Raw genomic sequence first — 84,892 nt, 5'->3', positions numbered from 1 at the left:
TGTATGTATTAGTGTGTAAGTTCAAAAAATAAGCCTGGGTTAGGTTTCTATTAAAACCTAACTCAAGCTTCATATAGGGTATTAAATTGGTTTTATAAACAGTGTCATCTATTTTGAGTACAATAAATACAATGACCTGTTTTTTTAAAACCTTCCTTAAATTCATTATTATAATCTACTCTTTACTAAAAATAATATCGTATTGTTCTTCATATCTTTTCTTTAATCGTTGCTTTGCTTTTTTAACTGCTTCGATAGTTACCCCAAGAAGATTAGCTGTTTCTTGATTTGTCAGTCCCAATTTTTGCAGTAACACAATACGTAGATTTGATTCTGTTAAATCTGGGAAATTACAAGTAACATATTCGAAATAATCCTTACGCTCACTTTTAAAGGCTTCTTTAAACATGCTCCAACTCTGCTCTGTCATCAGGTGCGCACTAAGTAATTGTTCTAAATCGGGTCTCTTTTCTTTTAAATATTCATTTGAAGAGTTTTTCACTCTCAATAATTCCTGCTCCAATTTTTCTATTTGATCTGTTTTTTCAGTTAAATAAATTTGGTAAGCAGCTAAAGAAGCATGCGTTTCTCTTAACTTATTTTCAGAACTTATTTTAGAAAATTGAAATTCTAATAGCTTACCTTCATACTTATACATTTGTAGTTTAATGATTCGCTTATAAAAGAAATAAACAACAAAAACTAACAATAATAATAACCCTGTGCTGCTCATAAATAATAGACGCTGATAACGCACACGCTCAGAGACATATTTCTCTGCTTCTAACTCCAAGGTTATACTCTGATAGGTTGTGTCCCAATTTATTTTTCGAATAACATCTTCCGTCTCTCTTCCTTCAATAATGCTATCAATAATATCAATCTCCCTCCGATAGAAAAGCTCTTCCGTATCTCGATTACTAATTTTAGCAATATTTAATAAATAAAGTAAAATCTCACGTTGATATCCTAATAGATATCTCTTAGATTTACTGATTTCATAGGCTTCTCTCCACACCTTTTCGGCTAAATCATATTTTTTATCTGCAAAATAGAATTTACCCAATTGAATCTGAGCGTACATCAAGTTTCGATCTTCTTTTAAATGCTTAGAAATACTAATATCTTTTTGAAAATATTGCTCCGCTTTTACTTTATCCCCCTCAATGTCCAAAATACTAGCCAGTCCTCCTAGACTCTTGGCATATCGCAAAGTATCCCCTATTTTTAAAGCTTGTTTACTTGCCAAATCAAAATATTTTTTGGCTGGTACTAGACTATCTAATTTTAGATATGAATTACCTAATGCCCATAGTGCGGTTGCTTTAAATTCATCTACATCTTTACTTATTTCTAATACTTTTTTATAATAATCAATACATTTGTCATATTGATGCATCGTTTCAAAGAAAAAAGCTGTTTTTAATAACACATTACAGCTTTGAACATCTACTTGTTCTAAATTACTGTCTATCATCTTTGAAATTTTGATAAAATAAGGTGTAGCTTCAAAATAATGATTATACGAATAATAATAAAAACCCACCTCGCTATATACCCACTCTCTCAAGCCAATATTATTGCTATTATTAACTATCCCAATACTCTGTGAGAATAAGGCTGTACTTACTTTATTAATACTATCATTTTGCTTTAAATAAGCTAAGGCTTTAAATACATTTTCTACCGCTTTTCCCTCCTGTGTTTTCTCTATACTATCCATTTCTAATTTTCCTGACTTATAAAAGTCATTAATAAGATTATTGTAGTAAAGATTATTTTTTTGTTTTGTATCACTACAAGAAATAAATAATATTAGACAGACCAATATAAATTCTCTAGGCATCATTAGGATATTTTTAACAAAAATAATATATTTAAAATAATATTAGTTAACTAATAGTGATTTTGAAGAAAAAACAGCAATAAAAAACATTAAAAGATTCTAATAGTTTTAATTTATGCAAACCTTAAGTTATCTATATACAAAAATGATAAACCTCTTTAAAGATTTATCATTTATAAATAACTAGCTGTGAATATCCAAATCTTTGGAAATTAAATCTGCTCTTTTTTATTTGTACTTATATACCCAATTTATATAATTAAATAGATTAATTAATTAATTTTCTTACCCTTGGAGTTTCCTACTTAAATAACTAAATAGCAAAACACATACTTGAATTGAGAATTAAATATTAATTCTTTCTTGTTTTTTTATTAGGGGTAGCAAAGGTATACTTTGTCAGTCTAATTTCTTTATTATTAATTGGTCTATTAAATGTGTTTTTGCTTGATCTACTTGATACATCTGGGCATAAGTTTTCCAATTTGCAACAATTTTTATACACGAGTCAATAATTCCCACGGGATTCCGAATAGAATTTTGCTCCGCTATACTTAGTAAATCTTTTCTTGTGAAGTCTTTTCGTTTACCGTTTATACTTAAATTATGTTGACTCACCCATTTACTATCGGGTCTATAAGCAAAACAAACATCATAAGCTGGCGCTAATTTCCAAACTCCGTCTGTGTCCATCAAAAATGAAAAATTCTTAGTATGATCGTCACAATTTCTTGCAATGACATTAAATACCATACGTTTGAACATTTGTTCTGCTTCTGCATAAGTTAATCGCAACTGGCGCATGGTTTGAAAAATTTGTTCATAGCTATATGAAGTGATATTTGCAAAATCGTAATGTTGTAATGCACATAATGTTTGACTGTGTAGTTTGTGATTTCCCTTTACACGATCAAAGCGCTTGGTCATGAAGTGTACCCTATTGTTTTCTTCAATAAGTCGTGATTCCATCATTTGTATTCCAAAATCTGTTGCCATTTTATAATATGCCATTTCTACTCTTCCATATCCTTTTGATTCGCCGAATTGTACATCACTCACTTGATCAAACTTAATTAACCAGTGTTCGAAACCTTGATCAGCAAGAGTTTGTCCAGACTTTATTTGCCCAGTTTTTTCATTGTAAGCAATTATAGCTTTAGGACGTGCACCACCAGCAGACGTTCCCATTTTCAGAACATCCATCATCACATCCTCCATGCTTTTTTTAGTTTGGATAATAAAACTTTCTTTGTTGGATAATAATGCTTTAGTGGTGTCGATTAAATCACTTAATTCAATGTCATATGATGGGGATTCTTTCCCCATAATAGGTTCGAATTCTAAAGCCCCCATACCTCTTCTTCCAATAAAACATAGAAGCTCTACAGGATTTAAACTATCATCTGGTCGGCCTTGTCTTGCTAACCAGGCATTGATTAAATCTTTTCCGTATCGGTCGGGTAACGCGTCGGCTAAAAGTCCTGGCATACCTTTAAAAGTTTCGTTATTACGGTGTTCTGGAAAACTATAAATCCTATTATTAGAGGGCATTTTTATAGGAGCTATGGGTAATTTTTTCAAATTAAATTTAGGATCATATTCAAATGATGCTATTTCAGTATCTGCATCCCATGCTACGGCTCCCACACGCTGTCCAAAAATATTTATAAATGCTGTTGTTACCATCCTAAATCTAGATTGTCTTGTTGGGAAGTATTCTTTTTCATTACTCTTTTACGCATTTTTTTTTCTCCCTTAGCCAATCGAAGTGGACTAATTTCTTCTTTAATTTCAAATTCTTTAAAAATATACATCGCATCTAATATTCGTAATACTTTTATTAGATTAATTAAAGAGATTCCTTCCCCACGTTCTAATAGACTTAGTGTAGATCTACTAATGGCTGCTTTATCGGCTAATTCTTGTTGATTGATATTTTGTTTAATACGATTTTGTTGCACAAACAGACCAATTTTTTTTAAAATTGATTTATCAGATAATAAGTTAATGTCTGATATATTACTCATAATACATATATTAAATAATCAATAAATGATTTTTCATACATTAGGTATCGTTAATATAATTTTTATAATGTATGAAAAACAATGTTTAAATATACAATTTTATTTATTATGAATGAAAAACAACGCATTATATTTTCACTCTGAATAGAAAAAAGTTTCTAATAGAGTAAACAATATAACCGGTTAAAAATAAGAGTAACGAATTGTTTTTTTAGATCCTTATATTTTAAACCCGAACTTATTAATTCCAGATTTACATTAGAATCTTCACAATTAATTTTTCTTTAGTGAAGAAAAATTACATATAAAAAAGCCCCGTTATAGTCGAGGCTAGACTAAATGTTTTCACAACTAGTTGTTAATTTATAAATAGCCCTCCACTGCTGTGTCACTATGCAGTAAAAATACAATAATTTGAAAGCCATTCAAAACACAACACAACATAAATCAATTAGTTAATCTATTTTTTCATCAGTACTTCTAAATTCCATATTTTCAAGTTCCATACTACCTTGAATAACTCTTTTTTCAAGATCTAAAATTTTTTTTAACGATTCATAATCAATTTTATGAGCATCATCACTAGGCCTGTGATAATCCTCATGCCCACCTGTGTGAAAAAACAAAACAGGAATATCCGCTTCATAAAACGAAGTTTGGTCAGATCCACCACGTCCTTGGTAACCGGTATAAAATTTCACGTAATCTTTCGGGTCTATATCACTAAAAATCGTTTCAAACTCTGGTGAGGTACCGTAACCTATAATTGAAACTCCAGTATTTTTATCTAATCTACCTATCATATCCATATTAAGCATCCAATGAATAGACTCTAAATCTATAGTTGGATTTTTAACAAAGTATCTAGAACCTACAAGTCCTAACTCTTCAGCTCCAAAGGCAATGAATAAAAAATTAAAATTAGATTGTTTTTTATCTTGGCTAAAAAATCTTGCTAATTCTAATAAACCCGCTGTACCGGATGAATTATCATCTGCCCCATTGTGAATCATCCCCACGCTATTCTCAAGTAATGAGCTACCTTGTCTTCCTTGACCAAGGTGATCGTAATGTGCACCTATTACAATAGTTTTTGGTGCTCCATTATCTAAAAAGCCAATAACATTCCTTGCTGATCTAATACTATCATTAACTTTCACTTTTGTAACTTTAGCCTCAAATTCTTGAAAGTACCCATTAGTCCCTAAAGGTTCCAATTTATATTTTTTAAATTCTTTTGCAATATAATTTGCTGCTTTTAAGTTTTCTTTACTTCCTGTACCTCGCCCCTTCATTTTATCAGAAGCCAAATAATAAACGTGTTTTTGCAATTTTGAAAGTTCGATTTCTTGTCCTAAAAAAGATAAACTACTAAGTAGAGATAGTGTTAATATAATTTTTCGCATAAAAGTTTTTGGTAATTAGTTAAAGCAAATGAAAGAAAATTAAATGGAAAATAAAAAGTACTAAGGATTTTTTCAACTTATTTATTAATCTACCACAATGTTAAAAAAAAAATACAAGAGGTAAATCCAATCTCGTAATTTTCAAATTATTGATCGTCTTTGTATTTTACATAGTCTATAGTTAAGTAAATCGATAAAATTTAATTCCAAAAAAGACAGAACAAGAACTTCACTTTAGTCAAAAGTAAAGTCCTTGTTCTATTAATTAGAGAGTTATCTATCGTATTAAGAACATTTAGATGCTCCACAGTCTTTACAAGTTAAACACCCTTCTTGATACATTACATTATCTGAGCTACAATTACTACACTTTTGCCCTGTTGCCACAGTACCATCTGGAACATATTTTTTCAAGGCTCTAGAAACACCATTTTTCCAAGTATTTATAGATTCATTATCTAACTGTAAAGAATTTATCAAATCCACTACCTTTTCTATTTCCATACCATGGCGAAGTGTCCCAGATATTAGCTTTGCGTAATTCCAAAATTCTGGGTTAAAACGGTAGGATAACCCCTCTATAGTTGTTTTATACCCACGCTTGTTTAAAAATTGAAAATCGTATCTAGTTCCCCCATCTTGATCTTTATTCTTTATAATAAACCCTTCGTTGACCCCTCGTGGTAGTAAGATACCATCTTCATCATCGGCCAGACCGGTAAATATCTCATATGGTTTGTTATCTATTTTACCAATAAAGGCAATCCACTTTTCTTTGTTATTTTGAAAGCGAACTACATCACATTCCAATATAGTTGGGCGTTTTGTAGGGAAAGCAGTTTGAGAATTATTTTTATTATCAGTACTTTGCTCGGCGGAGACAAGAACCCCAGCACGTGATCCATCTCTGTATACCGTAACTCCTTTACATCCAACCTCCCATGCCTTCATATACAACTCGGCTACTAATTGTTGCGTAGCGTCATTTGGAATATTAATTGTTACAGAAATCGAATGATCCACCCATTTTTGAATAGCCCCTTGCATCTTCACTTTACTTAACCAATCAATATCATTGGAAGTTGCTTGATGATAAGGGGATTTGGCGATAAGCTGATTTATTTGTTCTTGGGTGTAATTCTCAGATGTATCATAACCATTTACTTGCATCCATTGTTTAAACCTATGGTGAAACACAATATATTCCTGCCAAGAATCTCCAACCTCATCAATAAAGTCAACTTTAACATCTTTATCATTAGGATTTACTTTCCTACGACGTTTATACACTGGCATAAACACGGGTTCAATTCCTGAGGTTGTTTGACTCATTAAAGAAGTACTTCCTGTTGGAGCAATAGTTAAAAGAGCGATATTCCTTCTACCAAACTTAACCATATCTTGGTAAAGCTCTGGATCTTGTTGTTTTATACGTAAAATAAAAGGATTATTTTGTTCTTTTTTAGCATCATATATACTAAAAGCTCCCCTTTGTTTTGCTAACTCTACCGAGGTTCTATAGGCAGATAAGGCAAGTGTTTTATGTACCTTAACACTAAAATCTATTGCTTGTTGGCTACCGTATTTTATTCCCAGCCCTGCAAGCATATCTCCCTCTGCTGTAATACCTAATCCGGTTCTTCTACCCTCTTGGGCCTTGTGACGAACCTCTAACCATAGTTCTTTTTCAATACGCTTAATCGACTCATCCTCTGGATCTTGATTAATTTTTTGTAAAATAGCATCAATTTTCTCTAATTCTAAATCAATTATATCATCCATGATACGCTGGGCAAATCCCACATGCTTTTCAAACAATGCAAAGTCAAACTTTGCCTGTTTAGTAAAAGGGTTATCTACATAGGAAAACAAGTTAATAGCAAGTAAACGACAAGAATCATATGAGCATAATGGAATTTCTCCACAAGGATTAGTTGAAATAGTTTTATATCCTAAATCAGCGTAGCAATCCGGTAGAGATTCCTTTATAATAGTATCCCAAAATAAAATCCCTGGCTCGGCACTCTTCCAAGCGTTATGTACAATTTTTTCCCATAACTGCTGGGCATTAATTTGTTTACTAAAAAAAGGTTTTTCACTAAAGATGGGATACTTTTGTACATAGTTTTTTTGGTCTTTTACCGCCTGCATAAAGGAATCATCTATACGCAAAGAAACGTTTGCCCCGGTAATTTTACCAGCCTGCATCTTAGCGTCTATAAAATCTTCGGCATCAGGGTGGTTAATTGAAACTGACAACATTAAAGCTCCCCTTCTACCATCTTGTGCAACCTCTCTAGTTGAGTTAGAGTATCGCTCCATAAATGGAACTAACCCCGTTGAGGTTAAAGCTGAATTTTTCACAGAAGATCCTTTAGGGCGAATATGCGATAAATCGTGACCTACTCCACCTCGACGTTTCATTAATTGAACTTGTTCTTGATCAATTTTCATAATACCCCCATAGGAATCGCTATCCCCTTTATTACCGATAACAAAACAATTTGATAAGGATGCTATTTGATAAGGATTTCCGATACCCGTCATAGGACTTCCCTGTGGGATTAAGTATTTGAAATCTTTAATTAAATCGAAAATTTCTTGCTCACTTAAAGGGTCTTTATACTTTTGTTCAACCCTGGCAATTTCCTTTGCTATTCTTCTATGCATTTCTTGGGGTGTACTTTCAAAAATATCCCCTTGGGAATTCTTTAAAGCATATTTATTGACAAACACAGTTGCTGCTAAACTATCCCCATTGAAGTAAGCGGTGGATTGCTCGATGGCCTGTTGGTTTGAGTAGATTTTTTGGTCTTGTTGCTTTGGTATGGTGTGTTTCATAGTTCAAATTATTTTTACACCAAAATACAAAAAATATAAACATCTTAAAGAAACTATTAAAAAAAGTTTACAAATAAAAAATGCAACATATTGATTTACATTAAAATACAATTTATAAGATCTAGAAAAGTTTTCATTTTTAAATATCTTATAATTTTTAATAGCATTGAAAATCATACAAAACTAAAGACATACTATAATAATACAGAGGTTTTTTTAAAAACTATTTTCTATAGATTGTAAAATTAAATCCCATTAATTAAATGCAATAAACACCACCTTGTTGTGTTTTACATGTACTTATTTATATAACAAAGTCTAGTACTACCAGAAAAACTCTTAATCCTGATATTTAAAACCTATGGGGTAATTTATAAAATTCCAGTTGCGATATATTACAAATCTATCCAAAAGAATCCCTACATTTGCATTAAAGAAAAACACTTTTTTTATCTTTTTACAAGCTAGATCAGATTGTTTTTCAGTCTTTATGTCACAAAAACAGGGTGAAATCCCAGTGAATAAAATTAGTTACAAACCTTTTAAATACTAATTAGAAAAATGGATTCTTTTGTTGCGATAGATTTTGAAACTGCTAATTCAAATAGAACAAGTATTTGTAGTGTAGGTCTAGTTTTAGTGGAAAACAAAAAGATAACCCAGGAATATTATAGTTTAATTAAACCTATTCCTGATTTTTACAACTATTATAATACCCAAGTACACGGACTAACTAATCTAGATACTTTACAAGCACATTCTTTCCCTGTAATTTGGGAGCAAATCAAACCTATTATACAAGATCTTCCTTTAGTTGCCCACAATAGCGCCTTTGACAAAGGGTGTTTACAAGCAACCTTACAGACGTATGACTTACCTAAGATAGACAATGATTTTTATTGTACCTACAGAGAATCTAAAAAATTAGTTCCAGAATTAATTAACCACAAACTCCCAACTGTAAGTAAATTCTTTGGATTTGATTTAGCTAATCACCATCACGCCCTAGCAGATGCTAAAGCATGCGCTTGGATTGCAATTCAAGTGTTTTAATTTTTAAAATACCCTGGCTTAAAAAAAACTAAAGGCGTGATCTTTGTGGTTATTGTTTATTATAAAAGAATAAAGAAATATATAAAAGCCCAAATCACTATAAAAAACAGCCCAACTAATAAGTTGTTTTTATGGGATTTAACATCTTTTTTACCTAAAAAAACATACAAAACATACACAAAAAAAGCCAGTACAAGGCCAACAGAAATAAATGGATAAAGCATAAACAATATTTTAATATCATGTAGTAAGATACTAAAAATAGCTATATCATGTTAATAAATTTTACGTTAAAACAATACTTACAGCCTAGTTTTAAAATCACAATATTTTACCTTACAGAGTATTTATTGATTCCAAATTAGCATTAATAGCCTTCAAATCCTCAATTATCATAATTAAAAACAAAATATTAAGAATTTAAAAAAGATAAATAATGTTAATATTTTACTAACTTTACTAGATTTATCAAATATTTAAATAATTAGTATATCTATTGGTGTTTAATTTTAATTTTTCAATAGATAAATACAAATATTAATTAATAATCAAAATAAGTGCATATAAACTTAATTTTTAACAATTCAACCACTACTTAGGTAGTTAAAATTATTAATTTTAAGTCACCTTAATTAACACTTACAATGATTCTTTTTCTTTTAACTAAACGCAAAAGTATATTTGCTATACTTTTTGTTTTTATTCAGATTAGTCATGCACAATCTGAAGGTAATTTAAAATCACAAAAACAAATTGAATCCTTAAATTTCTATAAAATAAACCCTCATAAAGACGTATTGTTTGCTACGGACTCTTTGGGGCATCAATGGGTCAAAGGAGAAATTCCAAATCATTTACTTAACTCCTCTTCCATATTTCATTTAACCACTGGGCATATTTACCAATACGACTTTTATTTATACACCCAGGGAGTTTTGCATAAAATAGAACCCAATTTAAATATTGAAAATGATTTTATGCAAAGCCGGTTTGTCCATCATTATATCTCTAGTGATACGAATGTATTTTATGTCAATCTATACTATAACTTAAATAACAATTTTGGATTTATAATAACAGAACAAAACAAATACGCTAGTTTTGAATCCCAAGAATTACTCTACATTGGTATTTATTATGGTATTACCTTTGTTTTAATTCTTGTAAACTTTATACTTTTTAGTATTTTTCGATACAATCATTTTTTATTTTTCACTGCCTTGCAAATTTGTATATTCATTAATTTGTTTTTTCAAGACGGTATGTTTTATTACCTATCCAAAGGAGCCTGGCAAATGTCTAGTTTACTTGTTTGGATTATTCCTTTAATATCGGCTTTAGGCTGCGTCTTGGTAATGTATTTATTGGATATTGAAATACTTTTTAAATCACATAAAGGCTTATTTTATTCTTTGTTTGGTATTAATTTTATATTCTCTTTCCTTCATAGCTTAGCCCCAGATATCTTAACTATGGGAAGTGTGATGCTATTGAGCTGTATATCACCAATTTTTTGTTTGTTATTAACCCTTTTGCAATTCCGATCAGATATATATGCACGCTTGCTTTTAATAGGTATATGTATTTTAATACTATTTGGGGGTATCTATATCCTACAAATTATGAATCTGCACTTCTTTGACTTTCCGGTTATCCATGTATTTAAAATTGTCTATTTTTGCCAAATAGTGCTATTCACCTTTGTAATTAGTCACAAAGTCAAGAAGTTACCAAGTAAAACAATATACTATCCCAAACAAATACAAAGATTTTTAAAAAAAATAAGTAGAAAAAAGCAAACAAACCCACAGATGAGTATAACACTTCAACTACAGGCCTTTGGAGCTATAAATAACTTAACTATCCGTGAACTCGAAGTGCTTATTTGTATCTGGGAAGGGATGAGTAATATACAAATATCAGACAAATTATCTATCTCTGTACATACGGTAAAATATCATATTAGCAATCTATATACTAAACTGCAAATCACTAGTCGTAGACAAGCCTTATTTTTAAGAAAGTTAAATAAACTCATTTAATATACATCTACGGGGTTAGGTTGCTTATATTACATCCGATTTAAAAGTAAAATACTTTTTTATCGTTTTTTTTACCACAGTGCGTCACCCTATTTTTATTATTCATTATCCTCTTGCAACGCAAGTTTTGATGTACTTATTTATCTTGGTACTCTAAAAATAGAATTTACTAGCTTTAATTGCATCTCATATGTTAAGTAAACAAGGTATATAAATAGAATTAAAGCTTCAAGAAAAAAAAAGTATTAGTTAAATCTCCAGGCCAATACACGAGTTTTTTTATTGCCCTGGCCCATGTCAATAATTTGATATTGTGTTACTTTTATACGTTTTAAAACACCTTGTAAAAAAGGTAAGTTATCTTGTTTAGACACTAAAGTTGTAAACCATCTAACTTGATTAGAAAAATGAACACTTTGGTATATATAATTTTCTATAAAAGCCTTTTCACCTCCTTTACAGAACAATTCACTAGAGCTGCCACTAAAATTGCTGATACTGCCTTTAGGGTCTTGATAAAGTGCTTTATTTTTTCGCTTGGCTTGGTTTTGATAATCTTCCAAAGATTTAAAAAATGGCGGATTACAAATTACAGCATCAAAAAACTCCTGATTTTGAATAATTCCCTTTAGGATATTTTTTGGATTATTTTGTAATCTAACTTTGATTTTAGATTGTAAATGTGTGTTGTTTTTTAAAATATTTTTGGCATTGTCAATAGAGTCCGAAGAGATATCACTACCCACAAAATTCCATTGGTACTCACAACTACCTATTAAAGGATAAACAATACTTGCTCCGGTACCAATATCTAAAATTCGAACCTTATTACCTGTGGGAATTATTTGGTTGTTATCCAAAGCAAGTAAATCGGCTAAATAATGAATGTAATCGGCTCTACCGGGTATAGCTGGGCATAAATTCTCTTGTGGAATTTCCCAAAATCTTACCTTGTAATATTTTTTTAAAATAGCTGTATTTAATGCATTTACTGATTTTGCATTAGAAAAGTCAATCGTATCGATTCCAGAGGGACCTTTGATAATATAGTTTGACAAGTTACTATGAAATTTTATTAATTCTGAAAAACTATAAATTCCATGATGCTTACTTCTGGGATGAAGTGTTTTTTTTGATTTGGAAAATCCCACTATAAATGGTTTTAATATGAATTGCAAAATTAGCTAATTTCTGGCTAAATCGATCTTTTTGCTTGATTTAAAAAAACACCAACAGGGCATAAAACTACGCCTAGTTGGTGTTTAAAATAAAATGTATTGCATTTACTCGCGCTATTTTTTCAAGCCTTTTTGGTAGAATCCCAGAGTAACCAGGTTACCTAAACAAACTCGCACCTATAGTTATCTCCAAGATTTACTACCCAATAACGCGAGTATGCAATACTGTTGTTTATAAAAAATAATTAAGTACCTATTGTTTTGTCTAATTCCAATCTGCCATCATCGCATTTTCTTGTAGTAAAGTTCTTGCCTTTGACTCTATATCAACACTATACAAATCAGATTGACTTCTTGCATCATTAGAGGTGTTTGTCAAAATAACTTGGGCTTCATTGGGAGAGAATCTAGGGTCTATATCAATACTACCACTTGGCATTTTCTCGGATATAAGGGTTGTTTTATTAGTTACACGATCATAAAGAAAAACTTGATTTGCATAACGGCGATATTGTGAGTTTTCACTCAAAGAGGTATCGTGGGAGTATAAAATCTTATCTGCTTTTGAAGATAAATGTATTCCACTAACAGCTCCTTTAACATTATCCAAAACACTAAAGAGTTTATTGCCTTGAAAATCCACAGCATATATTTGTGCCTGGTAACCATTTATGTTATTGGTTTTTAAAACAATAATATTTTCGTTGTGATTTACATCTATCTCCGAGATCAGTTCCTCAGGCGAGCTTTGATAAATCAGCTCAAGTCCTTGACCATTGGTTTTAATGCGATATAATTTGTTGAAATTTGCAAAATAAATATATTCACTTGCACTAGGCCAACAAAAACCTATTTCATTCATATTAAAACCCGCAGGTTTAATACTAGTTGTTACTTTTTTAGGATTTGCACCATCTCGATCCATGATATAAATATCTGTTTGAGCTGCGTTGTTTTGAAAAAAAGCTATTTTATCGGCCTCTACATTTCGTCTTGCTCTAAAGCTACTTGTTTTAGCATCTGTCAAGGCGAATTCTTCGCTTTGTGAATCCGTGGAGTAAATCACGTAGTTTTCATTTACTTTTCTAGCAAATAATATACGATTGGTTAAAGGAGTAGTATATACACTAAAAACCCCCATTTCACTTTTAACAGGCTCGTGCTTATCTGTATGTACACTAACTTGCCAAAAATACTTACCTGCTAACTCAAGCTTATCATATGTAAAAACGGTATCCGTAATTTCTTGAAAATTCAAAACTTTATCATTGTTTGCATTTCTAAGGGTTAAAGTATAACTCATCTTAGCAGTATTGGTTTTTTCCGAGCTCCAAGTAAATGTCGTAGAAGTGCTTTGTAGTTGTTGGTTATTCTTAGGATTGAACAACTCTGGAGCTTTAGGGGCAACACTGCTTTGGGTTTCTATTTGCATTTCAAAAATAACATTGGATTTTTTATCGCCATACACAGCCGCTGGTTGAAAGTTTGTACTATATCCTTTACCTTGTGCCTTTACCGAATACTCACCCTGCTTTATATTATCCAATACAAATTTCCCTTTCTCATCGGTAAATACAGTTGTAGTTAAAGGAGAGGTTTCGATTTTTATATTAGCAAGGGGCTTTAAATCTATTTCAGATACAACAATTCCCTCGATGGTTCCCTGTGCATTGTCATCTAAATAATCCTCACTACATGAACTAATGCATAGTACAAAACCTAACAATATATATATTAATTTATTTGATAATGTTTTCATGGTCTAAATTTTAAAAATGGTATCTAAGTCCTAGTGCAAAGTTGAAATAAAAGTCATCTCTTTTTCCTTGCTTAATACCTTCGATTTGATCGTTAAATGTTAAGTTCTGCTCCCCAAAGGCTATAGCTGTAAATCGGGAGTTAATACGATAACTTAAACCAAGTCCGTATTGTAGCTTAAAATAAAATTTCTCATTATCTTTTTTCTTGTTATCAAACATAAAATAATCTCCTATCACCCCTACTCCAGCATAAACAAATGGCGTAAGACGGTCATAGGGCAAAATATTAGCCTTAATATTAGCGTCAAAACTATAAAGTTGATTTGAGAAACCATTACCAGCCTTTAATTCAAAGAAATTTACACCAAGTCCCAAATCAAAAGTTTGATTTAGACTTCTATTATAGGCTAAACGCAATAAATAACCTGGCTTTTTCTTACGAATATCACCGTCAAACACAGTGGTACCAGCACTTAACTCCACACTATTTTTTTGTTGTTGCTCCAGTTTTTTACGATCATACAATTCGGTGGCTTCTTGCTCATTTTTAAGATAATTATAATCCTGCACAAGCGCATTATCTAGATCCTTTCCTTGTTGGGTACCCCACAAATTCTCTTGGATTCCTTCAATAATTAACCCCTCCACTGCCTTTTCAATTGCTTCTTTCATAGCCAAATGTACCGGCTCATTTGTGGTGAAACCAGTTTCAACCTCTAAGAGTCTTTGAAAATTAACATATCGAAATAAATTGGCAGAAACCGCCTGAGATAGGATAGTTTTTGAGACGTATACCGTTTTTAAAATTTTACCATTTGTAGTAGAAACAGCTCTTAAATAAACCGTCAAGCGATCCTCTCTATATTGATTAGAAGCTCCTACTCCAAAATATCTAACACCAGTACCTCCGGTTATAATATTAGTATCATAAGAAATCACTCCTCCTTCCAATAAAATTCCTGCAAACAAAAGTGGGGGTAAATGAATCTGGCTTGGTTCTCCCGATCTTTTAAATTGCTCTCTTGTTGTTTGAATTATATTGCGTTCGTTTAAAAGATTACTTAAATTCTCTCTTTCAACTACTGTAAACCATCCACTGTCCTCTAATGCCTTTATAAGCATGGTTGTCCCTCCTTGGGAGACAGCGGTACTAAAAGAGCTTCCAATTTCAATGTTTTTGTATTGTCCGGTTTGATCACGAAAATTGTACACACCGGCCACTACTGGCTCTGCTGGTTTGGGCAAATTCTTAAGTATTTCATTTTGAGAGGATACCTCCCCGATGCGAGCATGCTTTTTTGAAACAGGTTGATTCATATATGCCCCACACCCAGATAAAGTGAGCCCCAATAGCATTACCCCAATAAAAATAATTCTCATCTGTATTAATTATTAGGCATAGTTATTTGTGTATACTCACCGGTTCTGGTATTTAACATGTTTATTACCATACCTTGATTGGTTTCAAAAATCTCAATTGACATAGACCCAATATTAAAAACTCCTTGTTTTATTCCATCTGAAAATGATTCATCAAATAGCTCTTTTGAGAGTTGATTTAAAAGTTGATTTTTAATTCGTTCCTCAAAATTTTGTTGTGAGCTCTTACTCGCGGTTTGACTCTGAGGTTCTTTGTGATCATTTTGAGCTTGAGCTGAAGCTAAAATCATTTGATAGTTAAAGGTTTCCCCACCAAAAAAGGGGCTTATTGGTTTGTAGGTAAGTTGCTGAGCAGAACATACACTAATGTGAAGTAGAACAGCGAAAAGTATTATTTTTTTCATTTTTGTTTAGGTATTAAAGAAGTTTAAAAAATTTTGAGCCTTTCTTCTTTTTGATTCTCCAAGGCTATATAACGTTGTACTCTTGCCAAGGCAGCTTGAGACATTTGCTTGATAAAATCATATTGAGATTTGACAAAAAATTCAAAAACCAGATTATTCTCTACATATAGGCGAACTATGGTACTTGAACCCATACTCATTGCTTCGGTTATTTTAATCACCGAATTGGTTTTAATATTATTGGCTAGAAACTGACTGTAGAAAAGTTGATAAAAATCACGGCCAGCTTTTGTTTTAGTTTGATCTATTACAATATTCTGTAGTTTTAAAATTACATAATCGCTGGATTGCTGTTGTTCGACCAATTCATCGATAAAGTCATTTTGAATATCTGCTTGTGTTTTATTATCATTAATAACTACTCGATCCATAGCTATTAAGTCCTGATTTACATCATAAATCAGTAACAACACAATAATTCTTTGCTTGTTTTGAATTTCTAAGGAGCTGTTAAATAAATTAATCTCTTGCAGGGGCTCTAAGACAAATCTTTCCTGTTGTTTGCTTAAGGCTTGACTTGCTAGTGTGTCCAAAGAGCCAATTGCCGATAAATCAGCCAATATGCTCTGGGTTTGATCGGTTTTATTAATAGCTTTGGCCCGATAGATTAATAATTGATCACTTATTTGGTAATCAATCTTGGCTTGTAGTTTTGTATTTATTATTTGTCCTAAGGCTTGATTAGAAAACAATAAAACAAAAACACTCAATACCAGATAAACTCTAAACATGGAGCTATTTAATTAAAATTATTGATAATTAAACTACGTTGATCCCCTTGCATGTATATCTGCATATCTTTACTAATAGAATTCTCTCCAAAGACACTTACATCTAAGTTTGTTCCATTTTGAAAAACTTGTATATTTTGCTCTATAAATGGATTATTAGAGTATTGAGAAAACGTATTATTATCCCCGGATTGAACTATATTTTGTTTTATATCATATCCCTGCACGTTCACATCTATGTAATTGGTATTGCCTTTTTGGGCATATGACAAATCCTGGTTATCACCAAAAGCTTTTACATCCAAGGTATTTTGGTTACCATTTTGAATAACAGTTAATACCTTGTTGGTTGTTACAACAAATGTATTTTCTATTAAAATGGGTACTTGGGTTAGCTTTGCATTGTTTTGATACTGTATCTGTTGAATATGAACCGGACTTTGTCCATGAGCAAATATGGCAAAAATAACACTCAAGATACAGCTCCATAAATAAGTTGATCTGTTCATAATGGGAATGATTCAATGGTATTTAAGTTTAAAATAAGTTGAGTTAGTCTTTATCTAAAAATTAGACATTACCGACTAACCCAACTACTTATTTTTGATAAAAATCAAACATTTTTACTACTTAGTAATTACTTTGCATTAGCTTGGTAAACCTGTGCCGAGTTAAGGTTTCCATTTTGCCAAGTTATACTAGTGTTAAAATCACCATGCTGAGTTGCATAAGCTGCATTTGAGGCTCCGTTTTGGATTGCATAAGAGAAGTTACTATTACCATACTGAGAAGCATCATGCATATTCGAAGTTCCGTTTTGAGTGATTAAAGTACCGTTATTCTCGCCGTTTTGGTCAACTATACTAAAGTTATAATCACCACCTTGTGTTACCTCAGCGATATTTCCAAATCCATTTTGAGAAACTAAAGCAATGCTGTTTTCAGCGATTTCTTGTGTTACAATAGCCTCATTTGCAGTTCCTATTTGAGAAATCTCCACAATCCCTCTATCTGTTGCTTGTAATACAGCAGACATATTACCTGCACCTTGTTGAGTTACCTCAAGTGAGTTCTCATTTCCAATTTGGTATAATTCAGCAACGTTCTGCTCTCCAACTTGTAAAGCAACCGCGAAGTTATCATGACCTTCTTGTCCTACAAAACCGTAGTTTTGTGTACCCGCTTGTAGATTTCCAGCAGCATTTCCATCTCCAATTTGTACAATTGTAGATTCATTTATCATTCCTTCTTGTCCAATTAATGCAAGGTTATCATTACCCAATTGCGCAACTTGTGCAAAGTTTAATAAATCTTTTTGTTGAATCTCCACAGCATTACCATGGCCTTGTTGTTGAACAAAAGCTCCATTGATTAAACCTTCTTGTGTAATCTCAGCATTGTTTTCATTTCCGATTTGGATAACATCTGACTCAAGTCCAGTTCCAAATTGCTCCGTGTAAACAGAGTTTTGTTCTCCAACTTGGTGAACTTTAGCTAAGTTTTGATTTCCCATTTGCTCAATAACCGATTCGTTGTTTTGAGCTAGTGCAATTCCACTAAATGCAAGTGCTGCAAGGCATAATACAGTTTTTTTCATAATTTTAAAAAAAAGTTGTTAATAAAAATTGGTTGGTTAATAATTATCAAATTTATTTTTACTATATTTAGCTATGTCCATTTTAAAAAATGGAAATTCTAAAAAAAAGCACAGGCTACCTTTAGCATAAATAACTTTTTGACCCTGCAAATATGTGGGATTATAAATCGCTAACAAATACCTCATTTGGGGGATATTTTACGTTAATTTTAGAAAAATTAAACTTTAACATTTTTATAGTTTTATATATTTTAGATTTATTTTTAACAATATAAATAGCTATTAATGTAATAATTTGTTAATAATTAATATATAAAAAGTACATTGTATCATGTCATGCTATTTTTTTCAAAAAACATATGTTAAAATATTTTTTACATTTGTCTGAAATCAAAAAGTAAAACCTATCCAAAAATAAAATTTGAAAAAGCAATACTTTGCGATTTATCTAAATACGGTGTGAACTGTATTTTTTTTGTCTTTGAAATTTTTATAATGCAAATTTTTTTATTTGCTCAAAATCACTAACATGATCGATATCAACACCTTAGTTACTCAGGTACCCATGCATCCTCCAAATCAAAAGGTTAATAGCAGTGCAGTTCAAGTTTATACATCTAGATATTATTTTTATATCTATGATTGCCTTTTAGATAAAATCATTCCCTGTGATGCAGCTTTTGAAAATGCAACAGGCCATGGTGCAGAGAATTTAAACTGGAATTTATTTAAAAAACTAATCCATCAACAAGACAGACAACAAGTGACTTTGTTTCGAAAAAAAGCAGCACAATTCGCTGAAAAATCTATGGATAATAACTTGTTTAAATATGTGATTAGCTTTAATTTCAGATTACAAAACTCTCATAATCAGTATGTAAATGTAATAGAAAAACGACAGGTTATTGAAATTACTGGTGAGCGAAGTTTAAGTAAGATTTTAATACAACATCAAATTCTTCCTTGCCAAAATAGTAATTTCAAGCAAGAGTTTAAAATCCTAGATTTATCGACAAATCAGTTTATCGATAATTTAGAATGCTTTAAACTAACAAAGAGAGAAATTGAAATTATCCACTTTATAAAACAAGGGGATAACAGCAATGAAATAGCCGATAAATTAAGCGTTAGCAAAAATACAATTATTACACATCGCAGAAATATTTTGGCAAAGACAAATTGTAGAACCTTTGTTGAACTTATCCAAAAATTCAACACTTCGAATTCTATAAAATAAACTAGCTTACCTCTAGTGAAATGCTACTTGTAAATATCCCCCCTTACCAGTAGATTTTAACCATTTTTAGTGCCATTGTACTTAAACAACTTACTTTATAAGTACCCTTATAGGCACCTAAATTATTTGGTTATTGTAATACAATGGGACGTTGCGATTTTAATTTATTGAAAAACACATAACACCTTACAAACTTTTACCCTTAGAATATCATTAAATTAGCATCCCAAAAAAACAATAATCCACCACAGCAATAACAAAAGCCATTAGTGGATTTATAAAACTGGAAAGTTTTTACCACAATATAGTGTAGTTCTATTTTTATCTACTAATTTTACGGGTCACATTAAAATCAAGTAAAATGAAAGTTGGAATTGATAGCCTTTCTTATTTTATACCAAATATTCACCTACCAATACAAACCTTAGCAGTCCAAAGAAATATCGATCCTTTAAAACTGATAAAAGGATTAGGTTTAAAGAAAATGGCACTTTTAGACACCGATCAAGATGTTATTACAATGGCCAGTAATGCCGCCTATAACCTACTAAAGGACAATAATATCACAAACACCAAAGACATTGCTAAATTATATGTGGGAACCGAGAGTTCGCTAGATAATTCAAAACCAATTGCCTCTTATGTTCTTGGCCTATTAGAACAGGTTTTTGGTCAGGACTCTTTTTTACATTGTGATGCAGTGGATCACACCTTTGCGTGTATAGGCGGGGTGGATGCCATGCAAAACGCAATAGATTTTGTGAAAGCAAATCCAAATCAAAAAGCAATTGTAATTGCCACTGATAACGCTAAATATGATCTGGAATCAACCGGAGAGTATACCCAAGGTGCTGGGGCTATTGCTTTACTAATTACAAGTAACCCACGTATGATAAGTTTTGAATCACAAAGTGGAGTTTCTACAAAAAGTGTATTTGACTTTTTCAAGCCTTACCACCAAATAGACAAAAAATTAATCACCAATTCACAAGATAACCAACCTTGGTTTGATGTTTTAGAGCAAGAGATTTGTTTATTTAAAGAACAACCTGTATTTGATGGACAATATTCCAATGCTTGTTATATTGAGCGTATCTGCCAGGCCTATAACCATTACAAGCAAGTAAACCAAATTGCAAGTGAGCAAAAACCTTATGAAAATTGGAAGGCCATTTTAATGCACCTACCTTATTGCTATCAAGCAAGACGTACTTTTTTTGAGATTATATTACAAGAGAATCCTCATTTAATTAATCCCGATACCCCTGATGTACAACAGCAGATTAAAGCATTCTCAAAGTCAAAAGAATATCTAGATCTAATTGAAAGTAAAATTGCTCCTTCCGAATTAGCCTCTGCAGAGGTTGGAAATATCTACACCGGTTCAATCTTCCTTGCTTTACTATCAACTTTAACCTACCTACAAGAAAAAAATGATTTATCCATTGGAGAGAAGTTAGGTTTTATTGCCTATGGTTCGGGTTCTAAATCAAAAGTTTTCCAAGGAATTTTACAACCAAACTGGACCAAAGCAATGCCAAAGACTTCTATTTTTAAAGCCTTGGAACAATCCCATGAAATTGACTTTCAAACCTATTTACAGCTTCACAAAAAAGAACTAAAAAAACCTATAATTGATACAAAAAAACAATTTGTGTTAGATTACATACAAGACCGACAAATACCGACTCTACAAGGTGCTCGATATTATAAATTTGTAGAGTAAATTTCAAACCACAACCTGTAGGGTGGTCTACCCTACAGGTTGTGTGTTTACTAGAATTCATACCTTAATACAAGCATATGGTCTAAGTATTTGCCATTTTCCCAAATCAGCTCGTTGTAGTTTTCTTTAAAATAATTTACCCTGGTGTAAAAATCAACAAAACCATTTTTACGATAGAATTTAATTTGTTTATCGCCATTATCATTAGTACCCACTAGAATTTGTCTTATTTTATTGGCACGAGCTATTTTTTTTACATATTGGATTAATTCCCTTCCAATTTCCCGACCTTGAAACTGCGTATCAACGGCTATATTCATAATCTCCACTTGGTATTGGTTATGCATTCTCACGCAACATACACCAACATCTTTACCTTGGATATTGGCCAGGTAAACATCACATAAAGTCAGATATTTATCAATAGCCTCTTTGGATTGATCGGCTAAAAGCAATAATTCATAAGGAGCTTGGCTAGGAGAAATACTATAAATTTTTAAACTATTATTCATAAAAAATTAATATCTAACTTTAATCAATCTTAAAGTGTTACATAAATAAAAATTAAATCAATACTTTAACTAAGAAGGTCTAATTGCTTTAAAGCCTACAACTTACAACTACATCCTTATAGAGTCCGCTATCTTCCTTTGTTCAATAACAGCCAATCTATACCATTTATGTCTTTGTAATCTGGATATGGTTGGTTTTAAAAACAGTAAGAAAAAAACAGAGGTAAATGTATTGCTAATAGTAAAGGCTATAGCAACCTGTAAAGCAGGCTGATCACTAAAGGCCAAGGCAATATCTTTTAATTTTGATAAAAAAGGAAAAAGTAAAATGACCCCTATAACGTTAAACAAACTAGCGGCAAAAGCCACCAATCTTGCCAAAAAAGACAATCGTAAACTCACCAATAGTGCTGTTGAGGTAGTCCCTATATTTGCTCCAATAACAATTGGAATAGCCGAATCAATATCTATAGTTCCTTGACTCAATAAAACAATAACCAAACCAACCACTACCGAACTGGATTGAATCACAATGGTTATTACTATTCCATAGAGTATTCCCAATAAAGGGGTGGATGCTTTGGCTAAAATTTCAATTAAAACGGGATTGTTTTTAATTGGCTCCATTGCCGTGGATATAAAAGAGAGGCTAAAGAATATAAAACCAAAATAGAAGATTGATTTACCGGCCACAGAAATCCGTTTAGGTATCATACTAATTAAAGTACCTAAGACAATAAAAAAAGGGCCTAAAAAAGAAGACTTCATTGAAACAATCCATGCCGTACTGGTTGTTCCTATATTGGTTCCCAGCAAAATTAGAATACTATCTCGGAAGGAAATAATCCCAGTATTTACCAAAGAAACAGTCAAAGTTGAAACCAATGTACTGGATTGAATCACTGCGGTGAATATCGCACCGAGCAAAAAACCACCCAAGGGCAGCTTGGTTATCTTACCAATCCAATTGGCTAAGCGGTCTTTTCCTAAGGCTTCGATTTCTTTAGAGAAGCTTTGAAGTCCAAAAATAAATAAAGTTATAGCAGCAATGATAACAATAATAGTTTGAAAACTTTCGTACATATAAAAACATTTGGATTATAAATAATTCAAACAAGTGAATTTCATATGCTATATTACACTAAATTCTTTTGTTAAACAATACTTTTAAATATTGCTTTTGAGATAAATAACCCTAAAAAAACAAAAAGAGTCTTTATAGAATTTTTTCTACAAACACTCTTTTTTTTATTACAAAACACTTGGTTTAATTTTTAAAAAATCACCTTTTTTATTGATCTAAATACTGGTATTTTTTTTGTTTACTCTGCCATCTCTTTAAAGCAAAATCCCGAAGATCCACAATACGGTCTTTTTCATCAACAATCTCAAATCCCAGTAAAGTTTCCAATATATCCTCTAGGGTCAACAGACCACTAATTTCACCATATTCATTGGTAATTACAGCAATATGCTCTTGATGTTCAATGAATTTATTCCAGGCCGTAACTACGCTAATTCGCTCACTAAAAATAAGAATATCTCTTTTTATATCAACTAACTTTAAATCGAATTTATCTTCAGCTAAGTTTTCAAAAACAACTTCTCTTAATACATACCCTATAATATTATCATTTTGTGTGGCATAAATAGGAATACGCGAGAAATGTAAAAGCTCTTTATTTTGTAAAAATCCACGCAAATCCATTTGGCTATCTGCACTTTTCATCATAATACGAGGGGTAATAATTTGTTCTACACTAACTGTTTTAAGACGAATAATATTTTGAATAATTTTATTTTCTTTACCCTCTAAAACTCCTTCTTGCTCACCAATACTGGCTAGAATAGCTATTTCTTCGCGACTAATGGTACTATGGTTTTCTTTTTTAGTAAGTCTTTTTGTAACAAATGAGCTTAGTATAACCAATGGATAACAAATCCAAAGCATCACCTTTATACTGTTTGCGGATAGTTTATATAACGACTTGGCATAATTGGCTCCAAGTGTTTTGGGGATAATCTCTGTTAACACTAAAATAAGTAAGGTCAAAACAGCAGAAACAATACCAAAATAAGCTTGTCCAAAAACATAAGTTGCTTGGGCACCTACCCCGGCGGCACCAACGGTGTGAGCAACTGTATTTAAAGAAAGAATTGCAGATAAAGGCTTGTCAATGTTAGATTTCATATCTAATAATTCTTGTGCCTTTTTATCGCCATTTTGCGCCTTACCTTTTAAAAAAGCAACAGACACGGAGAGTAAACCAGCCTCGGCCAAGGAACAGATAAAGGAAACAAATAAAGCGGTAAATAAGTAAACTAATAATAGGATCATAAATAAGTTTTAATTTGCTCAAAACTAGTAATCCTTATTATATAAAATTTTCAATTTTAACCCAAACAACTAAATAAAGTACCCAAGTGATAAAAATATTCACCAAAACAAGACTATTTTTATAACCTACTACTTTTTGAACCCTTGCTCACTCCAGTAGCTAAAAATACTGGTAAGCAGTAATGTTAAAACTCTCATTGGATTTAAAAAACTACCAAAAACCTAAAAACTTCCACCACAATGAACCAATTGTTATAAATACAAGTAAGTTAACCACGCTCATTATAAAACCGGTTTTCCACCACTCCCCCAGGCTTGTGTAACCAGAACCGAAGATAATTGGGGCGGTTCCAGTACCATAATGAGTCAAGGACATCATTAAAGAAGAGGAAAAACCAAGACTAAAGGCCAAAAGCATTGCAGGGGCACCAAGGGCTAATCCAGCGGCGAAAAATGCGCCAAACATTGCCGTTATATGAGCCGTTGTACTGGCAAAGAAATAGTGAGAGTAAACATACACAAGTAAAAGAATTCCACATCCCAATGCCCAATTAACTCCTAGGTTACTAATACCAGAGCCAACACTTTGAGCTAACCAGTTTACCAAACCCAATTTTCCTAAATACGAGGCCATCATCACAAGGGCTGCAAACCATACAATGGTATCCCAGGCTCCTGTATTTTTCAATAAGTCTTCCCAGGTTAAAATACCAAAACAAATCAAAACCGATAATCCAACAAACGCAGCAGTGGTGGGTTGTATTGCAAAACTTTCCCCAAAAATCATCTCTGGAACCCCTGCCCATAATAAAAGCAGTAAAATAAATACTCCCATAGTTATTTTTTCAGCCAAACTAATAGGTCCTAATTTAGCCAGCTCCTTTTTTGCAAAAATCGGCGCGTCTGGCGTTTTTTTTATCGTTGGAGGATAAATCCAAAAAATAATAATTGGCATTATAATCAAACAAATAATAGCAGGTACAAAGGCAGCAACCGCCCACGAAATCCACGAAATATACTGCCCTTTTGGCTGTGTTCCTTCATAGATTAAACTAACAATTAATGGATTTGGAGCTGTTGCGGTTATAAACATAGCCGAGGTAATAGGATTGGTATTATAATTAACTAATGCCAAATATTTTCCAATTTTCCCACTACTGTTTTGTTGCGCACTTGAGTTAAAACTACTAGCTATGGACTTCATAATTGGATGAATAATACCACCTCCCCTTGCGGTGTTACTTGGGGTAACTGGAGCCAAAAAAGTTTCAGAAAACACCAAAGAATAAGCAATCCCAATTGTTTTTTTTCCAAATACAGATATTAAATAATATCCTATACGAGCCCCTAAGCCTGTTTTTGTTAAGCTCATGGATATCATAATAGAAATACCAATAAGCCAAATTAAGTCATTGGAGAATCCGCTTAAAGCATCAGATAAAGCAGCCTTGGGATTTCCTGGATTAGTTACCTGGGTAATGGCTACCAAAGCAATAGCAATTACCGATACTCCTCCTATGGGTAGAGCCTTGCCTATAATAGCAGCTATAGTACCCACAAACAAGGCTAAAAGATGCCAGGCATTGGGAGCAACCCCTTGAGGAATAGGAACAACAAACCAGATAATTAAAGTTATAGCTACGCTAATACTGGCTGGCAAAATCTTTATTGGTTGTAATGTAAGACCCATATAATTATTAACCTTAATTGATTGTTACTACAAGCAACTACCCAGCCACCTTGGCATAAATAGGTTTTAAAAAGAATTAATTTCTTTTTTTTAGGATAAAAAGCTTTAAAACTATAAAAAACAAACACTAGTTAATCCAAAAAACATATTAAATTTACAATTTTTTAAACATTATAACAAGGAAATTATAATTTATTGTTTTTTTTTAATTTTGCTATATTTAAAAATCAAAAACTACGCATTATGGATAATCAACGAGTATACAATATGAGTTTCGCAAGTCTATATCCGCATTATATTCATAAAGTTCAAAAAAAAGGATATAGCAAAGAGGATCTAGATCTTATTATTTTCTGGCTCACGGGATACAACCAAGAAGATTTGCTAAAAATTATACACAACAAGACCACCCTAAGGGACTTTTTTAATCAAGCACCTGATTTTAATAACATGGCTCATACAATAACAGGAGTTATTTGTGGACATCGGGTAGAGCAAATAAAGGATCCATTAATGCAAAAGATACGCTATTTGGACAAACTAGTTGACGAGCTTGCAAGAGGAAAAAAAATGGAAAAAATTTTAAGACAATAAAAAAGGGACTGTTCTAAAACAATCCCTTAAATGCATTTAATATTTATTTAAATATTGGGCTATCACCTTGGTATATTGCTAGCTTACCTGGACCTATTAAGCTAATGGTCAAAGCAGATGCTAAAAACAAAATATTTAATTCAGCCAATAGACCTCCTGTATTGGGATCTATATCAAATCCTGTCATACCTTTTGTTAGAAAAACAGCCATTCCCATTGTAAAGACAACTAATAAAGAAGATATCCTTGTGGCAAAACCTATAATCAAACACAAAGGAGCTAAAATTTGTGTTATAGGAAGTCCTACCCATAATATTTCTGGAAGATCGGCATTTCTTAATTGCGTCACTACAAACTCATGTCCATAAATTAGCTTATGTATTCCATGTAGTATCATAAGGCCACCAACGGCCAAACGAAGGATTAATTTACCAAAATCTTCACACATAACTATCAAATTTTATTATAAATAACGCTATAATGACTTTAAAATCAAGTCTTATTTCGAGTTAGTCTTTAAGGGTCTTACTTCAATCTTACTAGGCAAAACATTTGGATTCATCTTTAAGATATCAACCACTAATTCGCCAATATCCTCGGGTTGAATTTTCCATGTATCTTGCTCATTAGGTATATGGTCATTAAAGTTACTAGTTACTGAACCAGGTAAAATAGTTGTAACTTTCACTCCATATTCCCTTAAATCTAACATGGCAGCTTGTGTGAAGCCAACCACACCAAATTTACTAGCATTGTAGCCTGCTCCTTGGGCAAAAAAATTAATTCCTGCCAAACTAGCAATAGATATATAATATCCTTTTGAGTCAATTAATGCCTGACTAGTTGCTTTTAGACTATGAAAAGCTCCGGTTAAATTGGTATCAATCATTGCATTCCAATCCTCTAGAGAAAGAGAGAAAACCGGTGCAAAAATACCCAACCCTGCATTTGCAATAACCACATCTAATTGCCCGAAAGTACTTAATATCTTCTCTACAGCTGCTTGCTCATCTTGAAAATTACGTACATCGGAAACAATAGCTAATACGTTTTGTTGGTCGCCTAATTCATTGGCTACTTGTTCCACAAAGTCTCTATTTCTTCCACTAATGGCCACCTTACACCCTTGTTCAAGTAATGACTTTGCAATTCCTTTACCAATTCCTTTTGTCCCACCTGTTATATAAACAACTTTATTTTTGATGTCTTTCATTTTATTAAATCATTTTTATTGAAAAATATATTATAAATGTAATTAAAAATCATCAATTATCCATAAATGGATCCTATTTTGACAAAAAAAAACCCCATATTAATGGGGTTTTTTTAATATTATATTTAATTCTAAGAATTAAGATAATGCTTTTTGAACTTGATCAGCTGCCTCTTGGAAAGCTACTGCTGATAAGATTGGCATACCTGATTCATCGATTAATTGTTTAGCAAGCTCTGCGTTTGTTCCTTGTAAACGTACAATAATTGGCACCTTAATTTCGTCACCCATATTTTTGTAAGCATCTACAACACCTTGAGCAACACGGTCACAACGTACAATTCCTCCAAAGATATTAATTAAAATTGCCTTAACATTTGGATCTTTTAAAATAATACGGAAAGCCTCTTCAACACGTTTAGCATCTGCCGTTCCACCAACGTCTAAGAAGTTTGCAGGTTCAAATCCAGCGTACTTAATTAAGTCCATTGTTGCCATTGCAAGACCAGCACCATTTACCATACAACCAACAGTACCGTCTAAGTCAACATAGTTTAAACCAGCAGCTTTAGCCTCTACTTCAATAGGTCTTTCTTCTGTGATATCTCTATACTCAGCATATACTTTTTGTCTGTATAAAGCATTATCATCGATAGTTACTTTAGCATCAACAGCTAGAATTTTATCATCTGAAGTTTTAAGAACCGGGTTAATTTCAAACATAGATGCATCTGAACCAATGTAAGCTCTGTATAATGCGTCTACGAATTTAACCATTTCTTTGAAAGCGTTTCCTGATAATCCTAAATTAAAAGCAATTTTTCTTGCTTGGAAAGATTGTAATCCAACTGCTGGATCAATTTCTTCTTTGAAGATTAAATGTGGTGTTTTCTCAGCTACTTCTTCAATATCCATACCTCCTTCGGTAGAATACATAATCATATTACGTCCTTTTGCTCTATCTAATAAAACAGACATATAGAATTCTGAAGTTTCGCTTTCCCCTGGATAGTAAACATCCTCGGCTACCAATACGCGGTTAACTCTTTTTCCCTCTGGTGGAGTTTGCGGTGTAATTAGATCCATTCCGATGATACTTCCTGCGATCTCTTTTACTTGCTCTAAGTTTTTAGCCAACTTAACACCTCCGCCTTTACCTCTTCCTCCAGCGTGGATTTGAGCTTTAATAACATACCAGCTTGTTCCAGTTTCTTGTGTAAGTTCTTCTGCTTTTTTAACAGCATCTTCTGCACTATCAGCTACCAACCCACGTTGCACTCTAACACCGTAGCTAGCTAATATTTCTTTACCTTGAAATTCGTGTAAATTCATAGTTCGAATAAGTTTAGCATTTAATATAAACAGATACAAAAATAACAAAACCGTTTGAATTACCTAATTATATTAATAGGATATCTTAAAGGAAGTTACTTTGCTTCTTGCTTACAGTCTAATTATAATGGTTTTAAGTATATTAAAATAAAAAATCAATTTCTCCTTTACCCTGACGAATAACCTCTGGTTGCTCGTTTGATAAATCCACAACCGTTGAGGCATAGTTATCTCCATAGCCTCCATCAATTACGGCATCTACTTTATTTTGCCATTTTTCAAAAATTAATTCCGGATCTGTAGTATATTCAATAATTTCATCCTCATCATAAATCGAGGTGGAAACAATAGGATTACCTAGTCTACTAACTATCTCTCTGGCAATATTATTATCAGGAACACGAATTCCAACGGTTTTTTTCTTTTTAAAATCCTTTGGTAAATCATTATTTCCCGGCAATATAAAGGTATAAGGACCAGGTAAAGCCTTTTTTAATATTTTAAAAGTAGAGGTATCTATTTGTCTAACGTAATTGGAAATATTACTTAAATCAGAACAAATAAAAGAAAAATTAGCCTTATCTAACTTCACCCCTTTTATTTTAGCAATTTTCTCTAAAGCTTTACTATTGGTAATATCACATCCTAAACCATATACCGTATCGGTAGGATAGATAATTAACCCGCCTTCTTTTAAGATTTTAACAACCTTATCTATTTCCTTTTCATTGGGATTCTCCGGATAGATTTTTATAAGCTTTGCCATATTTTTTTTGTTTTCTCAACTTGTAATTTACGATAAAACCTTCAGCTTAGCAAATCGAAGTAAAAGTTTCTTTATACCTCCCACGTCGAATTTTATTTCTGCTTTACGATCAGCTCCGACACCTTCTAGATTTAAAATAATTCCTACTCCAAATCGCTCATGCATCACCTTTTGGCCTGCTTGCAAGGATTGATTATCGATAGAGTTTTTTGTATCACCCTGCGAGGATAATGGTTTTAACTTGCGAATATTTCTATGTATAGTACTTTGTTGATCATCTTGTTGTAAATAAGAGGGAGGTGCTGTATTTTCAGGCTTTCTTAATCGCAATTTACTTTTGTCAATATCCCCAAAAATATCAGCATTAATTGTAGGTTTATATCTATAATTAGTCTCCACCGGGGTTAAGTATTCTAAATAAGCATCATCTATATCTTCAATAAAACAAGAAGGTTCACTATCTACTAATTTCCCCCATCTATATCGGGATTGCGCATAAGTTAAATAAGCTTGATGCTCAGCTCGGGTTAAGGCCACATAAAAAAGTCGTCTTTCTTCCTCTAATTCTGATCTTGTACTTTTACTCATTGCACTTGGAAAGAGATCCTCTTCCATTCCAACACAAAAAACAGTCGGAAACTCAAGTCCTTTAGCCAAGTGAATAGTCATTAAAGCAACTCTATCATCGTCCCCATTGTCTTTATCTAAATCCGTAGCCAATGCTACATCTTCTAAAAATTCACTTAAAGATCCCCTTGCACCATCTATTTCTTTTTGGCCTTCAATAAAGTCCTTAATACCATTTAAAAGCTCTTCTATATTCTCCATACGAGTAATTCCCTCTGGAGTAGTATCTTTTCTTAATTCTTGAACCAAACCTGTTTTTTTTGTTACATGCTCGGTTAAAGCATAAGCATCCATGGTTTGATCATTGGCCACAAAGGCCTTTATCATATTTACAAAATCAGTTAACTTACCTTTTGTACCAGCGGTGATTTTTAAATCTATTTTATCAATATGTTCCATTACCTCAAAAATAGAGCGCTTATAATGGTTTGCAGCAATAGTTAACTTATCTAAAGTTGTTGCACCTATACCCCTGGCAGGATAGTTAATAACCCGAATAAGGGCTTCCTCATCTTTTGGATTGATTATCAATCGCAGATAACATAAAACATCTTTGATTTCTTTACGCTGGTAAAACGATAACCCACCATAAATACGGTATGGAATATCTTTTTTACGCAAAGCATCTTCCATTGCTCTGGATTGCGCATTTGTTCGGTAAAGGATAGCAAAATCACTATTATTTGACTGCTCACGCATTTTTAATTCAAAAATAGTAGAGGCAACAAAACGTCCCTCTTCGGCATCGGTTAAAGATCGATGAACTTTTATCTTCGGACCTGGATCATTGGCCGTCCAAACCACTTTTTCTAATTTAACCTTATTCTTATCGATAATGGTATTGGCCGCTTCAACAATATTCTTTGTCGATCGGTAGTTTTGCTCTAAACGATAAGTTTGTACATCTTGATAGTCTTTTTGAAAATTCAAGATATTATTAATATTGGCCCCGCGAAAAGCATAGATACTCTGAGCGTCATCTCCTACCACACATATATTTTGAAAGCGATCCGATAGGGCTCTAACAATTAAATACTGGGAGTGATTCGTATCTTGATACTCATCCACTAATATATATCTAAATCTGTTTTGATATTTAGCCAATACATCGGGAAATCTCGTTAAAAGCTCATTTGTTTTCAATAATAAATCATCAAAGTCCATGGCTCCTGCCTTAAAGCAACGCTCCACATAGTTTTGATAAATCTCCCCCATACGAGGTTTCTTACTCATAGCGTCCGCCTCTTGTAATTCAGGGTTTTCGTAATAAGACTTTACTGTAATTAAACTATTTTTATAGGAAGATATACGATTTAAAACCTCCTTGGGCTTATAAATATCACGGTCTAATTGCATTTCTTTAATAATCTGACCTATTAATCGTTGTGAATCCTGTGAATCATAAATTGAAAAATTACTTGGATACCCTAAACGATCAGCCTCGGATCTAAGAATTCTAGCAAACACAGAGTGAAAGGTACCCATCCATAAGTTCTTGGCCTCGGAACCTCCTACAATTTGAGCAATACGAGATTTCATTTCTCTTGCTGCTTTATTGGTAAAGGTTAAGGCCAGAATATTAAAAGCATCTACACCTTGGTGCATTAAATAAGCGATTCTCAAAGTTAAAACTCTTGTCTTTCCAGAGCCCGCACCCGCAATTACAATCATTGGTCCATCCTTCTGTAAAACAGGGGCCCTTTGTGCTTGATTTAACTGATCAATATAATGTTGCATATTCTTACTTTACTAAAACTTCAAAATTACGACTACTATACCTTTATAGCAAGTTTTTTACAAGGATAAAAAAGATTAAGACACATTAATTATATTGGCTATTTTTGTAAAAACAACTTATATGACATTTTCTTTAATTCCACAACTAATAGCCTATACCCTCCCAGGTTTAATCCTGGCAGGAATTAGTGGTATTTACTTTAATAAAATAATTAGAAGCCAAAACAAAGCAAACAAATATTTAATTGATAACTTAAATACCAGTGAATTTCAAACCACTCCCCTTAAAATTCAAGCACTAGAAAGATTAACAATCTTAGTGGAGAGAATTGATTTGGAAAACTTGTTGTTGCGCATAACCCCTATTGGCCAAGATAAGCTATCTTTTGAAACACTTCTTATCCAACATATAAATCAAGAATTTGATTTTAATATCTCCCAACAAATCTATGTTAGTGATAAACTATGGTCTATTATTAGTCAAACAAAACAGACTTTAATACAAACAATCCAACAAACCAGCAGCATAGAGTCTCTTGATAATGCGCAAGATCTACAAAGAGCCCTTATAACCCAGGCTAGCTCTTTAAAGCAAAACACCACCATTTGTATAGAAAGTATAAAGGCACAGGCCCAGCAATACTTATAAATATATTTTTAAAAATTACTATGAATAAAAAACTCCACAGTATCTTACTAATTTGCGCTTTAAGCCTTACTCCCAAATTAAGTTTACAAATTCAGGCTCAAGACAATTCAAAAAATGCAATTAATTTACTATCCCAAGATAAAGTTTCCCAAGGATTAAAAGAAGCATTATACAACGGTATCACCCAACAAGTAAGTAAACTAACCCAGAAAGATGGTTTTTATAAAAATGAATTAGCAAAAATTCTATTACCCGAACAGGTACAAAAAGTTGATCAAGCCTTGCGTAAAGCAGGTCTGGGACAATTAGCCGATCAAGGTATTATTATCTTAAATAGAGCCGCCGAAAATGCAGTACAAGGTGCTACGCCTATATTTGTTGAGGCCATTAAAAACATTTCTTTTAAAGATGCAACCAATATACTTTTAGCAGGCAACGATGCGGCGACAAACTATTTAAAACAAACCACCTCAGAGGCATTATATCAGCAAATAAACCCAGTTGTTCAAGAATCATTAGCAAAGGTAGGTGCAGATAAAGTGTGGCAAAACATCTTTCAAAGCTATAACCAACTTCCTTTGGTAAATCCAGTAGATGTTGATCTAACTAATTACGTTACCCAAGAAACACTAAATGGGGTATTTAACATGTTAGCGGTAGAGGAATTGGAAATTCGTCAAAATTTACCCGGAGCTAGGAGTAATAATCTTTTAAAAGAGGTTTTTGCTATTCAAGATAACACAACAAAAACATCGAATACGCAGGTTTCAAACAAATCAGAAGAGAATAAAAAAGAAAAAACAAAAAGTTTAAAGAGTTTGTTTGATAAAATTTCAAAAAATTAAATAAATACAAGCGATAACATTATTATAACATTCATTTAACTAAGGAACAATTATTTTTTTTTGATATTTGCAGTAGAAAATATGATTGATTTCATAAAGGTTAGGGTTAGTTAATAAAAAACCGAGTAGAATTAGGCCTCTACTCGGTTTTATTTTTTTAGGATATTCTTCGGTGAATTTGTTTGAAATAATTAAATGCTCTAAATAAATTAGTCCCGAACCACGAGAACATCTCTCCGTCCACAAATACCGTCTTCCCGTGATGCGTACAACGCCCTATTTCAAAGGCATGCTCTTCTTTAAAAGGATATGGTTCAGAGGATAAGAAAACTAGTTCTGGATCACCTTGAATTCTTATTTTTCGGATCTCCACCTCTGGGTAACGCCCTGGTTTATTGGCATAAACATTATCAAACTTATTGAGTTTCAATAGTTCATTTATAAACGTATTGTCTCCAGCCACCATATAGGGTTCTCTCCAAATAAAATAAGCTACTTTATAACTTGGTAAAGGAGCTACAAATTGCATAAAATCTTTCTGCGCAAAATTTATCTTATCAATCCACTTCTTTGCATCGGTTCTTTTATTAAAAATAATCCCAAAATCCTCTATCATTTGAATATTGTCCTGTAAAGTAACTATATCTGTAACCCATACCGGACAAATATCCTTTAGACTTTCTACTATTTCTTGGGTATTTTCTTCTTTATTGGCTATAATAATATCGGGTTGAAGTAATTTTATTTTTTCTATATGAACTTTTTTAGTACCTCCAATTTTGGTTTTTGTTGCCGCCAAATGATATGGATGTATACAAAACTTAGTTATCCCAACAAGCTGCTCCTCTAAACCTAAATCAAACAAAGTTTGAGTTTGCGAAGGTACTAAGGAAACAATGCGTTTGGGTGCTTGCTTGAACTGATGCTCTTGTCCGATTTGATCTTTTAAAACAATCATTTTATCTAGCTTTTAAGATTTGTTGCATTTGGCTTTGTATTAAAGCGGCTTGTTCTCTTGCTTTTTGGGCAAAATCATCGGCTTTACTTGCATAAATAATCGCTCGTGAGGAGTTAATTAAAAGTCCTACATTGGGTGCTAATCCATATTTACAAACCTGATGAAGATCTCCACCTTGAGCACCTACTCCAGGAACTAGTAAAAAACTATTTGGAACAATCTCACGAATACTTTTAAAATGTTCTGGTTTTGTTGCCCCAACAACATACATTAAATTATGAGCATTGTTATATTTTTGAGAAGTTTGTAGTACCTGTTGGTATAAAGGCTTATTGTCTATTAATTGCGTTTGAAAGTCAAATGCTCCTTCATTGGAGGTTAAAGCCAACAAGATGGTATGTTTGTTCTCAAAAGCCAAAAAAGGTTCCACAGAATCCTTACCCATATAAGGTGCCACAGTTACACTATCAAATGACATATCTTGGAAGAATGCTTTAGCATACATACTTGCCGTATTACCTATATCCCCTCTTTTAGCGTCGGCGATGGTGTAAAGATGCGGATAATTTTCATTTAAGTAATCAATCGTTTTTTTCAAGGACATCCACCCCTTGATACCATAAGCCTCATAAAAAGCAATATTGGGTTTATAGGCTACTGCCAAATCGTGGGTTGCATCAATTATTGCTTTATTAAAGCTAAATATAGGATCTTCTAACTCTAATAAATGAGCCGGAATTTTATCTAAATCCACATCTAGACCTATGCATAAGAAAGATTTTTTTTCTTGAATTTGCTCAACTAATTCTTGTGTAGTCATAACTTAATTGTATTGTTATTCAAAAAAAACCACACTATACAAAAGTAAGTGTGGTTAATTATTAGGTTTTTAGAATATTAGAACACGTCGCTTTCTTTCAATTTCTCCGTGTTACTAACCATCTGTAGTTCATCTATTATCTTTTGAATGTTACCATTCATAACTCCATCAAGATCATAAAGGGTAAGACCTATACGGTGATCTGTCACCCTTCCTTGTGGGTAATTGTAAGTTCTAATCTTAGCAGATCTATCTCCGCTACTTACTTGCGAGTTACGTTTAAGAGCATCTTGCTCCTGCTTTTTTGCTAGTTCCATCTCGTATAAACGTGAACGTAGAACAGATAAAGCTTTATCTTTATTTTTGTGTTGCGATTTCTCATCCTGACATTGAGCAACTAACCCAGTGGGAATATGAGTCATACGCACAGCAGATTTTGTTGTATTAACAGATTGTCCTCCTGGACCAGAAGAACAAAAAAGATCGATACGAACGTCATTCATATCAATATGTACATCAAACTCTTCGGCCTCTGGAAGTACCATTACAGTTGCTGCTGAAGTATGAACACGACCTTGTGTTTCTGTTTGAGGTACACGCTGCACACGGTGTACTCCTGCTTCAAACTTTAAAGTACCGTAAACATCCTCTCCACTAACCTCAAAAATCACCTCTTTGTAACCACCCGAAGTACCTTCATTTACATCCACAACGGAAGTTCTCCAACCTTTACTCTCACAGTACTTGGTATACATTCTATAAAGATCTCCTGCAAATAAACTCGCCTCATCACCTCCAGTACCAGCACGAACTTCAACCATAACGTTCTTGGCATCTTCTGGGTCTTTTGGGATTAATAAAAATTTAATCTCCTCTTCCAACTCTGGTAAACGGCTTTTAGCCTCTGTTAGTTGCATTTTAGCCATCTCTACCATTTCCTCATCACTACCATCGGCGATAATTTCATTGGCCTCTTGAATATTTCCAGTTACTTCGATGTATTCAGTTCGTTTTTCAACAAGCTGTTTTAAATCTTTATATTCTTTATTTAATTGCACGTATCGCTTCTGATCCATGATTACATCTGGCTGAATAATCAAATCCGAAACCTCATCAAAACGTTGCTTTATTATTTGTAGTCTATCTAACATATCTTAAAAACAGATAATTCATTTGGTTTGCAAAGGTAAAAAAAAAAGAGGAATATCGCTAAAATATTCCTCTTGTTTTACAAATTCATTAAGAATTTATTTTGTAATATCTACTACAATATTAACATCTGACCAGGTTTTTCCTTCGTGTAAGGCTTTACAAGCCTCATGCAATGCGTCAAACGCCCCTTGAGCAGCAAAATCAGAAATAATATCAATACTTCCTGTTAATTGAATACCATTTTCTATAGTTGTATAATCAAATTGTTTTTCTATTGTCTTGCCATTCATTGTTAAATGAACCGCTACTTTCCCATCTTTAAAATCACCGAAAAAACCATTAATATTTCCAGTCATTTTATCAAAGAAGTTAGCCACTAGGGTTTGATCTCTAGCAGGATCCTTTGTATTTACAGTTTTTGTTACCACAACAAAGGTAGCTCCTTGTAAAGCTTGTTCTAATGTAGGAGCCTCAAGATTAACACCATTTAACTTTATATCGGTAAAACTTCCATTTACCCCAACTTTCTCAGGTGTTTTAAATGCAGTCCATTGTAAAGTATAATTTAAATCTTGTTTGGTTTGCTCTTGTGTTTTCTCAGTAGTTGAGGATTCCACTTTGTCGGTTTTGTTTTGTCCACATGAAACAGCAAACATACCTGCAACTAAAATTGCAAAAATAGTTTTTTTCATAGTCATTCTAATTTAATATATCTTTTGGCACAAAGTACAAAAATTAACACAGAATCCACTTTACTTTTTCATTAAATTTTACTTAAAAAAAATAACCTCACACCTAGAATTAATGGTTTTAACCTACCAAATAAAGACCGATCAAAAAAAACAGCTAACTCTTTTTTTGAGTTAGCTGCTTAAAAAATAGGTTCTACTTCAATCTATTTTTTAGGAATATTTTTTAGAATCTCTAAAACAAAATTCCAGTATTTATTTACCGAAGAAATACTTACTCTCTCATCGGGTGAATGTGCTCCTCGAATTGTTGGTCCAAAAGAAATCATATCCATCTGCGGGTAGTTAGTTCCTAAAATTCCACATTCTAAACCAGCGTGACAAGCAACCACTTTTGGTGACTCTCCGTTTTGTTGAATGTAGATTTGTTCCAAAACCTCTAATATTTGGCTATCTGACTTTGGACTCCATCCTGGATACGAGCCTGAGAATTCTACCTCACAACCCATTAATTCAAAGGCACTACGAAGTGAATTTGCTAAGTCCATTTTGGTGGATTCCACAGATGAACGTGTCAAACATTTCACAGATAAACTTCCATTGTCAAGCTCTACTTTAGCAATATTGTTAGATGCCTCAACTAAATCATCAAAATCCGTGCTCATCTTATATACCCCATTGTGTGCGGCATACATAGAACGTACAAAGAAATACTGCGCCATTGGTGGCATAACAAACTTTGGAGTCTCACTAGGATCAAGCTTCTCAAAAACTACTTCAAAATTAGGATCTACCGTGTGTAATTCTTGTTTAATCTCATCCACAATTATATTCATATCAAAGACAAAGGCCTGATCGTACATCTGCGCGATTATTACCTCGGCAACACTTTCTCTAGGAATAGCGTTACGTAAACTACCACCTTTGATCTTACTTATTTGCAATCCAAATGAATCAAAACCATCAAATAAAAGACGATTCATAATTTTATTGGCATTACCAAGTCCTTTATGAATATCCATACCTGAGTGACCTCCGTTTAAGCCCTTTACTGTAATTCTGTATCCAATGGATCCCTCGGGTGTCAATTCCTGATCATACTCTGCACTGGCTGTAATATCAATACCTCCAGCACATCCAATATCAATCTCATCGTCTTCCTCTGTATCTAAATTCAAAAGAATTTCTCCCTGTAAAAGACCACCTACTAAACCTTTAGCTCCGGTCATTCCAGTTTCCTCATCAATGGTAAACAAAGCTTCAATAGCAGGATGCTCAATAGTATTGCTTTTTAAAACCGCCATTATTGTAGCCACACCAATTCCATTGTCAGCCCCTAGTGTAGTCCCTTTGGCTCTTACCCAATCTTGGTCTATATACATTTGAATACCTTGGGTATCAAAATCAAATTCTGTATCGTTGTTTTTTTGATGAACCATGTCTAAATGCGATTGCATTACAATGGTTTTTCTGTCTTGCATTCCAGCAGTTGCTGGTTTTTTGATAATAACGTTTCCAACCTGATCTTTAAAAGTTTCCAAGTTTAAACTCTTACCAAAATTCATCATAAACTCAATTACTCTTTCCTCCTTTTTCGAAGGACGAGGAACTGCGTTTAGATCCGCGAACTGCTCCCACAACTCTTTTGGCTGCAGATTTCTAACCTCTTGACTCATATTATTTAATTTCTTTTTTACTAATGCTCAAATTTAACGATTTTATAGACAACACAGGAGTTTTACCATAATTTAATTTTCTATGAAATGCTTTTTTACTGATTTATATAATTTTAAATAAGACAAATTGATGCTTTTAGATTTGGTAGCTTATATAGCCAATGTTTAATTCATTTTAAAAAAATACATTGATTTTTAAAAGTGAAGACCTTTTGGTATTAGAGTTTGTCCTATATTAAAAGTAACACGTATAAAACAAAAAACACTTATTTTAACACAAAACAACTATAAGTTAAAATTATTTTATTAAATTCATTATAAATAACATAATTAAAGTAAATCCATAAAACCTTCTTACCAATGAAAAGACTAGTAGTACTCAGCATTATTTTTTTAACCATATTTTCACTAAACTCTTGTAAGAAAGAACCTAATAAACCAAAGGATCAACAAATACAAACAACCATTTATGATCAACTTAATTACCTAAATCAGATTTCTCAAATGCAGGTAAATATGACCGATTTAATCTATAGCAATAAACCACTGATGGATTCTATTTGGCAATGTGTTGATCAAAACAAACCTCTAACTACAAATATCGAACAATTAAAAATCCGATTTTCCCCTACTAATAATTACAAAGATTTAATCATACCGCCTTTGTCTTTTTCTTCACAACAAACCCAAAGTTTTAAATCACTTATTGGTGCGTTTTTACAAAATGATTCACTATTAAAACAAAACGTAAATCAAATATCCACTTACTTAATCACCCAGGAGTATAAAACAGATCAATGGATACAAGGCAAGGAACTTGAAACAGAGAATCAAAAATTAGTAATGGCTATAAAAACCAATACCCAAGAACTCTTTGAGCTAACCAACCTTGCCCTTACAGAAATACAAGCTCAGATAAATAGCAATGACGCACTTAAGATTCCTGAGTTTTTAACGAGACTTGAATACTTGCAAATCAACAATATTCTTATTTGGCTGAACAATCAAACAATCGCAAAAAAAGATTTAACTTCTTTACAAGAGCAAGTACTTTCAATAAAAAAATCAATCCTAAAAAATACACCGATGCTAAAAAACAGTGAAAAATCCAATCTCTTTAATGATTACCAAACCACGCTAAATCAACAATTAAATATTATTGATTCTGCTTTAAATGAGTTACTAAATCAAGGAAGTATTACCAGCGATACCCAGACCAACTTAATACAAGGACAAAAAAAAGTAATCAATGCTTTTAATGCATATTTAAATTAAAAAACTAGCATATCAATAGCACCAAAACTAGGAACAAAAAAAAGGATTCTTAAGGTTAATTAAAATCCAAGTAGCCTTATCCAAGTACATGTCAATTTAGTAGGTATTTTAAAAGCAATACCCTTTTTTAAAAAACATATCAAATGTATAAATTCACCCAATAGCTAGTTAAAAAAAATAAGGACCCTTTTTACATAAAAGGGTCCTTATTTTTTATTTGTTATTTTTTTGCTCTTGCTCTTGAAGAACTTTTAAAGCAAGTTTCACATCGGGATCCTGCGCATGAATCAAAGCATCGTAAAAATCTTTGTCATTTACCGAAAAATCAGGTATTACACCACGACAATTATCCTGTTGTGTAATATTATTGTTGAAAAATACCTCCGACCTGGGTAAGTTAACAATGGTTTGGGTATTAGGTAATTTATAATTTAAAAACCAGGAAGCTGTTGTAAAATTTCTACAGGTTCTAGTTTCTTGCCCTACAATAACCCCTCTTTGATTTTCTTGAAATAAAGTTGCAAAGTAAGCTGCCGCTGATACGGTATTGTTATCAATAAGTAAAATAACATTACCCTGAAAGGCGTTTCGATCTTTGGGATAATTCTCCACATAAGACTCATCTAAACGATTATTTCCAAAGTAATATTCTTGAAGCGGATCAAAGTCATATCGTTGATACATAAAGTTATCCATGTTTTTAATATCCATATCCGATAACTGTCTTCCATTACCATCTACTAGGTTCTCTCGAACGTTAATCTCCAATACTTTTGTGGCATACCTGTAGGTGTTTTTAAAAGTCTTATCCTTAGAAATAAACGAATAATACAATGGTATATTACTCAACAGACCACCTCCGTTTGAGCGAATATCTATAATTAGATTTTTTATCCCCTTTTGATTAAGTTCTTGAAAGAAAGTACTAAGCTTGTGATAGGCATATTCCTCAGAAAAACCAAAAGTTTTTATGGTCAAACAATAGGTATCGGGATTTAATTCTCGACCAAATATACCATAGGAATAGCTAATAAGATCGATTGGTAGAATTGATTTTTGAGAATTATAATAACTTCTAGAATAATCCACCGCCTTTACTTTAACCTGAATTAATTCACTTGATGAGGGAGTTGGTCGATACTCAATTAGATAATCGCTATTTTGATTAAACATAAAAGAACAATACAGGGAAAAGTCCTTTGCGTTTACGGCCTTGATTAACCCATCAGAGCTGATTTTAATTTGATCAAGTAACTGATCCACATCCACTTGGTTAACCCTCTCAAGCACTGCCCCAGGGGGTATATCCACACCAAATTGATTTACATATACTTTATTGTTATAAACCACCGTTGAGAAAGGGAAAAAATTAGCCTGTCTGGAGAAATCTTCAAAAAATATTAAGTCTGTACTTAAACCAGAGTGAGCATCATGAATATATGACAAGGGGCTCGAGAGTAAAAACTGCGCATAAGTGGGATTATTTTCTAACTCATCACGTAATTTACCTACATCTTGATTAAAATTTTGTTCTGAATTAAATCGATACGGATTAGGATGTTGATTTTTAATAATATTTACCAAAACATCAAAGTCTTGTAAATAATCTTCCTTAGTTAATTCTTCGAATTTCTTTTGCCCAAAAGCAAAATTACAACTCAGTAACAAACCAACTAACCATAAGCTTTTTCTTATCATGTAATATGACTTTGTTTACAATATTATAGTTACATAAATATAAACGCAATTGGCCTATAAATATTTTACTTATCTACAATTCTTAAGCTAATTTAAAAAATTAGAATCAATTAATACTTTAAAAAACACATTTAACATCTCCCTATCTTATTTATTGGTTTACATTAAACTAAGAAGTTATTTTTAGTCTATAAAAACACACAACAAAAAATACCTTTACAAAAGTAATTAACACCATTTACTTATAACATTTCTGATAAAACAACACCAAATTTAAGCCAACCATTTAATTCACAAGAATTTAACTTTAAAATGATTCTAAAATAAAGTTATTGTATCGGATATTTTATTACCTTTGTATCATAGTTGTGATTATTCTCGATAGTTATAATTGAGAGTTTACATAATCCCTTATCGTAATATAGCATTTTTTGACTATTTTAAAACAGTCAAGCAAAAAGAACTACTCCCCCTTAAGTAGTTCTTTTTTGTTTTTTTAAAAGCTTTTAAAAAAAAATCAAAAAATTCCGTACATTTTATGGATATCAAAGCAAATTGATTTTGTGATAAGTAATGGGGAATTTTTATTATCTTTCTTTTTTTCTAAAAGAGCTTTATCACCTATGAGGTCATTAAAAAACAAACTACTACTTAGTTTTATACTTTTTTGTATAACTTGGATTATAACAAGCTATGCGCAAAATAATCCAAGTAACATACAATATTACTACACAGACAAATTCTATACCACTTATAGCACTTACTTTATTTTTTTAGCTGAATGTTTTCCATTTTCCTTTTCCTTAGGAGATACGATTTATCTAATATTAGTAATAGCTATACTATTTGGTTGTTTTCTGCTTATAAGGTCTAAAAAAACAATAAAGCAAAAAATTTATGTTTTTTTTGCAAACTCTATCTTGGTTCTAACTACTTTTTGGTTTGTATTTAATATAACATGGGGATTAAACAACTATAATAAACCTCTTGAACAAACCCTAGGGATTTCTCTTGGTTATGATAACCAACAAGTTGTAGAATTATCAAAAACTTTAGTTTCTCAAACAATCCAGTTACATAAAGAATTAAGTTTCCATAAAAACAGTATTGTTAGTACAAACTACAGTTACCAAAAAATCTTAAAAGACGCAAGTTTAAGTATTTCTAAAACAGCCTTACAAACCCATAGTTTTACACCTAGGTCTACTATAGTTAAACCATCTGTATTTAGTAATTTACTGACCTATATGGGGTTCTCTGGATATGTCAACCCTTTTACAACGGAGGCTCAAGTAAACAAAAACATCCCAAAACTAACTATGATAGTTACAGCAAGCCATGAACTTGCCCATCAATTGGGGTTTGCCAAAGAAAGCGAGGCCAATTTTATTGGTTATTTAAATGCAAAAAATCAAAACAACCTACGCTATCAGTATGCCGCCAACATCTTTGCTTTACGTTATTGTTTATCGGAATTAAAAAAAAGCGAATCAACAGAGTTTTTAGAAATTTTAGAATCTATCCCCTCTGGAATACTTTACAATATTCAAGAAAATACTAGATTCTGGCTTTCCTACAAAAACTTTGCTGATTCGCTAATGCATATTTTTTATGATAGCTTTTTAAAGGTCAATAATCAAAAGCAAGGAATACAATCCTATAACCGATTTATTGATCTTTTAATTAACTACCACATTAAACCACAAACATAACTATAACTAATTATTCTTGTTGTTTAATTTCCTCTTTTATTCTTTTATTCTTGTATGGACGAATTATTAAACGAGCCTGTCTATCAAACATTAAGTAGTTATACAACCAGTTTGAGAAAACAACTAACTTGTTTCTAAATCCTATCAATGACATCAAGTGAACAAACATCCATACAAACCAGGCGAAAAATCCATTAAAATGGAATTTAGGTAAATCAACCACAGCTTTATTACGTCCTATAGTTGCCATAGAACCTTTATCATTATATACGAAAGGTTTTAATGGTTGTTTTTTATCAAGACGCACTAAGTTACTGGCCAATAACTCTCCTTGTTGTAAAGCTGGTTGAGCCATCATTGGGTGTCCCATAGGTGTTTTATCACTTATCATAGTGGCAATATCTCCGATGGCAAAAATATCGGTAAATCCTTCAACTTGGTTAAATTCATTAACCTTCATACGATTACCTCTTTGCATCACGGTTTCTTTATCAAAGCCTTGAATATCTGCACCCATAACACCCGCTGTCCAGATAACATTTTGTGAAATGAAATCGTTACCGCTTTTTGTAGTTACTTTTTCCCCATCATAATTGGTTACTATTTCACTTAACCAAACTTTAACCCCTAAGTCCTTTAGGAATTTTTCTGCAGCAGCCGAACTCTTAACTGACATAGCGTCTAAAACGCGAGGTGCACCTTGTACAACGTTAATTTCCATTAAACCAAAATCTAGATCTGGATAATCTTTAGGTAAAATGTGTTTTTTCATTTCCGCTAAAGCTCCCGCTAACTCTACTCCGGTTGGACCCGCTCCAACAATTACAAAGTTCATCAAAGACCTACGCTCTTCAATATCATTGGTTAATAAAGCAGCTTCGAAATTTTCTAACACTAAACTTCTAATATCCAAAGACTGTGGAATCGTTTTCATAGCCATACTGTTTCGCTCAATTTCTTTATTGCCAAAGAAATTAGTTTTTGAACCAGTAGCAATTACTAAATAGTCATAAAAAATAGTTCCAATATCTGAAATCACTTTCTTGTTTTGGGTATCAATACGTTGTACTTCTGCCAAACGGAAGAAAACTTCATTTTGAGCCTGAACTACCTTACGAATAGGATACGCAATAGATCCTGATTCTAAACCACCCGTTGCAACTTGGTACAATAAGGGTTGAAATGTATGGTAATTGTGTTTATCAAGTAAAACTACTTGGAAGTTTTTATTTTTTAATTTTTTAGCAAGAGACAGTCCTCCGAAACCTCCACCAATAATAACTACTCGTGGTAAACTGGAAGTTGGAATATTCATCATAATCAATCGATTTTTACAAGGTGCAAATTTACGATTAATTATTGTGTTTTTAGTTTCTTTTTCAAAACCTTTTTATCTTTTAAAAGCCTTGCGGATATTGAGAAAACAATGTTTTATAGGGTTTTTTAAACAATCTACAATCAAGCTCTGGCTCTTTGCGCAATTCGTTTAATTTTTTATAAAAAACTACCAAATATCTATTTTTTAATCCCCTAGTTTTTGTAAAAAAAATCTTAATTTTCCTAACAAAAATAAGTATCCTAAATAAAAAAAGGCTCTTGAATAACCTCAAGAACCTTCTTTCTTTTATTGTTTTGGGAAACTCCTTTTGATTTTATGAATCATGGACTCTAACCCATTTAATTTCAGTTCATATACCAAGGCCAGTTGCTGGCCAATTTTCCCATCAGGGAAACCCTTATTATAATACCATACTATATAATACTCTGGTAAATCTATCAAATAATATCCTTTATATTTACCAAAAGGCATTTTACTATGAGCCAATTCTATTAAATAATCTTGATTATTTGACATACAGCTTTTAAAATTAATTAATCATTTTGACAGTAAAATCCGAATCATACTGCAAAATATAAACACCAATATTCTTAGCTCCTCCTAAAGGTTGATCTACGTATCTGAATTGATTCTCCAATTCAGAGGAAGGGTATAAAAGCGTATTTTCGAATCCTTCTTGTTGAAATAATCTTAAAATTATATCCATTGTTACATCAAAACCTCTAACTGCATATCTATTGGCACTAGTTTTATAAATTTCTTTATATGTCTCCCAGAATTCTGGATCCACTAACGAACTTGGAGTATCTCTAGTTACCGAGGCATATGAATATTTTAAATCCACTAAAGCCTGAACGGTAATCTCATTATATTCAAAAACATCTGCTTTGTCAAAGCTTGCAATTTGAATATCAAAGCGATCAACTGCTTTATGTAACACTTTAGTGAACAAAGAAGCGCTCTCAATACTACCTGAATCAAGTATAAAGACATTTTTCATTCCACTAACCAATGTCTTATCCAAATCAGCAATACTCGCCACCCCAATTGTCTTTACCATAGGGTAGTTAGTACGCATAAAGTTTTTAGTTGAGGTTCTTCTATCATCCACAACCACGGTTAATTTAACAGAAGGTTGATTTAAAAAATAATCCAATAGACTAGATTTTAGAATATCACTCGAGGGCATAGTTTGAATAACTTGTCTAGAAAGAGTTGCCTTTTCATTAGATAAGGGTGACACCAAAATCACATTGCCATTTGGCAAGTTATTAGCCGCTGTTTCAACGTTAGTTTGAAAAAATGGACCAATAATAGCATCTGTATTAGAAAAGTTATTTTGCTTAAAAATATTAACCACTTCGGAGGAGTTTTTTCCCTCCTGTGAATCATATACTCTTGCCTTTAAGTTTAAACCCATTTCTTGGGCCTTACTAACGGCCATTTTTGCACCAGAATAAAAATCAAGAGTCATATTTAGAAATGAATCGTTTTGCAACTTCAACTCTACTTGATCTCCTAAATTATTTAGATTAAATGGCAGTAAAAATGCAATTTCTTTTTGTTGCGTCTTATCTAATGTTTTTTCTAGATTCACAAATACACCATCCGAGACTACGGTTTGCTTATCTATTGATTCAATAAGTTCATAATCACTTGGATTATCTACCTTAATATCTAAAAGCATTCCTATTTGAAGCCCTAATTGTTGAATTTGAGGGTTCCATTTAATAATATCAGCCACACTTACATTATACTGACGTCCTAAACTATAAAGTGTCTGTTTTGGTGCGACTTTAACTTGTATAAATCCAGGTGATTCTACATGCTGTTCTTTTTTAGTACTAAGTGATTCGGAAGATCCACTACCATAAGCAGGAACCTTTATCTTTTGTCCTGTTTTGAGTCCTTGTTTTAATTCGGGATTCAACTCCACTAAACGTTGAATAGATGTCTGATACAACACAGCCAAACCATAAAGAGTCGATTGGGGTTCGACCTGAATATATTTATAATAAATATTATTAATATCTACAATGGTATCTGCTTGTGAGGCGCTTAACTTTTCTGGAAACTTATCTTGCAAATTATCTTGACCCAATACCGCATTGTTCCCTATTATAATAACCGAACCACTTTGAAGTCCTGTTAATTTCAAATCGGGATTCCAAAACAATAAGTCCTCTATGTTAACCTGATGATCTTTACTAATACTATAAAGGGTTTCTCCTTTTAATACCTTATGGGTAATGTTTTTTTGATCGGTATTTTCGTTATTTTTAGAAACTATATTTTCCGATTTATCTATAGATTTTTGGACATAAGAAACATCTGAATCTATAGTAGCTTCCTTAGTTTTAACAGGATTAGTTACCACATTAGACTCGCGGGGACTTCTCTCTGGAATTAATAAAATATCTCCAACGCGAAGCCCGGATTTGGCCTCTGGATTAAATTTTAAAATTTCGCTAACCGGTATATTATACTCTCGGGCAATTTTACTAACTGTCTCACCTTTACTTACTGTATAGGTAACAAAGGTTTCTCTTTGTTGTCCAAACAAAGAAGATGCTGTAATAATAAATGCTGATAAAGCAGCTATAAAGTTCTTTTTCATGATGCAAATCTATTCAATAAAATAATAAGTCGCTACAACAAAGTTACAGCGACTTATTTAATTTTTTAAATTATTCCCATTCAATTGTTGCAGGTGGCTTTGAACTAATATCATAAACCACTCGATTAACACCTCTTACGTTGTTAATAATTTTATTGGAAATTTCCATTAAAAACTCATATGGTAAATGAACCCAATCTGCAGTCATACCATCGGTGGAGGCTACAGCTCTAAGGGCTACAACTTTTTCATAAGTTCTTTCATCTCCCATAACCCCTACACTGTTTACAGGCAAAAGAATTGCACCTGCTTGCCATACAGAATCGTATAGGTTATGATCTTTTAATCCCTGAACAAAAATATAATCTACCTCTTGTAAAAGGCGTACTTTTTCCTGGGTAATATCTCCTAAAATACGTATTGCTAATCCTGGACCTGGGAAAGGGTGTCTTCCTAATAACTCTGGATCTATTCCCAAAGAAGCCCCTACTCTACGTACCTCATCTTTGAATAACATACGAAGAGGTTCTACCACCTTTAATTTCATAAAGTCAGGTAATCCCCCCACATTGTGGTGAGATTTTATTGTAGCCGAAGGTCCTTTTACAGAAATAGACTCAATAACATCAGGATAGATTGTACCTTGACCTAAAAAAGTAGCATCTTTAATTAATTTGGCCTCATCGTCGAAAACCTCAATAAACGCGTGTCCGATTGCTTTTCTTTTTGCCTCTGGATCTTCCAATCCTTTTAAAGCTGCCATAAAGCGATCAGTGGCATCCACTCCTTTTACATTTAAGCCCATTCCGTTGTAGTTATTCAAAACGTTCTGGAACTCATTTTTACGTAAAAGACCATTGTTAACAAAAATACAGTGTAGGTTCTCTCCAATAGCCTTGTGCAAAAGCACAGCTGCCACGGTTGAATCTACCCCTCCGGATAGGGCTAAAACAACCTTCTCGTTTCCGATTGTTTGTTTTAAGTTAGCCACAGTCTCTTCAACAAAAGCATTAGGTGTAAAGTTCTGTTGTACACCAGCTATGTCTACTAAAAAGTTTTTTAAGATCTGCGCCCCATCTGTTGAGTGAAATACCTCTGGATGGAATTGAATAGCATAGGTTTGTTCACCTTGAATCTTATAAGCAGCATTTTTCACGTCTTTTGTGCTTGCCAATAAAACCCCATTTGTAGGTAAAGTTTTAATTGTGTCGCTGTGACTCATCCAAACCTGACTATTTTGCGGCACATCTTTAAATAAAGCATCGTCTTGCATAAAGGTAAGATTTGCACGCCCGTATTCACGAGTTTGTGAAGGTGCTACTTCCCCTTGATTAAAGTGAGCTAAATACTGCGCACCGTAACAAACACCTAACAAAGGCATTTTCCCTTTAATGTTCGACAAATCTGGGTGTAGTGCTTGTTCAGAACGAACAGAATAAGGACTACCAGATAAGATAACAGCTGTGAATTGAGTCAAATCTTCTGGTAAATCATTATATGGTAAGATTTCGCAAAAAATATTCATTTCACGAACTCTTCGCGCAATCAACTGGGTGTATTGCGATCCAAAATCTAATATAAGTACATTGTGTTGCATGCGCAAAAATAGCTATTTATCGACGTATGACAAAAAAACTTCTGTTTTTTTTACTTTACTTTTTTTCATTACTTTAATCCAACAAAACAACACATATCATGTTTTTTTCTTTGAAAAAATACTAAATATGTATCTTTTACTTAAAATTGGTTTATTTTTTTGACATTCCCACTCTTGTTTCTATATATTTGTCGAAACTACAATATCTTTTGTAGGGTAATTTTTACAAATACACACACCTTTTTTATATGGAATTTGGAATTTTTGAAACACTTCTTTTAGCCTGTATGGTATTATTCTTAGGGCATTTTTTAGTTGAAAGAATAACCTTTTTTAAAAAATACAATATCCCCGAACCTGTAGTTGGTGGATTTCTAATTGCTTTACTATGTTGGGGTGCATATGCTTTTGTTGGTACAGAGTTTCTATTTCATGAAGGCCTTCAACAAGGTATGATGTTAATATTTTTCTCTTCCGTTGGCTTAAATGCAGATTTCGCTCAATTAGTCAAAGGAGGTAAAAGCTTGGTGATATTTTTAGCAATTGCAGCAGTTTTCATTGCATGTCAGGATGCTTTAGGAGTAGCAATGGCCAAGATTATGAATTTAGATTTAAGGTTTGGTTTAATTGCCGGATCCATTACTCTTACAGGAGGACATGGAACTGCTGGTGGCTGGGCTGATGATTTTATGCAAGGTCCTAACCCTTTAGCAGGAGCAAAGGAAATAGGGATGGCCTGTGCTACCTTTGGGCTTATATTCGGAGGCACAATAGGTGGACCTTTGGCTTATCGCCTACTTAAGAAAAACAATATTAAACCTCTTAGCCAAGAAGACTTCAGCGAATCGTTAGACAATCCCGAGTTCTCAACACAGGCTCCTAACAAGCAAACAAACTCGTCTTGGAAGGATAGAATTACCTATCAAAGTATCCTAACTACTATCACCATGTTAGCAGTATGCGTTGTTTTGGGTAATATTTTATCTTCATGGAATGCGCAATATAGTTTTAAACTACCAACTTTTGTATGGTGTTTATTCATAGGAGTAATCCTTAGAAACACCGCAACACATCTTTTTAAGAAAAAAATAAAGGACGAACCGATTGATCTTCTAGGAAATATTGGACTTTCTTTGTTTTTAGCATGTGCATTAATGAGTTTAAAACTTTGGTTAATTGTTGAACTAGCATTGCCTATTTTCTTTATTTTAATTGTACAAGTTGGTTTAATGTTAGTCTTTGCCTACAATGTAACTTATCGAGTAATGGGTAAAAACTATGATGCTATTGTCCTTTCGGCTGGACATTGTGGATTTGGACTAGGGGCTACCTCTACGGCCGTAGCAAATATTCAAGCTGTTACTAATCGTTTTGGTCCTTCACAAAAAGCGTTTTTAATCATCCCTATGGTGGGCGCATTTTTTATTGATATATTAAATGCTTTAATTTTAAATCTTTTTGTATCATTTATATAAAATCCTTTCAGGTAAATCACATAAAAGCCCTGTTGTTTAAAGACAACAGGGCTTTAATTTTTCTTAGTATTTTCCTACAAGACAAACACCTTGATTTGTTAGTTTACTATAAAATTCTATAATTATAAGCTAAGGGCTTCATTTAATAGCAACTTAATATTATTGACTGCTATTGCTTTTAATTACCGTGATTTATAAGCTCAATGAAACGGGTTGACAAAAAACAAACTTCCCTTAGCAACCTGTTTTATAAAACTACCACCACATTTTTACATATTAGCAGTTTAAAGTCCATAAAACACCCCTATAAGACATGCCTTAGACATGCCTATAGGGGTGTTTTTTTTAAAATTAGCGAACTAATTTTTTATATCTCAAACGAGTAGGTGCCACATCGCCCATTCGTTTAATTCTATTTTGTTCATATTCAGAGAATGATCCTTCAAAGGCATAAACTTGTGAATCTCCTTCAAAGGCTAAAATATGGGTACAAATTCTATCTAAAAACCATCTGTCGTGAGAAATAACCACCGCACAACCAGCAAAGTTTTCCAATCCTTCTTCTAAAGCACGTAATGTATTAACATCTAAGTCATTGGTAGGCTCATCTAATAATAAAACGTTACCTTCTTCTTTTAAGGTCATAGCCAAGTGTAGCCTGTTTCTCTCTCCTCCTGAAAGAGTGGATACTTTTTTATTTTGTTCTGATCCAGCAAAGTTAAAACGGCTTAAATAAGCACGTGAATTAACTTGACGCCCACCCATCATAATTAACTCTTGTCCATCCGAGAAATTCTCCCAAATTGACTTTTCCGGGTCAATATTAGAGTGAGTTTGATCTACATAAGCAATCTTAACAGTCTCTCCGATTTCAAAGGTTCCTTGATCGGGTTGTTGTTCACCCATAATCATTCTAAAGATAGTTGATTTTCCTGCACCGTTTGGTCCAATAATACCAACAATACCAGCCTGTGGCAATGTGAAGTTTAAATCCTCATATAGTAACTTATCTCCAAAGGCTTTACTAACCCCCTTAGCCTGAATCACATTTGTTCCTAAACGAGGTCCATTGGGGATGTAAATCTCTAACTTCTCTTCTAATTGTTTTTGATCTTCATTTAAAAGCTTATCGTAGTTTTGCAACCTTGCTTTTTGCTTTGTTTGTCTACCTTTAGCTCCTTGTCTAACCCAATCAAGCTCACGCTCAAGGGTTTTACGTCTTTTAGAAGCAACTTTCTCTTCTTGCTCTAAACGCTTACTTTTTTGATCCAACCAAGATGAATAATTCCCTTTCCATGGAATACCTTCTCCTCTATCTAACTCTAAAATCCAACCAGCCACATTATCCAAGAAGTAGCGGTCGTGGGTTACAGCAATCACTGTACCTTGATATTGTTGTAAATGTTGTTCTAACCAGTGCACTGACTCTGCATCCAAGTGGTTGGTAGGCTCATCTAATAATAACACATCTGGATTTTGAAGCAACAATCGACATAAAGCTACACGTCTGCGTTCTCCACCAGAGAGTACACTAATTGGGGTGTCTGGATCCGGGGTACGTAAAGCATCCATTGCAATTTCCAACTTAGTATCTAATTCCCATGCTCCAGCTGCATCAATTTTATCTTGCAACTCTGCTTGTCGATCCATTAGCTTTTGCATTTTATCTGCATCTTCATATACCTCTGGAAGACCAAACATATCGTTTATCTGATTAAACTCATCTAAGATAGCCACTACCTCAGCTGCACCCTCACGCACAATTTCGATAACTGTTTTACTCTCGTCTAATTGTGGTTCTTGTTCCAAGTAACCTACTGTGTATCCTGGAGAAAAAACAACATCTCCTTGATAGTTTTTATCAACTCCAGCTATAATTTTAAGTAAAGATGATTTACCTGAACCATTAAGACCTAAAATTCCAATTTTAGCTCCATAGAAAAAACTTAAGTAAATATCCTTTAAAACCGTTTTATTTGTCGATGAGTAGGTTTTACTCACTTTTGACATCGAAAAAATTACTTTTTTATCGTCTGACATAAAGTTTAATAAATTGAATTAAAAAATTAAAACAATCAGTATTTAAGACTCACAATAAGCTTAAAGACCAATCTTCTGTTAGCCAAAAGTACGCCTAAATAACCAAATTCGAAACTCTTTTTTAAAAATTAGCCTTCCAGATGATTTTTTAGCATCGTTTTTAGTTAAAGCAGCATATTTTTTGAATTAATAACATTAATTTTACATTTAATTCTAGCATATTAATTAAAAATGTTTTATTTTTAAGCTAAATTAAAATTCATAACTCTATGAAAAATTATTCACTAATTACCCAGAATGATTTTTGTGAGGATAATCATAAAAATCACTTTTACGACCCCTCAATAGATGCTTATGTTTGTCAAATGTGTGATTCGATTTCACCGGCAAATTATTCCGAGGAAAAACCCGAGGATGAGTATCAGAATTGTATAGGGATTTAATGAATAAAACTTGTAAGTAGCCTCTTTTTTAAAAAGACTATTTACAAGTTTTATTTTTTTGGTTTTTACAACCAGTTACTAATCTCTAAATATATTACACTCGGCCTTTTAAGGCATTAAATACCCAGGCAATAGCTAGGAATCCTATTCCTGTACAAACAAACCCCCATCCGGCTACATCATAATATTTTAAGGCGCCCAAACCTATTAAAAGACCTCCCATTAATATCATAATAAGACACGCATAACCAAGAATTTTATTTTTATCTAATTTATATGGCATAACTTCTTTATTTACTAAATATTTTAACTAACATTTCTTTTAACAAATCATCCTGTGAGATACTCAAGGCATTGACTCCCTTGCTTTTTAAATCTATATCCTTAAGTGAACTAATTATTCCACTAACACGTTTCATAGCATAGATACGAACCCCCTTTTCATAGTCTTTGACTCCATAGGGACTAATCTTTAATTGTTTAACTGCGTTGGTTGCACTTTTATCTTTTAAACCATGATATAATAAAAGTTTACTAAAATAGCCATACACCAAGGCTATGGTCACCACAATGGGATTGTTTTTAGGATTCTGAGCAAAGTATTTTGCGATTTTAAAAGCCTTGATTGTGTCTTGATCCACAATTGCCTTTAATAACTCAAAGTTATTATAATCTTTGCTTATTCCTATATTCTGCTCAACTGTGTCACCATCAATTAAGCTTCCTTTTTCAAGTACTAAAAACAGTTTATTAATCTCATTGGAAATCTTCAAAAGATCTGTTCCAAGGTATTCCACTAACATAGCTAAAGCCTTTGGATCAATACGATAGCCTTTGGCAGATATTTGTGCAGTTAACCAAGGTTCTATTTGATAATCTTTTAATTTTTTACTCTCTAATACTACTCCATTTTTAGCTATTGCTTTGTATACTTTTTTCTTCTTATCTACTGTCTTATATTTATAACATAAAACCAAAGCAGTGGAGGGTTGTGGATTATTTGCATAAACTTCTAACAAATCAAAGTTTCGGCCTAGGTCTTGAGCTTCTTTGACAATAATCACTTGTCTGTCAGCCATTAAAGGAAAACGTTTTGCATTGGAAATTATGTCCTCTACTGTAACGTCTCTTCCGTAAAGGATTACTTGATTAAAACCCTTTTCTTCCTCGCTTAAAACATGTTCTTGAATATAATCACTTAATTTATCAATATAATAAGGCTCCTCACCCATTAATAAATAAATTGGGGCTATATTTTTACTTTTAATGTTTTTTACTATTTCCTTTATTTGATCCAAAATAATACGTTTGTTTTTAATTGTTCTATAAGTAAAGAAAAAATATCTTTGCCTTATGCAAGTATTAAATTTCCCCTTATTTGAATTTCGTTTCAAAAATAGTGAAAATAAGCTATCTATTTTTGATGTAATCCGTAAAAAGTTTGTCTTATTAACTCCTGAGGAATGGGTAAGACAACATGTGGTACATGAATTATTATTGGTCAAGAAATATCCAAGATCATTAATTAGTGTGGAACGTGTGGTTAAAGTCAATACGATGAGCAAACGTTACGACGCGGTGATTTTCAAACCCAATGGTGAAATTTTCTTACTAGTGGAATGTAAAGCTCCTAATGTAAAAATTACCCAAGATACCTTTGATCAAATTGCTAGGTACAACTTTCAATTACGAGCTGAGTTCTTATATGTCACCAATGGTCTTGAACATTACTTTTGTCAAATGGATTACCAAGAAAACCGGTACGTTTTTTTAAGAACTTTACCCAATTACACTCCTTTTATTCAAGAAAAATAATTTTATGAACAAATTTGCAGTTGCTATTTTAAATTATAATGGTCAAGAATTACTAAAACAATTCCTACCTAGTGTTGTTAAATACTCGAAACAGGCCACCATCTATGTGATTGACAACAATTCAAAGGATGACTCTTTAAAGGTATTAGAAAAGCAATTTGACCAAGTAAAGGTTATTGTAAACAAGAAAAACTATGGTTTTGCCGATGGCTATAATTATGGTTTATCTCAAATAAAAGAACCATATCTAGCACTAGTTAATTCCGATATAGAAGTTACCCAAGGTTGGTTAGATCCAATTCAAGATATATTTGAAAAAGATTCTAAGGTGGCTATTATTCAGCCTAAAATTTTAGACTATAAAAATAAAGCCTATTTTGAATATGCAGGTGGCGGTGGTGGGTTTATTGACAAATATGGCTTTCCTTACACCAGGGGAAGAATATTTGATACCCTTGAGCAAGATAACCAACAATACCAAGATACAATTGACATTTTTTGGGCCTCTGGAGCTTGTTTGTTTATCCGCAATTCGGTATACCAGGAATTAGGAGGTTTTGACGGCGACTTTTTTGCCCATCAAGAAGAGATTGACTTATGTTGGAGATCCGCTAATTTGGGGTATAAGACCCAATATTGTGGAATTTCCACAGTTTTTCACTTAGGAGGAGCAACTCTTAATTATCAAAATCCAAAAAAAACTTATCTAAATTTTAGAAATTCTCTTTTAATGTTGTATAAGAATTTACCCAAAAAAGGAAAATTTGGTATTATCTTTAAACGATTGTCTTTAGATGGTCTAGCCGGAATACACTTTATTTTCCAAGGTAAACCAAGACATACCTGGGCTATAATACGCGCACACTTTGGATTTTATAAAAGAATTAAATCATTTGGCAAAAAAGTAGAATTAAACCCAATTGACAATTATTATCACACTCATAGTATTGTGTATAAATATTTTATCTTAGGTTTAAAGAAATTTTCTGACATTTAACAATAAAAATGTTCTTTTTTTTTCACATATTGCATGCTATTTGATATATTTGACTCGAAATTCAATCATTTTAATTATGAAAAAAGTAGTTTTAGGATTATCTGTGCTTGCCTTAGCACTTACTTCTTGTGGAACGAAACAAAAAATTGCTGATTTAGAAACAAAAAATCAGGAAATACAAGATTTATTAAACACTTGTACAATTAAATTAAACTCAGCTTTAGCAGAAAAACAAGCTTTAGCTAGCCAAGTGGACTATTTAAAACAAAATACTTCCGATTTAATTAGCAACGTAGGTAACCTTACCATGTTATCTTCTAAAGGTGCTGAAAATCTAGAAAAATCTTTAGAAAGCTTAAAAGAAAAAGACTTAAAAATATCTCGTCTTCAAGACGCGGTTACTAAAAAAGACTCTGTTACTTTAGCTTTAGTTAGAAGCCTTAAAAGAGAAGTTGGGTTTGACGATCCAGATATCCAAGTTGACGTAGAAAAAGGAGTAGTTTACATTTCAATTGCTGACAAACTATTATTTAAAACAGCAGGATACGAAGTTAGCGATAACGCTAAGAGAGTTTTAGCTAAAGTTGCTAAAGTTGCACAAAGCAAACCTGATTTTGAAGTAATGGTAGAGGGTCATACAGATAATGTATCGATCAAAAATGCAATGATGAGAAACAACTGGGATTTGAGTGTTAAACGTGCATCTTCAATTGTTTCTGTTTTACAAAACGAATTTGGTATTGCACCAGAGCGTTTAGTAGCTGCAGGACGTGGAGAATACCAACCACTTGTTGATAATGATACACCGCAAGATAGAGCAATTAATAGAAGAACTCGTATTGTTCTTTTACCGAAGATTGATCAATTCTATGATATGATCGAAAAAGAAATGAAAGAATTAGCTAAACAATAATATTAGCTATCTCTAAATAATTTAAGGCCAAATCCAATACAGGATTTGGCTTTTTTTTTACAAATAATATAAAAACAATAAGGCTCTGGTTAGCGCAAATCAATAGTGAAAAAGTGATATTTTTTTTGTAAATTGAAGAGAATAAAATTCTTTATAATATGAATAAGATTGATCCAAACTTTACTGATTTTGACATCATTGGTGATATACATGGTCACAGTAATGACTTGAAGCTTTTGTTAAACAAACTTGACTACAAAAAAAAGGACGGCTATTATCAACATCCAACTCGAAAAGCTCTATTTTTAGGCGATTATATTGATAGAGGTATCAATGTTGTAGAGGTTCTAGAGATTGTAAAAGCAATGGTTGATAACAACCAAGCTATAGCTCTTATGGGAAACCATGAATATAATGCAATTTGTTACAACACAAAGGATAGTCAAGGTAATTATCTAAGGGAGCATAGTAAGAAAAACTTCAACCAACACGCTGTTACAATGGCTGCCTTTATGCAAGATCCCGATAGTTATAAGATGTATATCCAATGGTTTACCAGTTTACCTCTTTTTTATGAAACCCCGAAATTTAGAGCTGTCCATGCTTGTTGGGACCAAAAAAGTATTGACTACTTAAAAACCCTGACAAACCAGGGGGTATTACCTTTGGACTTATTCCCTAGTGCGCATCATAATCACACCGTTTTATTTAAGAGCATTGAAGTTGTTTTAAAAGGCTTAGAGGTTGCTTTACCACAAGGTGAACTTTTTTATGACAAAGATAGAGTCTTACGCAAAAATTTCCGTGTCAACTGGTGGTCACAACCCAATGAGTTGACTTATCAAGGAATCAATGCTATGCAACATTATGAATTGTCAAATAATCCAGTTGATATTAAAAAAATCAACTTCTATCCTACCAACCAAAAACCAGTCTTCTTTGGACACTATTGGATGCGTCCCGCCAAAGGAGAATCACCAAAGGTATTACAACACAATGCTGCCTGTTTAGATTTTAGCGTAGCTAGTGAAGGTGCGCTTGTCGCATATAGATACCAAGGTGAACAAAATCTTGACTCTAATCACATATATTATATCGCGTAAAAAAAATATAAAAATGTACGCTAGGTTACTTATACTTAAAAACCTAACTTATTTAAAATATAAACAACAAATCCACCCAGTATCCTAGGTGGATTTTTTTTGGGGGTTCTTTACGTAATTCTAAGTTAAACACAAAAGCAACTACTTTTTAAATACAGTGATACACGTAAGGTTTTGTTTTTATACTTTTTTTGGTTTATAGTTTGATTCTAAACTCAAAAAAAAACTCCCAACAAAAAAGGACCTAAAAAACAAAGCAAAGAGGTCTAAAGCAATATTATTTATGAAAACTAGTAAAATGCGAAAAAATAAAATTGTGTTTTTGTTAACATATGTCTTATAAAAATTTGAATTAAATAAATACATCTACACTTAAGAACAAAATATATAAGTAAAAACATCAAACTTAACTAATTCTTATATTTTTAACTTATTTGCAATATAATTATTAAATAAGATTATAATTAATTATATTTGGTAATACCAATATTAACCAAATGCAAGTTATATTATGATACAGTTCAAATCAAACCTCTCTTATTACATCCAGTTATTAATAGAACAAGAACGTAATAGTACTATTGTGAATCAATTGTTAAATTACTTATGTTCTGCTTATATGACCAATTTAGGATTTTATGCAATTTTAGAAAACAATCATATTTATAATCCCCAGAGTATAAAACTAGCACTTTTAAACAGCTACTGCAGCTTAAAGAAAAGGATTCAGCAGACCCAACAATATATTACCACGGAACAACTCGAAGATTTAAAATTAATGCAAAATCTTTGGCAAATCACCCCGGAAGATCTTAAGAGATATAAACAAGAAGAACTCGCCCATATTTTGGCACTACAAAAACATTACTTTTACTACATAGCAAAAAAACAAAATAAGGAGACAGAGCAGAATCTAATAGCATTAAAAAAATTACTTGGAATAAACACCGAGTTTAAACCTTTTTTTTCAAACGCTTCATTAATTTATAGCTCCTAAAATTCTATTATCTACTTTGCCGGTACTTACCAATAAAAAAAACGCTTTTTAGCGTTTTTTTTATTTTTAAATTTCACATTTTTTAATCTACAACTCTTGATATCCATTAAAATCGCGAGCTACATTGGCTTTATACTCAGGGTGTTTTTTTATATATTCAAATACCTCTGGACTAAATGGATATACTCTTTGCCCTGTTTTTTGAAGGTAAATCAATGTTTTATCAATTATCGCATTTTTTGCACTAGTTTTTTCCAACTCCATTGGAATATGTACATTTTTTAATTCAACACCTTTATTATCAGGTAATTGCTCGTAAACAATAAAACAGGTAAACCCCTGCATTTGCATATCAAAGCGACTTGCCTTTAAATTCTTGACCACTACCGAGTCAACAAACTGATCTTTCATAAAACATCTTTTTAAGAATTAATACCTTGCTTGAACCTATATAAATTTACTAAAAAGTTTTGCCTTTTTCACTATTTTTATAAAACAAAAAAGGTTGGTTTGACAAAAAACCAACCCTTTGTTAAAATTAACAATATATAAAAAAGTTACTTCTTTAGAAATTCCACTACCGCTGTATATTCCCCCTCGGGAAGCGTAGTATATACGCTACCGGCACCAAGAGCGAAATTGATTCGATTTGTATTTAAAATAACCTCTGTGGTACCAACATTTAACGCATTGCCATTTTGGTCTAATATAGCTATAGAAAAAACTGTATTAATCTGACCTTGAACCTCATTTGGTATTACCACCGAGACCTCTGCGTCATTTGATTTTATAGATAACTTATCAGAAAACACGTAAATCACTTCACCTTCATACTTATTACCAGTTGATACAGACTGATTCGATATATTGTATCCAATAGCATTACGAACTGTCTCGTGTACCTCTTCACTCGCTTTTTCAAAAAAATCAAGAATATGGCTACCAATATTAATTACTTTTTTTTCTAACTCTCCAGATGTATTCTCCTCATAACGATAAAGTCTCTCTTCTTGAGTTTCATCAAAAGCTCCATAATAAACATTTCCACCTTGGTTGGTTTGACCTCCGTCTTGTATTAGGTTAATTATCTCGGTTCTAATACGATCATTATTTTGAATACTCTCGAGAATATCCTGAGTGATATCGATATAATAATTCTTATCACCCTCTGCTTTATAATTATAAACAACCTTTCCTTTTTCTGCAATAGGCTCTTTATCAAATAAAGTATAGGCTCCAATTTTATTAGAATCTAGATCAAAACGTCTTGTTAAGTTAGTAGGAGTTTCATCTCTTTGAATTAACTCATTAATAGGTATTTTTTCAGCATGAGGATCTCCATTAGAATCGGTTTTGACAGTATAAAAGTTTTTTTCTTTCTCATTATATCGCACCTCGTAGGTTCCTTTTATTTCTGGACCTACAGGTAATTCGTATTCAATATAATCATCTAAAATACGATTTAAAAGATCCTCATCCACAATACGCAACCATTTACTACCCGACCAGTAATAAAAAGAATGACTTAAATCGTCTAAATAATTGTCATTACTATTAAAAACCAATAAACCAATATTCACCGGGTCAGATGGATCACCTTTCACAGGAGCAAAAATGGTCACATCAGTTAAGGCTACCTTGGGTATTATAAGTCCTTGGTTACCCTGCTCACTGTGAATGTGCAGCATAGCCGAGTCACTAGGCTTTTTTATCCCGATCCCTACCTGTGCATGAGCAACTATGGCTCCACCCAATAAAGCATAACACATTATTAAATATCTTTTCATAACAACTTTTTATTTATTGTAAATCTTAAGCAATAATTTTAACAAAAAAACATTTATAAAAGCCAATTTAAACTAAAAATAATAAAAATTAATCACACTTTTTATGTTTTTATTATGAAACAGTAATCACTTATAAAACATTTATTTTTTTAAAAATCTTACAATTGCTGTATAATTTCCCTCTGGTAATGTAGTATACATTCCCCCGCTACCTAAAGCAAATTCTATCTGCTCACTACCAACCAACACATCGGTAGTTCCTATCTTTATTGAATTACCCTGTGGGTCTAAAAGTGATATGGATTCCACTTGATCAATCGTATTTTTTATCTGCGTTGGTAAAGTAAGATGCACCTGGGCATTATCACTATAAATCTGTATGCCTTGTTTAAATACGTAAATAATAGACCCATTGTGTTTATTTCCAGTAGACACGCCCTTGTTTGTAATATTATATCCTAAGGCGTTGAGAATCTCACGATGAATAATTTCTGTGTTTTCTTTAAAAAAACGTAATATATCATCTGAAAGAGTAATCAAGGTGATTACCGGCTCTCCATTAATTCCTGGTACACTTCTATATAATCTTTCTCCTTCAAATTCTGGAAGCTCTCCAAAATACACATTACTAGCCTGAGCGGTTTGACCAGAATCTAAAATATAATTTAGTTCATCACGCAGTTTATCATTGTTTTGAATACTTGATAAAATATCCTGGGTAATATCTATATAATAATTCTTAGTATCATTGCTATCCTCTGGTTGGTATTTATATACTATTCTTGCCTTTTCACTACTTGGTTCTTGGGTTGATAAAAAATACTCTGCAGAATTCAGCTCATCGATATGCTCTTTTTTGGCTAATTGCGTTTTTGTTTCATCTCTTTGCACCAAGAATTTAAAATCAATTAAGTCCTTTTGAACCACATCACCTTGTTCGTCGACAATAATGGTATAGAATTGTTTTTGATCTGGATCGTATATAACTTTTTCAAACCCTACTAATTCATCTTGAGGAGGTGTTACTCTTCTTCGTTCCAATATACTTTCTACCATATCCTCATTCAAAATAGCATGCCATCTATAACCAGCCCAATAATAAAATAAGTTATACAATCCATTTAATTCATTATTATTAGTATTGTAGACTAAAAGACCAATATTTGTTGGATCATGTGGATTTCCTTGTACCGGATAAAATACATTTACATCAACTAAAGCAACATTGGGAATTAGCATTCCTTTGGCCGCATCAGGATCCACTACGTGAAGAACTGAAGATTCCGAAGGGTTCTTTATTCCAATACCCACCTGAGCATGCCCCACAAAGGTCATACTCACTAGCACGGAAGATATGATTAAGAATTTATTCATAAATTATTTTTCTAATAATTTTATTAATCAAGTATATAAGTTAAGCATACACTACCTTAAGTCTATTCAAGGGTGTACTCATATAATATGTCATACTCTCCTTTTAAAAGATTAACATACATAATACCTTGTCCAAAATAAGCTGTAAATTTATTTGGTGGTAATATCTCCACATCGGTTACAGCACTAATGACAACCATTCCTTTAGCATCAAGAACTTCTATTTTTAAAATTTTCTTTATTTTCGGTGAAACAACCGCCTCATATAGCCAATTTCCTTGTGGATCTACCTTTCCATTTTGTACAAATGGCGTTATCTCTACTGGGTTCTCCATAGTTGAGTCATAAGGCTCCTTAATATTAATTTTCTTTACCCCTTTAAAAACTTTCTCTCCGTTAATAGTTGTATTGGTAACTCTATCCTGGGTATAAGTTATATCTACATTTACTAGAGATAGAATCTTATTTTTAACTGTTTCATTATTTGTTATACTGTTAATAATATTTTGTTCAATATCAATCAATTCTCTAGCACCAGTATCGGAATTGTAAGTATAAAGTGCAAAAATATCATCCCCAGATGCATCTTTCCCAACTACTCCATAATAAACATTTCCACCTTCTGTTAATTCGTTAAAAACATTAAGTATCGAATTTTGTAAATCAATATTGTTAGTCACGGCATGTTTGATATCCGCAGTCAGATCAATGTAGTTCTTCTCTTTACCATAATTAGTTTCGGTTAGGTACTCATAAAATACTTTTCCTTTAACTAACTCACTGGCTCCAGGTTCACTAGTATATTTCTGAAAAGCAAGCGCATCACCATCGTTTTGTATTCTAGCCACAGAGATTTGCGTTGGTGTTTCCATTTGCTTATTAAAATCCACGTCTTGATCAATCACAAGCCCGGAGTTTGGGTCTTTAATTTTTCTAACAAACTTCCATTGGTCGTTTACCCCATCTCCTTGTAATACTAAAAATCCTTCCTGATTATTTACAATGTTTTTAATATAATTATTATATAATTCTAGATTATCAATAAAAGTAGAAGAAACAATGCCTTGAACATCAATAATAAAACCATCTGAATCATCCATTTTCTCTAGGGGCAAGGATTCATTACCCAATTTGCTTCGCCATGTTTTTATAGCTTCTTCTGAAAAATATACATAAGCTACCACTTCTTCGACTTTGCTACCATCGGCTTGCTTAACTTCTCCCTTTATCTCTCGTATAAAAGTTAAAGTCTCAGAGCCTTGAACTAGATCTTCCAATGTAATAGAAACCAAAGTATAACCAGTAATTTTTTCTGGTGAAGCACTATCTGCAAATTCGGGTTTTAAATATGAAAAGCTTCCACTGTGTTGATCACTCCCACTTGGTTTAAAAGACACTAAATAGGACTTATCTACAGAAGTTCCAAAATTTGTAATATTATCAATTTTATTGTTTAATTCTAACTCAAGCTTATTGATCACTTCCTCTAAATGAGTTTCTGAAACAATTAGTTGCCATTTGTTATTCTCCCAGTAGTAAAATCCTTTTTTTAATTCTGAAGTAACATTTTCATTAAAAACAAGTAAGCTCTGCGCATTAGCTGAGTCGCCATTTAATCCAAAATTATTTAAACCTGTAAGGGATACTCGTGGAATTAACACCCCTTTATTTTTAGCATCGATATCCAAAATGGCTGATGGATTTACCTTCTTTGTCCCAATACCAACTGCTGGAACTGGTTTATCTTGTGCCAAAACGCTTTGTAATGTACCTACACTTAAAAGTAAAGTCATTACTGCTAATATATTTTTTTTCATTTTTAAATAATTCTAATGTTATACATCTATTTTAGGCTTTGCAGTTTTAGTGATTATTTTCTTAAATCCCTCCACCTACATGGTTACCTATTGTTTACTTGGCTTATTCTTGTAGTTGGTTAAAGATTTAATTAATTATCTTTTACTAACCAATAATAAATAAAAATGCTTTTGTGATTTGTTATTTTTAATATTCTAAATTAAAACGGTCAATCTCTACGCACTTTTGTCCTTTTATTAGCACTAGCAATGAATTATACCCCTGCAATCGGTTTGTAATTTTGTGAGGTGTTATAACTAGCTTGGTAATTTTCTTGCTCATATTTTTTTGTTTACTTATTCCACATCGAATATTAAATCAATTACAAGTATTTAATGTAAATGTGCAATTAGTTAATTTCTCTAATAAACACATCTTAAAACACTTCATGAATTAAAAATTAACTTAATCAAATGTACGACATTTATTATAATTATTGTTAATTATGTTAAACTTTAATATATATTCAAAACAAATGAATGTATTTTATTTTTTACTATTGTTTTTTATTATTTTTTAACAAATATCACCAAACTACATCTATTTTATTAATTAATGTTCAAAATCTATACAGTAAAAACTTAAATGATAATGCTTTATAAAGTTGTATTATTTAGCCCAATTATGTAAATATTTACAAAATCACTAATTCATATGTTAAAAAAAAGAATTGTAAGGGAGTCTTTTTTTAAAATAAAAAAGAAGATAATAAAGACTCTTAAACACGTGTATCTAAATGGTTTTAGTTGAGTTGGCCTGCTATTAGAATAGACTTTTATATCTTCTATAAACAGTAAAATCGCGCAAAAAAAAATAACTTACAAAAGATATTCAGCCTAAATTTTAATGCTACAATTCAAAATTAGAATGATATATTACAGATGAAAAAATACGAGACTTTACAGGTAGATATTTCTGGAATTCTCGCCCCCTAATTCATTGTATTTTTGTTAATAGCCATGTATTTAATGCTATGGTGCTAAAGACTTATTACACTAGAGTAACCAGCCCTAGATCTAAGCTTAGAGCATATATGGTTATGGTCCGTAAATCAAATCAAAAACTTAAATAATAGTCGAAAAAACACTTGATCAACCGATCTAACAGCCAGAATTAAAAAAATTAGGTCTTTATTAATTACCGAAATATTTTTCTTCTAAATCTTTTGCCCTTATTAACACTAGATAGTCCACTTTAAACTAATCTGTTACAAAATACAAATAGAATCAATCCTGGAATCTAAAGTAAAGGGTTAAGTTTAAGGATAAGTAATTGAAGGTAATGGTAATTTTACTATCCTTTTTTACCCCCTACTGAACTTAATAACATTAAATCCAATAGGTTTGTAACTTAATAATAGCTACCATTTTACCCTGGTCATATTTTTTCATGTTTTTTTAAAAAAACTAGCCTATTAGGTATTGCATTATTTACCTAATTAAGGTTTAAAAAATATAATAACAAGTTTGCCTATACAAATATCTCTTTACCTTATGTATTGTAATGACTATTGGCTTTAATTAACCTGTAAAAAACCATTATGGAAATTAAGCCCTATGGTGCAAAAAAAATAAACCAATAAAATTAAGTAGATTCTGCTATTAATTTTATTGGCCTATAGCTTAGATAACTTTGACTAGATAAATCAGATTACTACATATATAAATAACACATAACCGATTTGTAATAAGCTAATTGCCTTTTATAGCAACTAAATCTTAAGATATCTTTAAAAATAAATGGGGATTTTAAGGTTGGAGATAGATTTTTCAAAAAAGTTTAAGGCTTTACACTCCAACTATTTTTCAGTAGAAATAAACCACAAAAGACAAGAAGTCTAAAAAGAGGTGTGGTCAAAAAACATAAAAAAGTGTCCTTTAAAGTAAAGTTGTCTTGAATCCTGTTTGTCTTAAACAAAACATGAAATCTTCTTCATTATCACACACACAATAAAGGCGAAGAGTAGCGCCATCGTGCTTTTTAAAAATTGGCTTAATACCTTTTGGTAAAGCACTACAACACTGGTCAGAACTTGTTTTACCGTATTTAGGATCTAAATCAACAGTAACTAAGATAACAAATTCGTTGTTTTTCAATTCTATGGGTAACTTCATAATTAACGGGTTATAATAGATTATAATCTCTAAATTATAAAAAAAAACACAACTTCCTAATATTTTAAAAAAAATATCAAGCAAACCTTTAAATTAACTGCAACACCAACTAATAGTTAATTCATTTTAAATCTTAAAATATTAACAATTCAACAACAAACCAGCCTATAATAATATGCTCTTTAGCATATCCAAAAAAATACAGCTAATAACCAAACAAGTAAAAGCTAAACTAGTTTTTGTATTGGAAGATCTTTTTTTAATATAATTTTTAAATTTTATTTATTTACATTTGTCCCTATAATTCAAAGTAAGCATAAATAACAATTAGAAAATGCAAAACATTCCTAGTGTTGACTTACGTGATTTCCTATCGGATGACCCGGTACGTAAACAAAAGTTTGTAAATGAAATCGGCCAAGCCTACGAAGACATCGGCTTTGTAGCATTAAAAGGACACTTTTTAGATGATCAATTAGTGGATAATCTATATAAAGAGGTTCGAAATTTCTTTAACCTTCCTTTACAGGTAAAAGAAAAGTATGAAATCCCTGGTATTGGTGGACAAAGAGGGTATGTTTCTTTTGGAAAAGAACACGCCAAAGGACGCTCAGAAGGGGATTTAAAAGAATTCTGGCATTTTGGTCAGTATGTTCAAGATAATCCTGAACTACAGGCGCAATATCCAGCCAATGTAACAGTTAATGAACTTGCAGAATTTAATCAAGTTGGTAAACAAGCATACCAAATGCTTGAAAAAACAGGTGTTTACGTTTTAAGAGCATTAGCCTTATATTTAGGATTAGATGAATTTTACTTTGATAATTTTGTCAAAAACGGTAATAGTATTCTAAGACCGATTCACTACCCTCCTATTGAAAATGAACCTAAAAATGCGGTACGAGCTGCTGCTCATGGAGACATTAACTTGATTACCTTATTAATGGGAGCTCAAGGAAAAGGTCTTCAGGTTCAAAACCACGAAGGCAATTGGATTGATGCCATTGCAAACCCTGATGAGTTAGTTATAAACGTGGGAGATATGTTGTCTAGACATTCTAACAATAAATTAAAATCGACCATTCATCAAGTGGTTAATCCACCTAAAGAATTATGGGGCACCTCAAGATATTCGATCCCGTTTTTCATGCATCCAATAAGCTCTATGCCATTAAATGTTTTAGAAAACTGTGTGGATCAGAATAATCCAAAACAATTTGATGATATTACAGCTGGTGAATTTTTACATCAAAGACTAGTAGAATTAGGGTTAATCAAATAATAAATATTTTCAATAACTCTTTATAAATGGGACTAACTAATAATTAGTCCCATTTTTAATTTTTAAAAGCCTATTAAAAGCTTTTTCAGCTTTGACATATTTCGTATATTTGAGTATAAATCCTTTAAAAAAGGACATCTTTATAATAAATTATTATGGGAAAGAAAATAAATAGTCTGGAGGACTTAGGTGGATTTGTTTTTTCAACAAATAAAGATTTTGAATTTGATAAACAGCAAGAAACACCAACACTTGATCCAAAAGATCAGCGTTTAGAAGCGCATTTAGATAAAAAAAATAAGGCAGGTAAAATCACTACAGTCATTAAAGGATTCCAAGGATCCCAAGAGGATTTAAAACAGTTAGCTAAATCGCTAAAAACTCTTTGTGGAGTTGGAGGTACTGCAAAAGAAGATCAGATTATTATACAGGGTAATTTTAGAGACAAAATAATGGATTACCTAACACAAAAAGGATATAAAGTAAAACGCGTTGGCGCATAATAAGACAAACTATGGCAATTAAATCATCTGAATTAATCTTAAATCCTGATGGTAGCATCTACCACTTGAATTTAAAACCTGAAAATATTGCAAAAGATATCATCTTTGTTGGAGATCAAAATCGAGTAGACCGAATTTCTGCACATTTCGATAGCATAGAGTGTAAAATTCAAAAACGAGAATTTAAAACTCACACTGGTGTATATAAAGGAAAGCGAATCTCGGTGATTTCAACGGGAATTGGTCCTGATAATATAGATATTGTAGTAAATGAAATAGACGCATTGTTTAATATTGATTTTCACACCAGAGAAATAAAAGATACCCTAACAAGTGTAAACATTGTACGAATTGGTACATCGGGCTCCTTACAAAGTGACATACCTGTAGATAGTTTTGTATTATCAGAATATGGACTTGGTTTAGATAATCTTATGCGTTCTTATGTTATTGATCACATTGAACAAACCCAAATCCAGCAAGCTTTTATCGATCATACAAATTGGGATCTAAAAAAAGGTAAACCATATATTATAAAAAATAGTAGTACACTACAAAAGTCACTAGAATCCGATCAAACTTTCTTGGGTATCACAGGAACAGCTGGTGGATTTTATGGTCCGCAAGGAAGGGTACTTCGTTTAGCTTTACAGGATCCAGATTTAAACTCAAAAATAGATAGTTTTACTTTTAATGGACATCGAGTTACAAATTTTGAAATGGAAACTGCTGCAATATATGGACTATGTAAATTATTAGGACATCAAGCCGTATCGTTAAATACGATAATTGCAAACAGAGCCGATGGCACATTTTCTATGGATCCATATGCCGCGGTGGATAAGTTAATAAAATATACTCTTGATAAGTTAAGTTTAATATAATTAACCAAATAAACAGATTACTAAAAATTAGTAGTCTGTTTTTTTTTTAACATTCTTGTCCCAAAAAAACAGTGCTTTTTCGTGGTTTTTTCGACGTTCTCATATTACACACAACAAACAGCGATTCTGAAACAAATAGGGCTATTTGTACCATTAAATTTCCACCCAAGACACTTTTTATGCGCAAAATTAACATTCTGATTATCATTTAGTAATATCATAATTAAGATAAACGTTATTTTTTAAACCCTTATATGGGAGATTAACCATTATAATCAAAAAAAAATACCTAAACACCAGTATTTTATCTTAAAACCTATATTTTACCACATAAATACACAACTATTGCTTTTTATTTGTTAGATATTAATAAATATACCTACATTTAGGTGCTTAAAATTTTTATTTGAAATGACAAAGGAACATTCCAATTTACAGAGGGTGAAATATGCTCCATACTTAGAGCATGTTATGACGGCTGAACAAGCAGCTGACATTATTTTTGATCAAGCAGTTGTTGGAGCCAGTGGATTTACAAAATCTGGAGACAGCAAAACTGTATTACCAGCTTTTGCAGAACTCGCCAAAAACAAAGATGTTGCTATTACCTTATTAACAGGCGCGTCATTGGGTCAAACCACAGATACGGATTTAGCAGCAAATGATGCGGTAATTCGAAGAATGCCTTTTCAAGCTGACTCCGTAATGAGAAAGGCTATAAATGAAGGAAAAATTAAATATATTGATCAACATTTAAGTGAAACTATCGATCACTTAATGCAAGGACATATTCCACCGGTAGATATTGCCGTAATAGAGGCTACATATATTAATGAACAAGGTTTTATTATTCCAACTACCTCCATTGGTAACTCGGCGTATTTCGCTAGTTCGGCAGATAAAATAATCATTGAGGTTAATTCCAGTATGCCTTTAGCTTTGGAGGGAATCCATGATAGTTGTATACCTGAGAGTTTACCTAACAAACAAACTATCAACATACTTAATTGTATGGATCGCATTGGAGAGACCTTTATTCGCATAGACCCAAGCAAGGTTGTGGCTATTGTTTTCACCGATATTCACGATTCACCAGCAATACTTCCAGAGCCCGATCAAAAGACAACTGCTATTTCACAACATTTACTAAAATTCTTTGAAAAAGAAGTTGAACAAGGTAGACTAGATTATTCATTATTACCCCTTCAGGCTGGAATAGGAAAGGTAGCCAATGCAGTATTAACTGGTTTTATCAATGGTCCGTTTAAAAACCTTACTATGTATTCTGAAGTACTACAAGATAGTACCTTTGACTTAATTGATGCCGGTAAAATGACTTTTGCCTCGGCCTCGGCATTGGCAGTGACCCAAGAGTGTTACAAAAGATTCTTAGACAATATTGACAAATACAAAGAGCATTTAATTTTAAGACCACAAAACATCTCCAATTCTGCAGAAGTGGTACGAAGATTAGGGGTTATTGCCATTAATACAGCCATTGAATTTGATATTTACGGCAATGTTAATTCTACCCATATCGGTGGTACTAAAATGATGAATGGTATCGGAGGCTCAGGAGATTTTGCAAGAAATGCCTACCTTAGTATCTTTGTAACTCAAGCTGCTTCAAAACCAGGAAATGCCATTTCACACGTCTTACCTATGGTATCCCATGTGGATCATACCGAACACGATGTGGATATATTGGTTACCGATCAAGGTCTAGCTGATTTACGTGGATTGTCCCCACGTGAGCGCGCAGAGGTAATAATAGAGAATTGCGTTCACCCGGATTACAAACAAGAAATTAGAGATTATTATCAAAGAGCCAAGGAATTATCAGGACACACTCCCCATATTTTAGAGGAAGCCTTTACTTTTCATACCCGTTTTAAACAAACCGGATCAATGAAGCCAATAAACCAACAATAGTTTAACTTCCTTGTTTAACCAAGAGCACTTCATGCTATTAATATAAACATACCCTACATGTGGTAGAATCAAGAAGTTTATTCTTGTTTTTACCACATTTTTTTTTCTGTTTTTTTTTTATTTTAAACCGTTAAATTAATCACCTGCTAAGTATTGGGCTACAAATAGCTATTTTAAGATCTTTTTTTGTGGCATACTCCCCTTTTAATAATCTTGGTTAACTTTTACTGTTGCTACAGCCTTTTTAGTATATTAGCAAAGCAATCAAAACAAAAACAAACTTAAATGAAAAAAGTAAACATTATAGGGGTACCAGAGCATTTCAACCTTCCGTGGTTAATGAGTATTAAACAAGGAGATTTTCACTCACAAGGTATTGACCTACAATGGACTGATATTCCACAAGGAACTGGTAAAATGTGTCAAATGCTACGCGATAAACAAACCGACTTGGCCATTATTCTTTCTGAGGGAATAATTACCGATATAACAAAAGACAATCCAAGTAGAATAATCCAAAAATATGTTGACTCTCCACTTATTTGGGGAATTCATGTGGCTTATGATTCCAGTTTTCAAGATAAGCAAGATTTAAAGAACAAAAGAATTGCAATTAGTCGCTACGGATCTGGATCACATCTTATGGCAATAGTTCATGCAAAACAAATGGGCTGGAATATAGAAGATTTACAGTTTGTTATCGTGGATACCCTTGAAGGGGCAATAAAGGCGTTAAATCAAAAACAGGCTGATTATTTCATGTGGGAAAAATTCATGACCCAACCCATTGTTGATCAAAAAATATTTAGACGAATTGGTCAATGCCCTACCCCATGGCCATCGTTTGTAATAGTGGCTCATACGGACTTTATTGAAAACCATCCGGATGAATTACAAACAATTTTAAAGGTAATAAACAAACAAACCAAGCAATTTAAATCCATTGCAGATATAGACAAATTACTAGCCAATACATACCAACAAAAACTACAAGATATTCAAAAATGGCTTGATTTAACTTTTTGGTCTGAGCAAAATTTAAGTATTCAAGAATTTGATAGTATTCAAAATCAAATGCATGAATTAGGTCTTATCCAAGAAAAAGTTAGCTACCAAAGTATTGTATTATAAGCCATAAGATAGATTTAAATATATATTTGTACAAGAACTAATGAATTTACCTTTGAAAGAAAATTCAAATAAATGGTATAAGCGCCTAAGGATACCTAATCCTTGGGCTAACTTACTTATCTTGTTACTAAATATACTAATTACCATCCCCATTTTTATCATTATACATCAAAACATTATAGACCCTCATTGGCCTTGGCAATTAGACCGTATCTTACTTTGTATTGCCATAATGGGTGTATTGCAGTACTTTTTACACCTATTAAAAACGATTCTACTTATCGTAATACCGGTGTATTTACTTGTCTTTTCCTGGGCAAGTATTTTTGGGGGTTATGGTTTTTCCCAAGTATCGGATGATTATAAAGTTATGATATATAACATGATTGATAGTCCAAAACCTCAAGATATCATTCTATCCAAACTCTTGCCTTTCCCCAATAAAACAAAAATTGTAAAGGCTGTTGAATATAATAATCCGTATGTTAGAAATTTCGCTCTTCTAGCAACTACAACCCATTTTAAACAAACGCCTAATTTTAGTCAAAACCGGCAATTAATTCAGAGTTTTGCTGTCTTTAAGGAAATACGTTCCAGATGGAATTATGTAAATGATCCAAAAGGGAGAGAGTATATAGCAACCGCTTCAGAGAGTTTAATCCACTTCTCAGGAGACTGTGAGGATTATTCGGTATTAATGGCCGCTTCTTTAAAAGCCATAGGAGCTACAGTGCGACTTATTCACACCAAAGGTCATATGTACCCAGAGATGCTTATTCAAAACAAAGCTCAATTAGAACAAGCAACTTATTTAATCAAAGAGGTTCTATTTACACAGGAAAGCAAAAACAAACAAATTTTCTACCATTTAGACGATAAAGGACAAATTTGGTTAAATTTAGATTACACCGCCATGTACCCTGGTGGACCTTTTATGTCCGAGGAAATATTGGGAGAATTAACATTAATATAATTCAAAGATGACTCACTTAAATCTTGCATTACTCTTTGGCGGCTTATATGGAGCACTAGGAGTTATTTGTGGTGCTTTTGGCGCACATTTACTAAAAAATAAACTTACCCCCGAGAGGTTAGAAAGCTACCTAACAGGAGTTAAATATCAGATGTATCACGCTGTTTTATTAGTGGTGTTATCTTTGTTTGAACAACTACCTTATATAAAATGGGCCATAGTGGCCCTTATAATTGGTGTGTTTTTATTTAGCTTTAGTATCTATGGTTTAGTTTTAAGTGCAACTTTTGGGAAAAAACTATCCTTTCTTGGTCCCATTACACCCCTAGGCGGACTTTGTTTGGTGGCCGGATGGATTCTTATTGTAGTAAGTTCTATATCGATGTAGATTACAAAATCCTTAATAAAAAAGACAAGTAATTATTTTTTTTACACCTTATGAACCATTTTCAAAGGTTAAAGATAGCTAATTACTTGTTTTTTATATATATTTGTAGCAACTATCAAAGACCGCTTATTTTTTAATCGAATAATTCGAAAAATTATTTCTATGAAAAAAAGCTTAATTATATTTAGCTCAACGGTCCTTTTAATGGCATGTAATACAAATCAAAACTTTCAATTAACAGCTCAAATTCAAGGAGTTGATCCTTCAACAGTTGTTTACCTAGAAAAAATAGATCCCTTAACAAATCAAGCAATCAAGATTGACTCCACTAGTATTGACTTAAACAATAAAGCAATTTTTAGTGGGCATCAAAACAATATCGATTTCGGATATGTAGCTGTCAAATACCGCGTGCATAAAGCACCTGTGATTCTCGAGGCTGGAAAAATCTTATTGCAATACGATTTAAATTCATCCAAAAATCCAGTGGCCAGTGGAACTCCATCCAATGATCAGTACCAAGACTACAAAGACAGAGTTGCTTTGTTGCAAAATCAAATTAATCAATTTACTTTAAATACCCAAGAGCAGTATTCCCAAGCCATAACTGAAAAAGATACTCAAAAGTTGGCTGATTTAAAAACTGTCTTAGTTGACCTACAAGATCAATTATCTCAATTTATTGCAAATTATCCCAAGGAAAATCCTACTTCGATAGTTAATTTGATTAATATACAGAAGATTTATAAAAATCCGAAAATCACTAAAAGCAAGCTATTAGAACATTGGGCATTGGTAAGTGATCCTTTAAAACAAACACCACTTGGAAAAGTAATTCAAAAACACCTTGACTCTTTACCCGATTCGGCTGTAGCAATCGGAAATAAGGCCCCAGATTTTCAAGCACCTACTCCTGATGGCACTATGTTTTCATTGCAACAAGGATTAGATAAAATTACCATTATAGACTTTTGGGCCGCGTGGTGTGCACCTTGTAGAATGCAAAATCCCATTTTAGTAGAGCTCTATAAAAAATACCATTCCAAAGGCCTTCAAATAATCGGGGTTTCCCTAGATAAGGACAAAGACAAATGGCTCCAAGCCATTGAACAAGATAATCTTAGTTGGCCCCAGGTGTCTAATTTACTTTATTTTAAAGACCCAATAGCTAATACTTATGAAATTAAATCAATCCCGGCTACTTTTATTGTCGATCAGAAAGGAGTAATTATAGCAAAAGATTTAACCCCAGCACAGTTAACAGCAAAATTAGCAGAGCTATTAGATTAAAACAATCCTTTTACAACTAATTTTATAAACAAGTACTACTTCGCAAGTGAAGTAGTACTTGTTTTTTTATTTTTTCTAAGTATGGACCATTAGTTATAAAAGCTTTTTTTACTTAATTTAGTGAGAAATTTACTTAAACATGAAACCACATATTTTCTTAAGTCTTATAGGCAGCTTTATCACCTGTTGTACATTGGCACAAAACACAAATTATACCATTGAAGGTAAATTGATTAATGCCCCAGAGCAAAACAAAATCTTTTTACAAGTATTAGACCCCAATACTGACCAATTTGTATCAATTGACTCGACTCTTTCCAATAAAGATCTTTTTTATTTTAACTCAACGGTAAATCAAAAAGCTTTGGCTAGTTTAACCTTAGGAGAAAATCAAAATATTTTCATCTTAGAACCAGGTAATTTAAAGGCAGAATTAGATTATAAAAACTCCTCATTAAGTAAAGTAACCGGAACCTTAGACAACCAACAATTAACAGAAATATTACTTAATCTATATACCGATAAAGTTAAGCTGGAAAACTACATGGATTTGGCCAGTAAAACCTTCGAACAGGCGGTGGAGAATTCCGATTTTAAAGTGATAGATTCCATTAAAACCGATTTTGAAACACGCTGGAATTCTTATATAGAGTTAGTTAAAACTAGCGTTAACGCCCAAATTAAAAAGCATCCTAACCAAATCAGTAGTATGTTCTTGGTTTATCTCCAGCTTCAGGGACAGTCTATGGGGCAATCCCAAGCGATGGAATTTTACCAAGGCCTTAGTCAAAGCAATAAGCAAACAAATCTAGCCCAATTAATTAAAAAATACTTAGACCAACAATACCAACAAAATATCATTGCTCAGGGTGAAAAAATGCCAAATTTTACGGCGCAATTACTTCAAGGAGACTCTTTTGAGTTGCAAGATAATTCTACCGATGTAATCCTGGTACACTTTTGGGCATCCTGGTGTGAGGCATGTAGCCACAGATTAAGTGATTTACGCGAGTTTTATGACAAAAACAAAGACAGGAACTTACAAATTATTTCGGTTTCTGTTGATTTAAACCAGCAACAACTACAGGATTATATACAAGCCAATTCGATGAATTGGAATCATGCGCTTAACAACCAGGAATTAATCGATTTATTTGGACCAACCACCATACCAACCACCTATGTTATCGACAAACAAGGTGTTATAAAATCCATCAACCACATCAGTCAAACTGACCTAGATACCATTGAAAGTTATCTGGAATAATAACTAGGTTTAAAAAAATAGTTGTTCTATGTTGTAACAATATAGACTAAAAACCGTCATATAGGGTATGAATAAAGATTTAGAAAAAGAATTTGTAATGCAATTGGATAAGAACCAAAATCTTATCCATAAAATATGTCGCTTGTATACTTGTGACGATGCATCACATAAAGATTTATTTCAAGAAATTTCTATTCAATTATGGCATGCATACCCCAAATTCAGGGGAGATTCAAAGTTTACTACTTGGGCCTACCGAGTTGGATTAAATACTGCAATATCACTTTATCGAAAACAAACCAGAGATATTCAAACCACAAGTTTAGACTTTAGCTTGCACCACTTTGAATACAAAGAATATAACAGCCAAGAGGAAGAGCAATTAAAAATGATGTACAAGGCTGTCTCGATGTTAAATGATATTGAAAAAGCCTTAGTGTTTTTATACCTAGAGGATAAAAACTACCAAGAAATATCCGATACATTAGGTATATCTCAAATAAATGCAAGGGTGAAGATGAATCGCATAAAAAGTAAATTAAAACAATTATTAAATCCCTAAAATAAGACGGCTAGATGAAGGAGTTAGATTTATTAAAAAAGCACTGGAACCAACAACAAAATTTTCCAAAGATTTCTGCACAAGAAATAACCAAGATGATACACAAAAAATCTTCTTCCATTGTTAAGTGGATTTTTGTAATTAGTATCTTAGAGTTTATTATTTTAAACATTTTCTCCCAATTAACTTGGAAAGAGGACGACTTTGGGTATATAAATAAGTCCTATTTACTTTTTATAATACAGAATATAGATATTTTTTCGGCTGTGATTTCCTGTGTTTTTATCGTATTTTTTTATTTTAATTTTAGAAAAATATCCGCCGCAGATTCCACAAAAAGATTAATGCAACAGATCATTTATACCAAAAGAACTGTAAATTATTATATTTGGATTAATATTCTTTTTTGCTGTGTTTTCTTTGTACTTATTATGTTTAGCACCCTGTCTACAAAGAATTACACGACATCCTACTATCTATTAGGAGCGGTGATTACTATTTTCACTTTGTTATTATTTGCCGGGGTAATCTGGCTTTATTATAGGGTAGTATATGGATTACTTATTAAAAAACTAATGAAAAACTATAAAGAACTAGAGAAAATAGATTTAGAGTAATTACATATTGATTAATTTAATGTAAATTGCTTGGAATTTAGTTATAAAAAAAATGACAATTACCCAATTAATTTATGCCATTGCAGTAGCTGAGCACAAGAACTTTACACTAGCTGCCGAGAAAACTTTTGTTACTCAACCTACTTTAAGTATGCAAATTCAAAAACTAGAGGAAGAACTAGGAGTAATAATATTTGATCGCAGTATAAAGCCTATTCAACTTACTCCCGTGGGTGAGATTATTATCAATCAGGCTAAAAAAATAGTTAATGAGTCCGATAGAATAAAAGATTTAATTGATCAAGAAAAAGGATTTGTAGGAGGTGTTTTTAAATTGGGAATCATACCAACGGTATCCCCTACTTTATTACCCATGTTTTTAAAAACCTTTCTAACTAAATATCCAAAGGTTAATTTAATTATAGAGGAATATACCACCGATCAAATTATCTTAAAACTACGTAAAGGTCATTTAGACGCTGCTATTGTCGCTACTCCTTTACAAGAGGATGATATAATGGAAAAAGTTTTGTACTACGAGCCCTTTGTTGGTTATATTCCAAGTAGATTCGCACAAGATTTTCCTAAAGAGATAAAACCAGAGGACTTAGATCTAAAAAACTTATTACTTCTACAAGATGGCCATTGTTTCAGAGATGGTATAATTAATATATGTAGTACCGAGATTAACAACCAGGACAGGCATTTTACCCTAGAGAGTGGAAGCTTTGAAACTTTAATTAACCTTTCAAATGAAGGATTGGGCTATACGCTTTTACCTTATTTACACACGTTAAATTTACCTAAAGATTACCAAATGAATCTGGTTCAGTTTCAAGACCCAAAACCAGCTAGAGAGATTAGTTTAATACATACCAAGGATGAATTAAAGCTACAAATTGTAACGGCATTACATCAGGTTATACTAAGTATAATCCGAGGAGCAATCGCCTTTTCAGATGTACAGATAATAAGTCCCAAAAAAAAATAAACCCTATGGGTGAATTAAAAAGAGCTGTCTACAAAAAAGATTAGCTCTTTTTAATTTTATACTATTTATGCCTATACCTTTATTTTTAGCATAAGTCCCTTTTTATAACCTAAGGCTAAACTAGCACTAGCCTTTTTACACCCCCCGCGCTCTACACTTATTCTACCTCTAGCTATGACAGGTTTATTCTAAGTGCCATTTTTTTTAATAAACTCAGAAACCACAGAATCGTATCACATAGGTATTATACAAGTAAAGTATATAATATTTTAATACACATATTGCTTTTTTAATATAATTTCAAATTACTAAATAAATAATTTTAAGAAATTATTTGTTTTTATGTTTTACTGTTCTATATTTGTAGAACAACAACTATATTTATAGATATGAATATAACGCGATTAGTATTTTTCATCTTATTCTTAATTGTTTTACAAGGCTGTAAAATCAATCAAAAGCAAGGTGTAGATAAAATTGGTAAATGGATCTATAAAACACAAGTCCACGACACGCTCTTTGAGCTAGTAAAAGGTAGGTATTCTAAAGATGGCTTTCAAAAAGGAACTTGGAAAACCAAATGGAATGGAAAACTATATAAAAAAGAGAAAATAAAACAGTCCGATATGCTTATCACCTATTATTATCCCAATAGAAAAATAGCACAAAAAGGAAAAGCCAAAATAGTTTACACCTTAGAATCTACTCACTTCTATTACCACGGCAATTGGATTAGTTATGATACCCTAGGGAGAATCAATCAAATAAAGAACTTTAAATACGGAAAATTAACCCATCTAAAAAATATAAAACATGATTAAATTACCTTTAAGTGAAGAGCAATTAATGCAATATATCTGGGATAACCCAAATTGTTTTGCAAAAGATCTATTGGAGCTATATCCAGAGCCTAAGCCAGCACAAACCACCTTGGCTACTTTGCTTAAGCGTTTATCTGAAAAAGAATTTATTGATTACAAAACCTATGGCAATTCAAGGTGTTACTTCCCTGTTGTAAATAAAGAAGCCTATTTTGAATCTCATTTAAATACGATGGTCAAACAACACTTTAATAACTCAGCTTTAAGTTTCGCGTCTTTTTTTACAAAAAAAAGTAAAATGAGTAAAAGTGAATTACAAGAATTAAAAAAATTAGTAGAACAACAATTAAACAAGTAATAACCATGATTCTATATCTTTTCAAATCATGCCTGTTATTGGCTTTGGGATTATTTATGTATAAATTTGTTTTAGAGAATACAAAGTTACATCATTTTAAGCGCTTCTATTTGTTGATCGTTTTAATTCTAAGTGTACTCTTACCTGTATTTTCTTTTATAAACCTGCCGTATATCCAAGCTAATAATCTACAAGATATCTATCTCCCAGAGCTTGTAATTCAACAAAAAATAGCTCCTGTCTGGCAAAGTAGTTTTCAAAATAATCAACTAATATTCTTAGGCATATATATAAGCGGATTTACCATATCGTTAGTCTACTTTCTTTATCAATTATCGGACTATAGAAAACTAAAAAAAAGCGCCACTATTGTCCATAAACACGGCTATAGGTTTGCTTTTAGTCCCTTGATAAATCAAACCTTTTGCTTTTACAATACGATTTACTGCCCAATGAGTATCTCTTTTGAGAATGACAAGGAAATTATCTTTCATGAAATGGTACATATACAACAAAAGCATACGTTGGATATTTTACTACAACAAGTACTTCAAATATTATTTTGGTTCAATCCATTCATTTATTTATACAAAAACCCCATGATGCTGAATCACGAATTTTTAGCCGATGCACCTTTTACAAAGGTAAAAAGCGCCCAGTATAAATATTTACAAATTCTATTAAATAATACTATTATCTCAAACACCCAGGCCTTAAGTAGCCCTTTTAATTTTAAACAAACCAAAAAAAGATTTATTATGATTACGAAAACAAACAATCCGAAAAGCAATTTTCTACGTGTAGTTTTAGCCAGTGTTGTAATGCTTTTCACCGGCAGTTATACCCTTATTGCTCAAAGTGCAATAAATCAAGAAAACTATCAAAACACAGATCCTGTTTATCAAGCAGTTGATAATCAAGCGCAATACCCTGGGGGAATGCAAGCCTTTAACCAAACATTTATAACAAATTTCCAAACCCCTAAAACAGATGTGGATAGTTATAAATTAGTAATCTCATTTGTGGTTAACAAAGATGGTAATTTATCGGATTACCAGGTTGTAAAAGAGCAAATACCAGGTACAGGTCAATTGGCCATTGAGACCTTAAAACAAATGCCGAGTTGGATTCCTGGAACACATAAGGGAGAGGTGGTAAGAAGTCAATTTTATCTACCTATAACCATTAACCAAGTGCAATAGAGTTATTGACTTTTTAATAGTCCTGGTGAATCTACCCTAGAATCACTAGGACTATTTTCTTTTAATCTACTAATCTTTTTTGATATTTTCTCTAAGTAGCTCACTTGGCGAATAGCCATAATAATTTTTAAAAGCCGTGGAGAAATGTCGCGGATTTTGATAACCTACTAAAAAAGCTACCTCATTTATATTACTGGTATTACTTTGTAATAACTCCTTGGCCTTGTTCATTTTTTTTTGATTCCAATATTGAAATACAGTTGTATCATACTGCTGTTTAAAGACTTTTTTTAAAGTATACTCATTACTACCAACCATGGTTGCTAACTGTCTTAAAGTGGCCTTAGAATCCAAATTGGAATCAATAAATTCTTTAACCTTTATCACTTTTTTTGCTTGACTCGAACTTAGATTCAAAATACGCGACTCATTGAACTGCTCTAACTGAAGTAATAACAACTGAGTTATTTTTGCCTTTAAATACAGTTTTTTAAAAATCCCTTGCCGATTACAAGTAATTATCTGCTTTATAAGGCTAAGCATTTTGGCACTAATGGGATAGTTTCTAGATACAAAACTAGTAAAACGCTGCTGGGAGATAGCCTGTAAAAAATTATGGTCCAACTTATTGCCTGGATCCAAATATTCCAAAAAATAACTTGGATTAAACTTAATTTCAAAAAAAGAAAAATCTCCCACGGTATGCCTGTAAGTCGAATCTACCTTTTTACTATATAAGATATTATGGGTATTGTCGGTAAAATCAAATAAAAGATGTTTCATCCCAGAATTACAATAAGCCTGGGCCTGGCCTTTTAAGGTAAAGTGCATTTCTATATTTTCCACATTACTGGTATAAAAAAATTCATTTTCAGCCTTAGCCTTTATATCTCCAAAGCCAATATGAATTCCATCTAAAAAAATTTCTCTGTATATACCTTTTGTATTTAAATGATCGATCAAACTGGTATTCTCTTTCACATAAATTCCTCCACCCAAATTGGCCAAAGTATTTGCTTTCTCAAATATAGGCTTGGGTAAATCGGGATGGTATAAAGATACTTTCATAACTAAAATAAATTAAAATATTCCCTATGTCGGAGTTTTGTTTCCTTGTAGCGGAGTCCTTGTTAGGTATTAGCGATTAGATTTGCAAATATAAGTATTTAGACTGAATCTAAATTACAAAGATAATATATAAACTTAAAAACTACTGCCTATGTAAAACTAAAATTAAATAAAGCAAGGAAGGTGTTTTCAAAAACATCTTAATTACTAGCACAATATTACAAATGTGTAACAAAAATCAACTGTTGCGATTCGACAAGCATTACAAGTTAAGTAAGTAAAAAATATAAAGCCAAGCAGATGGAGTTGTTTTCCCGGGATCAGCTTAATTTAAAAGAGTGTGAAAATTAGCATGATATAAAATAATACCAGACGCATAGACCTTTTTTTACTTAAAATAGGCATCTAGTTAATAGGAAATTTACTAATTATAAAACCGATTTTGCCCTAGGAAATTATCTTAGTCTAATTACCCTAAGACAAGCTGCCTATTTCTTTTCTAAAAATCATAATCCACCATGTTGGACCCCTTGATCTTAGCGCAACTAAAACAGTTATACATTTGTAATTTGTTTTAATGCAAGTTGTTAAAAAAGATAAGTCATAATTGGTTTTTTAAAAATATAGCCTGTATTTTATTGTGCTTTTGCTTTGATTAAAACCTCTTTGTTGCTAAAAAATACCCTTTACCAATAAAAACATTTTTTTTCTTACAAGCCCATAGACTCTCCCTTATTTAAAATCTAAAAACATACCCTACAAATAAATCTTATCTAAAGGTTATTCAGACTTGTAAAAGTAGCCCCAGGGAATTAATTACTTTGAATATTTACTAGCAATTAACTACGAATTGTAAGGGTATCTTATTGACATTTTTCTTTAGTTTACTCCAAAAAAAAAGGGAACATTACTGCTCCCTTTTCTTTGCATAAGTAATTAAAACTTATTATTTCAAATCTTCTTTATCCTTAACCACCAAACGGAATCCTTCTCCGTGGATGTTTAAGATTTCAACACTTTCGTCTTGTTTTAAATACTTTCTTAGTTTGGCAATATAAACATCCATACTACGAGATGTAAAATAATTGTCATCTCTCCAAATTTTTGTTAAAGCCACCTCACGAGGCATTAAGTCATTCTCGTAAATGGCCAACATTTTTAATAACTCGTTTTCTTTTGGTGAAAGTTTAATTGGCTCATCGTTCTCAAAAGTTAAGAATCTTAATTTCGAATTTAAATGGAATTTTCCTATTTGGAACTCGAATTTAGTATTATCGGTTTTAACCTCTGATGATTTTCTGTGAATTATAGCTTTAATTTTCATTAAAAGAACTTCTGAATCAAAAGGTTTGTTTAAATAGTCGTCGGCTCCAACTTTATATCCCTTTAATACGTCTTCTTTCATCGATTTGGCTGTTAAAAAGATGATAGGAACTTCCTTATTTTTATCACGAATTTCCTTGGCTAGAGTAAATCCATCTTTATAAGGCATCATAACATCTAAAATACATAGGTTATATGTATCACGCTTGAATTTCTCAAAGCCCTCCATACCATTTTTAGCTAATGTTACATCAAAATCATTAATGGCTAAATAATCTTTTAAAATTGCTCCAAAATTTGGATCATCCTCAACTAATAGAATCTTTTTGTTGTTTGTTGTTTCCATGTTTATTTAAAATTAATTTATTAATGGCATTTTTATAATAAAGGTACTACCCTTACCTTTCTCACTCTCGACATATACCTGAGAATTTAGTACCTCAACAATTTGCTGTACGTAAGCCAGGCCTAAACCATGTCCTTTTACATTGTGTAGATCACCGGTATGTTCTCGGTAGAATTTATCAAAAATACGCTTTTGGGCATTTTTGCTCATTCCTACTCCATTGTCTTTTATTTTTATTAAAATAAAATCTTTTACATTCTCAGTGCTTACCTCAATAACAGGTTTGTCTTGTGAGTATTTAATTGCATTGTCTAGCATATTAACCAACACACTGGTTAAGTGAAAATTATTCCCCAATACATCGGTACGACGTGCATCTAAGTTCATATCTATTTCCCCTTGCCTATCTTGTATGATTAATCCCACATGATCTACTGCATTTTCAATAATTTCATGTACATCAACAGGTTCCTTCTCTACATCAAACTCTCTTCGTTCTAGTTTAGAAATTTGAAGTACGTTTTCAACCTGGGCATGCATTCGTTTGTTTTCCTCGCGAATCATCTTTAAATACCTATCCACTTTTTGGGGGTCACCAATCACTTTTGGATTTTTTATGGCATCTAAAGCCAAATTAATCGTTGCAATAGGTGTCTTAAACTCATGAGTCATATTGTTGATAAAATCCGTTTTAATCTCCGATATGGCTTTTTGAGTAATTAATTGATTAATAGCACTTAGATAAGCTGCTATAATAACCACCGTAAATAAGATAGATAAGAAAGTAATTCCGATTAAAGAAGAAAATAAATATTTACTTTTCTCGGGAAAAGTAACATACAATTGATATTTACTTTTACCTTGGTTGTCCATTAAAATGGGTACCCCGTAAGAAGAACCTTCTTGGTAAACAAAATCTGCTGACTTTATCTTGGTGGCTAAACCTTTATTGTAGACACCGAACTCAAATTTAGCATTTACCCCGTATTGCAACAACTCATTTTCTAAGAGTTCTTGTAACATCTCACTAGAGATACGTTCGTCTATGCTTCGCAGTGCTACAATATCTTTAAAGTAAATCTCAAATTGAGCTTTATCTAATATGTCTAAATTTCCACTTGCTTCCGTAACTTCATCTGGATAGTTTTGTTGTAAAGAGCTTTGATCAAAGCTATCTCCTTTATAAATCTCTGTTTTTCGCTTAGAAACTAGATTTTTTATCTTTAAACTATCCGAAGCTTTTTTGTCAAAAAGCGAACTCTTAATATTATAATCCTCTAAAATAAGAGTGTTAGAATAAAAAACTTGCTCATTGGTAGCAGGATTGCGCTCTACAATTAAGTATTGCTTTAATTCACTTTGCTTAGGAGCTGTTCCAATACTGTCTTTTAATTCGTTATAGAGTTTGTAAAACTCCGTGGCTTCATTTTGTTGAATGGTATTGGCCACATTTCCAATTACTTGTTGGACATGGTACTTAAACTGCTCTTCGTTATTATTATAGGAACTGATAATCCAATATAGTTGTACAACTATAATACCTATCAATGAGAAGCTCATGATAGTTACCAATAAACGAAACTTAATCTTATTCATCAAACATCAAAATTAACATTAAAATATTTATCTAATATACCAATTAACATAAAATTAACCTATCAAAATGAATCTTTTTCAAATTTAATACGATTTACAATGCATTTTACTTGCTCTTTTACTAATTCCATATCAATATTCTCAATAACATAGTCACTTAAGGGTATTTTTACCACATCTTTAAGTTGATTACTTATAATTTGTCGAATATTGTCACTCGATGCATTATCCCTTTGCATAACCCTTTGAATACGCACTTGTTCGGGAGCAGTTACAAGAATAACAAAATCACAATCTTTATGTAATTCTTTTTCAAATA

74 protein-coding genes (1 of these 74 only partly in view) are annotated in these 84,892 nt (G+C 32.3%); 31 read left to right on the top strand and 43 right to left on the bottom strand.

Translation table 11 applies throughout. The features are described 5' to 3' along the window. Positions 1 to 175 precede the first annotated feature (175 nt). From ACYSNV_RS09325 to ACYSNV_RS09305, 5 genes are all read right to left on the bottom strand, one after another. Positions 176 to 1,723, bottom strand: coding sequence for a tetratricopeptide repeat protein (locus ACYSNV_RS09325; protein ID WP_461762303.1), 1,548 nt, complete (start codon positions 1,721 to 1,723; stop codon positions 176 to 178). Positions 1,724 to 2,245: 522 nt separating this feature from the next. Continuing rightward, positions 2,246 to 3,532, bottom strand: coding sequence for a type II toxin-antitoxin system HipA family toxin (locus ACYSNV_RS09320; RefSeq protein ID WP_461762302.1), 1,287 nt, complete (start codon positions 3,530 to 3,532; stop codon positions 2,246 to 2,248). Beyond that, entirely contained in the window at positions 3,526 to 3,873 is a 348-nt protein-coding gene (locus ACYSNV_RS09315) for a helix-turn-helix domain-containing protein (protein ID WP_461762301.1), read from the bottom strand. Before ACYSNV_RS09315 ends, ACYSNV_RS09320 begins: the two co-directional genes overlap by 7 nt. A gap of 455 nt (positions 3,874 to 4,328) precedes the next feature. Next, positions 4,329 to 5,279: a M20/M25/M40 family metallo-hydrolase gene (locus ACYSNV_RS09310; RefSeq protein ID WP_461762300.1), complete on the bottom strand. Its 951-nt coding sequence runs from the start codon at positions 5,277 to 5,279 to the stop codon at positions 4,329 to 4,331. Positions 5,280 to 5,564: 285 nt separating this feature from the next. After that, complete coding sequence (locus tag ACYSNV_RS09305; protein ID WP_461762299.1) at positions 5,565 to 8,120, bottom strand: adenosylcobalamin-dependent ribonucleoside-diphosphate reductase; 2,556 nt, start codon at positions 8,118 to 8,120, stop codon at positions 5,565 to 5,567. A 561-nt stretch (positions 8,121 to 8,681) separates the two neighbouring features. Between ACYSNV_RS09305 and ACYSNV_RS09300 the strand changes: the two genes are divergently transcribed. Together ACYSNV_RS09300 and ACYSNV_RS09295 are read left to right on the top strand one after the other, a co-directional pair. Continuing rightward, positions 8,682 to 9,173, top strand: a complete 492-nt coding sequence (locus tag ACYSNV_RS09300) for a 3'-5' exonuclease (protein ID WP_461762298.1) — start codon at positions 8,682 to 8,684, stop codon at positions 9,171 to 9,173. Positions 9,174 to 9,817: 644 nt separating this feature from the next. Next, on the top strand, positions 9,818 to 11,215 hold the full coding sequence (locus tag ACYSNV_RS09295) for a LuxR C-terminal-related transcriptional regulator (RefSeq protein WP_461762297.1): 1,398 nt from the start codon (positions 9,818 to 9,820) through the stop codon (positions 11,213 to 11,215). Between the two features lie 245 nt (positions 11,216 to 11,460). Here ACYSNV_RS09295 and rlmF read toward each other — a convergent pair whose 3' ends face one another. The 7 genes from rlmF to ACYSNV_RS09260 all read right to left on the bottom strand — a co-directional run bounded on the left by rlmF (position 11,461) and on the right by ACYSNV_RS09260 (position 18,325). Next, complete coding sequence (gene rlmF / locus ACYSNV_RS09290) at positions 11,461 to 12,366, bottom strand: 23S rRNA (adenine(1618)-N(6))-methyltransferase RlmF (protein ID WP_461762296.1); 906 nt, start codon at positions 12,364 to 12,366, stop codon at positions 11,461 to 11,463. Positions 12,367 to 12,658: 292 nt separating this feature from the next. Next, entirely contained in the window at positions 12,659 to 14,152 is a 1,494-nt protein-coding gene (locus ACYSNV_RS09285) for a carboxypeptidase regulatory-like domain-containing protein (protein ID WP_461762295.1), read from the bottom strand. Between the two features lie 10 nt (positions 14,153 to 14,162). Then, complete coding sequence (locus tag ACYSNV_RS09280) at positions 14,163 to 15,533, bottom strand: CsgG/HfaB family protein (RefSeq protein ID WP_461762294.1); 1,371 nt, start codon at positions 15,531 to 15,533, stop codon at positions 14,163 to 14,165. Positions 15,534 to 15,538: 5 nt separating this feature from the next. Beyond that, the gene (locus ACYSNV_RS09275) at positions 15,539 to 15,937 is read right to left on the bottom strand and encodes a curli assembly protein CsgF (RefSeq protein ID WP_461762293.1); all 399 of its coding nucleotides are present in this window, start codon (positions 15,935 to 15,937) and stop codon (positions 15,539 to 15,541) included. 23 nt (positions 15,938 to 15,960) lie between these two features. After that, positions 15,961 to 16,728 (bottom strand): CsgE family curli-type amyloid fiber assembly protein, encoded by a 768-nt coding sequence (locus ACYSNV_RS09270; protein ID WP_461762292.1) that lies wholly within the window; start codon positions 16,726 to 16,728, stop codon positions 15,961 to 15,963. Between the two features lie 8 nt (positions 16,729 to 16,736). Further along, positions 16,737 to 17,237, bottom strand: coding sequence for a hypothetical protein (locus ACYSNV_RS09265; protein WP_461762291.1), 501 nt, complete (start codon positions 17,235 to 17,237; stop codon positions 16,737 to 16,739). Positions 17,238 to 17,365: 128 nt separating this feature from the next. After that, entirely contained in the window at positions 17,366 to 18,325 is a 960-nt protein-coding gene (locus ACYSNV_RS09260) for a hypothetical protein (RefSeq protein WP_461762290.1), read from the bottom strand. A gap of 529 nt (positions 18,326 to 18,854) precedes the next feature. Between ACYSNV_RS09260 and ACYSNV_RS09255 the strand changes: the two genes are divergently transcribed. Further along, positions 18,855 to 19,562: a helix-turn-helix transcriptional regulator gene (locus ACYSNV_RS09255; RefSeq protein WP_461762289.1), complete on the top strand. Its 708-nt coding sequence runs from the start codon at positions 18,855 to 18,857 to the stop codon at positions 19,560 to 19,562. Positions 19,563 to 19,923: 361 nt separating this feature from the next. Then, positions 19,924 to 21,288: a hydroxymethylglutaryl-CoA synthase family protein gene (locus ACYSNV_RS09250; RefSeq protein WP_461762288.1), complete on the top strand. Its 1,365-nt coding sequence runs from the start codon at positions 19,924 to 19,926 to the stop codon at positions 21,286 to 21,288. Positions 21,289 to 21,338: 50 nt separating this feature from the next. Here the strand turns inward: ACYSNV_RS09250 and ACYSNV_RS09245 are convergent, their stop codons facing one another. From ACYSNV_RS09245 to ACYSNV_RS09230, 4 genes are all read right to left on the bottom strand, one after another. Beyond that, positions 21,339 to 21,800 carry a GNAT family N-acetyltransferase gene (locus ACYSNV_RS09245; RefSeq protein WP_461762287.1) on the bottom strand — a complete coding sequence of 154 codons (462 nt, stop codon included), beginning with the start codon at positions 21,798 to 21,800 and terminating at the stop codon, positions 21,339 to 21,341. Between the two features lie 108 nt (positions 21,801 to 21,908). Next, the gene (locus tag ACYSNV_RS09240; protein WP_461762286.1) at positions 21,909 to 22,883 is read right to left on the bottom strand and encodes a Na/Pi cotransporter family protein; all 975 of its coding nucleotides are present in this window, start codon (positions 22,881 to 22,883) and stop codon (positions 21,909 to 21,911) included. Between the two features lie 208 nt (positions 22,884 to 23,091). Next, positions 23,092 to 24,138 (bottom strand): CNNM domain-containing protein, encoded by a 1,047-nt coding sequence (locus ACYSNV_RS09235; RefSeq protein WP_461762285.1) that lies wholly within the window; start codon positions 24,136 to 24,138, stop codon positions 23,092 to 23,094. Between the two features lie 211 nt (positions 24,139 to 24,349). Next, positions 24,350 to 25,828: a DASS family sodium-coupled anion symporter gene (locus ACYSNV_RS09230; protein ID WP_461762284.1), complete on the bottom strand. Its 1,479-nt coding sequence runs from the start codon at positions 25,826 to 25,828 to the stop codon at positions 24,350 to 24,352. 243 nt (positions 25,829 to 26,071) lie between these two features. On the opposite strand from ACYSNV_RS09230, the gene ACYSNV_RS09225 reads away from it, so the two are divergent. Beyond that, the gene (locus ACYSNV_RS09225; protein WP_461762283.1) at positions 26,072 to 26,422 is read left to right on the top strand and encodes a DUF2200 domain-containing protein; all 351 of its coding nucleotides are present in this window, start codon (positions 26,072 to 26,074) and stop codon (positions 26,420 to 26,422) included. 43 nt (positions 26,423 to 26,465) lie between these two features. Here ACYSNV_RS09225 and ACYSNV_RS09220 read toward each other — a convergent pair whose 3' ends face one another. The 5 genes from ACYSNV_RS09220 to ACYSNV_RS09200 form a co-directional block, all read right to left on the bottom strand. Then, positions 26,466 to 26,870: a DoxX family protein gene (locus ACYSNV_RS09220; RefSeq protein WP_461762282.1), complete on the bottom strand. Its 405-nt coding sequence runs from the start codon at positions 26,868 to 26,870 to the stop codon at positions 26,466 to 26,468. Positions 26,871 to 26,921: 51 nt separating this feature from the next. Beyond that, the gene (locus ACYSNV_RS09215; protein WP_461762281.1) at positions 26,922 to 27,635 is read right to left on the bottom strand and encodes an SDR family oxidoreductase; all 714 of its coding nucleotides are present in this window, start codon (positions 27,633 to 27,635) and stop codon (positions 26,922 to 26,924) included. Between the two features lie 138 nt (positions 27,636 to 27,773). Then, positions 27,774 to 28,967: an ADP-forming succinate--CoA ligase subunit beta gene (gene sucC / locus ACYSNV_RS09210; RefSeq protein ID WP_461762280.1), complete on the bottom strand. Its 1,194-nt coding sequence runs from the start codon at positions 28,965 to 28,967 to the stop codon at positions 27,774 to 27,776. Positions 28,968 to 29,109: 142 nt separating this feature from the next. Continuing rightward, positions 29,110 to 29,733: an L-threonylcarbamoyladenylate synthase gene (locus ACYSNV_RS09205; RefSeq protein ID WP_461762279.1), complete on the bottom strand. Its 624-nt coding sequence runs from the start codon at positions 29,731 to 29,733 to the stop codon at positions 29,110 to 29,112. A 27-nt stretch (positions 29,734 to 29,760) separates the two neighbouring features. Then, positions 29,761 to 32,097 (bottom strand): ATP-dependent helicase, encoded by a 2,337-nt coding sequence (locus ACYSNV_RS09200; RefSeq protein WP_461762278.1) that lies wholly within the window; start codon positions 32,095 to 32,097, stop codon positions 29,761 to 29,763. Between the two features lie 121 nt (positions 32,098 to 32,218). Here ACYSNV_RS09200 and ACYSNV_RS09195 point away from each other — a divergent pair, with 121 nt between their 5' ends. Next, entirely contained in the window at positions 32,219 to 32,746 is a 528-nt protein-coding gene (locus ACYSNV_RS09195; protein ID WP_461762277.1) for a DUF7935 family protein, read from the top strand. Positions 32,747 to 32,766: 20 nt separating this feature from the next. After that, positions 32,767 to 33,591, top strand: coding sequence for a DUF4197 domain-containing protein (locus ACYSNV_RS09190; protein ID WP_461762276.1), 825 nt, complete (start codon positions 32,767 to 32,769; stop codon positions 33,589 to 33,591). 157 nt (positions 33,592 to 33,748) lie between these two features. Here the strand turns inward: ACYSNV_RS09190 and ACYSNV_RS09185 are convergent, their stop codons facing one another. The 5 genes from ACYSNV_RS09185 to ACYSNV_RS09165 all read right to left on the bottom strand — a co-directional run bounded on the left by ACYSNV_RS09185 (position 33,749) and on the right by ACYSNV_RS09165 (position 38,886). Further along, entirely contained in the window at positions 33,749 to 34,549 is an 801-nt protein-coding gene (locus ACYSNV_RS09185) for an ABC transporter substrate-binding protein (RefSeq protein ID WP_461762275.1), read from the bottom strand. 1 nt (position 34,550) lies between these two features. After that, positions 34,551 to 35,369, bottom strand: coding sequence for an orotidine-5'-phosphate decarboxylase (gene pyrF, locus ACYSNV_RS09180; RefSeq protein WP_461762274.1), 819 nt, complete (start codon positions 35,367 to 35,369; stop codon positions 34,551 to 34,553). Positions 35,370 to 35,446: 77 nt separating this feature from the next. After that, positions 35,447 to 36,520 (bottom strand): peptide chain release factor 1, encoded by a 1,074-nt coding sequence (gene prfA / locus ACYSNV_RS09175; RefSeq protein ID WP_461762273.1) that lies wholly within the window; start codon positions 36,518 to 36,520, stop codon positions 35,447 to 35,449. 96 nt (positions 36,521 to 36,616) lie between these two features. Beyond that, positions 36,617 to 37,213: a YceI family protein gene (locus ACYSNV_RS09170; RefSeq protein WP_461762272.1), complete on the bottom strand. Its 597-nt coding sequence runs from the start codon at positions 37,211 to 37,213 to the stop codon at positions 36,617 to 36,619. Positions 37,214 to 37,416: 203 nt separating this feature from the next. Further along, positions 37,417 to 38,886, bottom strand: coding sequence for an aminoacyl-histidine dipeptidase (locus ACYSNV_RS09165; protein WP_461762271.1), 1,470 nt, complete (start codon positions 38,884 to 38,886; stop codon positions 37,417 to 37,419). 360 nt (positions 38,887 to 39,246) lie between these two features. Here ACYSNV_RS09165 and ACYSNV_RS09160 point away from each other — a divergent pair, with 360 nt between their 5' ends. Then, positions 39,247 to 40,161, top strand: a complete 915-nt coding sequence (locus ACYSNV_RS09160) for a hypothetical protein (RefSeq protein ID WP_461762270.1) — start codon at positions 39,247 to 39,249, stop codon at positions 40,159 to 40,161. Positions 40,162 to 40,374: 213 nt separating this feature from the next. Here the strand turns inward: ACYSNV_RS09160 and ACYSNV_RS09155 are convergent, their stop codons facing one another. Beyond that, entirely contained in the window at positions 40,375 to 41,859 is a 1,485-nt protein-coding gene (locus ACYSNV_RS09155; protein WP_461762269.1) for a S41 family peptidase, read from the bottom strand. Positions 41,860 to 42,482: 623 nt separating this feature from the next. Between ACYSNV_RS09155 and ACYSNV_RS09150 the strand changes: the two genes are divergently transcribed. Continuing rightward, a complete protein-coding gene (locus tag ACYSNV_RS09150) occupies positions 42,483 to 43,571 on the top strand; it encodes a DUF3810 domain-containing protein (RefSeq protein WP_461762268.1) in 1,089 nt (362 codons plus the stop codon). A gap of 10 nt (positions 43,572 to 43,581) precedes the next feature. Here ACYSNV_RS09150 and ACYSNV_RS09145 read toward each other — a convergent pair whose 3' ends face one another. The 4 genes from ACYSNV_RS09145 to guaA all read right to left on the bottom strand — a co-directional run bounded on the left by ACYSNV_RS09145 (position 43,582) and on the right by guaA (position 49,124). After that, a complete protein-coding gene (locus ACYSNV_RS09145) occupies positions 43,582 to 44,889 on the bottom strand; it encodes an NAD(P)/FAD-dependent oxidoreductase (RefSeq protein WP_461762267.1) in 1,308 nt (435 codons plus the stop codon). 306 nt (positions 44,890 to 45,195) lie between these two features. Then, positions 45,196 to 45,426 (bottom strand): DUF3820 family protein, encoded by a 231-nt coding sequence (locus ACYSNV_RS09140; RefSeq protein ID WP_461762266.1) that lies wholly within the window; start codon positions 45,424 to 45,426, stop codon positions 45,196 to 45,198. A gap of 13 nt (positions 45,427 to 45,439) precedes the next feature. Then, positions 45,440 to 47,527 (bottom strand): LysM peptidoglycan-binding domain-containing protein, encoded by a 2,088-nt coding sequence (locus tag ACYSNV_RS09135; protein WP_461762265.1) that lies wholly within the window; start codon positions 47,525 to 47,527, stop codon positions 45,440 to 45,442. A 70-nt stretch (positions 47,528 to 47,597) separates the two neighbouring features. Beyond that, on the bottom strand, positions 47,598 to 49,124 hold the full coding sequence (gene guaA / locus ACYSNV_RS09130) for a glutamine-hydrolyzing GMP synthase (protein WP_461762264.1): 1,527 nt from the start codon (positions 49,122 to 49,124) through the stop codon (positions 47,598 to 47,600). A gap of 248 nt (positions 49,125 to 49,372) precedes the next feature. Here guaA and gltS point away from each other — a divergent pair, with 248 nt between their 5' ends. Then, positions 49,373 to 50,599: a sodium/glutamate symporter gene (gene gltS, locus ACYSNV_RS09125; RefSeq protein ID WP_461762263.1), complete on the top strand. Its 1,227-nt coding sequence runs from the start codon at positions 49,373 to 49,375 to the stop codon at positions 50,597 to 50,599. Between the two features lie 351 nt (positions 50,600 to 50,950). On the opposite strand, the gene ettA is transcribed toward gltS, so the two are convergent. Beyond that, complete coding sequence (ettA, locus tag ACYSNV_RS09120) at positions 50,951 to 52,639, bottom strand: energy-dependent translational throttle protein EttA (protein ID WP_461762262.1); 1,689 nt, start codon at positions 52,637 to 52,639, stop codon at positions 50,951 to 50,953. A 269-nt stretch (positions 52,640 to 52,908) separates the two neighbouring features. On the opposite strand from ettA, the gene ACYSNV_RS09115 reads away from it, so the two are divergent. Continuing rightward, on the top strand, positions 52,909 to 53,082 hold the full coding sequence (locus tag ACYSNV_RS09115) for a hypothetical protein (protein ID WP_461762261.1): 174 nt from the start codon (positions 52,909 to 52,911) through the stop codon (positions 53,080 to 53,082). A 94-nt stretch (positions 53,083 to 53,176) separates the two neighbouring features. Here the strand turns inward: ACYSNV_RS09115 and ACYSNV_RS09110 are convergent, their stop codons facing one another. Beyond that, positions 53,177 to 53,365 carry a CAL67264 family membrane protein gene (locus ACYSNV_RS09110; protein ID WP_461762260.1) on the bottom strand — a complete coding sequence of 63 codons (189 nt, stop codon included), beginning with the start codon at positions 53,363 to 53,365 and terminating at the stop codon, positions 53,177 to 53,179. A 7-nt stretch (positions 53,366 to 53,372) separates the two neighbouring features. Beyond that, the gene (gene holA / locus ACYSNV_RS09105) at positions 53,373 to 54,380 is read right to left on the bottom strand and encodes a DNA polymerase III subunit delta (protein WP_461762259.1); all 1,008 of its coding nucleotides are present in this window, start codon (positions 54,378 to 54,380) and stop codon (positions 53,373 to 53,375) included. Positions 54,381 to 54,435: 55 nt separating this feature from the next. Here holA and ACYSNV_RS09100 point away from each other — a divergent pair, with 55 nt between their 5' ends. From ACYSNV_RS09100 to ACYSNV_RS09080, 5 genes are all read left to right on the top strand, one after another. After that, the gene (locus ACYSNV_RS09100; RefSeq protein ID WP_461762258.1) at positions 54,436 to 54,897 is read left to right on the top strand and encodes a type I restriction enzyme HsdR N-terminal domain-containing protein; all 462 of its coding nucleotides are present in this window, start codon (positions 54,436 to 54,438) and stop codon (positions 54,895 to 54,897) included. Between the two features lie 4 nt (positions 54,898 to 54,901). Then, positions 54,902 to 55,894, top strand: coding sequence for a glycosyltransferase family 2 protein (locus tag ACYSNV_RS09095; protein ID WP_461762257.1), 993 nt, complete (start codon positions 54,902 to 54,904; stop codon positions 55,892 to 55,894). 76 nt (positions 55,895 to 55,970) lie between these two features. Further along, positions 55,971 to 56,807, top strand: a complete 837-nt coding sequence (locus ACYSNV_RS09090) for an OmpA/MotB family protein (protein WP_461762256.1) — start codon at positions 55,971 to 55,973, stop codon at positions 56,805 to 56,807. A gap of 158 nt (positions 56,808 to 56,965) precedes the next feature. Then, entirely contained in the window at positions 56,966 to 57,910 is a 945-nt protein-coding gene (locus ACYSNV_RS09085; protein ID WP_461762255.1) for a metallophosphoesterase, read from the top strand. Positions 57,911 to 58,421: 511 nt separating this feature from the next. Then, complete coding sequence (locus ACYSNV_RS09080; protein WP_461762254.1) at positions 58,422 to 58,907, top strand: hypothetical protein; 486 nt, start codon at positions 58,422 to 58,424, stop codon at positions 58,905 to 58,907. A gap of 87 nt (positions 58,908 to 58,994) precedes the next feature. On the opposite strand, the gene ACYSNV_RS09075 is transcribed toward ACYSNV_RS09080, so the two are convergent. From ACYSNV_RS09075 to ACYSNV_RS09055, 5 genes are all read right to left on the bottom strand, one after another. Next, positions 58,995 to 59,318 (bottom strand): hypothetical protein, encoded by a 324-nt coding sequence (locus tag ACYSNV_RS09075; protein ID WP_461762253.1) that lies wholly within the window; start codon positions 59,316 to 59,318, stop codon positions 58,995 to 58,997. 146 nt (positions 59,319 to 59,464) lie between these two features. Next, a complete protein-coding gene (locus ACYSNV_RS09070; RefSeq protein WP_461762252.1) occupies positions 59,465 to 60,694 on the bottom strand; it encodes a hypothetical protein in 1,230 nt (409 codons plus the stop codon). A gap of 141 nt (positions 60,695 to 60,835) precedes the next feature. Beyond that, positions 60,836 to 62,068: a hypothetical protein gene (locus tag ACYSNV_RS09065; protein WP_461762251.1), complete on the bottom strand. Its 1,233-nt coding sequence runs from the start codon at positions 62,066 to 62,068 to the stop codon at positions 60,836 to 60,838. Positions 62,069 to 62,130: 62 nt separating this feature from the next. Then, complete coding sequence (locus ACYSNV_RS09060; RefSeq protein ID WP_461762250.1) at positions 62,131 to 63,885, bottom strand: hypothetical protein; 1,755 nt, start codon at positions 63,883 to 63,885, stop codon at positions 62,131 to 62,133. Between the two features lie 1,917 nt (positions 63,886 to 65,802). Further along, positions 65,803 to 66,039 carry a hypothetical protein gene (locus ACYSNV_RS09055; RefSeq protein ID WP_461762249.1) on the bottom strand — a complete coding sequence of 79 codons (237 nt, stop codon included), beginning with the start codon at positions 66,037 to 66,039 and terminating at the stop codon, positions 65,803 to 65,805. A 334-nt stretch (positions 66,040 to 66,373) separates the two neighbouring features. Between ACYSNV_RS09055 and ACYSNV_RS09050 the strand changes: the two genes are divergently transcribed. The 15 genes from ACYSNV_RS09050 (at position 66,374) to ACYSNV_RS08980 (ending at position 80,240) form a co-directional block, all read left to right on the top strand. Continuing rightward, on the top strand, positions 66,374 to 67,321 hold the full coding sequence (locus ACYSNV_RS09050; RefSeq protein ID WP_461762248.1) for an isopenicillin N synthase family dioxygenase: 948 nt from the start codon (positions 66,374 to 66,376) through the stop codon (positions 67,319 to 67,321). Positions 67,322 to 67,476: 155 nt separating this feature from the next. After that, positions 67,477 to 67,824, top strand: coding sequence for a translation initiation factor (locus ACYSNV_RS09045; RefSeq protein WP_461762247.1), 348 nt, complete (start codon positions 67,477 to 67,479; stop codon positions 67,822 to 67,824). Between the two features lie 11 nt (positions 67,825 to 67,835). After that, positions 67,836 to 68,708, top strand: coding sequence for a nucleoside phosphorylase (locus ACYSNV_RS09040; RefSeq protein WP_461762246.1), 873 nt, complete (start codon positions 67,836 to 67,838; stop codon positions 68,706 to 68,708). A 411-nt stretch (positions 68,709 to 69,119) separates the two neighbouring features. After that, positions 69,120 to 70,640, top strand: a complete 1,521-nt coding sequence (locus ACYSNV_RS09035) for a succinate CoA transferase (protein ID WP_461762245.1) — start codon at positions 69,120 to 69,122, stop codon at positions 70,638 to 70,640. Between the two features lie 285 nt (positions 70,641 to 70,925). Further along, positions 70,926 to 71,771, top strand: a complete 846-nt coding sequence (locus ACYSNV_RS09030; RefSeq protein WP_461762244.1) for a substrate-binding domain-containing protein — start codon at positions 70,926 to 70,928, stop codon at positions 71,769 to 71,771. Positions 71,772 to 71,811: 40 nt separating this feature from the next. After that, complete coding sequence (locus ACYSNV_RS09025; RefSeq protein ID WP_461762243.1) at positions 71,812 to 72,744, top strand: transglutaminase domain-containing protein; 933 nt, start codon at positions 71,812 to 71,814, stop codon at positions 72,742 to 72,744. 7 nt (positions 72,745 to 72,751) lie between these two features. Further along, positions 72,752 to 73,132 carry a DUF423 domain-containing protein gene (locus ACYSNV_RS09020; protein WP_461762242.1) on the top strand — a complete coding sequence of 127 codons (381 nt, stop codon included), beginning with the start codon at positions 72,752 to 72,754 and terminating at the stop codon, positions 73,130 to 73,132. A 162-nt stretch (positions 73,133 to 73,294) separates the two neighbouring features. Next, positions 73,295 to 74,422 (top strand): redoxin domain-containing protein, encoded by a 1,128-nt coding sequence (locus ACYSNV_RS09015; protein ID WP_461762241.1) that lies wholly within the window; start codon positions 73,295 to 73,297, stop codon positions 74,420 to 74,422. Positions 74,423 to 74,561: 139 nt separating this feature from the next. After that, a complete protein-coding gene (locus tag ACYSNV_RS09010) occupies positions 74,562 to 75,689 on the top strand; it encodes a redoxin domain-containing protein (RefSeq protein WP_461762240.1) in 1,128 nt (375 codons plus the stop codon). A gap of 67 nt (positions 75,690 to 75,756) precedes the next feature. Next, complete coding sequence (locus ACYSNV_RS09005) at positions 75,757 to 76,251, top strand: RNA polymerase sigma factor (protein WP_461762239.1); 495 nt, start codon at positions 75,757 to 75,759, stop codon at positions 76,249 to 76,251. A gap of 14 nt (positions 76,252 to 76,265) precedes the next feature. Beyond that, positions 76,266 to 76,868 (top strand): hypothetical protein, encoded by a 603-nt coding sequence (locus tag ACYSNV_RS09000; protein ID WP_461762238.1) that lies wholly within the window; start codon positions 76,266 to 76,268, stop codon positions 76,866 to 76,868. Between the two features lie 52 nt (positions 76,869 to 76,920). Beyond that, positions 76,921 to 77,859 (top strand): LysR family transcriptional regulator, encoded by a 939-nt coding sequence (locus tag ACYSNV_RS08995; RefSeq protein ID WP_461762237.1) that lies wholly within the window; start codon positions 76,921 to 76,923, stop codon positions 77,857 to 77,859. A 389-nt stretch (positions 77,860 to 78,248) separates the two neighbouring features. Next, positions 78,249 to 78,680 (top strand): hypothetical protein, encoded by a 432-nt coding sequence (locus ACYSNV_RS08990; RefSeq protein WP_461762236.1) that lies wholly within the window; start codon positions 78,249 to 78,251, stop codon positions 78,678 to 78,680. Beyond that, entirely contained in the window at positions 78,673 to 79,038 is a 366-nt protein-coding gene (locus ACYSNV_RS08985) for a BlaI/MecI/CopY family transcriptional regulator (RefSeq protein WP_461762235.1), read from the top strand. Before ACYSNV_RS08990 ends, ACYSNV_RS08985 begins: the two co-directional genes overlap by 8 nt. A 56-nt stretch (positions 79,039 to 79,094) precedes the next feature. Continuing rightward, the gene (locus tag ACYSNV_RS08980; RefSeq protein WP_461762234.1) at positions 79,095 to 80,240 is read left to right on the top strand and encodes a M56 family metallopeptidase; all 1,146 of its coding nucleotides are present in this window, start codon (positions 79,095 to 79,097) and stop codon (positions 80,238 to 80,240) included. 69 nt (positions 80,241 to 80,309) lie between these two features. Here the strand turns inward: ACYSNV_RS08980 and ACYSNV_RS08975 are convergent, their stop codons facing one another. From ACYSNV_RS08975 to coaE, 4 genes are all read right to left on the bottom strand, one after another. Continuing rightward, a complete protein-coding gene (locus ACYSNV_RS08975) occupies positions 80,310 to 81,308 on the bottom strand; it encodes a helix-turn-helix domain-containing protein (protein WP_461762233.1) in 999 nt (332 codons plus the stop codon). 946 nt (positions 81,309 to 82,254) lie between these two features. Next, a complete protein-coding gene (locus ACYSNV_RS08970; protein ID WP_461762232.1) occupies positions 82,255 to 82,977 on the bottom strand; it encodes a response regulator transcription factor in 723 nt (240 codons plus the stop codon). Between the two features lie 12 nt (positions 82,978 to 82,989). Then, positions 82,990 to 84,573 (bottom strand): sensor histidine kinase, encoded by a 1,584-nt coding sequence (locus ACYSNV_RS08965; RefSeq protein WP_461762231.1) that lies wholly within the window; start codon positions 84,571 to 84,573, stop codon positions 82,990 to 82,992. A gap of 62 nt (positions 84,574 to 84,635) precedes the next feature. Next, a protein-coding gene (gene coaE, locus ACYSNV_RS08960; RefSeq protein WP_461762230.1) for a dephospho-CoA kinase crosses the window boundary here: on the bottom strand, positions 84,636 to 84,892 show its 3' end. 343 nt of this gene lie beyond the right edge of the window; the window shows 257 of its 600 coding nt (coding positions 344-600); its start codon lies off the right edge, out of view; the stop codon is at positions 84,636 to 84,638.

Source organism: Myroides sp. LJL119 (assembly GCF_054871605.1).
This window is presented reverse-complemented; position numbering and strand designations above follow the sequence as displayed.

Coding starts and splice junctions, on each gene's coding strand:
- ACYSNV_RS09325 (WP_461762303.1), bottom strand. CDS start 1,723: ATGGATAGTATAGAGAAAACACAGGAGGGAAAAGCGGTAGAAAATGTA.
- ACYSNV_RS09320 (WP_461762302.1), bottom strand. CDS start 3,532: ATGGTAACAACAGCATTTATAAATATTTTTGGACAGCGTGTGGGAGCC.
- ACYSNV_RS09315 (WP_461762301.1), bottom strand. CDS start 3,873: ATGAGTAATATATCAGACATTAACTTATTATCTGATAAATCAATTTTA.
- ACYSNV_RS09310 (WP_461762300.1), bottom strand. CDS start 5,279: ATGCGAAAAATTATATTAACACTATCTCTACTTAGTAGTTTATCTTTT.
- ACYSNV_RS09305 (WP_461762299.1), bottom strand. CDS start 8,120: ATGAAACACACCATACCAAAGCAACAAGACCAAAAAATCTACTCAAAC.
- ACYSNV_RS09300 (WP_461762298.1), top strand. CDS start 8,682: ATGGATTCTTTTGTTGCGATAGATTTTGAAACTGCTAATTCAAATAGA.
- ACYSNV_RS09295 (WP_461762297.1), top strand. CDS start 9,818: ATGATTCTTTTTCTTTTAACTAAACGCAAAAGTATATTTGCTATACTT.
- ACYSNV_RS09285 (WP_461762295.1), bottom strand. CDS start 14,152: ATGAAAACATTATCAAATAAATTAATATATATATTGTTAGGTTTTGTA.
- ACYSNV_RS09280 (WP_461762294.1), bottom strand. CDS start 15,533: ATGAGAATTATTTTTATTGGGGTAATGCTATTGGGGCTCACTTTATCT.
- ACYSNV_RS09275 (WP_461762293.1), bottom strand. CDS start 15,937: ATGAAAAAAATAATACTTTTCGCTGTTCTACTTCACATTAGTGTATGT.
- ACYSNV_RS09270 (WP_461762292.1), bottom strand. CDS start 16,728: ATGTTTAGAGTTTATCTGGTATTGAGTGTTTTTGTTTTATTGTTTTCT.
- ACYSNV_RS09265 (WP_461762291.1), bottom strand. CDS start 17,237: ATGAACAGATCAACTTATTTATGGAGCTGTATCTTGAGTGTTATTTTT.
- ACYSNV_RS09260 (WP_461762290.1), bottom strand. CDS start 18,325: ATGAAAAAAACTGTATTATGCCTTGCAGCACTTGCATTTAGTGGAATT.
- ACYSNV_RS09255 (WP_461762289.1), top strand. CDS start 18,855: ATGATCGATATCAACACCTTAGTTACTCAGGTACCCATGCATCCTCCA.
- ACYSNV_RS09250 (WP_461762288.1), top strand. CDS start 19,924: ATGAAAGTTGGAATTGATAGCCTTTCTTATTTTATACCAAATATTCAC.
- ACYSNV_RS09245 (WP_461762287.1), bottom strand. CDS start 21,800: ATGAATAATAGTTTAAAAATTTATAGTATTTCTCCTAGCCAAGCTCCT.
- ACYSNV_RS09240 (WP_461762286.1), bottom strand. CDS start 22,883: ATGTACGAAAGTTTTCAAACTATTATTGTTATCATTGCTGCTATAACT.
- ACYSNV_RS09235 (WP_461762285.1), bottom strand. CDS start 24,138: ATGATCCTATTATTAGTTTACTTATTTACCGCTTTATTTGTTTCCTTT.
- ACYSNV_RS09230 (WP_461762284.1), bottom strand. CDS start 25,828: ATGGGTCTTACATTACAACCAATAAAGATTTTGCCAGCCAGTATTAGC.
- ACYSNV_RS09225 (WP_461762283.1), top strand. CDS start 26,072: ATGGATAATCAACGAGTATACAATATGAGTTTCGCAAGTCTATATCCG.
- ACYSNV_RS09220 (WP_461762282.1), bottom strand. CDS start 26,870: ATGTGTGAAGATTTTGGTAAATTAATCCTTCGTTTGGCCGTTGGTGGC.
- ACYSNV_RS09215 (WP_461762281.1), bottom strand. CDS start 27,635: ATGAAAGACATCAAAAATAAAGTTGTTTATATAACAGGTGGGACAAAA.
- sucC (WP_461762280.1), bottom strand. CDS start 28,967: ATGAATTTACACGAATTTCAAGGTAAAGAAATATTAGCTAGCTACGGT.
- ACYSNV_RS09205 (WP_461762279.1), bottom strand. CDS start 29,733: ATGGCAAAGCTTATAAAAATCTATCCGGAGAATCCCAATGAAAAGGAA.
- ACYSNV_RS09200 (WP_461762278.1), bottom strand. CDS start 32,097: ATGCAACATTATATTGATCAGTTAAATCAAGCACAAAGGGCCCCTGTT.
- ACYSNV_RS09195 (WP_461762277.1), top strand. CDS start 32,219: ATGACATTTTCTTTAATTCCACAACTAATAGCCTATACCCTCCCAGGT.
- ACYSNV_RS09190 (WP_461762276.1), top strand. CDS start 32,767: ATGAATAAAAAACTCCACAGTATCTTACTAATTTGCGCTTTAAGCCTT.
- ACYSNV_RS09185 (WP_461762275.1), bottom strand. CDS start 34,549: ATGATTGTTTTAAAAGATCAAATCGGACAAGAGCATCAGTTCAAGCAA.
- pyrF (WP_461762274.1), bottom strand. CDS start 35,369: ATGACTACACAAGAATTAGTTGAGCAAATTCAAGAAAAAAAATCTTTC.
- prfA (WP_461762273.1), bottom strand. CDS start 36,520: ATGTTAGATAGACTACAAATAATAAAGCAACGTTTTGATGAGGTTTCG.
- ACYSNV_RS09170 (WP_461762272.1), bottom strand. CDS start 37,213: ATGAAAAAAACTATTTTTGCAATTTTAGTTGCAGGTATGTTTGCTGTT.
- ACYSNV_RS09165 (WP_461762271.1), bottom strand. CDS start 38,886: ATGAGTCAAGAGGTTAGAAATCTGCAGCCAAAAGAGTTGTGGGAGCAG.
- ACYSNV_RS09160 (WP_461762270.1), top strand. CDS start 39,247: ATGAAAAGACTAGTAGTACTCAGCATTATTTTTTTAACCATATTTTCA.
- ACYSNV_RS09155 (WP_461762269.1), bottom strand. CDS start 41,859: ATGATAAGAAAAAGCTTATGGTTAGTTGGTTTGTTACTGAGTTGTAAT.
- ACYSNV_RS09150 (WP_461762268.1), top strand. CDS start 42,483: ATGAGGTCATTAAAAAACAAACTACTACTTAGTTTTATACTTTTTTGT.
- ACYSNV_RS09145 (WP_461762267.1), bottom strand. CDS start 44,889: ATGATGAATATTCCAACTTCCAGTTTACCACGAGTAGTTATTATTGGT.
- ACYSNV_RS09140 (WP_461762266.1), bottom strand. CDS start 45,426: ATGTCAAATAATCAAGATTATTTAATAGAATTGGCTCATAGTAAAATG.
- ACYSNV_RS09135 (WP_461762265.1), bottom strand. CDS start 47,527: ATGAAAAAGAACTTTATAGCTGCTTTATCAGCATTTATTATTACAGCA.
- guaA (WP_461762264.1), bottom strand. CDS start 49,124: ATGCAACACAATGTACTTATATTAGATTTTGGATCGCAATACACCCAG.
- gltS (WP_461762263.1), top strand. CDS start 49,373: ATGGAATTTGGAATTTTTGAAACACTTCTTTTAGCCTGTATGGTATTA.
- ettA (WP_461762262.1), bottom strand. CDS start 52,639: ATGTCAGACGATAAAAAAGTAATTTTTTCGATGTCAAAAGTGAGTAAA.
- ACYSNV_RS09115 (WP_461762261.1), top strand. CDS start 52,909: ATGAAAAATTATTCACTAATTACCCAGAATGATTTTTGTGAGGATAAT.
- ACYSNV_RS09110 (WP_461762260.1), bottom strand. CDS start 53,365: ATGCCATATAAATTAGATAAAAATAAAATTCTTGGTTATGCGTGTCTT.
- ACYSNV_RS09100 (WP_461762258.1), top strand. CDS start 54,436: ATGCAAGTATTAAATTTCCCCTTATTTGAATTTCGTTTCAAAAATAGT.
- ACYSNV_RS09095 (WP_461762257.1), top strand. CDS start 54,902: ATGAACAAATTTGCAGTTGCTATTTTAAATTATAATGGTCAAGAATTA.
- ACYSNV_RS09090 (WP_461762256.1), top strand. CDS start 55,971: ATGAAAAAAGTAGTTTTAGGATTATCTGTGCTTGCCTTAGCACTTACT.
- ACYSNV_RS09085 (WP_461762255.1), top strand. CDS start 56,966: ATGAATAAGATTGATCCAAACTTTACTGATTTTGACATCATTGGTGAT.
- ACYSNV_RS09080 (WP_461762254.1), top strand. CDS start 58,422: ATGATACAGTTCAAATCAAACCTCTCTTATTACATCCAGTTATTAATA.
- ACYSNV_RS09075 (WP_461762253.1), bottom strand. CDS start 59,318: ATGAAAGATCAGTTTGTTGACTCGGTAGTGGTCAAGAATTTAAAGGCA.
- ACYSNV_RS09070 (WP_461762252.1), bottom strand. CDS start 60,694: ATGAAAAGATATTTAATAATGTGTTATGCTTTATTGGGTGGAGCCATA.
- ACYSNV_RS09065 (WP_461762251.1), bottom strand. CDS start 62,068: ATGAATAAATTCTTAATCATATCTTCCGTGCTAGTGAGTATGACCTTT.
- ACYSNV_RS09060 (WP_461762250.1), bottom strand. CDS start 63,885: ATGAAAAAAAATATATTAGCAGTAATGACTTTACTTTTAAGTGTAGGT.
- ACYSNV_RS09055 (WP_461762249.1), bottom strand. CDS start 66,039: ATGAAGTTACCCATAGAATTGAAAAACAACGAATTTGTTATCTTAGTT.
- ACYSNV_RS09050 (WP_461762248.1), top strand. CDS start 66,374: ATGCAAAACATTCCTAGTGTTGACTTACGTGATTTCCTATCGGATGAC.
- ACYSNV_RS09045 (WP_461762247.1), top strand. CDS start 67,477: ATGGGAAAGAAAATAAATAGTCTGGAGGACTTAGGTGGATTTGTTTTT.
- ACYSNV_RS09040 (WP_461762246.1), top strand. CDS start 67,836: ATGGCAATTAAATCATCTGAATTAATCTTAAATCCTGATGGTAGCATC.
- ACYSNV_RS09035 (WP_461762245.1), top strand. CDS start 69,120: ATGACAAAGGAACATTCCAATTTACAGAGGGTGAAATATGCTCCATAC.
- ACYSNV_RS09030 (WP_461762244.1), top strand. CDS start 70,926: ATGAAAAAAGTAAACATTATAGGGGTACCAGAGCATTTCAACCTTCCG.
- ACYSNV_RS09025 (WP_461762243.1), top strand. CDS start 71,812: ATGAATTTACCTTTGAAAGAAAATTCAAATAAATGGTATAAGCGCCTA.
- ACYSNV_RS09020 (WP_461762242.1), top strand. CDS start 72,752: ATGACTCACTTAAATCTTGCATTACTCTTTGGCGGCTTATATGGAGCA.
- ACYSNV_RS09015 (WP_461762241.1), top strand. CDS start 73,295: ATGAAAAAAAGCTTAATTATATTTAGCTCAACGGTCCTTTTAATGGCA.
- ACYSNV_RS09010 (WP_461762240.1), top strand. CDS start 74,562: ATGAAACCACATATTTTCTTAAGTCTTATAGGCAGCTTTATCACCTGT.
- ACYSNV_RS09005 (WP_461762239.1), top strand. CDS start 75,757: ATGAATAAAGATTTAGAAAAAGAATTTGTAATGCAATTGGATAAGAAC.
- ACYSNV_RS09000 (WP_461762238.1), top strand. CDS start 76,266: ATGAAGGAGTTAGATTTATTAAAAAAGCACTGGAACCAACAACAAAAT.
- ACYSNV_RS08995 (WP_461762237.1), top strand. CDS start 76,921: ATGACAATTACCCAATTAATTTATGCCATTGCAGTAGCTGAGCACAAG.
- ACYSNV_RS08990 (WP_461762236.1), top strand. CDS start 78,249: ATGAATATAACGCGATTAGTATTTTTCATCTTATTCTTAATTGTTTTA.
- ACYSNV_RS08985 (WP_461762235.1), top strand. CDS start 78,673: ATGATTAAATTACCTTTAAGTGAAGAGCAATTAATGCAATATATCTGG.
- ACYSNV_RS08980 (WP_461762234.1), top strand. CDS start 79,095: ATGTATAAATTTGTTTTAGAGAATACAAAGTTACATCATTTTAAGCGC.
- ACYSNV_RS08975 (WP_461762233.1), bottom strand. CDS start 81,308: ATGAAAGTATCTTTATACCATCCCGATTTACCCAAGCCTATATTTGAG.
- ACYSNV_RS08970 (WP_461762232.1), bottom strand. CDS start 82,977: ATGGAAACAACAAACAACAAAAAGATTCTATTAGTTGAGGATGATCCA.
- ACYSNV_RS08965 (WP_461762231.1), bottom strand. CDS start 84,573: ATGAATAAGATTAAGTTTCGTTTATTGGTAACTATCATGAGCTTCTCA.